57 protein-coding genes, 1 tRNA gene and 4 pseudogenes are annotated in these 80,854 nt (G+C 45.4%); 30 read left to right on the plus strand and 32 right to left on the minus strand.

The window, feature by feature from the left end; all coding sequences use genetic code 11:
- Positions 1-105: 105 nt before the first annotated feature.
- The 4 genes from JGK07_RS17425 to JGK07_RS17440 all read left to right on the plus strand — a co-directional run bounded on the left by JGK07_RS17425 (position 106) and on the right by JGK07_RS17440 (position 5,125).
- The gene (locus tag JGK07_RS17425) at positions 106-777 is read left to right on the plus strand and encodes a glutathione S-transferase (RefSeq protein ID WP_293190925.1); all 672 of its coding nucleotides are present in this window, start codon (positions 106-108) and stop codon (positions 775-777) included.
- Between the two features lie 195 nt (positions 778-972).
- Complete coding sequence (gene dpdE, locus JGK07_RS17430) at positions 973-4,308, plus strand: protein DpdE (RefSeq protein WP_293225573.1); 3,336 nt, start codon at positions 973-975, stop codon at positions 4,306-4,308.
- 281 nt (positions 4,309-4,589) lie between these two features.
- Positions 4,590-4,934 (plus strand): hypothetical protein, encoded by a 345-nt coding sequence (locus JGK07_RS17435; RefSeq protein WP_293179874.1) that lies wholly within the window; start codon positions 4,590-4,592, stop codon positions 4,932-4,934.
- Positions 4,931-5,125: a hypothetical protein gene (locus tag JGK07_RS17440; RefSeq protein WP_293179877.1), complete on the plus strand. Its 195-nt coding sequence runs from the start codon at positions 4,931-4,933 to the stop codon at positions 5,123-5,125. Before JGK07_RS17435 ends, JGK07_RS17440 begins: the two co-directional genes overlap by 4 nt.
- A 129-nt stretch (positions 5,126-5,254) precedes the next feature.
- Here the strand turns inward: JGK07_RS17440 and JGK07_RS17445 are convergent, their stop codons facing one another.
- The 7 genes from JGK07_RS17445 to gatB all read right to left on the minus strand — a co-directional run bounded on the left by JGK07_RS17445 (position 5,255) and on the right by gatB (position 12,574).
- On the minus strand, positions 5,255-6,445 hold the full coding sequence (locus JGK07_RS17445; RefSeq protein WP_293179880.1) for a pentapeptide repeat-containing protein: 1,191 nt from the start codon (positions 6,443-6,445) through the stop codon (positions 5,255-5,257).
- A 148-nt stretch (positions 6,446-6,593) separates the two neighbouring features.
- A complete protein-coding gene (locus JGK07_RS17450; RefSeq protein ID WP_293179883.1) occupies positions 6,594-7,232 on the minus strand; it encodes a Uma2 family endonuclease in 639 nt (212 codons plus the stop codon).
- A gap of 220 nt (positions 7,233-7,452) precedes the next feature.
- Entirely contained in the window at positions 7,453-7,998 is a 546-nt protein-coding gene (locus tag JGK07_RS17455; protein ID WP_293290974.1) for a Uma2 family endonuclease, read from the minus strand.
- A 134-nt stretch (positions 7,999-8,132) separates the two neighbouring features.
- Positions 8,133-8,282 carry a hypothetical protein gene (locus tag JGK07_RS33220; RefSeq protein WP_366516964.1) on the minus strand — a complete coding sequence of 50 codons (150 nt, stop codon included), beginning with the start codon at positions 8,280-8,282 and terminating at the stop codon, positions 8,133-8,135.
- 17 nt (positions 8,283-8,299) lie between these two features.
- The gene (locus JGK07_RS17460; protein WP_366934305.1) at positions 8,300-8,653 is read right to left on the minus strand and encodes a Uma2 family endonuclease; all 354 of its coding nucleotides are present in this window, start codon (positions 8,651-8,653) and stop codon (positions 8,300-8,302) included.
- A 38-nt stretch (positions 8,654-8,691) separates the two neighbouring features.
- A complete protein-coding gene (locus tag JGK07_RS17465; protein WP_293211846.1) occupies positions 8,692-9,858 on the minus strand; it encodes a pentapeptide repeat-containing protein in 1,167 nt (388 codons plus the stop codon).
- Between the two features lie 1,225 nt (positions 9,859-11,083).
- Positions 11,084-12,574: an Asp-tRNA(Asn)/Glu-tRNA(Gln) amidotransferase subunit GatB gene (gene gatB, locus JGK07_RS17470; protein WP_293190915.1), complete on the minus strand. Its 1,491-nt coding sequence runs from the start codon at positions 12,572-12,574 to the stop codon at positions 11,084-11,086.
- Between the two features lie 319 nt (positions 12,575-12,893).
- Between gatB and JGK07_RS17475 the strand changes: the two genes are divergently transcribed.
- The 9 genes from JGK07_RS17475 (at position 12,894) to JGK07_RS17515 (ending at position 40,530) form a co-directional block, all read left to right on the plus strand.
- A complete protein-coding gene (locus JGK07_RS17475) occupies positions 12,894-13,130 on the plus strand; it encodes a hypothetical protein (protein ID WP_293179892.1) in 237 nt (78 codons plus the stop codon).
- Positions 13,131-13,221: 91 nt separating this feature from the next.
- Positions 13,222-16,509 carry a PAS domain S-box protein gene (locus tag JGK07_RS17480; RefSeq protein WP_293190913.1) on the plus strand — a complete coding sequence of 1,096 codons (3,288 nt, stop codon included), beginning with the start codon at positions 13,222-13,224 and terminating at the stop codon, positions 16,507-16,509.
- Positions 16,510-16,904: 395 nt separating this feature from the next.
- Positions 16,905-20,075: an EAL domain-containing protein gene (locus tag JGK07_RS17485; protein ID WP_293179898.1), complete on the plus strand. Its 3,171-nt coding sequence runs from the start codon at positions 16,905-16,907 to the stop codon at positions 20,073-20,075.
- A 126-nt stretch (positions 20,076-20,201) separates the two neighbouring features.
- The gene (locus JGK07_RS17490) at positions 20,202-21,791 is read left to right on the plus strand and encodes a glycoside hydrolase family 57 protein (RefSeq protein WP_293179901.1); all 1,590 of its coding nucleotides are present in this window, start codon (positions 20,202-20,204) and stop codon (positions 21,789-21,791) included.
- Between the two features lie 962 nt (positions 21,792-22,753).
- On the plus strand, positions 22,754-28,426 hold the full coding sequence (locus tag JGK07_RS17495) for an ATP-binding sensor histidine kinase (RefSeq protein WP_293224519.1): 5,673 nt from the start codon (positions 22,754-22,756) through the stop codon (positions 28,424-28,426).
- Between the two features lie 453 nt (positions 28,427-28,879).
- Positions 28,880-34,360 carry a non-ribosomal peptide synthetase gene (locus JGK07_RS17500; protein WP_293224521.1) on the plus strand — a complete coding sequence of 1,827 codons (5,481 nt, stop codon included), beginning with the start codon at positions 28,880-28,882 and terminating at the stop codon, positions 34,358-34,360.
- A 259-nt stretch (positions 34,361-34,619) separates the two neighbouring features.
- Positions 34,620-38,468, plus strand: a complete 3,849-nt coding sequence (locus JGK07_RS17505) for a beta-ketoacyl synthase N-terminal-like domain-containing protein (protein WP_293224523.1) — start codon at positions 34,620-34,622, stop codon at positions 38,466-38,468.
- A gap of 247 nt (positions 38,469-38,715) precedes the next feature.
- Positions 38,716-39,288 carry a transposase gene (locus tag JGK07_RS17510; protein ID WP_293224525.1) on the plus strand — a complete coding sequence of 191 codons (573 nt, stop codon included), beginning with the start codon at positions 38,716-38,718 and terminating at the stop codon, positions 39,286-39,288.
- Between the two features lie 198 nt (positions 39,289-39,486).
- A complete protein-coding gene (locus tag JGK07_RS17515) occupies positions 39,487-40,530 on the plus strand; it encodes a methyltransferase (RefSeq protein ID WP_293224527.1) in 1,044 nt (347 codons plus the stop codon).
- Between the two features lie 133 nt (positions 40,531-40,663).
- On the opposite strand, the gene JGK07_RS17520 is transcribed toward JGK07_RS17515, so the two are convergent.
- From JGK07_RS17520 to JGK07_RS17530, 3 genes are all read right to left on the minus strand, one after another.
- On the minus strand, positions 40,664-41,440 hold the full coding sequence (locus tag JGK07_RS17520; RefSeq protein WP_293179919.1) for an ABC transporter permease: 777 nt from the start codon (positions 41,438-41,440) through the stop codon (positions 40,664-40,666).
- A gap of 185 nt (positions 41,441-41,625) precedes the next feature.
- The gene (locus JGK07_RS17525) at positions 41,626-42,345 is read right to left on the minus strand and encodes an HAD-IA family hydrolase (protein ID WP_293179922.1); all 720 of its coding nucleotides are present in this window, start codon (positions 42,343-42,345) and stop codon (positions 41,626-41,628) included.
- A 437-nt stretch (positions 42,346-42,782) separates the two neighbouring features.
- Positions 42,783-43,976, minus strand: coding sequence for an NAD(P)/FAD-dependent oxidoreductase (locus JGK07_RS17530; RefSeq protein WP_293179925.1), 1,194 nt, complete (start codon positions 43,974-43,976; stop codon positions 42,783-42,785).
- A 352-nt stretch (positions 43,977-44,328) separates the two neighbouring features.
- Between JGK07_RS17530 and JGK07_RS17535 the strand changes: the two genes are divergently transcribed.
- A complete protein-coding gene (locus JGK07_RS17535; protein ID WP_293290976.1) occupies positions 44,329-47,343 on the plus strand; it encodes a PAS domain S-box protein in 3,015 nt (1,004 codons plus the stop codon).
- Between the two features lie 194 nt (positions 47,344-47,537).
- The gene (locus JGK07_RS17540) at positions 47,538-47,975 is read left to right on the plus strand and encodes a thiol-disulfide oxidoreductase DCC family protein (protein ID WP_293179931.1); all 438 of its coding nucleotides are present in this window, start codon (positions 47,538-47,540) and stop codon (positions 47,973-47,975) included.
- Between the two features lie 240 nt (positions 47,976-48,215).
- Here the strand turns inward: JGK07_RS17540 and JGK07_RS17545 are convergent, their stop codons facing one another.
- From JGK07_RS17545 to JGK07_RS17555, 3 genes are all read right to left on the minus strand, one after another.
- A complete protein-coding gene (locus JGK07_RS17545; protein ID WP_293190896.1) occupies positions 48,216-48,635 on the minus strand; it encodes a hypothetical protein in 420 nt (139 codons plus the stop codon).
- A 515-nt stretch (positions 48,636-49,150) separates the two neighbouring features.
- Complete coding sequence (locus JGK07_RS17550; protein WP_293179937.1) at positions 49,151-49,783, minus strand: 7-carboxy-7-deazaguanine synthase QueE; 633 nt, start codon at positions 49,781-49,783, stop codon at positions 49,151-49,153.
- Positions 49,784-49,978: 195 nt separating this feature from the next.
- Positions 49,979-50,677 (minus strand): class I SAM-dependent methyltransferase, encoded by a 699-nt coding sequence (locus JGK07_RS17555; protein WP_293204347.1) that lies wholly within the window; start codon positions 50,675-50,677, stop codon positions 49,979-49,981.
- Between the two features lie 42 nt (positions 50,678-50,719).
- Here JGK07_RS17555 and JGK07_RS17560 point away from each other — a divergent pair, with 42 nt between their 5' ends.
- The 3 genes from JGK07_RS17560 (at position 50,720) to JGK07_RS17570 (ending at position 53,112) form a co-directional block, all read left to right on the plus strand.
- On the plus strand, positions 50,720-50,875 hold the full coding sequence (locus JGK07_RS17560) for a hypothetical protein (RefSeq protein ID WP_293179943.1): 156 nt from the start codon (positions 50,720-50,722) through the stop codon (positions 50,873-50,875).
- Positions 50,876-51,571: 696 nt separating this feature from the next.
- Positions 51,572-52,342, plus strand: a complete 771-nt coding sequence (locus JGK07_RS17565) for a hypothetical protein (protein ID WP_293179946.1) — start codon at positions 51,572-51,574, stop codon at positions 52,340-52,342.
- 353 nt (positions 52,343-52,695) lie between these two features.
- Positions 52,696-53,112: a hypothetical protein gene (locus JGK07_RS17570; protein ID WP_293152017.1), complete on the plus strand. Its 417-nt coding sequence runs from the start codon at positions 52,696-52,698 to the stop codon at positions 53,110-53,112.
- A 488-nt stretch (positions 53,113-53,600) separates the two neighbouring features.
- Here the strand turns inward: JGK07_RS17570 and JGK07_RS17575 are convergent, their stop codons facing one another.
- The 11 genes and pseudogenes from JGK07_RS17575 to JGK07_RS17625 all read right to left on the minus strand — a co-directional run bounded on the left by JGK07_RS17575 (position 53,601) and on the right by JGK07_RS17625 (position 65,236).
- The gene (locus JGK07_RS17575; protein ID WP_293179952.1) at positions 53,601-54,155 is read right to left on the minus strand and encodes a cyclic nucleotide-binding domain-containing protein; all 555 of its coding nucleotides are present in this window, start codon (positions 54,153-54,155) and stop codon (positions 53,601-53,603) included.
- Positions 54,156-54,491: 336 nt separating this feature from the next.
- Entirely contained in the window at positions 54,492-55,478 is a 987-nt protein-coding gene (locus JGK07_RS17580; RefSeq protein WP_293179955.1) for a DUF1517 domain-containing protein, read from the minus strand.
- Positions 55,479-55,668: 190 nt separating this feature from the next.
- Entirely contained in the window at positions 55,669-56,889 is a 1,221-nt protein-coding gene (gene lptC, locus JGK07_RS17585) for an LPS export ABC transporter periplasmic protein LptC (protein WP_293179958.1), read from the minus strand.
- A gap of 259 nt (positions 56,890-57,148) precedes the next feature.
- On the minus strand, positions 57,149-57,754 hold the full coding sequence (locus tag JGK07_RS17590) for an NYN domain-containing protein (protein ID WP_096831201.1): 606 nt from the start codon (positions 57,752-57,754) through the stop codon (positions 57,149-57,151).
- Positions 57,755-57,845: 91 nt separating this feature from the next.
- Positions 57,846-59,453: a methionine--tRNA ligase gene (gene metG, locus JGK07_RS17595; RefSeq protein WP_293196950.1), complete on the minus strand. Its 1,608-nt coding sequence runs from the start codon at positions 59,451-59,453 to the stop codon at positions 57,846-57,848.
- 752 nt (positions 59,454-60,205) lie between these two features.
- Positions 60,206-61,303, minus strand: a complete 1,098-nt coding sequence (gene hrcA, locus JGK07_RS17600; protein WP_293179964.1) for a heat-inducible transcriptional repressor HrcA — start codon at positions 61,301-61,303, stop codon at positions 60,206-60,208.
- A gap of 272 nt (positions 61,304-61,575) precedes the next feature.
- The gene (locus tag JGK07_RS17605) at positions 61,576-62,442 is read right to left on the minus strand and encodes an alpha/beta hydrolase (RefSeq protein ID WP_293179967.1); all 867 of its coding nucleotides are present in this window, start codon (positions 62,440-62,442) and stop codon (positions 61,576-61,578) included.
- Positions 62,443-62,707: 265 nt separating this feature from the next.
- Entirely contained in the window at positions 62,708-63,433 is a 726-nt protein-coding gene (locus JGK07_RS17610) for a hypothetical protein (protein WP_006631881.1), read from the minus strand.
- A 47-nt stretch (positions 63,434-63,480) separates the two neighbouring features.
- Positions 63,481-64,668, minus strand: a complete 1,188-nt coding sequence (locus JGK07_RS17615; protein WP_293179985.1) for a transposase — start codon at positions 64,666-64,668, stop codon at positions 63,481-63,483.
- A pseudogene (locus JGK07_RS17620) lies at positions 64,556-64,936 on the minus strand (hypothetical protein). Before JGK07_RS17620 ends, JGK07_RS17615 begins: the two are co-directional and overlap by 113 nt.
- 120 nt (positions 64,937-65,056) lie before the next feature.
- Positions 65,057-65,236, minus strand: coding sequence for a hypothetical protein (locus tag JGK07_RS17625; protein ID WP_293211822.1), 180 nt, complete (start codon positions 65,234-65,236; stop codon positions 65,057-65,059).
- Positions 65,237-65,480: 244 nt separating this feature from the next.
- On the opposite strand from JGK07_RS17625, the gene JGK07_RS17630 reads away from it, so the two are divergent.
- The 3 genes from JGK07_RS17630 to JGK07_RS17640 all read left to right on the plus strand — a co-directional run bounded on the left by JGK07_RS17630 (position 65,481) and on the right by JGK07_RS17640 (position 67,325).
- Positions 65,481-66,032 (plus strand): GNAT family N-acetyltransferase, encoded by a 552-nt coding sequence (locus tag JGK07_RS17630; RefSeq protein WP_293152075.1) that lies wholly within the window; start codon positions 65,481-65,483, stop codon positions 66,030-66,032.
- 232 nt (positions 66,033-66,264) lie between these two features.
- Positions 66,265-66,338: transfer RNA gene (locus JGK07_RS17635), tRNA-Pro, on the plus strand.
- A 153-nt stretch (positions 66,339-66,491) separates the two neighbouring features.
- Positions 66,492-67,325, plus strand: a complete 834-nt coding sequence (locus JGK07_RS17640; RefSeq protein WP_293190886.1) for a Tic22 family protein — start codon at positions 66,492-66,494, stop codon at positions 67,323-67,325.
- Positions 67,326-67,607: 282 nt separating this feature from the next.
- Here JGK07_RS17640 and JGK07_RS17645 read toward each other — a convergent pair whose 3' ends face one another.
- Complete coding sequence (locus tag JGK07_RS17645; protein ID WP_293190884.1) at positions 67,608-67,748, minus strand: hypothetical protein; 141 nt, start codon at positions 67,746-67,748, stop codon at positions 67,608-67,610.
- A 28-nt stretch (positions 67,749-67,776) separates the two neighbouring features.
- Here JGK07_RS17645 and prmC point away from each other — a divergent pair, with 28 nt between their 5' ends.
- The 3 genes from prmC to JGK07_RS17660 all read left to right on the plus strand — a co-directional run bounded on the left by prmC (position 67,777) and on the right by JGK07_RS17660 (position 70,405).
- Positions 67,777-68,664 (plus strand): peptide chain release factor N(5)-glutamine methyltransferase, encoded by an 888-nt coding sequence (prmC, locus tag JGK07_RS17650; RefSeq protein WP_293196948.1) that lies wholly within the window; start codon positions 67,777-67,779, stop codon positions 68,662-68,664.
- A gap of 177 nt (positions 68,665-68,841) precedes the next feature.
- Complete coding sequence (locus tag JGK07_RS17655; protein ID WP_293181748.1) at positions 68,842-69,444, plus strand: L-threonylcarbamoyladenylate synthase; 603 nt, start codon at positions 68,842-68,844, stop codon at positions 69,442-69,444.
- Positions 69,445-69,469: 25 nt separating this feature from the next.
- A complete protein-coding gene (locus JGK07_RS17660; RefSeq protein ID WP_293181746.1) occupies positions 69,470-70,405 on the plus strand; it encodes a HAMP domain-containing sensor histidine kinase in 936 nt (311 codons plus the stop codon).
- A 295-nt stretch (positions 70,406-70,700) separates the two neighbouring features.
- On the opposite strand, the gene JGK07_RS17665 is transcribed toward JGK07_RS17660, so the two are convergent.
- The 5 genes and pseudogenes from JGK07_RS17665 to ffh form a co-directional block, all read right to left on the minus strand.
- Positions 70,701-71,189, minus strand: coding sequence for a GNAT family N-acetyltransferase (locus tag JGK07_RS17665; protein ID WP_293181745.1), 489 nt, complete (start codon positions 71,187-71,189; stop codon positions 70,701-70,703).
- Between the two features lie 444 nt (positions 71,190-71,633).
- Positions 71,634-72,617, minus strand: coding sequence for a porphobilinogen synthase (gene hemB / locus JGK07_RS17670; RefSeq protein WP_293181743.1), 984 nt, complete (start codon positions 72,615-72,617; stop codon positions 71,634-71,636).
- A gap of 282 nt (positions 72,618-72,899) precedes the next feature.
- A pseudogene (locus JGK07_RS17675) lies at positions 72,900-73,459 on the minus strand (Uma2 family endonuclease).
- An 18-nt stretch (positions 73,460-73,477) separates the two neighbouring features.
- Positions 73,478-74,037 (minus strand): annotated as a pseudogene (locus JGK07_RS17680) (Uma2 family endonuclease).
- Positions 74,038-74,227: 190 nt separating this feature from the next.
- Complete coding sequence (gene ffh, locus JGK07_RS17685) at positions 74,228-75,649, minus strand: signal recognition particle protein (protein ID WP_293241838.1); 1,422 nt, start codon at positions 75,647-75,649, stop codon at positions 74,228-74,230.
- A gap of 224 nt (positions 75,650-75,873) precedes the next feature.
- Between ffh and JGK07_RS17690 the strand changes: the two genes are divergently transcribed.
- Both JGK07_RS17690 and JGK07_RS17695 read left to right on the plus strand, forming a co-directional pair.
- Positions 75,874-76,098, plus strand: a complete 225-nt coding sequence (locus tag JGK07_RS17690; protein ID WP_293181737.1) for a type II toxin-antitoxin system HicA family toxin — start codon at positions 75,874-75,876, stop codon at positions 76,096-76,098.
- Positions 76,095-76,322 carry a type II toxin-antitoxin system HicB family antitoxin gene (locus JGK07_RS17695; RefSeq protein ID WP_293181735.1) on the plus strand — a complete coding sequence of 76 codons (228 nt, stop codon included), beginning with the start codon at positions 76,095-76,097 and terminating at the stop codon, positions 76,320-76,322. The genes JGK07_RS17690 and JGK07_RS17695 overlap by 4 nt, the downstream gene beginning before the upstream one ends.
- Positions 76,323-76,564: 242 nt before the next feature.
- On the opposite strand, the gene JGK07_RS17700 is transcribed toward JGK07_RS17695, so the two are convergent.
- On the minus strand, positions 76,565-77,980 hold the full coding sequence (locus JGK07_RS17700; protein ID WP_293224534.1) for an NB-ARC domain-containing protein: 1,416 nt from the start codon (positions 77,978-77,980) through the stop codon (positions 76,565-76,567).
- Positions 77,981-78,135: 155 nt separating this feature from the next.
- On the opposite strand from JGK07_RS17700, the gene JGK07_RS17705 reads away from it, so the two are divergent.
- From JGK07_RS17705 to JGK07_RS17720, 4 genes are all read left to right on the plus strand, one after another.
- Complete coding sequence (locus JGK07_RS17705) at positions 78,136-78,639, plus strand: hypothetical protein (protein ID WP_293190872.1); 504 nt, start codon at positions 78,136-78,138, stop codon at positions 78,637-78,639.
- Positions 78,640-78,642: 3 nt separating this feature from the next.
- Complete coding sequence (locus tag JGK07_RS17710; RefSeq protein WP_293190870.1) at positions 78,643-79,422, plus strand: Tat pathway signal protein; 780 nt, start codon at positions 78,643-78,645, stop codon at positions 79,420-79,422.
- Between the two features lie 83 nt (positions 79,423-79,505).
- On the plus strand, positions 79,506-79,814 hold the full coding sequence (locus JGK07_RS17715) for a hypothetical protein (protein ID WP_293181727.1): 309 nt from the start codon (positions 79,506-79,508) through the stop codon (positions 79,812-79,814).
- Positions 79,815-79,829: 15 nt separating this feature from the next.
- The gene (locus JGK07_RS17720) at positions 79,830-80,258 is read left to right on the plus strand and encodes a hypothetical protein (protein WP_293181725.1); all 429 of its coding nucleotides are present in this window, start codon (positions 79,830-79,832) and stop codon (positions 80,256-80,258) included.
- Positions 80,259-80,297: 39 nt separating this feature from the next.
- Here the strand turns inward: JGK07_RS17720 and JGK07_RS17725 are convergent.
- Positions 80,298-80,744 (minus strand): annotated as a pseudogene (locus JGK07_RS17725) (tetratricopeptide repeat protein); the annotation flags it as partial.
- Between the last annotated feature and the right edge of the window lie 110 nt (positions 80,745-80,854).

Genomic DNA, 80,854 nt, shown 5'->3' on the forward strand with positions numbered 1-80,854 from the left:
TGAGCCCCAAGAGCGCTGAAGCGCAACTACGTACCAAGAAAGGTATGTTGTTGGGCTTGAGCCCCAAGAGCGCTTGCATCGCAACTACGTACCAAGAAATGCCCAATGCCCAATGACTATATGTCACCAATATATCCAATTTTATATTCATTCCGCCGTTGTCCCTATGCTATGCGCGCACGTTTAGCGCTGATGATTAGCAATCGCGCGTGTGAGTTGCGGGAAGTTGTTTTGCGAGACAAACCACAAGAAATGTTAGACGTATCTCCGAAAGGTACAGTACCGATATTGATTGATGTTGACGGGCGCGTACTCGATCAAAGTATCGATATCATGTTGTGGGCGTTGGAACAACACGATCCTGAAAAATGGTTGAGGCCAAAGGAAGGTTCTGTTGCAGAAATGCTGGAACTTATCTCTCAATTTGATTATGGGTTTAAATATCATCTTGACCGTTATAAATACCCTGAGCGTTATGCTGGTGTTGATGCTCAAGCACATCGCGATGAATGTGCTTTATATCTGGGGAAACTCAATGCTAAGTTAATCAAGAATAAATATTTGTTTGGTAATAATGTAGCATTGGCTGATATGGCGATCGCACCTTTTGTCCGTCAATTCGCCCATACCGATAAAATTTGGTTCGAGGAACAGCCTTGGATTCCCCTACAAGCTTGGTTGACAGCCTTCACCGACTCGGAAATTTACGCCAGTGTGATGCAGAAATACCCCAAATGGGAATCGGGGAATCCCACCGTTATTTTTGGGCGATCGTAATTATATTCAATCAACAGATAAGATTGCTTTCATTTGTTATCAATTCTTAAAATTATCTGCGTTTATCTGTGTTAATCTGCCGGATATCTGCGGTTTACCTATCCATCAAAAATTTATGCAATAAATCTCATATGTAATGTTATTCTATTCCCTCAGGCGTTAGTGTATTCTAACAGATATTGTCAGGCTAAAATTATGATTGATGTTGGTTCATTAGTTCGATCGCCCAAAAACGATATGGGAATCGGAAAAGTTGTCGAGGTATCCCACCCCGATGCCATAGTTGAATATTTTTGCTCAGTAAAAAACCGCATCCGCAAAACTGTACCCCTCAGTTTGCTACAAGAAGCCCGACTTCAGCGTCAAACCCGCTGCTACCTCTGGAGTACAAGTCAGGAAAGGTGGATAATTGGCCGAGTTTATGACTGGGATGAAGATAAACTAGAGTACGAAATTGACCTCCCCGACAGCCAAAGTTTGCAAGCTGTCGAAGCCGAGCTTTACGTTCGCTGCAATATCCCGATCGCCGATCCGATCGACATTTTAGCAGTTAAAGGCCAAGAAACTCCCTATTTTCACGATCGCCGTTTGGCTTTTGTCCAATCTGCGATCGAACAGCGCGCCGTCAGTCGCGGCATGACGGGCTTAATTTCTGCTAACATAGACCTGTACCCGCACCAAGTTGAAGTCGTGCGGCGCGTCCTAGAAGACCCAATCGTGCGCTATTTGTTGGCAGATGAAGCTGGACTGGGGAAAACAGTAGAAGCGGGAACAATTCTCCGCCAATTCTTGCTAGACGATGCTAACGGGCGCGCTGTGGTAATCGTTCCCAAATACCTGCTCGAACAGTGGCGGCAAGAGTTAGAAAATAAATTCTATTTGTCTCATTTTGCCGATCGAGTGCAGCTTGTTTCTTTGAGCGAAATCAATCAAATTAGCCGCAATGCTAACCTAGATTTTTTGATTGTTGATGAAGCGCAAGAACTCGCAGCCATGGCTAATTCGAGCGATCGCAATCAACAACAATCCTTTGAACTCTGCCAGAAACTAGCTCATAAAAGCAAAAATTTATTGTTATTATCTGCAACGCCAGTCATCGGCCGCGAGCAAGATTTTCTCACGATGCTGCACTTGCTAGACCCCACAACCTACCGTGTTGACGATTTACAAAGTTTCAAAGCACAGGTGCAGAACCGTCAAGAAATTGGTCGAACTTTACTCGATTTCCGAGAGACAACACAGCCTGCTGTTTTGCAAACAAAACTTGCTCAACTTCGCACTCTTTTTGCTAAAGATGATTATTTAATCGCATTGGCAAAGGAATTAGAAAAAAGCCTAAAAACCAAAGAAACCGAAGAAAAATCTCGCCTGATCCGAACTATTCGCACCCACGTTAGAGATACCTACCGCCTGCACCGCCGCATTCTCCGCAACCGCCGGGATGCGGTGGAAGATGTGATTTTCGATCGCGATACAGTACCTAAAGCCGAGTACGATCTGAATGACGAACAGTGGTCTGAAATTCAAACTGTACTCGATAAATGGCGCGCTGCTGCTCCCAAATCTAGCGAATATCAGAGAATTTTTCTGCTGTTTTTCCGCGCTTCCGGTACTTGGTTGAATGTTTTGGAACGGGTTATCAAAGCTCGCTTGCAGAAAAAATCTAGTCCAGAGCTCGATCGCGAATTTGGACAAAGCGACACCGCAATTTTGACCAGAACTGCGCTGTTTTCCGAAGAAAGGGAACTGCTGGAAACCTTGCTCAACACTGTGTCAAAGGTCGAGGAAGGGTTCGATCGACTGGGTTTGTTACGAATCGCTATTTTGCGATTTCTCGCAGTTGCATTGAAGGTTCCGCGCGAATATCACAGCAATCCTCGCGATTTGCTCTCCAGAATTCAACAGCAAATTAAACGGCCGATTCCGGGCGAACGTTTCCCGAAAATTGCGATCTTCACCAGTTTTACGACGACTTGTCAAGAGATTGCGGAAAATTTAGCTAAAATCTTTGGTAAAAAGGCGATCGCCAGCCATGACATGACCAAATCAGCGGATGATGTGGAGGCGAATCTCCATCGGTTTAAGACTGAACCGCATTGTTTTGTCTTGGTGTGCGATCGATCGGCAGAAACAGGCGTCAACCTACAATTTATAGATTGGTTAGTCCACTTCGATTTACCGTGGTTTCCCAACCAGCTAGAACAAAGACTCAGCAGAGTCGATCGCATTGGTAGCAAAATGGGAGTGCAATTTTGTTTGTTTGCAGGCCCGGATATGCCCGATAGCCCCCACGAAGCTTGGTTTCAAGTCTTAAAAAACGGGTTTGATATCTTCAACAAATCGATCGCCAGCCTTCAGTTTTATGCCGAAACCAAACTGATTACACTTGAAGAAAAGTTGTTTACTGAAGGAGCAAAAGGCCTATCAAGCGAACTTGAATCGATTAAAACTGAAATCGAACAAGAGAAAATCAAAATCGATGAACAATACGCCCTCGATGAAATTGATATTCTTGATGACAGCGCATCTCAGTATTTTGAATCCCTCGACAACTGCGACGCACGCCATAAAGAAATGCAGCGGGCGGCGGAAGGTTGGTTGTGTCAAGCCCTCCATTTCAAACAAGTCGAACATCCCAGTATCTCTGGTTTGGTGCGCTATCAACCTACTCAAAAAACCTTAATTCCCTCCAAGGATTTGACAACTCAATTAGTTCCCTATTGTCAGCAATACGGTAGTTACAATCGGCGTATTGCTCATCAAAATACCGATGTCGTTCTTTATCGAACTGGCGAGGGATTAATTGATGCACTGGGCGCCTATGTTCGCTGGGACGATCGGGGTCAAGCTTTTGCGATGTGGCGTCACGATGAAAGTTGGGATGCTGCGGAGGGGAAGGAATGGTTCGGCTTTCAGTTTAATTATTCAATTCAAACTGATGTGCAGCCTGCTGCTCAAGTTTTGCAAGCACAAAACATCGAAAATTACAATTTAAAAGCTTTGCAACGGCGCGCTGATGCTCTGTTTTTGCCAATTTTTGAAACTGTGTATGTAGATGCTCGCAGCGAACAAATGTCTCTGGTAGAAGATGCGGAAGTTTTGGCAATTTTGCAGCGGGGTTATAAAGGGAAAGGCGGCCCGAATCGGGATTACAATTTGTCTAAAAATCGCACGTCGCTGATTGACAATTTTGTAGATTCCCTGGATTGGGATGATTTTTGTCAGAAGGGGCGGGTGGTATCGGAGGAATTGCTGCGCGGGCGCGAGGCTTTTGTCGAAATGTGCAATAATTCTGCTACCAGTGCTGCAATTCAACTCAAAAATCGGGTAAATCAATTGCAATTACGTTTGAATCGACTTTCTAAATCGGAACAGCTTTTAGAATCAGTTTTGGCTGATGAAATTAGTACCGAAAGTTTGTTGAGTCAAGCGGTTTTAGCGGGAATTCGCCACCCGCACCTAACTCTTGAGTCGGTAGGATTTATTGTGATTTCTGGGCGTGCTCCTGTGAAATCGGAGGATGAGGGATAATTTGTTTTGGTGAAGTGCGTAGGCCGGGGCCCGGGCGTAGCCATCGCTCTTTTTGAGGGCGATTCCCTACCCTTCACCGAACCCTTGCGGGAAGATAGCTTCGCTTCACGCTCTTTTTTGAACCGATTCGGGAACACGGGCTTTTGGGTTCGTGCCACGATGGACGCTGATGGATGAAAAGGATTTCGGTATGTATGATTGTGAACTGCTTCGGATGTTGATCGATTACACTATGGTATGTTAAATTTTTATGGCAATAACTTAATTTTAGGGGTGTAAATATGGCTGATTTACCATCAAGAACTACTGAAATTATAAATCAATTAAAACAGCAGGCTTTAGATATTGTTAATGAAGCTTCTGCCTTGGAATTAACCATTTTTGAACTATTTGGAGAGACCGAGGCAACGATTGCGGCACTAGATGAAATGAAAAGTGCAGCCGATGATGCTGAATCTTCCTACTCTCAACTATCTACTATCCAGCTTCAAATTGCCCAAGCTCAACCTGTTGCCTCTGGTGATATGCTACAATTACTAGAACGAGCTATAGCACGAACCCAAGCAAGGATTCCGGCACTGGAGCGTAGTATTGAAGAAGTTAAGATGGAATACAACTTGCCATGAATAAACAACCGCGCATCCCCGATCCAGAAACATCTAAACGTTTGCTAGCTAACCTCCGCCGAACTCGTATGGAGGTTCAAGAAGTCAATTTAGAATTAGGAGAAATTAATACGCTACTGGCAGAACAGCTTCGCCTGCAAAGATTGAATCGAGTCAGGCGATCGCTCAATAGCTCTACAGCAGAATTGTAAATTTATTAGCCAAAGCCACAAAAAGTTTAAGAAACGCGAGCGATATTTTTTGAACCGATCTATCGCACAGGCTTTTGGGCCCGTGCCACGATGGATGCGGATGGATGAACGGGATCTGGCATTTACGGGCTAAACATCCTCAAAAATTGCTCCCCGCTGCTGTAAATTTAGCTTGACATCTTCCGCAAGTCCCGAGTTATTCCCAAACCTCGCTGACTTGACATTCGCACCGCTGAAATTAGCATTTGTTAGGTTAACTTCGAGCAGATTTGCGCGACTAAAATCGGCACCGCTGAGGTTTGCTAAAGCCAGACTGGCGCGGTACAAATCTGCACCGCTCAAATCTGCATTTCCGAGGAAAGCGCCACTCAAATCTGCACCGCCGAATTTAGCGTTTTGCAGGTTGGCGTCGCTGAAATCGGCATCGTTTAAGTTTGCACCCCGGAAATTTGCCGCCGGGAGATTTGCACTACTAAAATCCACTGCACTTAAACTCGTCCCGCGCAAGCTACCGCCCGCGAAATCCAGTGCGGGATTGAGATTGGCGATTGTTGCCAGTTCTACAAAATCATCGGTTTCAGCAGCTATAATGCGATCGACCATTTCCTGCAACTCGGCTTCGGCTGGCGCGATAATTTCCACCTCAGGCTGTTCCACCGCAGGCAAATTGTAAGACAATAGCGCCCAACTGAGAGCCGGTTGGAGCTTATTTGCTAAATATACAGTCAGGATTCTTTCTAAAACCGAATGTTGATTTGGCGTAATATCGTGCGGCCACAAACCCTCCGCATCTGTGAGATAAATATCTTCTTTCGCAACTTCAAAAGCCGCTGCAATCCGCAATGGTTTGGCGGGAAATTCTCCCAGTTTAACACTTTTTAGCAAACCTTTTAATATTTGTTTTCCCCGTTTTAATGAAAAAATCCAAGCGGGTTTTGTATCGTCGCCGATTGTGGAAACATGACAAAACGTGCAGTCAGTTTCCTGGATTTTTTCCGCCTTCTCGTTGTCTCGAACTTCCCGCTGACTTTCGGTTGACAAAATCTCTGTACTGCTGTCGATGGGCGACAGCTCAAAATCACCCACTAATTGACGCGATGCTACCGGAATTTCGCAGTTTTCCAGATTTAGTTTGAGCGTTCCGCCTTGCAGACCAAATTTAACGCGGCCGCCCAGCAGCGGTTCCCAATGCTCGTTAAAATTGAGGCTCAAGTGAATGTCAAGCTGCTGGGTTTGGGCTGCAACTGATGGCACTGGAATTGCTTCTAGTTGCATCCACAAGCAATCTGGGTATTTGTTGTGAGACTCTAGCGATCGCATATCGGTAGAAGTGCTGGCTCTGCCAGACTGTGATGGAGATTTTGACGAGTGCTTTATTTTATTTTATCACTATTGAGCCAAACTATTGATCGAATTTTTATCTGTGATAATTTATCGTTGGTTTGCGACACCTATAATGCACCTTAGCTTAATTGGTTGGTAGTATTTGGTTTTTTACCCAATTCCGAAATGCTTGAACTAATTCTAAATAATCCATTGTTTCCGCCTGTTGCAAAAAACCGACAATTTCTAAAATAGGTACAGTGGGAAATGCTAAACTGCGATCGCACGAAACGTATGCTCTATTTTCTAATCTATTGATAATCAGGCGTTCGCCGTTATAAATCCAAACTTCCGGCACGCCGACATCAGCATAAACTTGCAAGCTATTTTCCGAGTAACTCGTGAGATCGAGTTCCACTACTAAATCAGGTGGCGGACTTTCCTTCGTGTCAATTCTTTTTATTCCTTTAATTGCAGATAAATTCTGGATGTAAAAACATTCATTTGGTTCTGCACTGCTGAGTTCTGGACGCTTAAAAGTTGTGGAACCGACGGCTGCAATGTTCAGTCCGAATTCTTCAGCCAGGGTTTCCACAAATCTGCCGATTATTGTTTTGTAAAATTGGTGTTCTGGTGAAGGTTCCAGAATCTCTAGATTGCCACCATTGTATTTCAGCCGCAGCGGCCGGTCAATGTATTCGGCGAGCAAGGTTTCGTAGGTTTGCCAACTGATACCCGATAACTGGATATTTTGGCCTGGCGAGGTGAGATTTTCAGCGGGCATAGTGGTATTTTGCTGAGTAGTTCGTAGGCACAAGCCGGGGCTTAGCCATCGCACTTTTGGATTATACCATCAATTCGGGCGATCGCAGTAGCATCTTTACTAGACCTGAATTACAAAAATAATTCGGACGGGCTAGAAGCCCATCCCACAAGAAAAAAAATTGTGGGATGGGCTTCTAGCCCGTCCTGAAATTTGATTAACAGGACTTTTACAATCTTTTCTACTCACCCATCTGCGCCGGAAATACCGCAGACAAATCGAGAGACAACTCTGGGAAACCTGGAATTACCACAACCTCATTTGGCAAAACCACTTGTTTTACTCGATAATCGAAACCACCTCTTTGTTTCTGATAAGGTTCGCTGTGCATTTCCAATTGAATATCTACTAAATTAAATATCCAATAATCAGCAAATTTCAAAGTAGAATCAGAAACTTCAATCACCAACAAAATATCAGCACTTTCGGGGTGAGAAGATACATAATTGTCAGAGCGACTGCGTGCAATCACTACATCAGGTTCTGGTTCGGTATCATCTGACAAAATAATCGGTTCCTGTACGCGCACGCGAGCGCGTCTTGCCAGTAAAATGATTAACTCCTCAACTAAAAGAGTATTACAAACCGAATGAAACCTACCTTTTGCCGCCATTTTGATAATTTCTCCGCGAATCAATTCAAATCGGTTATCGGATTCAAAAAATCCCAGTTCTGCCAAACGGTCATATTCGGCGATCGAGAATCGTTTTGCTGTAGCGAAAGTCATAGCTTTTGTTATTCTATAATATGATTTTCGATTCAAGAATTGGCAATGAATAGAGTGCGGTAGCTCATAACAGTAATTGTCCGAAGAGTTTGTCGATGGCTGCGCCCCGGCTTGCGCCTACGCACTCCTCAGCTTCACTCACCCATCTGCGCCGGAAATACCGCAGATAAATCGAGAGACAACTCTGGGAAACCTGGAATTACCACAACCTCATTTGGCAAAACCACTCGTTTTACTCGATAATCGAAACCACCTCTTTGTTTCTGATAAGGTTCGCTGTGCATTTCCAATTGAATATCTACTAAATTAAATATCCAATAATCAGCAAAATCACCAACAAAATATCAGCACTTTCGGGGTGAGAAGATACATAATTGTCAGAGCGACTGCGAGCAATCACAACATCAGGCTCAGGTTCGCTATCAGTAGGCAAAATAATCGGTTCCTGACCGCGCACGCAAGCACGTCTTGCCATCAACACGTACAATTCTCCAAATAACATTGAGTTACAAACCGAGTGAAGCCTACCTTTAGCAGCCATTTTGATAATTTCTCCGCGAATCAATTCAAATCGGTTATCGAATTCAAAAAATCCCAGTTCTGCCAAACGGTGATATTCGGCGATCGAGAATCGTTTTGCAGTTACGGCAGTCATAGCTTTTATTCCCCTCTACAATTACCAACATTCCCATTTTACTCGAAAATCCCGCCCCGCGCCCTCAACTCAACTTTGACCCCTTCCGAAATCCCCAAACAACCAACAAACCTCGCATTCTCCACTACCACATTTTTTAAATCAGCGCGGCTTAAATCTGCACCGTTTAAATTTGCACCGCTCAAATCAACACCGCTCAAGTCAGCATTTTTGAAATCAGTGTTTGTCAAATTCGCATTAACTAAAATTGCATTCGGTAAATAAGCACTGCTCAAATTAGCCCCGGTTAAATTTGCACCGGTTAAATTTGCCCTCGGCAGCTTGGTTCGCAAATCTGCACCGCTTAAATTGGCACTGCTGAGTTCAGCATCCCGCAAATTAGCATTGCACAAAGTAGCATCAATTAAAATAGCAGAACTCAGCAAAGCACCGCTGAGATCTGCCAAGGTCAAATCTGCACCTTGGAGGTTGGTTTCGCGTAAATCTGCACCGTTCAAATCAGCGTAGTTCAAGTCAAAATTCCTTAAATCAGCTCCGGCAAAATCTTCGACGGGATTCAAACCAACTGTTTCTGCAAGTTGGACAAAATCATGATGTTTGTCGGTTAAAAACAGTTCCCGCACGATCGCCAATTGCTGCTGTCGGTACTCGTCGGCTTTCTCGTAATCGGCTAAATATTTGTAAGCCAGCTTCAAACTCTTGAGAGCACTGCGCTCAACGCGATCGTCCTGGTGGGCGCGCGCCATCGACAATTGCTGCTGATAACACTCGATCGCATCGGGCAAATTTCCATTAGCATCGCAAGCCAGGGCCAAATTGCCCAAAGCTTCCAACTCTCCGCGAAAGTCGCCAGTCTCTCGCGCGATCGCCAAACGCTGCTGCTGGTAATCAATAGCACCAGAAAAATCTTCAAGGGCACAGCAAGCATTGCCCAGATTTCCCAAAGCATTTGCCTCGCCCCGGCGATCGCCAATTTCCCGCGCTAACACCAAATGCTGCTGATAACAGTCGATCGCGCGATCGTAATTCAAGAGCGCCTCGTAAGCCACGCCCATATTACCCAACGCTGCACCCGATCGGCGCTTATCGTCCATTGAGCGATACAGCGTCAGGGCTTCCTGCCAAGAATCCAGCGCCGCCTCAAATTGGTGCGCCTGATATTGCAAAATCCCTTGCTTGATTAGCTCGCTAGCTTGTTCGCTCATGCTGTCAAAATCACTTAATAACTCAAGTTGATATTAATCGACTTCCAGCGGTAATTGCTAATGGGTAATTGCTAATGGGTAATTGCTAATGGGTAATTGCTAATGGGTAATCGGCAATCAGTATGGCCAACTCTCGCCATTGTCCCCTCTCCCATTCTCCCCATTCAGACAAAAAAAGGAGAGTCACCTCAGTAACTCTCCCGACCATCAGGGTGCATCTCTGTAACATGATATAACATATTGAGAATGAGGGGCGAAGCCCAGTTTGTCAGGCTTTGATGAAAAAGTATAGCTGGCGCAACGATTTAAACCTTGCGGGCTGAAGATTGGCAGTTGCTTCAGGTATCTTCCTTCGTGACAAGCGTCCTCGCGGTTCCACAATTCGGGATTCTTCCAAGCAGAAACCGCTCATCAGTATTTTCACGTCCGTGCCCCACAAAAAAAGACAAAAAAAAAGAGAGAGCTACGGAAGTAACTCTCCCTGCCATCAGGGTGCATCTACATAACAGACTATAACACATTAGGGATGAGGGGTGACACCATCTTATATAAAATTTTCATGAAGAAGTATAGCTAGCCCAAACGCCTCAAACCTTTACATATCAAGATTGCCAGCTTCTTATTGTCTATTTCTGACTGTCTTTAGCATTTTCCTGCTGCGATTATTCGGCATTTGTCCAGCCAGAATCTTGCGATCCGTATTTTTACGACCGTAGTCACAAAAAAAAGACAAAAAAAGAGAGAGCTACGAAAGTAACTCTCTTTGCCATCAGGGTGCATCTACATAACACAATATAACACGACAGGACTGAGGGGTGATACCCCCAAATGTGAAGATATTGTCAAGAAATGTATACTTAATTGTAAAGTTACCATGAAGCGGGAAGGACGGGCTCAGGAAAAACCGATTGCCCGCTACTCTATCCGCTACACGATACCACGATTGAAACCTTCCAGAAACCGCTCATCCGTATTTTCACGTCCGTGTCCCACAAAAAAAAGACAAAAAAAAGAGAGAGCTACGGAAGTAACTCTCCTTGCCATCAGGGTGCATCTACATAACAGAATATAACACAACAGGCATGAGGGGTGATACCCCTAAATGTGAAGATATTGTCAAGAAATGTATACTTAATTGTAAAGTTACCATGAAGCGGGAAGGACGGGCTCAGGAAAAACCGATCGCCCGCCACTCTATCCGCTACACGACTCCTTTAACGACTGCTTAGGCTGGGCTGTTAAGCTTGGCTGCCAGCAACTCATTGGTCAATTTGGGATCTGCCCGGCCGCCTGTTTCTTTCATCACCTTGCCGACGAAAAAGCCCAGCAGCTTAGTTTTGCCAGCCCGGTACTGTTCGAGCTCCTTGGGATTGGCGGCCAACACTGCATCGATCGCGCGATCGATCGCCCCTGTATCAGAAATTTGAATCAAACCCTTGCTTTCAACCAACTTCTGAGGCGAACCGCCGTTTGCTAGTAACTCCGGCAAAATATCCTTAGCGATTTTGCCGCTGATCGTGCCAGCATCAATTAGCCCCAGCAGTTCGGCCAAATCCTGCGGTTGGAAAGGAATTTGTGCGATCGCCAGTTTCTCATTTTTCAGATAAGCAGTGATATCGCCCATCACCCAATTCGCAGCGCCTTTAGCCACAGCACCGGCGGCGATCGACTTTTCAAAATACTCAGCCACCGCTTTGTCGTCAGTCAAAACCCGCGCGTCGTAGGGAGAAAGACCTAGTTGAGTTTCGTAGCGGTATCGTTTTTCTGCTGGCAATTCCGGCAGTTGAGCTTTCCAATCGTGCAGTTGATCTGCCGAAACTTCGATCGGAGGCAAATCCGGTTCCGGGAAATAGCGGTAATCGCTCGCACCTTCCTTAATCCGCATACTGAAAGTACACTGCTTGTTTTCATCCCAAAGCCGCGTTTCTTGGATGATGGTTTCGCCATTTTCGATCGCTTGAATTTGCCGCTCGATCTCGTAATCGATCGCCCGTTCGATCGCATTAAAAGAGTTCATATTTTTAATTTCCACCTTCGTGCCGAACTCTTTTCTGCCAACGGGGCGCACCGAAATATTCACGTCGCAGCGCAGGGAACCTTCCTGCATATTCCCGTCGCCGACACCGATATAACGCACGATCCGGCGCAATTCTTGACCGTACTCGGCAGCTTCCGCGCCCGTTCGCAAATCCGGTTCCGAAACAATTTCGATTAAAGGCACGCCGGCGCGGTTGTAATCTACCATTGAATAAGTAGAACCGCTGAGGCGATCGCTACCGCCGTGAACCAATTTCCCTGCATCTTCCTCCATGTGCAAGCGAGTGATTCCGATTTTTTTTCTAGTAGAATTGCCTGTCTCGTCCACCAGTTCAATTTCTATTGAACCGTTAGTAGCGATCGGCAAATCGAACTGAGAAATTTGATAATTTTTTGGCAAATCGGGATAGAAATATTGCTTGCGGTCAAACTTACTATAAGGTGCAATTTGACAGTTGAGAGCTAGCCCTGCCTTCACTGCATACTCCAGCACTTTTTGATTTAATACTGGCAACACTCCAGGCATCCCCATACAAATTGGGTCAATGTTAGTATTTGGAGCATTACCAAATTCTGTAGAAGAGCTGGAGAAAATTTTAGTATTCGTACTCAATTGACAGTGAGTTTCGAGACCGATAACAGCTTCGTACTGAGTTTTAACTGATGTAGCAGCAGTCATAAGAGACCTATAAAGACTGAATAACTTTAAGATTAGACCTCTTACAAAAATAGTTAGGACGGGCTAGAAGCCCATCCCACAAAAATCTTTTTTCTTGTGGGATGGGCTTCTAGCCCGTCCCAAAATTTGGTTAAAAGGATTTTGTTTATTGACGAAACCGACTTGGGAGTATTTGTCGGCTAGGGACGGTTTTCACTTCACACCGGCAGAGTTCGCAAACAAGATCGATCGACCATTTGGGCCACTGGTGGCTAATAATTGACTTCCCTGGGTTAGTTTTCCCCCGCCGCGCTCTTCTTGCTGGCGATCGGCACACCCAATGCTCTACTACGGATGCGCGATCGGCTCGCGCACAGATCTGCCTCAGTATTATTTCGACGCCACGGGAACACAATCCTGTGCAAAAATATACAGAGCAGAGTGCGCCCGTACTTGGGTGAGGAGAGTTTTGGGGCGATCGATCGCAAGTGCCGATCTGCACGCTAAACCTATACCTGCCGTCTTTAATAGCACCGCCGCCACTCAAAATCGGCGCCACGCACAAATTAAAAAGTAAAAATGTATAATTTAACAATAAACTACACATTTTTAATTGTTAAAGTTTAATTTAAAAGTCTCAACCTAACACTTGCTTAACTGTCAAAAATATGCCTGAAATTCCAGTGGAAAGTGCCGCACTGTTTCAGAACAGCATCACTGAGCTAGAGGAGGTGGAATCAGCCCTCGAACTCGCTTGGAACGAACTCGAAAAACAAACAGCAGAAACCATTGCTCAGATAGCCAAAGCCGGCGCCGCAAACGCACAGGAAATCAGCGAGCGCTTTGTCGCAGCCAAGGAACTCCGCCAGCAACTTCAAACCAAAATAAAACAAGCCAACTCGCAGCGGGAATTTCACCTAGAAAACTCGCCAATGGCAGTTCTAGAGTGGGATAGCGAACTGCGGGTAGTGCGGTGGTCGCCAATGGCCGAACAAATATTTGGCTGGAGTGCAGCAGAAATAATCGGCCAATACTGGCACGAATGCTCAATAATTTATCCAGAAGACTTCGAGCAAGTCAGCGCTGCGGCAAATCAAATGTTTTACAGCAGAGAACCCCGCAACGTTTGCCGCAACCGCAACTCTACCAAAGATGGCTCAGTAATTTACTGCGAGTGGTACAATTCTGCACTAATCGATGCAGAAGGAAAATTAGTTTCAATTCTGTCTTTTGCCACAGACATCACCGAACAGCACCGCACTCAAGAACAACTTCGCCAGCGCCAACAGGCCTTCAGCGCCCTAGCGGAAAATGCTACCGATATCATAGCGCGGTTCGATCGAGAACTGCGCCACCTTTACGTCAACAAAGAAGTCGAACGAGCCACCGGAAAACCCCCCTCAGAATTTATCGGCAAAAGCAACAAAGAATTAGGAATGTCCCCCCACATTTGCAACCTGTGGGACGAAGCGTGTGTCAAAGTTTGTCGCACCGGCAAACAAGAAACCATCGAATTTGACTTTCCCACTCCCGATGGGACAAAATACTATCAAAGTCGAGTAATTCCCGAATTTGCTGAGGACAATTCAGTAGAAACAGTTTTAAGCATCACCCGGGACATCACAGAAATCAAACAAGTCGAAGCTCAGTTGCGTCAAAGCGAAGCTAGGTTTAGGCGCGTAGTTAACTCTAATATTATCGGCATCTTTTTTTGGGAAATTAACGGTCAGATTACCGACGCAAATCAAGCTTTTTTAAACCTAGTAAAATACACAAGACACGATTTGCTTGAAAAAAAAATTAGCTGGCTAAAAATGACACCGCCAAAGTACCGCAGCCTAGACGAACAAAAACTTGCAGAAATGACAGTTACCACCACAGCTATTCCCTATGAAAAAGAATACATCTGCTCGGACGGCAGCCGCGTTCCGGTGCTGCTAGGCGCTGCATTTTTAGAAGGAAGCCAGGAAGTTGGGGTGAGTTTTGTGCTGGATTTGACACAGCGCAAACAAGCTGAATTAGAGCTGCAAAAACAGCAAAAACTTTTAGAAAGCATTGTTACAACCCTCCCGAACTTTCTGTACATTTACGACACAGAAGCACAGCAAAATATCTATGCCAATGCAGCCGTCACAGCCATCCTGGGCTACACTCCCCAAGAAATGCAAGAGTTGGGTACAGAAGCTATTTCTAGCTTAGTTCACCCCGAGGATCTGCACAAGTTAAGTGCAAGTATGCAGTGGCTGGCACACAGCACCAACCCTCACGCTACAAATGACACTGACTACAGAATCAAACACAAAAACGGCGAATGGCGGTGGGTGCACGATCGATCGACAATTTTCAAAAGAACCCCAGGGGGACAAATTCAGCAAATTATCGGTTCGATACTCGACATCAGCGATGCCGTGGCGGCAGCTACGCAACGCAAACAAGCCGAAGAATCCTTAAAAGAGCAAAACGAAGTGCTGCAAACAATCTTCGACAACGTGCCAGTCATGCTATCATTCTTGGGACATAGCGGTGAAATAGAGTGGGTAAACCGCTACTGGGAAAAAGTGCTGGGCTGGAGTTTTGCAGAACTCAAAAACTACGATATCTTTGCCGAATGCTACCCGCAGGCAGAATACCGCCAATACGTTTTGGATGAAATCCAAGCAGCAACTGAGAACTGGAAAGACTTCAAAACAACAGTTAGAGACGGGCGAATAATTGACACTACTTGGGCAAATATTCGTCTCTCCGACGGCCGACACATCGGCATCGGTCAAGATATCAGCGATCGCAAACGAGCCGAAGCAGAACTCAAACAGCTCTACGAAACTTTAGAAGTTCAAGTTGCCCAGCGTACCGCCGAACTTGAAACTTTTTTTGATGCTTTACCCGATCACATTTTTGTTGTAGAACGCGAAGATATGCGTCAGGTTTTTGTCAATCAACCTTTGGCAAAAATGGCAGGGTTCAACAGCCGAAAAGAAATGCAAGGAAAAACCGTGTCTGAGTGTTTTTCCCCTGAAGTTGTCACAAAATTTGTGCGTGAAAACTTGCTGGTATTTGAATCAGGTGAAACTCTACACTTGCAAGAAAAATTTGTATTGTCCGGCGATACTGTTTACTTCGACACTTTTAAAATTCCTCTCAGGAATCTCGATGGCGAGGTTTATGCTTTAATTGGCACTTCTCGCGATATCACTGAGTTGGTTGAGACAAAACAAGCTTTGTCGAAACGCACTGAGCAATTAGAGGCTGCTAATCAAGAATTAGAATCTTTTTGCTATTCTGTTTCCCACGATCTCCGCGCTCCTTTACGCCATATTTCAGGTTTTGTTAATGCTTTGAAACAACGCTTAGAATCAACTGAAATCTTGAACGATCCTAAAATCGTTCACTACATGGAAGTGATTGATGATAGCAGCCAAAAAATGAGTTTGTTGATTGACGGTTTACTCGCTCTTTCGCGGGTGGGCCGCACCGAGTTAGTGCAAATTCCGATCGATCTCACCCGCCTGGTGCAAACTGCGATTAAATTGACTAAACCCCGAACAGCCGGAGATCTGGGCCCAACTCCCGACAGCGTTGAATTTGCCGTCGGAGATTTGCCGACGGTGATGGGAGATCCCACCTTGCTGCAACAGGTGTTCAGCAACTTGATTAGCAACGCCGTCAAGTTCAGCCGCGGACGCACTCCGGCTACAATAGTTATTGATTCCTTACCTGATGGAACGATTTTTGTCAAGGATAACGGCGTGGGTTTTCCGATGGAATATGCCGATCGACTTTTTGGAGCCTTTGTGAGGCTGCATTCCCAGAGAGAATTTGAAGGTACGGGGATCGGTTTGGCGATCGTCGGGCGGATTATTCACCGCCACGGCGGCACGATTTGGGCAGAAAGCATACCTAGTCAAGGAGCCACGTTCTACTTTAAACTAGGCAAACAATCTCAAACAGCAATGTAGATTCGCAAGTGACCAGTATATAGCAGTTCTCAGAAAGATCGGGTACGCTTGGGTAATCGGGAAAAAGGTAATCGGCAATCACCGAAAAGCTTGCTGTTCAAAAGCTTTCTGGCACATTATTCATTACCTATTACCAGACATACGTCACTCTTCGCCTTCGATGCTATAGTAGTTCTTAATTTATAATTGAAAACTATTATACAGTTCAATAAGTAACAGTCGGTTCTGCCAGCCCTCCGTTGCACGTGCTAAATCAATGTCATCAAAACATCATTAATATTGCTAAAGCATTAAAAATCTAACTAAAAACAGTGATACAAACTTAACTATACTCAATTTAATAAATGAAATCTAGCCCAAAAACGAACAACAAATTTAATACTCCACAATACCGTATGTTAGATAGAACTCAGACAAACTATTTACTAAAAACAGTATCAGAATCAACGTTAAAATTGTTGATTGTCGAAGACATGGCGGAAGATCTGGAATTAATAGTGCTCGCGTTAGAAGCGGGGGGAGTAAATTTTAACTACGATACTGCCGAAACAGCAACAGAATGCAGACAACTGATCCACAATTGCAAGTACGACGCAGTGCTGTCAGATTACCGCCTCCCTGGGTTTAACGGTTTAGAAGTGTTGAAATTAATGCAGGAATTAGGGCAAGAAATACCATTTATTTTAGTAACGGGAAGTTTGGGAGAAGAAGCGGCAGTTGAGTGCATCAAAGCCGGCATGAACGATTTTGTATTAAAAGGGCGGCTGTTTAGGCTGCCAACAGTATTAGAACGATCGCTCCAAGAATACAAAATGCGCCGCCAGCAACAATTCGCGATCGCCCAAATTCAGCGGCAAGCGACTCGTGAGGCGATCGTCAACCGCATCATCCAAGCCATGCGCGAAACCCTGGTACTCGACGAAGTGCTGCAAACTACCGCAGATCAACTGCACGAATCTCTCGAAATCAGCGGCTGCGCGATCTTGCAGCCAGATGCTGAAGGCAGGATTGTAGTCCGCCATATCAGCAAAGCCGCAGAGAAACAAGGACTCATCGGGCTAAATTGCACATTTGCCCAACACTACCAAACCGAACTCGCGGCAGGAGAAGCCGTCGTCATCGAAGAGTTATCGGGCCTGTGCCCGTCCCTGCAAGCATCAGCAGAGTTTGTAGGGTTTCGCACCGTCACGATCGCACCGCTGCTTTACCGTCAGTCATTTTTGGGAGGAATTAGTATCTATCAGTGCGATCGCGATCGCTATTGGAGCGCCGAAGAACTGTCGCTACTCAAAGCGATCGCAGATCAATGTGCGATCGCAATCCACCAAGCCGAACTCTACCAACAAGCCCAAACCGAACTCGCAGAACGCAAACGCGCTGAAGCCGAAGTCCGCGGCATCCAGCAACAGCTAGCCACAATGGCAGCCAACATTCCCGGTTCAGTCTACCGCGCCGTGCTGCATCCAGACGGCACAACCTCCATGCCCTACATTAGTCCGGGGGTGCGCGAACTTACTGGGATCGGGCCAGAAGAAGCAATGGCGTACCCCGAACAGTTGACCAAAATCATCCATCCCGATGACAAAAGTTCCTATGACAGCAGCGTCGCAGCATCGAGTGCCAGTCTGTTGCCCTGCGATCGCCAGTACCGGATCCTGTTGAATTCAGGCCAAGTCAAGTGGGTGCAAGACAGCGCCAGATTTTCCAAAAACAAAAACGGGGACATCATTATAGACGGAGTAGCCCTTGATATCAGCGGACGCAAACAGGCAGAATCAGCCCTCAGACAAAGCGAACAGCGATTTCGATCGCTGATTGAAAACGCCACAGACATCACGATCATTCTCGACGCCGAGGGCATATTCCGCTACATCAGCCCTTCCGTCAAGCGAATTTTAGGCTACGCGCCCCACCAGGCGATCGGGCGCAGCGCCCTAGGGACTGTTCATCCCGACGACTGCGCCGCGATCGCCCAAACCCTCCACAAAGCCATTGAAAACCCCAAAACAAGCCAGTGCCCCCTGGAGTATAGAGTGCTCCACCGCAACGGTTCCTGGTGTTATGTAGAAGCTGTAGCCACCAATTTACTGCACGATCCGGCAGTCAAGGGCATCGTGATCAACTGCCACGACATCACTCAGCGCAAACTCGCCGAAGCACAATTGCTGCACGACGCTTTTCACGATGCCCTTACCGGATTGCCCAACCGATCGCTATTTAGCGATCGGCTGGAACACGCTCTGAGGCTAGCAAAACGGCGCAAAGACTACTTATTTGCCGTGCTGTTTCTCGATTTAGATCGATTTAAAGTAGTCAACGATTCCCTCGGCCATGCGATCGGCGATCAACTGCTAGTTGCGATCGCGCAGCGTCTAACAGCTTGTCTCAGAGTCGGAGATACAGTGGCCCGCCTCGGAGGAGACGAATTTGTGCTGTTACTCGAAGACATCGACGGCGTAAATGAAGCTACCAACATAGTCAACCGCTTGCAAAAGACAATCACCTCCCCCATCCTGCTAGACGGACACGAAGTCTTTATCACCGCCAGCATCGGCATTGCATTGAGCTCCGGCGAATACGAGGAACCGACAAGCCTGCTACGCGACGCCGATACAGCCATGTACCGCGCCAAAGAACTCGGCAGAGCCCGACACGAAGTTTTCAATAGTTCCATGCACGCCCACGCTTTGAAGCTGTTGCAGTTAGAAAATGACCTGCGACGGGCGATCGAATCAATTAGAGACCCCGCTAGAGAAGAAGACTCTCCGCAATCAGCCCGATCGGGCTTACCTCCCTTATCCCCAACACCCCAGTTTATCATTCACTACCAGCCGATTATGTCGATCGCCCATAACACAATTATCGGTTTTGAGGCCCTGGTGCGGTGGCAGCATCCTGAACGAGGCTTAGTTTCGCCCAACGAATTTATTCCCATAGCCGAAGAAACCGGATTGATCGTACCGCTGGGCCGCTGGGTACTCCGCACAGCTTGCCAGCAAATCCGCCAGTGGCAGCAGCTATTTCAAAATAACCCGCCCTTAAGCGTCAGCGTCAACCTGTCAGTCAAACAGTTTTCTCAGCCAGATTTAATCGAATATATCGATCGAGTTCTCGAAGAAAGTCACCTCGACGGCAACAGTTTAAAGCTAGAAATTACCGAAAGCGTACTCATAGAAAATTCCGAATCAGTCACAGCCATGCTGGTGCAGCTTAGAGCCCGAAACATACACCTGTGCATCGACGACTTCGGCACCGGCTATTCATCACTCTCCTACCTGCACCGCTTCCCCACCAATACCTTAAAAATAGACCGATCCTTTGTCAGCAGGATGGGAGGCGACTTCGACCTCGGCAAAGGAGGCATCGACCCCACAGAAATTGTGCGATCGATCGTGACTTTATCCCACAATTTAGGAATGGATGTAGTAGCAGAAGGAGTCGAAGAAGCCTCGCAACTATCGATACTCAAAGGATTAAAATGCGAGTTCGCCCAGGGATTCTTTTTCTCAAAGCCAGTAGACTCTCAAACAGCAGCAGTCTTAATCCAGCAGCAAGCACAAAATTAGAATTTGCGAAGATTTAGTCTGTCACACAAAGGTCATTAAAAAAACACTGAACTTTGTGGATCCCATTTCGGCATAAAATCTTAAAATATTTTAAAGCTGTCCCTAACTGGCGTCATCCAAATCATTATGGCTATTGGCTACCTCGCCCTCGTTCTCCACGCCCACCTGCCCTTTGTCCGCCACCCCGAAAGCGACTACGTTTTAGAAGAAGAATGGCTGTTTGAGGCGATCGCCGAAACCTACATTCCCCTGCTGCAAGTCTTTGAAGGGCTAAAGCGCGACGGCATCGACTTTAAAATTACCATGAGCATGACACCGCCCTTGGTAGCCATGCTGCGCGACCCCTTGCTGCAAGACCGTTTCGACGACCACTTAGCAAAACTCGAAGAACTAGCCGAACTCGAAATTGAACACAACAGCGACAACGGTCACGTTAGGTACTTAGCCGAACATTACACCGCCCACTTCTCCCAAGTTCGGAATTATTGGGAAAAGTTCGATCGAGATTTAGTCAAAGCCTTCAAACAATTTCAAGACAGCAACAACCTTGAAATCATGACCTGCGGGGCCACCCACGGCTACCTACCGCTGATGAAAATGTACCCCGAAGCAGTTTGGGCGCAAATACAAGTAGCCTGCGAAAGCTACGAACAAAACTTCGGCCGCCGCCCAAAAGGCATTTGGCTGCCCGAATGCGCCTACTACGAAGGCTTAGAGAGGATGTTAGCCGACGCCGGCCTCCGCTACTTCCTCACAGACGGTCACGGCATCCTCTACGCCCGCCCGCGTCCCCGCTACGGTAGCTACGCCCCAATTTTCACCGAATGCGGAGTAGCAGCATTCGGTCGGGATCACGAATCATCCCAGCAAGTTTGGTCATCCGAAGTCGGCTATCCGGGCGCCGCCGAATACCGCGAATTTTACAAAGATTTAGGTTGGGAAGCCGAATACGACTACATCAAACCCTACATCATGCCCAACGGCCAGCGCAAAAACACCGGGATTAAATATCACAAAATCACCGGTCGCGGATTGGGTTTAGGCGACAAACAGTTATACGATCCGTATTGGGCGCGGGAAAAAGCAGCCGAACACGCCAGCAACTTTGCCTTTAATCGCGAACGCCAAGTCGAGCACCTCAACGGCATCATGCAGCGTCCTCCGATTATCGTTTCACCTTACGACGCCGAACTTTTCGGTCACTGGTGGTACGAAGGGCCTTGGTTCTTAGACTACCTGTTCCGCAAGAGTTGGTACGACCAAAATACCTACGAAATGACGCACTTAGCCGATTATTTGCGCGGAAATCCGACTCAGCAAGTATGCCGTCCGTCCCAGTCTAGCTGGGGTTTCCGGGGTTTCCACGAATATTGGCTAAACGATACCAATGCTTGGATTTACCCGCACTTGCACAAAGCCGCGGAACGGATGATTGAATTGGGAAACATGGAAGCAGAGGATGAGTTGCAGTTGCGGGCTTTGAATCAGGCTGCGCGGGAAGTGTTGTTAGCTCAATCGTCTGACTGGGCGTTTATCATGCGTACAGGGACGATGGTGCCCTATGCAGTGCGGCGGACGCGATCGCACTTAATGCGTTTCCACAAGCTGTACGATGAAGTCAAAGAAGGCAAAGTCGATTCCGGCTGGTTGGAGAAGGTTCAGGAGATAGACAACATCTTCCCCGAGATCAATTATCGCGTTTATCGATCGCTTTAAGCAAACTTCGAGCTAATTTCCCGCATAAAAAAACCCGCCAGTGCGGGTTTTTTTATTAAGTCTTAATTTACCCGCTCGTAGTAAGTCTTAGGGTGCGCCGCCATCAACAATATGTCGAGCAAATCGAACCATATAGTAGCAACGCACCATGCCAGGGGTGGCTTAACTAATATCATTTCTCTCAATTAGGACTTACGCACTGGTGGTCTGAAACCGGATTTTTTTACAAAAATTATTCTCTAGAGGCACAACTTTTGGCGAAAAACCTGTTTACTCGATCTAAAATGCGTAATTAGTGTCAATTTTTGATACTAAAAAATTAGTTTTAAGTGTGTTTACTCAACTATTTTTCAGGTGCATCGCTGCTCAAAAAGTCGATTTTTATTGAAGATTTTTTATGTATCGGCACCCTAGGGCTTCAGACTACGTTTATCAACGTTAATCAGCCGTTTCCCTATCCATCAAAAAATTATGGGCGTTGCTGAATTTAGGTATGATTCAGTCGCTTAGGCAATCTCGGAAATGAGCGAGTAGGGGCAATTCATGAATTGCCCCTACTCGCTCATTTCCGAGGCAAATCATACTCCAAATCAGGAACGCCTAATTTTGTTCTCTAATTATACCGCGAATTTAGGAATACCAATTTGCTTACTTGTTCAGACGAAAAGAACATCAGGTTTGAGCGAACCAACTATACAATAAACAATCCTAATTTTTTATTGGTATTTAGAGGGTGGCAAAACTTGCGATCGCTTTTGGTAGTAGCAATAAAATGAAAATCATGTGGAAATTACGGATTCTAATCAGACCCCAAGTACGTTAAGATAATTTGTATCACAAACATAGTCAACCAAAAAACTCCCAAAAAGCTCTCAGATATTGTGTAAAAAAGCACACTTTTAGATTGACTGTGGTATATTATAACATAATTCACTCACTAGATTTAATTTAACTAAATGCTTATGAGTATTAAGATTAACTACCAATTAATAGAAAAAATCAACCAAGGTTTGAATACAGTAGTTTATCGGGCTCAGAGGAAGCAAGATCGACAAGCTGTAATCATCAAAATTTTGAGAGCAGAATATCCTAATCTCGAAGAGATTATGCAATTGAGACATGAATACGAACTCTCTAGAAATCTCAATTTAGAAGGTATTGTCAAGCCCTACGGATTAGAAAATCATCGCAATGGTCTGGCATTGATATTAGAAGATTCAAAAGGAGAAGCACTCAAAAACTTTTTGAGCATTCACAAGCTTAAACTAAAAGATTTTTTATCAATCGCTATTCAGTTAGCAGATACTCTGGGTAAACTGCATGACAACCAAATTATTCATAAAGATATTAAACCAACAAATATCATCATCCATCCTGCCACCCTCCAAGTAAAAATTACTGACTTTAGTATTGCTACGCGATTGTCTAGATCGACCCAAACACTCAGCCATCCCAATTTACTAGAAGGCACAATTGCCTATATGTCACCAGAGCAAACTGGGCGGATGAATCGCTCAATTGACTACCGCACAGACTTCTACTCTTTAGGTATCACATTCTATGAAATGATGTGCGGTGAAGTGCCATTTAAAGCTACAGATCCAATGGAATTAGTTCACTGCCATATCGCTAAACAGCCTGTATCGCCCTGGAAGATTATATGTGCAAAAGAGCAAAATAGGCAAGTAGAAATTAGCAGCAATCACTCCAAATCTCAAATTCAAAATGGCGAGATTCTCAAAGCAATTTCTGACATTGTGATGAAATTAATAGCCAAGACTGCTGAAGATAGATATCAAAGTGGTTATGGCCTCAAGGCCGATCTAGAACAATGTCTAAATCAATTGCAGCAAAGTGGAAAAAATTGTAACTTTATTCCGGGCAAGTGTGATAAATCAGGTCATTTTCTGATCCCCCAAAAACTGTACGGACGAGAAACGCAAGTAGCCAATCTAATGGATGCTTTTGATAGAGTTAGTGCTGGAACAGCCGAGATGATGCTAGTTTCCGGTTACTCAGGAATAGGTAAATCATGCTTAGTTTATGAAATCCACAAACCCATTGTCAGAGCAAGGGGTTATTTTATCGCTGGTAAGTTCGATCAATTTAAACGCAATATTCCCTATGGAGCCTTGATTCAAGCTTTTGAAGAACTAATTCGACAATTGTTAACAGAAAGTTCTGAAAAAATAAATTTTTGGAAACAGGAGATTTTAAATAATTTAGGTCAAAATACTAGAGTCATAATTGACGTTATTCCCGAATTACAATTAATTGTTGGCGAGCAACCCGAAGTTACTCAACTAGGGGCAAGCGAATCACAAAACCGTTTCAATCATGTTTTTCAACAATTCATTCATATTTTTACCCAAAAAGCACATCCCCTAGTATTATTTTTAGATGATTTGCAGTGGGCAGATTCTGCTTCTTTGAAATTGATTCATGTGCTGCTAACTGACCGAGATAGCAAATATTTATTCGTGATTGGAGCATATCGAAATAACGAAGTCAGCCCAGCTCATCCGTTAATGCAGACCTTAGATAGTATTTATTCATCTGGATCGATCGTCAATAATATCATCCTTCAACCGTTGACATTTAATACCGTCAGTCAATTAGTTGCTGATACTTTGGGTGAAAGCTTCTTATCAGCAGCATCTCCTCTGACTTGCTTGTTCGATCAACAAGAACAACTTGAGGAAGAAAGTTTACTTGTAGGAAACGATGGATATGAAACACAAAGATGGCAATTACTAGCTGAGCTAGTTTTCAATAAAACTCAAGGAAATCCCTTTTTCTTAACTCAGCTACTCACTACCCTTTACGCAGAAAAACTGTTGACATTCGACTTCAGCATTGGCAGATGGCAGTGGGACATGGGACAGATTCAAACTGTAGGAATCGCCGATTATAATGTCGTCGAACTCATCGCCAGAAACATTGAAAAACTACCTTCAGATACCCAGAAAGTTTTAAAGTTAGCAGCTTGTATTGGGAATCGATTTGATTTGGATGTTTTGGCAATAGTCAATGAAAAATCTATATCAGAAACGGCATCTGCTTTATGGGAGGGGCTTCAGACTGGTCTAATTTTGCCTTTGGGAGAAAGTGCTTGCAAAATACCGTTACTGTGCCAGAGTAATGAGTCCTTGGTAGTAGCCAATACTCAAGGAACCCAATTAGAAATTAATAATTACAAAGTTTCCTACAGATTTTTGCATGACCGAGTGCAGCAAGCAGCATATTCTCTGATTCCTACTGAGCAGCAAAAAGCTACGCACCTGAAAATTGGTCAACTCTTGTTACAGAATATGAATCCAGACATCCTAGAAGACAATATCTTTGATATTGTTAACCAGCTAAATGTCGGAGTGGAATTCCTTACCGAGCAAGAAGAAAAATATAACCTGGCTCACTTAAATTTAATAGCTGGTCGGAAAGCCAAAGCAGCGTCAGCTTATGAAGCTGCTGTCACACAACTAAGAGTAGGGTTAAAACTCTTAGCAGAAAACAGTTGGCAGACCAACTACAATCTGACACTATCACTCTATGTAGAAGCCGTAGAAGCGGAATATCTTAATACCAATTACGAAAGGTCAGCAACCCTGGCTGAAGTTGTTTTGCAAAAAGCAAACACTCTGCTCGAAAGAGTGAAGGTATACGAGCTCCAAATCCAGTTTTATATGGCTCAAAATCAGATGTTAAAAGCCATTGATACGGGTCTGCAAGTATTGGATATGCTGGGTGTTTCCTTGTCAAATGAAGTGGGCGACGGGGGTTTTGTTTTTGAGTTACCAAAGCTCAGCGACTTAGAAAATATCCCAGAAATGACAGACCCCTACAAAATAGCAGCTTTAAGGATAATGACATCCCTTGTTTCTCCTGCTGTCGCTGCTAATCCCGAAATTTTGCCCCTGCTTATAGTGAGCTTGGTTAAAATCTGCCTGGAACACGGCAACTCCCCTCTTAGTGCTGTTGCGTATGTCTCTTATAGTGTAATACTGTGTTCGGCAATCGGGGATATAGATGCCGGATATCATGCAGGCAACTTGGCTTTAAAGTTGTTGGATAAATTTAATGCGAACTCGCTTATATGTAAAGTACATCAAATATTTTATGGTTTGGTTATACATTGGAAAGCGCATGGTAAAGAAGCGTTGTTACCCTTACTCTCTGGGCTACAAAGTGGACTGGAAACTGGAGATATAGAATATGCTGGTTATTGTATTACTGTTTATTGCGCGAGCATATTTTTGACGGGGGAGCGATTAGACATTGTAGATCATAAGCAAAGACAATATCTTGATTTGGCAATCAAGCTAAAACAAGACTATTCAATCTACTACATCAAAATATTCCACCAAATGACGCTAAATCTTGAAGATAGAAGTGGAGAAAAATGTCAGTTGATTGGCGAAAGTTTTAATGAAACACAAATGCTGCCTGTTTTTATTGAAAGTAACAATCGAACTTTGCTATATGTTTCCTATCTTGCCAAAACAATTCTTTCTTATCTATTTAAAGAACCTAAGAATGCTATTGCCAGCGCCAGTTTAGGCGCAGAACACGCAGGTAACGTCATGGGTATGGTAGTTTCTGCTCCTCATAACTTCTATTATTCCCTTGCTCTACTCGCTGTTTATCCTCAAGTTTCTCAGGCCGAACAACAACAATATATGAGCTTGGTAGAAGCTAATCAACAACAAATGCAGAAATGGGCATTCCATGCCCCCTTTAACTTCCAGCATAAGTACGAACTTGTGGAGGCCGAAAAAGCAAGGATTCAAGGGCAAATTTTAGAATCAATGGACTATTATGACCGAGCTATAACGGGAGCTAAAGAACAAGGATACATTCAGGAAGAAGCACTAGCTTCAGAACTAGCGGCAGAGTTTTATTTATCCCTGGGCAGAGACAAGTTTGCTCAAATTTATCTGACACAGGCTTACTATGGATATATTCGTTGGGGAGCCAATGCCAAAGTTAAAGATTTAGAGTCTAGATATCCTTTGGTATTTTCCGAGATTCTAAAGCGAGAATCCATAGGCCTAGAGATTAATAGGACAACAACATCGGTCGCAGGAGGAAATTCGGCGGTATTGGATTTGTCTACTGTCAACAAAGCATCTCTAGCCTTGGCTGAGGAAATAGTGCTGGATAAGTTGCTGAATAAGTTACTTAAAATTGTGATGGAAAATGCCGGAGCTACAAGTAGCTGCCTGATTCTAGAAAAAGATGGAAAGCTTTTGATAGAAGCTACAGGTGTTGTGGATAGTGATGCGGTTGTATTGTATTCAGACTCACCATTTGAAACAAGTGACAATCTTCCTATTTCTATGATTAATTATGTTCGCATTGCCAAAGAAAATATCGCATTAAATGATGCAGCAGTTTCAGGAATATTTATCAACGATCCTTACATCATCAAAACCAAGCCGAAGTCAATCTTGTCTATGCCTCTTATTAATCAAGGCAAACTAATTGGAATTATTTATTTAGAAAATAATCTGACAGTAGGTGCCTTTACAACGGAGAGGCTGGAATTGTTGAAGATACTTTCTTCACAGATAGCTATCTCCCTTAAAAATGCGATGCTCTATGGTAAATTGGAAGCCGCAACTCAAAAATTGAAAACAGCCAACGAGCAATTAGACGATTACAACCAAAGGCTGGAACAGAAAGTCGAAGCAAGGACGCTGGAGTTACAAGAAAAAAATAGACTTTTGAGAGAACAAGCAGTTGAGCTTGAACTTGCTTTACAGGAATTGCAAGCGACACAGACTCAACTAATTCAGACTGAAAAAATGTCAAGTCTGGGGCAATTGGTTGGTGGTATAGCTCACGAAATTAATAACCCGATTAACTTTATCTATGGCAATCTTACCCACTCTAGTGACTATGTCGATCACTTGCTGGGGTTGCTGAATCTTTACCAGCAGCAATTGCCTAATGCAACTCCTGAGATTCAAAACTATGCAGAAGATATTGATATCGAATTCATAATTTCAGATTTTCCTAGATTGATTGATTCGATGCAGGTAGGGGCAGAGCGCATTCGCCAGATTATCTTGTCGCTACGGAATTTCTCGCGCTTGGATGAGGCTCAAATGAAACCAGTAGATATCCATGAAGGGATCGATAGCACTCTGCTGCTGTTACAAAATCAGCTACAAGCCAGCACCTCAAAATTAGGTATTGAAATTGTTAAAGAGTATGGAAAATTGCCTAGGGTAGAGTGTTACCCCGGCTTTTTGAACCAAGTATTTATGAATATACTCAACAATGCGATTGATGCGATTGAAGAGTCATTTGCGGTTTGTCCCACAGTAGCTGCACAGAAAAAAGAATTTGTGACGCATAATAAAGGAAAAATTTGCATTCGCACCAGAGTCGTAAACCGTAATAAAGTGGAGATATCTATTGCGGACAATGGAGCGGGGATGACTGAGGAAGTATGTCGAAAAATTTTCGATCCTTTCTTTACTACGAAACCTGTGGGATCGGGTACTGGTTTGGGGTTAGCTATTAGCTATCAAATTGTGGTGGAAAAACATCAGGGGAGCTTAACTTGTATTTCAGCACGAGGTAAGGGAGCGGATTTCGTGATTGAGATTCCTATTCAGCAGAAAATTTAATAAGGAGAAGGTAGCAGGTATAATTTTTCTGAAAATTTGATAGTTAAAAATTATTCTATATTTTCGTCTTTCGATTATTGGCAATACCCTTTTTCAAGGGTTTTGCTACATCAGTCATGGACGCAAGTTTCACATTAAAGAAAGGTACGTTGTTGCGCTTGAGCGCTCTCATGTATCAACTAGAGCGCTCAAGCGCAACAACGTAGCTAATTTTCGGACATTAGCGCTAAGTGAACCTTATAGAAATATAATAGGTGAGTTTAGGAATAGCAACTAAAATATAACGATGCCAGTGACTAGGTTTATGGGCTTGTATAAAGGGGTTTAACCCCTTATGTATGACGGCATTTTTGTTAATAATTTAAGCCTTTTGGCTGGATCAGCTTAACTCAGCAATAGTTACGAAAACAAAGAAAAAAAAACTCTGTATACCTCGATATAAGGAAAAATAAAATGTTAGATAATTTCCCGGATAGGTGCATTCACGAACTATTTGAGTTCCAAGTAGAGCGATCGCCTGATGCCATTGCCGTAATTTTTGAAGGGAAGCAGCTAACTTATCAGGACTTAAACTCTCAAGCTAACCAGTTGGCACATTATCTGAAGACTGTGGGTGTTGGGCCAGAGGTATTGGTGGCAGCCTGTGTGGAGCGATCGCTGGAGATGGTTGTAGGTCTATTAGGTATTCTGAAAGCAGGGGGAGCTTATGTACCGCTAGATCCGCATTATCCGGCAAATAGACTGGCATTTATGTTGGAACATTCTCAAACGCCAGTGTTGCTTACACAACAGCATTTAGTCGAGTCTCTTCCCTCGCATCAAGCGCGTGTCATCTGTTTGGATGGGAATTTAGAAACTGTCGATCGCTCCAGAGAGGAAAATCCAGACAGTGGGGTGACATCGGATAATTTAGCTTATGTGATTTACACATCCGGCTCAACTGGTCAACCGAAGGGAGTAGCGATCGAGCATGGGGGTGCTGTCAACACTCTACTCGATATCAACCAACGCTTTGAAGTGGGAGCGGGCGATCGGGTCTTAGCTCTATCTTCCCTGAGCTTTGACCTATCGGTATATGATATTTTCGGCTTGCTGGCAGCAGGAGGAACTGTTGTAATCCCTCAAGTATCAGCAACGCCAGATCCCGCTCACTGGGTCGATTTGATAGTGCAAGCACAAGTCACTATCTGGAACTCTGCACCGGCATTGATGCAGATGCTGGTAGATTATGCCGCTGTTCATAGCAAAGATTTATCTTCGTCTCTGCGATTAGTCCTTCTCAGCGGCGATTGGATACCTTTGACTTTGCCAGATCAAATCAAAAATTTAGTTTCTAGGTGGGTGTCGGAAAGTTTAGATTTAGATATTGAACCTCAGTTGAGTAGGGCGGGCGTCCAGCCCGGCCAGTGCCTTGATTCAAGCTCTCAGCTAGACGAATCTTTAATCCCTGCTGTCATCGGCTTAGGAGGTGCAACGGAGGCTTCTATCTGGTCGATTTTATATCCCATCGAAACAATAGACCCCACCTGGAAAAGTATCCCTTACGGTGGGTCAATGACCAACCAGCATTTTTATGTGCTCGACGAAGCGATGGAACCATGTCAAGAGGGAGTAGTCGGAGAGCTTTATATTGGGGGAATTGGTCTAGCCCGATGCTATTGGCGAGATGAGGAAAAGACTAGCAAACGCTTCATCACTCATCCCCATACAGGCGATCGGCTTTACTGTACTGGCGATTTGGGTAGCTATCTGCCGGATGGCAATATCGAGTTTATAGGCCGCATCGACCACCAAGTGAAAATTCGCGGTTTCCGCATTGAACTAGGCGAGATTGAAGCGGTGCTGGGACAACACCCCGACGTGCAGGTAGCAGTGGTAGCAGCACAAGAAGATGTCCCCGGACAGAAGCGCTCGATCGCCGCTTATGTTGTTTCCAAGGTCACCGCAGAACGAATACCCTTTAAAAGCGAGTGTTTAGCAGAATTTGATGGCGATCGCTCAGTTAAGTTAGAAACAGAAGACATATCGATCAGTGGGATTGGCGCGATCGGAGTGCCAGATAATTGGTCAAAAGGTAAACGCCTGCACTTGCGCCTCGTGCTACCGGGAGATACCGAAGAGCGATGTTTTGAGGGAACTGTCGCTTGGTGTCAAGGAAATCAGGCAGGAATTGAGTTATCTCTCACAGCGAGTGAAAAAGCTGTGATTCAGCAGAGTATCGACTACCTCCTAGAAACTCAAGGATTCTTAAAATTTTTGCAACGCACGACAGCGGGCAAGTTGCGTAACTTCCTGAAAGATAAGTTGCCAGACTATATGGTGCCTTCCAGCTTTGTGTTCCTGAAAACCATGCCGCTCACGCCCAACGGCAAAATAGACCGTCAGAAGCTACTAGCGCCTGCCATTAAAATTCCCGAACTAGGACAAGATTATGTGGCACCTCAAACTCCTGTGGAAGATGTGGTGGCAGGAATCTGGGCCGAAGTTCTGGGACTAGAGCGAGTGGGTATTCGCGACAATTTCTTAGAATTGGGAGGTCACTCTCTGGTAGTCACGCAGATTGCAACTCGAATCCGAGACACTTTCCAGGTAGAGTTACCTTTGCGTACCTTGTTTGAGTCTGCCACAGTCGCCGATCTGGCTCGCAATCTGGAAATCGCCAGTCAAAAATCTCCAACACCCCAGCCTTCCTCGATTCAACCGATTTCGCGGCATCGGGACTTACCTCTATCCTTCAGCCAGCAACAACTGTGGTTTTTATGTCAACTGGCTCCCGATCTACCTTTTTATAACGAACCGATTACCATTCGCCTACCTGGTTCCGTCAACATTGCTGCTCTGGAGCGCAGCATCAACGAAATCATCAAGCGTCACGAAATTTTGCGAACGACCTTTGCTGTCGTGGATGGGCAGCCAGTGATGGTGATTCAAGATGCCTTTAATTTCATCCTGCCAGTGGTGAATATTGGGGAATTGCCAGAGGCAGAACGGGAGTCTGAAGCATTGCGGCTGGGAACTTTGGAAGCGCAGCAGCCTTTTGACCTTACCCAAGGGCCACTGCTGCGGGGTACTCTCATGCGGTTGGGCGAGGCTGATTACAGGTTGTTCCTGACCATACACCACATCGCGATCGATGGTGTTTCTTTGTACAGCTTGTTTATGAAGGAACTGGCGACACTCTACAGCGCCTTTTCTTTGGGCGGGCGATCGCCCCTGCCAGAACTGCCGGTTCAGTTTGCGGACTTTGCCTATTGGCAACGGCAATGGCTACAGCCAGAGGTGCTGGAAAACCAACTGAGATACTGGAAACAGCAACTAGCGAATCTGTCAACGCTGCAACTGCCCACAGATCGATCGCGATCGCCAATCCAAACTTTTCGGGGTGCAAGGCAATGTCTAGCGCTACCTCAAACTTTGAGCGAGGCGATCGCGAAATTGAGTCAGAAAGAAGGCGTTACCCTCTACATGACACTGCTGGCAGCGTTCAAAACCTTGCTCTATCGCTACACGGGGCAGACCGATATTGTTGTAGGCACTGTCACCGCAGGACGCAACCAGCCCGAGATTCAGCAGCTAATTGGGTGCTTCGTCAACACTTTGGTACTGCGTACCGATTTCAAGGACAACCCTACTTTCCGGCAGTTGCTCGAAAGGATGCGGGAAGTGACTTTGGAAGCATTTGCTTGCCAAGATGTGCCTTTTGAGAAGTTGGTAGAAGCACTGCAACCGGAGCGAAATTTGGGTCAAAACCCGCTGTTCCAAGTTGCTTTTGTTCTCCAACCCCCAATGTCAGGCGTTAATTCGATTCTGAATTGGAGCCAGTTAGATATTGATACTGAAACGGCAAAGTTTGATTTAACCCTGGAATTACAGGAGACATCCGAGGGCATAGTCGGTCGTTTTGAGTACAGCATAGATTTGTTTAATGCTGACACGATCGATCGGATGGTTGGACATTTCCAAACCCTGCTGGAAGGAATCGTCTCTAATCCAGAGCAAAAAATCTCAGAATTACCCCTTTTAACTGAGTGGGAACGGCAGCAGTTAGTAGCGTGGAATAATACCGCAACCGATTACCCTCAAAATGCGTGCATACACCAGTTGTTTGAAGAGCAGGTAGAGCGATCGCCAGATGCTATTGCCCTAGTATTTGAAGACCAACAACTTACCTATAAAGAGCTGAACCAACGAGCAAACCAGTTAGCGCATTATCTGGGCAAATTAGGTGTCACCGCTGAAGTAATGGTGGGAATTTGTGTAGAGCGTTCCTTGGAGATGGTAGTGGGACTGCTGGGTATTCTCAAAGCTGGCGGGGCTTATGTACCACTAGATCCAGCTTATCCGCCAGAGCGTTTGGCCTTGATGTTAGAAGATGCCCAAGTACCAGTGCTGCTGACTCAGAGGCGGTTAGTTGAATCTCTTCCCAAACACCAAGCGCGAGTTGTCTGTCTGGACACAGATTGGGAAATTATTGAGCGACAGAGTGAGGAAAATCCTGAATGCAGCTTAACCTCTGAGAACCTGGCTTATGTGATTTACACTTCCGGGTCTACAGGGAAGCCAAAAGGCGTACTTGTCGGGCATCGAGGACTATGCAACCTGGCTATAGCACAGATTCAGATATTCGACGTACAACCGAACAGCAGAGTTCTCCAATTTGCTTCCTTGAGCTTTGATGTTGCAACTTCCGATTGGGTTATTGCCTTGTGTTCGGGAGCAACTCTCTGTATCGCAATCAATAATGCTCTTTTGGCAGGTTCTGATTTGATTGAGGTATTGCGCGATCGAGCTATTACCCACATTGAATTACCAGTAGCAGTCTTGGGAGTTGTTCCTTTTGAAGAGCTTTCTACATTGCAAACAATTATTGTTGGGGGAGAAACTGTTTCCGTCGATGTTGTGGCTAAGTGGGCACCGGGTCGTCGATTCTTTAACGCTTATGGGCCGACCGAATCCACCGTTTGTGCAACGATCGCCGAATGTACCGATAGTCAAGAGCCGCCGTCCATCGGTCGCCCGATCGCCAATACGCAAGTTTATCTGTTGGATGCCCATTTGCAGCTTGTGCCGATCGGCATTCCCGGAGAAATCTATATTGGCGGTGCTGGTTTAGCGCGGGGCTACCTCAACCGACCTGAACTAACTGCGGAACGCTTTATTCCCAACCCCTTTAGCAACGAACCGGGTTCTCGCCTCTATAAAACAGGCGACTTAGCTCGCTACTTACCCGATGGCAATATCGAATTTCTAGGCCGCATCGATCACCAAGTAAAAATTCGGGGCTTCCGCATCGAATTAGGAGAAATTGAGGCGGTATTAAGCCAACACCCAGATGTGCAGGAGTCTCTAGTTATCAGCCGCTCCGATGTCTCCGGCAACCAGCGCTTAGTCGCTTATATTATTTCCAACCTCGGACTAGAACACACAGATTTCGGCAGTTGGCGAAACTTTTTGAAGCAAAAACTGCCCGACTATATGGTGCCTTCCAGCTTTGTATTTTTGCCTAATTTCCCACTTACACCCAATGGCAAAGTAGACCGTAAGGCACTGCCTGAACCAGAGGCTATTAACCCAGAGTTGTCAGCAACTTATGTGGCTCCTCAAACTGAGATAGAACAAAATATCGCTACTGTTTGGCAACAGCTATTACACTTGGAAAAAGTAGGTGTAGATGATAATTTCTTCGATTTAGGGGGTCATTCATTATTGATGGCTCAGGCTCACAGCCAACTGCGCGAAGTGGTGGACAGAGATGTGTCAATCGTTGAAATGTTTAAATATCCAACCATCAGATCTTTGGCTAAATATTTAAGTGAGGAGCCTGAAGAACAATCCTCTGTTGGGTCAAGTCAAGAGCGGATTAAAAAACAAAAAGACGCCATGAACCGCCAAAAGCAAAAACAAGCCCTAAAGGGAAAAAATAAAAATCGATAGCTCTAAATTTTCCAAATGAGGTACGTAGTTGCGCTCTTAGGTACGTTGTTGCGCTTCAGCGCTCCGGAAGGAGGCTCAAGCCCAACAACATACCATCCCGAAAGAGGGCTAAAGCCCAACAACATACCATCCTCAAAGAGGGCTAAAGCCCAACAACATACCTAAGAGGGCTAAAGCCCAACAACGTACCTAAGAGGGCTAAAGCCCAACAACGTACCGATTCAATTGTCCAAAGTATTGTTACCAGGAAAGAATCAAAATGGATAACTCTGAAAAAACCACCCAATCTTCTCTAGAAGGTATCGCGATCGTCGGCATGGCGGGTCGCTTTCCCGGCGCGAAAAATGTTGATGAATTTTGGGAAAACCTGCGTGATGGTGTTGAATCTATTTCTTTCTTCTCCGAACAAGAACTAGCATCTTTCGGGATTGACGAGTCAGTCGTGCGCGATCCACGCTATGTAAAAGCCAGAGCGGTACTAGCAGATATTGAGTTGTTTGATGCTTCATTCTTTGGGTTGAATCCTAGAGAAGCTGAAATCACAGATCCACAACACCGCTTTTTCTTGGAATCGGCTTGGCAGGCTCTAGAAAATGCGGGCTACAACTCAGAAACTTACGAAGGTGCGATTGGGGTTTACGCAGGCGCAGGGAGTTTCAATACTTATTTTTTGAATAACCTTTATCCGAATCGTCAGCTTAGAGAATCTGTGGGAGATTTCCAACTTACGATCGCCAATGAGAAAGATTTTTTGTCAACTCGCGTTTCTTATAAATTAAACTTGAAGGGGCCGAGTGTTACTGTCCAAACAGCCTGTTCAACTTCATTAGTTGCGATCGGCATGGCTTGCCAAAGTTTGCTAAATTACCAATGCGATATGGCTTTGGCTGGTGGCGTTTCTATAGGCGTCAATCAAAAGACAGGCTATTTTTATAAAGAGGGCATGATTCTTTCTCCAGACGGGCACTGTAGGGCTTTTGATGCTAATGCACAGGGAACTGTTAGCGGTAGCGGTGTGGGAATTGTGGTTTTGAAAAGATTAGAGGAGGCGATCGCAGATGGAGATTATATTCATGCGGTAATCAAAGGTTGCGCTATTAATAACGATGGTGCTGTGAAAGTTGGCTACACAGCTCCTAGTATAGACGGTCAGGCACAGGCGATCGCAGATGCCTTAGCAATAGCCGAGATTCCCCCTGAAACCGTCAGCTATATAGAAGCTCACGGAACTGGAACACCCCTCGGCGATCCGATCGAAATCGCTGCGCTGACGCAAGCTTTCTCTGTGGATACTAAGAAAAAAGGCTTTTGTGCGATCGGTTCGGCCAAAACCAATATCGGACATTTAGATACTGCGGCTGGTGTTGCTGGCTTAATCAAAACTGTCCAGGCTCTCAAACACCAGCTAATACCCCCTAGCTTGCATTTTGAACAGCCAAATCCTCAGATTGATTTTGCCAACAGTCCTTTTTATGTCAATACCCAACTTTCCGAATGGAAAGCAGGTAAATCACCCCGTCGTGCTGGAGTTAGTTCTTTTGGCATTGGTGGAACTAATGCTCATGTAGTTCTTGAAGAAGCGCCTATTGCAGAAGCATCAGGAGAATCTCGCCCATCGCAACTATTAGTTATCTCGGCAAAAACTAGCTCTGCACTTGATAGTGCTACTGCCAACTTAAGCAAGTATTTGAAACAAAATACCGATGTAAATTTTGCTGATGTGGCTTACACGCTGCAAGTCGGCAGAAAGGCTTTTAACCATCGACGCATAGTGGTTTGCAATGACAGTCAAGATGGTTTTACAGCCCTTGAGAATCTCGATTTAAAACGAGTTTTTACCAACTTCCAAGAGTCGAAAAATTCACCTGTCGTATTTATGTTTTCAGGACAGGGTTCGCAGTACATCAATATGAGCTTGGAGGTTTACCAAGTTGAACCAACATTTCGCGAACAGATCGATCTATGTTCGGAAATTCTGAAACCTTACTTGGGCATTGACTTGCGCCACGTACTTTATCCAAGCGCAGCAGAAGCAGAAGCAGCTACCAACCAACTAACACAGACTGCGATCGCACAACCTGCACTATTTGCGATCGAATATGCTTTAGCTAAATTGTGGATGTCTTGGGGAGTGCATCCTCAAGCAATGATTGGTCATAGCATTGGCGAATATGTAGCAGCTTGTTTGGCTGGTGTGTTCTCCTTGGAAGAGGGCTTATCCTTGGTAGCTGCACGAGGTAAATTGATGCAACAACTGCCTGCTGGTTCCATGCTTGCAGTGCCACTGACAGAACAGCAAGTCAAACCCTTACTCGGCAATAAGCTGGATCTAGCTGCGATCAATGGAGCATCTATAAGCGTGGTTTCAGGTGCCACCGAGGCCGTAGATGAATTGGAACAAAAACTAAAAGAAAAAGGTGTAGAGTGTCGCAGGTTGCACACATCCCATGCCTTTCATTCACAAATGATGGAGCCAATTTTAGAGCCATTTACCGAACAGGTGAAAAAAGTCAAGCTCAAATCACCAAAAATTCCCTACATATCCAATGTTACTGGGAATTGGATTACAGCGGAAGAGGCGACAAGCCCCAGTTATTATGCTCAACATCTGCGTCAAACAGTAAGGTTTGCAGAGGGTTTACAACAGCTATTAAACCAGCCCAATCAAATATTGCTAGAAGTGGGTCCCGGACGGACATTGAACACGCTAGCAAAACAACATCACAATAAGCCTTCTGAACAGATTATACTTTCTTCATTGCGCCATCCGCAAGACCAAAAATCAGATGTAGCTTTCTTACTTACTACATTGGGTCAGCTTTGGCTAGGAGGAGTACAAATAGATTGGTCTCAATTTTATGCTGATGAGCAGCGTTATCGTCTCCCATTGCCAACCTATCCGTTTGAGCGCCAACGTTACTGGATTGAACCACCAGGAATCGAGCAACCGATTAAAATTGGATCTTTACCCGATGACAATTCCCCAAATGTAGATTCAGCACAACTCCATTCTCGACCGAATCTACAAAATACTTATAGTGTTCCTAGAGATGAAATGGAGCAAACTATTGCTACGATATGGCAAGAATTTCTAGGGATTGAACAAGTGGGAATTGATGATGATTTTTTTGATTTAGGGGGGGATTCATTATTAGCAGTTCAACTAATAACTAAGTTAAACGAAAAACTGCAAAAAAACTTGTCTCCCCACAGCCTGTTACAATCATCAACTATTGCAGCTTTGGCTGAATTAATTAAAGATGATTCCGGGTTGTCTGCGAGTGATAATCAGCAATCCCAGTCAGCTTCGGAGTCCTTATTAGTGGAGATTCGGCGGGGGAGTTTGAAACAACCTTTGTTTTTAGTGCATCCGGTAGGCGGACACGTTTACATTTATCGGGATTTGGCACGTTATCTCGGTTCAGAGCGGCCTATTGTGGGAATACAAGCACCTGCTTCGGTTGATGAAACAGATGCCTGTACTACAGTTGAGGAAATGGGAACTCGCTATATCGAAGCTTTGCAGATTCGCCAACCTGAAGGGCCCTATTTCCTAGGAGGTTCTTCCTTTGGTGGCACAGTTGCTTTTGAGATGGCGCAACAACTGAATGCGATCGGTCAAAAAGTAGAATTGCTAACTCTGATAGATACTCCTGGGCCCGGTCAAATGCCTGTTTTAGCGACAGAAGATGATACAGCAATTCTGGTTTATATACTAGGTGTTGGTTTCGATCTGTCTCTTTCTTTGGATGTCCTCCAACAGCTTGAGCAAGATGAGCAACTTCTCTACTTTTTAGAGCAAGTAAAGATTGCTAATAGGGTAGTTCCTCCCGATTTTGGATTGCCTGAGATTCGTCACTTTCTTCATCTGTTTAAAGTACACGGTCAAGCTATGCGAAATTACATCCCTCAAGCTTATCCGGGTCGAATTATCTTTTTTCGTGCTAGCGAACAAAATGAAGTTAATCCTAAAAATCCTGAATTGCCATGGATTGAGGTGGCTGGGGGAGGGATAGAGGTTCGAGAGGTGCCGGGAAATCATATTACTATGAATTACCCTCCTCATGTTCAGGTTATGGCCCAACAACTTAGAGAATATATTGATTAGGTACTGATTAGGTACGTTTTAGGTACGTTGTTGGGCTTTAGCCCTCTTTCAGAGCTCTGAAGCACAACTACGAGCCTTTCGGAGCGCTGAAGCGCAACTACGTACCTTTCGGAGCGCTGAAGCGCAACTACGTACCTTTTGGAGCGCTGAAGCGCAACTACGTACCTTTCGGAGCGCTGAAGCGCAACTACGTACCTTTTAGAGCGCTGAAGCGCAACTACTTACCTTTATGTATGAATATCGAAAATTGACGCTAGAAGAACGGGTGCAACTTGTTAATGAAAGGTTGGCTAAGGGATATCCTGCTCATTCTCCACCTCATCCAGTGCGAGATTTTGAATTTTATCATCTTACAGTTAGTTGTTTTGAGCATAAATCTCGGATTAATACTCAGGAACGCCGTCACCAACTTTTAGATTCAATTTTTGAGAAGTTTATTTCCGATGGTATCGAAATTAATGCTTGGGTAGTTTTACCGAATCATTATCATCTCTTAGTCCATCATGTTAATATGCCACAATTAAGTGTGCTATTTCGTTCGATTCACGGCCCCTTGGCTCGACAATGGAATCTTGAGGATCGTGTTACAGGTAAAGTGTGGTGTTCATTTAGCGATCGCGCTATTCGTTCCGAAAGGCATTATTATACAACTATTAATTACATCAATTACAATCCTGTCAAACATGGCTGGGCAAAATCTCCTTATGATTGGTCAGCAAGTAGCGTACATTGGTATTTAGAGTATCAAGGAAGAGAGTGGCTAAGAAGTGCATGGACAGAATATCCGGTAAGAGATTATGGAAAAGGATGGGATGATTAAGGTAGGTAGTTAAAGGTACGTAGTTGCGCTTCAGCGCTCTTAGGGCTCGCATCCCAACAACATACCAACCAGGTACGTAGTTGCGCTTCAGCGCTCTTAGGGCTCGCATCCCAACAACATACCAAAGTGCTCTTGGGGCTGAAGCCCAACAACATACCAACAACTTATAATTGAAGATTGTAATTCACAGGATAACTCATGGTTTTATATACAGATAATGCCCAACCTGAAGGCGAAAAATCATCGTCAGTGCTACTAGAAATGATGTATGGATTTAAAATATCCCAGGCTATTTTTGTAGCGGCTAAACTGGAAATTGCAGATATTCTGAGTGATGGTTCTAAGACTGCTGATGAACTTGCGGAAGCTGCTGGGGTAAATTCTCAGGGTATTTATCACCTGATGCGTATGCTAGTAAGTGTTGGTGTGTTTTCTATGGAAGATAATGATAAGTTTTGCTTGAATGCTCTGGGCAAGCATCTCTTGACTGGTACTTCTGATTCTTTGCGAGGTACGGTTCTGGCAATGGGTGATGAACTATATCAGGGATGGGGGAATTTATTGTACAGTATAAAGACGGGAGAAACGGCTTTTGAACATAGTTTTAAGATGAGTTTTTATAGCTATTTGACGCAGAATTCTGAGGCGGCTATAAATTTCAATGAGTGGATGAAGGAGACAACAAGGGAGTGGCTGCTTCCGGTGCTTGAAGCTTATGATTTTTCAGGATTTAAGACGCTTGTGGATGTTGGAGGGGGCATTGGAACTCTAACGGCTGTTATTCTGAATGCAAATCCCCAAATGCAAGCTATTTTGTTCGATCGCGAAGATGTTATTGTGGATGCACCTCAGGTTTTGCACGCGGCTGGAGTTGCAGATAGGTGTGAAGTAGTTGGAGGCAGCTTTTTTGAAGCGGTTCCGCGTGGTGGGGATCTTTACTTGCTCTCTCGTGTCCTCCTCAATTGGGATGATGAGCGTGCTATTACAATTCTTAAAAATTGCTATCAAGCTATGACAGCTAACGATCGCCTGCTGATTGTTGATTTTATGTTGCCTTCAGGCAAAATGTCGCCTTTTATTGGTATGGGTAGCCTAACTTTGTTTGTGATAGGCGGTACTTTTATGCGGAGGGAAGATGAATTTTATCATTTGCTTTCCTCTGCTGGCTTTAAAGTGACTGATACGATCGCCACAAAAGGGCCTGCAAGTGCGATCGAGGCGGTAATAACCAATCCTAGTTAGCCACTCCTTTTATGATTGGGCGGTTGAGACCGCTTGTGGACAAATGAAATGGGTGCATCTCACTTTGTACAAAGCAAAACTGAGATACTCTCAGCGAAGTCAGCCGACGCGGACTAATGAGTGCGGACTTCCTTCAGTCTTGTTGGGTAGAAAACTGGCGGGCGCCGATCGCAGAAAAGGCGATCGCAGCCACCAACAAAACAGGTATGCTGTACCAAGGAAACTTGGCGATATCGTAAGCAGCAGCCCTCAATCCAATACTGGCATAAGTCAGCGGTAACAGATAAACTATCCCTTTCAGGGCTACTGGTAGCGACGCGGGGTCGAAAAATGTCGCGCCCAAAAATGACATCGGAGTTATCAGAAAATTGTTGTACAATCCGACTGATTCGAGAGATTTTACGTTTAAACCCACTATCACTCCCAGGCCCGCAAATACAGCGGAGTTGAGAATTATCACTAACAAAAATAGCGGATGCAAAAATACTAGCTTTTGAGTAAACACAACTGCTACTAAAATCACGGAAACCGAAGTTAGCAGTCCCCGCAGTATTCCGGCTAGCATTTTGCCTGCGTGCAAAGCTAGGGGGTGTATCGGCAGCAGTAGCAATTCCTCAAATGTTTTACTAAAAAGGCGTTCGCCACAAATAGAAAATACTGCGCCTGTAAAACTTACTGTCATCGATGAAAGTGCAACCATTCCCGGCAGCATGAATTCTAGATAATTGCCACCAATTGCCGGTTTAGGCATGGAACTGCCCAACCCGAAACCAAAAGCTAGAATGTAAATTAATGGGGATGTTAAACCAGCAGCGGCAATTGGCAGGATTCGGACTCGCAAATCTAGCCATTCTCCCCAAAACACGGTCATTGTGTCTGTTAGTATAGTTTGAATTGAGTTTTGTTTCATGGTGGGCGAGGTGATTTGCATAATAGATATCAAGTTCTGTTAATTAACGGGACTAATGACCGTAGTAAAATTGGTTTGTAGTGAGGACTTTAGTCCGCATCAAAAAGGACTAAAGTCCTCACTACAAACCTTTTGGATGGCGGGTAATTGACCGGACATGATTTTACATCTTGCTCATTATCCGGTTAAAAGGTTAAATAATCAAGGCTGCTGCACTGTTCTAATTTAGTTTCAGTTAAAGGCAATGTGCCGGATTCTACTTTTTCCTGTTCTCGGTTCAACCAAATTGCTTTTAAGCCTGCGGATTTGGCGCCGCAATAATCGGCTTTGAAGCTGTCGCCGATATGCCAGACATTCTCGGCTGTGCAGTTGTGCTTTTGCAAAGCTGCGGTGAAAATTTCCGGCTGGGGTTTTGCTGCACCTACTTCGGTGGAAATTGTCACTGATGTGAAATATTCTGCTAAATTGAGTGCTTTTAATACTGGATAAAGTCGCGAGTCGAAATTCGAGACTACTGCTAATTCGATTCCTTGTTGCTGCCATTTATTTAATGCTGGGAATACGTCGGGATAGACGAACCAAGGTTCGGGGGTGGCAAAATGAGCGTAGAGTTCGGCAAAAAATTTGGGAAAGTCTGAAAATTGATTGAAAACGCCTGCTATTTGAAAAGCTTTTGCCGAAACTGCTAGCCACCACTCAAATTCTAGTTGGGGAATTTTTGCTGCTTCGATTCCTGGAAATGTCATCGGATTTGCTGAGGCGAAGCTTTGGTAAAATGCTGTATTTAAGTCTTTACTATTAACTGTTACTCCGAAGTTTTTGGCTAGTTTTGCGTAGACTTCGCCGACGCTACCGCGAACGTAAAATAGTGTGCCTGCTGCATCTAAAAAGATAGTTTTTGTCATTGGTTAGAATGAATTTGAAAACGAGTAATATAATACCGGGCGAAGGTCATTCGCGTCTACACAAACACTCACGTGCCTCCGCAGGTTGAAGAACCAGAATCAGAATAATACCGTGCGAAGGTCATTCGCGTCTACACAAACACTCACCTGCCTCCGCAGGTTGAAGAATCAGAATAATACCGGGCGAAGGTCATTCGCGTCTACACAAACACTCACGTGCCTCCGCAGGTTGAAGAACCAGAATCAGAATAATACCGGGCGAAGGTCATTAAGTTATTTTTTTCAGTCCGCGGAGGCGGACATCGTTTGTGTAGACGCGAATTCTATTCGTACGTCTTATCTCAAAAAGATGAGGTATAACTGACAGCTTACATAACCGTTTAAACCAAGAGGGCTGAAGCCCAACAACGTACCTCATCTTTCTGATAACCGCTATATTACTTTTTCAGCAACTCCTGAATCGGCTTGCTAATCCAGTTGAAACCAACTTTTAGTTGGTGGTCAAATGTTGGCATTCGATAGAGATAGGCTAGGCGGCGTGCAATGTGTGCTAGTTGTCCGTCGAGTTTGATTCCTAAACCTGTCAGGGTGGCTTCGTCTATTCCTAATGTCATCATTTCTCCTAGCGGCTGGTACCGGAAAGGTAGTAATGGTCGATCGCTCAGGGATGCCCATATGTTCCATGCCGTGTAGTCAGCTTGCTGGAATGCTGTTTGGGCTGTTCCGGGGACTTTTTGACCTGTTGCGTCGTGACATTCGGCTAAGTCTCCCAAGGCAAATATGTCTGGATGGTCGATGATTTGCATCTGGGAGTTAACTATTAATTGACCGCGGTGGTTTTGTTTCAGGGGGAGCGATCGCACTGCTTGACTAACTTGGGTTCCTACTGTCCACAATACTATGTCTACGGGAAGAACATCTAATTGTCCTTTGTAGAGTAAGGATATGGTGTCGGATTCGATCGCCTCTACTGCTGTTTCTAAGTCGATCCAGACTTTGCGTTTTTCTAATGCTTTGTTGGCGGCTTCGCGGTTGAACTCGGGTGATGTCCGCAAAATCGTGTCGCCTTGCTCGATTAATCGGACGCGACCTTTGTCTCCGAGTCGATCGGCTAATTTACAAGCTAATTCTACTCCCGAATAACCGGCGCCGACGATCGCAATCCTAATTTTGTCGGGGTTGCTAGCTTCGAGAAACCGCAGTCTTTCTTCCAAGCGGTAGGCGTCGTCGAGACTGCGGAAGGAATAAGCGTATTCAACGGCTCCTTTGACCATATCTAGCGGAGTTTCGCCACCTAAAGCTAAAACGAGGCGATCGCACGGAATTTCTGGCCCGTCGTGCAACTGCACTTGCTTGGACTCCACGTCGATGCCGGAGACAGTGCCTTGACAAAAGCGCACGCCTGTGTTTTGCAAGAGTTCCGCAAAGGGCGGCGCGATTTCCCAGGTTTGGAGTTCGCCGGTGAGGAGCTCGTACAGTAGGGGAACGAACAGGAAGCGATCGCGACGGTCAACTAGGACTATTTCGGGTTTTTCGGTTTTGGAGAAGGGTAACTGACTCAAGCGCAGGGCTGTGTGGAGTCCGCCGAAGCCTCCGCCGAGAATGCAAATCCGGGGTTGTTGTTGAGCCATGGTTTTTGTTTGAGGGCGATCGGTAGCAAGGCAACTTATCTTATTGTAACGAGAGTGGAGGATTGGGGGAGCGGGAGATGGGGAGAGGGGGAGAGGGGGAGAGGGGGAGAGGGGGAGATGGGGAGATGGGGAGATGGGGAGAGTCGCAAAATCTTCCTTCTTCCGACTTCCTTCTTCCCTCTTCCTTCTTCCCTCTTCCTTCTTGCTATTATCCACCCTCAAATTTTTTGAATGTTCGGACAAGTAATTTTGTACTATATTAGTTGATAGCGTATTATTTCGCCAATTAAATTCACTTTTTATACAGCCATCTACTCTAACACTTGCCCCCGCAGTCACAAGTGAAAAAATCATGCAAATTTCCTCGAATTCTTCTAAAGTTAAGAATGGCGATCGCCATAACGAAGACAGCTCATCTTTGTTAAGCAGCGAAGAACGATATAAAAATTTAGTAGCTAATATTCCCGGTGCTGTATACCGCTGCAACTGCGAATGGACGGGATCCGATGGCGAATTAATACGGACAATGGCGTTTTTGAGCGAGGCTGTTCAAGAAATATCTGGCTATCCATCATCTGATTTTATCAACGATCGCGTCCGTTCTTTTGCGAGCATCATCCATCCTCAAGACCGCAAAAATATGGAGGAGGCTCTCATAAAAAGTGTAGCAACTAGAACTCCGTATATCCTGGAATACCGCATTCTCCGGGCTGACGGCGAAATTAGCTGGGTTTACGAAAAAGGTCAAGCTGTTTGTGGGGAGGGGGATGAGGCTAGAGAAAGAAAAGAGGGACAAGGGGAAATAGAGGAATTTTTGTCGGGTGTAGTTTCGTCGGTTTCGCCGATCGCAAATTCTCTGTGTCAGGTTGTCTATCTCGACGGAGTGATTTTGGATATTACTGAGCGCAAGCGCGCTGAGGAAAAGCTGCGAAACACTCAAGATTTTCTGAATGCGGTACTGCAAAATCTGCCGGTTAGCGTCTTTATTAAAGATGCCGTGGAACAAAGATTTATTTATTGGAATGCTGCTAGCGAAGAATTGTTTGGCTATTCGAGGGACGAAGTGCTGGGAAATAATGCTGCTGACTTGTTGGAAGCAGATCAGGCAAATTACTTGCAAGCACAAGATTTAGAAGTATTTGCCACGGGAAAAGAGGTTGATATACCAGAAGAAATTATCCAACTTCCGCACCGGGGAAAACGGATTTTGCACACAAAAAAAGTTCCTTTGTTTGACGCTGATGGCGCGCCTAAGTACATTCTGGGTATTTCTCAAGATATTACCGAAAGCAAAAAAACTGAAACAGAATTGTCGCGCTTGGCCATCGTGGCTCAAAAAACGCAAAATGGTGTGATTATTACTGATGCTCAAGGCTGCATTGAATGGGTGAATGAAGCATTTACTCGGATTAGCGGTTACGTGTTAGAAGAAATGCTGGGAAAAAAACCGGGTGATGTGCTGCAAGGCCCTCAAACAGATCCATTAACTATTGCCCAATTGCGATCGGCTTTGGATAAAGGCGAGCCGTTTAATCAGGAAATTTACAATTACAGGAAGGATGGAAAGGGTTATTGGGTGGCGCTTTCGATCGCCCCGATTTATCGAGAAACCGGGGAACTTGAAGGTTTTATTGCGGTGGAAACTGATATTACCGATCGCAAACAAGCTACTGAATCTGTCAGGGAAAGCGAGAGTTATTACCGCTGCATCGTCGAAACTGCTTCGGAGGGCGTTTGGATGTTTGACGCCGACAGCAGCACGACTTTTGCGAACTGTCGGATGGCCGAAATGCTGGGGTATACTGTGGAGGAAATGCTGGGGCGATCGCTATTTGAGTTTATCGATGACGAGGCTCGGGAAATAGCCGAAAGTTATGTGCAGCGCAGGCGGCAAGGCATTCGCGAACGCCACGATTTTCAGTTTACCCGCAAAGATGGCTCTCACTTGTGGGCGATCGTCTCAGCGACACCAATGTTCGACGCTGACGGCGAATTTGCGGGGGTTTTGCGGATGATTACCGATATTAGCGATCGCAAACAAGCCGAAGCAGAATTGCGCCAAACTCTCCAAGAATTAGAATTTGAAAAATTTGCCTTAGATCAATCGGCAATTGTCTCAAATACCAACGAATTCGGCGTTATTACCTACGTCAACGAGCAATTCTGCGAACTGTTTAAATATTCTCGGGAAGAATTGAACGGCAAAACCCACAAACTTGTAAATTCCGGCTATCACCCAACTGATTTTTTCAAGCAGCTTTGGTCAACAATCCGCCAGGGAAATGTTTGGCGGGGAGAAATGAAAAATCAAGCTAAAGACGGCAGATTATTCTGGTTGGATACTACGATTGTACCTTTCTTAAATTCTCGGGGAGAACCCCATCAATATGTAGCAATTCGCAAAGGGCTTTCCGAAAGTCAATTGAGGACTAAAAATGAAGAATTAGCGAAAGCCCTGCGGGACGTGCATAAAACTCAAAGCATGATGGTTCAAAATGAAAAAATGGTAAGTTTGGGGCAATTAGTAGCTGGCGTCGCTCACGAAATAAACAATCCAGTTAGCTTCATTTACGGCAACGTCATGCACGCTGACGATTACTTTCAAGACTTGCTAAAAATGCTGCAACTTTACCAGCGCGAATACCCGGAACCAACAGAGGCAATTCGAGAAGAAATAGATGATATAGATTTGAAATTTCTGCTCAAAGATTTGCCAAAGCTATTAACTTCAATGAAAATGGGAGCCGAGCGAATTCGCCAGATTGTGCTGTCACTGAAGAATTTCTCGCGATTGGATGAAGCAGAACAAAAACAGGTGGACATTCACGAAGGGATTGACAGCACTTTGTTGATTTTGCAGCACAGGCTGAAAGAAACGGCAGGACATCCGAAAATTACGCTGGTTAAAGAGTTCGGCAATTTGCCCCGCTTACAGTGTTATGCAGGACAGTTGAATCAGGTATTTATGAATATTATTGGCAATGCAATTGATGCTTTGGAAGAGGCAATGGAAACCGGACAGTGGGGCGACGGGGAACAGGCGCCTATTCCTTCTTGTCCTTCGCCGACGCTGCGGATTTGTACTGAGGTAAAATATGAACAGGCTGCTGTTTGTGCTGATTCTATTCGCCGTCCTTCTCATATTGTGATTCGGATTGCTGACAACGGGCCGGGGATTCCGATAGATGTTCATGAAAGGCTGTTCGATCCGTTTTTTACTACGAAAGAACCGGGGAAAGGTACTGGCTTGGGGCTGTCTATCAGTTATCAAATTGTGGTGGAAAAGCACGGCGGGCGGCTGAAGTGCAATTCTGCACCGGGTCAAGGTACGGAATTTGCGATCGAGATTCCTGTCGCTAGAAGTTAGCGGTAAAATTGGAAATTATGAGTTATAATTCCATAGATGCAGACGGCGGTTGAAACCGCGTCTATACAAACAATGTCCGCCTCCGCGGACTGAAGAAGATAATGTATTTTAACCGCATTGCCTTCAACCCGCGGAGGCGGGTTTTGCTTGTATAGAAGCGGTTTCAACCGCCCAGTTTTCTAGGTTATTGACTTATGAATTACAACGTAATTTACGACGGCAATTGCAATCTCTGCGTCACATTGGTGCAGTTACTAGAAAATCTAGATCGAGGCGAGAACTTTGAGTATATTTCCATGCAAGATTTAGAGGGATTAAAGCGGTTTGATATAACTGCTGAGGATTGCGAAATGGGGATGATTTTGATAGATAAGAATAATCCCGAAAAACGCTGGCAAGGTAGCGATGCAGCCGAGGAAATCGGGCGGATATTGCCTGCTGGCGAGGTGTTTGTGGCAGCTTACCGGGCAATGCCGGGGATGAAGTGGATGGGCGATCGCGTGTACGAACAAGTGCGCGATAACCGCTATACTTTGTTTGGCAAGCGATCGACAACTTACAAATCGGCTTATCCAGTGGGCTGTAGGTCGATCGACAATTGCGATAATCAAGACTTAAAATCAGGTTCGTAGTGAGGACTTCAGTCCTCTCCATCTGTGGTTCGTAGTGAGGACTTCAGTCCTCTCCATCTGTGGTTCGTAGTAAGGACTTCAGTCCTCTCCATCTGTGGAGAATTTAATTCAAGAAGGACTAAAGTCCTCACTACAAACCTGGACTTCAGTCCTCTGCATCTGTGGAGAATTTAGCTCAAGAAGGACTAAAGTCCTCACTACAAACCTGATTTATGATGAGTCATTAACCGGGAATTATTCTCAGCAATTAAACAAACCTAATATCTCGCGGCAAAAGTGTTTGAGCTTTTCGGCTGATTCCGCAGCGGGCTCAGTTTCACCCACAAAACCCCAATTTTCCACGGTAGAAAAGCGCCACTGTTGACCAGTATGATCGTAACCTGCCGCCTCAACCCCGATCGCCCGCCGAGATCCTTCGACCGGATCTTGGTAAAATCGGATTTGGATTAAGATACTGCGGCTTTGCAACAACCGACTTCTACCGGGAAAATGGAAGCCAATATCGATCGACTCAGGATCGACAAGTTCTCTGGTATCCTGGTCATTCATCCAAGGTTTCAAATCGACTTTCACATCCGGAAAATCTGACTTAAATAAATTAACAACCGCAGCAATTTTGCTAGCTAATTCTATATTTCTGGCTTGTTCGGCAGCGTTCACTCGAAATACTCCTATCAAATACAGTTATTACACATTTAGTTAACAATGTAACTGCATATTGCCTGCTTTAAACGGTAAACTGTGGACTATTTGATAGATTACAGTTCGCGATTGCACGGGTGGCCAGAAACCGGGTTTTTTTACGAAAAAACGTGTTACAGCCGACAATGCAAGTAAAAACCCGGTTTCTTTGGTATTGATGCGTCCAATCTGCTACATTTTCCCAGGTTGAATGAATTTTAGTCGATCGGCACTTCGATCGCAAATTCCGTACCTGGGCCCAACACAGATATGCCCTATGTAGTGGCGATGCGTCACAATCCTTTGTTGAAAGCGACTCGCTGTGCGATTATTGGCTCGTGGCTGGCGTGAAAATGCAGGTGATTGGTGCGAGTCATGCGGAAATGGGTACATTTGCCTTTTGGGATTTTAAAATCCCAAAAACCTTTCGATCCAACTTATTTGCTCGCTACCCCTTGACTTTTCAAGACAGGAACTACAGCATTTTGGGATGTTTATTGAACACCAATAAACTTGTGAGTTTGCAAAGACAACCTGTAACTCGGATGCTGTTTCAATAACTCCAAAATCATCGGAATTGCCCGATCGCGCTTTTCCCACTCCGGCTGCAAATATACAGGAATATTCACATTATCAGCCAAATATTTTGTGTAAAAATCAACTTCTTCGCCACTGCTAACCACCAACTTAATTTCATTAGCTCTCGTCCAGAAACGGTCTTGCACCGGATATTGAGGATTGACGTGTTCTTTAGGAGAAAGAGTAATCCAAGCCAGCGGCGAAATATCCTGCCAGTAAGCGCCAGAAGTTTCAATATTCACCTGTTTGTCAGTTGCTAACAAAGCTCGCACTAACTCCGGCAAATTCTGGTGAATAAAAGGTTCGCCACCACTAATGACAACCCTCGAAGACTGCAATTGATCTAGCAATTGTGCGATCGACTGTGGCACCGATGGCAAACCTTTGCCACCATTTCCGTAGCCTGTATCGCACCAAGCACACCGCACAGGACAACCAGCTAATCTGATAAAATCAACTAAAGTCCCCGTCCAATAACCTTCACCTTGAACCGTACACTGAAAAGTTTCATGAATCGGTAATTTTATTTGTAAATTCGATCCCTGCATTTTTACCTCAAAGTAATTAATAATACTTGTTATTACTTTTAGTAATTGTAATTTGTCATCGGTAATTGATATAGTCCTGGATGCACCGGTAGGCAGAAACCGGGTTTTTTATGCAAATACTGTATCGCAGCCTTTAATACAGATAACCACCCGGTTTCGAGGAGTCTTAATGAAGTTCCCAGCCACTTGAACTATTTAATTCTGTTCTTCAGGTTCCATCATCGTAGCCCAGCGGCGTTTCAGGGCCAAACTCAACCCGTCACCAATGGGGACAACACTGAGTGTTATTCTCGGATCGTTACGCAACTTGTCGTTGAAACTACGAAGGGCGAGGGTACTTGTGTCTTGTACTTCAGGATCCGCAACTCGTCCAGACCACAGAACGTTGTCAATTACAATTAAACCGCCATTCCGCACCAGTTGGAGCGATCGCTCAAAATAAGCCTCATAATTTTCTTTATCGGCGTCGATGAAGGCAAAATCAAAGGTTCCGGCTTGTCCCTCGGCTATGAGTTTGTCGAGAGTATTTAGTGCTGGGCCCAAATGCAAAGAAATTTTGTTAGCCACACCCGCAGCTTCCCAATACCGTCGCGCGATCGAAGTATATTCCTCGCTGACATCGCAAGCAATAATTTTACCGTTAGAAGGCAGTGCTAAAGCTACACATAGCGAGCTATAACCAGTAAAAACTCCAATTTCTAAGGTTTTTGTCGCTCCCATAAGCTGCACGAGCATCTCCATAAACTGCCCTTGTTCGGGAGCTATTTGCATCATACCCATAGGATGCTTAGCAGTTTCTTTCCGCAGTGAAGCGAGAATATCTGGTTCCCGCAAAGAAATAGATAACAGATAATCGTAAAGTTGATTTTCTAGGCCAAGAGTTGAGTTCGCCATCGGTTTGTCCTTGCTGCTGACTTTTGATTTTACGTGGTAGACGTGCAGTTATTGGAAATTGCAGACGGTAGAGTGAATTTTGGCACCTATTTTGCTGTCGTTTCTCTCAGGGTAAGAGTATCGCCGTCTCGCTTGCAAGAATCTGGTAACTTGCTCTCACGGGCGATCGACCTCCCAATCAGTTTATCTCAGCTATAGGTGATTTAGTCGCCCTGGAAAAGAAAAGAGAACAAAAGGATGGTTTTGAGATTGCTGCATTCCTCGCGCTGCGTAACACTGTGAGTAATGCCAGCTTAACAAAATAATCTAACAGTCGGCAAGTTGCCAACCGATACACAATCAGTCATTCCTCATCTCAACTCTCCAACTTGTAGGAGCGCGCCTTGCTCTGAGCGTAGCCTTTCATGAAGTCGAATGATCTCAAATGTCAAATGGTACGATCTGGGGAGAATATAACTTAATTTTGACAACTAATCGCCAATAAATAATTATTTATAATTTGCCCACAACTCACAAAAATAAAGTTTAATTTGAGTCTTGTTGATGGCTTATAGCCTGTGTATTCTTCAGGAATCAAACAGGCGCATGGCAATCCTTCTATCCGGGAGGATTACTAATAACTAACAAGTCGGCTAGACCGGGACAATTTTTTAAGTGTCACAGTATATTTATCCACACCTAAACCACCTACCACAATAAAAACAACATTCTCCTGTTGAAGCAGAACAAGTATTTTGGTGACAAAACCCGGTTTTGGGCAGCCTTTGCCCTGGACTGTTACTAACCACTAACGAACCGGGAACACTCTGACAATTTCTTAACTGTCACAGTTGATTGCTCGACACATAAACAACTTACCCACAATCAAAATAACATTTCGCAAAGGCAATCGCTATGTATTATACTTTTGCAGGTTTCGGTGCTGGTACTGGCCTATTGTTACTGTTAATTTTTGCTATTTTACAATGGCTGCACGTCCCCGCCGGCAGTTTTATAGATTGGGTAATTGCCATTGCTATTTTTGAATGGCTGTTGCTGATAGTTACAGTTCCTTGGAATATCCATTTTGAAGCTAAGGAAGTGTTAGCCCAAGGCGCAGAATCTACTAAAAAAAATATTGCTGTCGATTCCGAACAACTCAAATACGTTACTGTATTAGCTAGCCGATCGCTCTGGGTGGCGATCGCCCTTCACCTGGTTAGCGCGATCGCACTTTATGCCCTATCCGCCACCGGCATTAGCGCTGTTGGCTATCTCAGTTCCGGTGCAGCACTGCTTTTAACTATACTGCGTCCAGCTATCCGAGGTTATCAGTATTTAGCCCAGCGGCTGACAACCATCCGCAGCGAATTTTTCCACCCCCGCGAAGATATTCTCGAACTCCGCAACCGCTTTGCAGAATTAGAATCTACAGTCAAAAATTTGGCCGATCAATTAAATTCAGACGATCCTAATTCGTGGGCGACTCTCCAACAGCGGGAACAACGGGCCACTAGAAGAGAATTAACTAATTTAGCCGCATCTCTAGAAAATTTGCGATCGACAAATCAGGCAGAACACACTAAACTGGCAAGAGATGCCGAAAGTGCGATCGCCCAACTCACCGATGACGGACAATTTCTCAACCACGTCCGCGAAATCATCCGCTTCTTCAAAGAATCGTAAAAGTAGTCAGTAGTCATTAGTCATTAGTCATTAGTCATTAGTCATTAGTTAGTTGCCATGCCCAATTCCCAATTCCCAATTCCCAATTCCCAATTCCCAATTCCCAATTCCCAATTCCCAATTCCCAATTCCCAATTCCCAACCTTTAGATAGATGTCAGAGCCTCGCAGACTGTGAAACTTTTAATTAAAATAGAACTTTATCAGTCTTGAGGAAGACTCAATAAATGTGTTTTAGATAACAGCAAGTTTCAGGAAACTATAACCAAAGATAGTGAGTCAATGAGTTAGCTTAGGCTTAATATTTAAACATAAGCCAAAGACCTTTTTGAAAAGATAACTCAGGAAGAAATCATGACAACTAGCAAATCAACACCGACCGACGAACAAATCGAAGCTAATATGGAAGCCCCCCACTACGATAGGGGCATTACTCCTGCTGAGACAGCAGCGCGGCAAGAACGCGAAGGCTCTAACTTCATGCACACAACCACTGAAGCGAAGCAGCAAAGCGCCAAAACCGACGACCAAACCGATGACGAAAGCATTCACACTACAGATGGTTATACAGTAGACAAGGAAGGTCTGGTTAACAATTACGCGATCGAACCCGAAATGTACATCAACGAACCGGGCGATTTGAGAGCAAAAGAGGAAGCCGAAGCCGCAGAACGCGCTCAAATTCTCGCAGAAATCAAAGATAAAAAAGGTGAGGAAGGAAAACTGACAATGGATGAAGACACCCGCGGCAAAGGCCCAGGAATGATCTAGGTTGTCTGCTTGGTAGTTGCGCTTTGGCGCGCGAGGCTGTAACTGCAAAGCCAAGGGGCAGGTTTTTCTAGATACGGGAATTGTCGATCTTTTCGGTAAAACCAGCCTCTATTTTGCTTTCGACTGATGTTTTGATAATATACCTCTTGCAAAAATACCTACGACGGGCGGGACGCCTATCCCACAACTTTTTTTCTTGTGGGATGGGCGTCCCGCCCGTCGTAAAATTTCATTAAAAGGACTTTTGCAATTCAGGTCTAATTTAGGACTTAATATTATCCTCCGTCAATTACCTCCAATAAAAACAGCTCGAGCGCGATCGCTTCAGTCAAGCGTCATGGATGAGGGCTGAAGCCCTCACTACAAACCAATATTGTATTCGGAGATGATATTACGCACGGGTGGTTAAAAAACCCGGTTTCTTGAGCAGGAGTGCTTCTGTTTTGAGAGTTGAAAATTTACCTCAATGCCGATCGCATTAAAATTAATCAAGCCCTCACATTCTCCCTCAGCCAATTAAACTTTGCTTGAGCTAGCGCCAAATTTTCCAGGACGTTCGGATTAATATCCTCCCGATCTAATTCTTGCTGCTCCAATTCTATATTGCGACCGTATTCTATATGTCGGATCGTACCGCGCATCCGGTCTGCCAGACACAGCGAAATTCCATAATAAAATCTGGAAGCAAAACCCATATCATGTTGAAGTTTGACGACTAGCTGCCTTCGGGGAATTACCAACAAGTGAGTTTCTTCGATCGCCATCACCGTGGCCAAAGGAGGGCGTGCGTCAATGAAAGAAACTTCTCCCACAAGTTCTCCGCTACCTATTTTAGCGAGTTCTTTACTCTGCTCAGCCTCGATCCAAACGCTCATACTCCCCTTCAAAACAATGTAGAGGGCATCGTGCTGTCTCCCTTCATGGATCAAAATCTCGCCCGGTTCGAGAATTTCTTTTTTCCCTTTTTGAACGATCCAGTCGATATCGTCATTATTTAACTGGCTCAAAATAAAAAGCGCTTTTTTTCTACTGCTGTCGGCCATAACTTTAGCTCCCGATCGCTTATTTATATTAAATTTAGAGGGCGCGCGGTCGCAACTTCTTCCTAAGCAGTCACTCCTCGCTGAATACAGTTTTTTTATCCTGCCTAACTGCTTGGCAAAATCCTATTAGGGCAGACATTCCCAATATTCACAGATGAACCAGGCTGAATCATAATCTCTCAATACTAGCATTCGTTGAACAATCTTTTTTAAATCGATCGGCATTCCAAAAAATCCTGCTTCATCTCCGTCTTAAAACCAACCCGGTTCTCCCCCACAGCATGGGTGTGGCAGGGGGCGCGGGAGACAGTGCTCCGCGCCCCATCTGCTGTATCGCTAAATCGATCGCAAATCAGGATAGCCAGCCAACATATCATCAGCAGTCAGAGTGTCGCCGTTAGCTTGAGGAGTCCACAGCACCTCAACCGCCAGCAACTGCTCGCTCGATACTCCCCCAATTTGGCGCAAAGCTTGGCGCAAATCTTCAGAGTTTTTCACTGCTGGCAATTGCAACTTGCCCTGAGTACCGACAATCACCGTTACCACAATAAATTCACCGGGCTCTGAATTCAAATCAGAACCAACTAGGGCGCCGTTTTCCTGCACAACTGGCAGGTTATTGCTGCTCCCTGCTTGCCGGAGCTGGTTGTTATAATTCGAGAGCGTTTCTTCAGTAAACTTACTGCGTTCTGCCAAAGAAAACTGGTTAAATTTAGCTTCGGCTGCTTCCAAGCGAGTTTGCACAGAGTCAGCGCCCGCGTAAACCCAATATTCAGGATGCCGCAGCATCGCCAGAGTAGATTCTTGCAGCACTTGAGCGCGGCCGATCGCTGTATCGGTATTCGCTTTGCGCGCTAGCGCGTCGAGTTCGGCTTGCAAACCGCGGGCTTCTGCTAGCAAACCAACTTGCAAGCGTGCCACAGATACCGTGGTAGTAGGCGCGCTGTTGCCGAGTTCGTCAGTTGAATCCCCAGCGCGGCGGAAGCTTTGCACGAGGAAATTGGCGATCGAAATAAAAATCAAAATCGAAAACAGGCCGCCAAATCCGCCCCCAAAGCCAAAAAACGGCAGCAAGAATGGGAAACCGAAACCGCCACCAAAACCGCCGCGATAGCCACCACCGTACCCACCAGACGGCGCGTAAGTGCTAGTCGGAGACGAGTAACTGCGCGCCGGAGCTCTAAAAGATCCGCCCCCCATCCGTCCTCCGCTGCGAGCAGCCAGAGCTCCGTCAGCGTTACCGAGGGCTAGCGTCAGTACCAGACCGATCGCAAATAGTGATTTCAAAAGCGGTTTGATCTTTGAAATTAGTTGCTTGTACATAAGACCGTTACTATTCGATACACTTTTAATTTACAGTCTATCCTCGCTTATGGGCAGCCCGGTTGCAGGTGTGCAGCGTGCGAGATATCCGTACCAACCGATCCCAGCACCCCGAGAGAAGCAGAAAGGCTAGAGTCCAAAGCTACCGCCTGCCACCTCAGATGACCCATAATTAATTGTCAAAACAATCCTATCTACTGTCCAAAATTCCCTTATTCTCATCCGGCACAAATTCCGTCACCACTTGGCCGCCGGCACCGTCACCTTTGACAATCACAGTTTGATTTTTTAACTCTCCCGCCGCCCTCGGCCCAGTCAAATTAAACACCGGATTTAATTGCTTGTAAACCACATTTCCTTCGGCGTCGAAGGTCTGGTTACTTAAATACCACGTTACGCGATCGGTATTTAATTGAGATTCACGTTTTTCCCCGATTCCTACCACATTTCCCGTCAAATAAAAAATCTTTTTATCTAAATCTCCCCGCCCAGTATCCCCGGTCATCGTCACCTTTTCCACGCGGTGAAAAATCTTCACATGCCCGGGCGATATCACATATTGAGCCGGAAAATTCCAACTCATCAAACTGCTTTCTATTTGCAGCGGCGGGTCTGATGGCATCAATTGAGCGTTTTGGGTTAGCGTGGCAATTTTGGTTTTTAAGTCTACATCTACCTTGTCGGCAAAACCGCTGTCTGTTACTTTTTTATCTTTATATCTGTCAAGTTGAGTCGGTTGGTCGCTGTGTACCTTTTGTTGCTCCACAAACCAAACTAAATGTTCGGTTCGCAATTGCAAAATTGGATCTTTAACATTCGCCACCACAGATCCGAATAACTCCATCCTCTTAGCCCTGCTGAAAATCCGCGCTTCCTTCGCTGAAACAGTCACCTGTTTGTTCTGTCCAGTCAAATTATTGCGAACAACTAAAACATCTTCCTTCGGGCGCCACTCTAACTCATTTCCTCGCAATACCACGCCATTTTTGAGATCGGTAGCGACTATGTTACCTTTGAGAAAAACCTGATTTCCTTCCTGAAATACCTGCCCGGTTTCTCCCTGAATATCATAAATTTCTTTGCCGTCCTGAAACAATTTGCCCACAGGTTTCTGAACGTTAACTATTTTTTGGTCTTTGCTGTAAACCGCATTTTTCGATTTTACTTTCCAGAACGTCTCACCCTTTTCGTTTGCTTGTTCTAGGGTTACTTTGTTCAAAGTTAAAGTGCTATTTGACTGCTGAGCTGTTTTGATATCCTCAGCTAATTTGTTCTTTTGAGTCTCTTGGGGAGCCGCACAAGCATTAATCCCCAAAATCATTGCTGCTAACAATAGCGACATTGATTTTGGGGATTGGAAATTGGTAATTTGGGATTTGAGATTAATCATTGGTAATCGATAATTGGGCATTGGGCAAACAGGGCATTGGCCAAACAGGGCATTGATAATTGGTAATTGGCCAAACAGGGCATTGATAATTGGTAATTGGCTAATTAAAAACACTAATCAAAAATCTGTCATACTTGAGCTAAATTTTTAACTTCTAATTTTCAATTATTCAACCCATCAGCTATTACCCCATTCCCCATTCCCCATTCCCCATTCCCCATTCCCCATTCCCCATTCCCCATTCCCCATTCCCCATTCCCCATTCCCCATTCCCCATTCCCTATCTGTCGTCGTGTTCGTCCATCAAGCTCAAACCCGACAACGGGCGGTAGGCATAATTAGGACGCGAAGTTTTTTGGATGTCGTCCTTAATCATTTCCAAATCGATATAGCGATCGGCTACATTAATCAAACTGTCACTGGTCATCGATCGCAAACTCACCACCTCAACCCGCACGCCGCGATAGCTCACAGCATCCACAGCATAGGCCAAATCGCCGTCGCCGCTCACCAAAACAGCCGTGTCGTAGGAACCGACCAACGCCATCATGTCCACAGCGATTTCTACATCCAAATTCGCCTTCTTAGAACCGTCGGGTAACTGCACCAAATCCTTAGAAATCACGCGATAGCCGTTGCGGCGCATCCACAGCAAAAACCCCTGCTGTTTTTCGTTAGTGCGATCGACACCCGTGTAGAAAAAAGAGCGCAACAGCCGCGATCCCGCAGTTAAACGACACAATAGCTTAGTGTAATCAATCTCAATTCCCAATTGCAAAGCCGCGTAAAAAAGATTAGATCCGTCAATAAAAATTGCCACTCGACCGCGATTTTCCAGAACCTGTTCCGGCGTAAAAAGGTCGTTGCTTTCTATTCTATTCAACATGATTGTTATGCCTCAAATTTTATGAAAGATTGGTAAGGAAATTAAGTGCTAATTCATAATCTGTCATAGCACCCCGATCGCAGGCTGCCGACTATGACGCTACTGTTTCCAGCAGTTCCAGCCGCTTAAACACTGGTTGGGGTTCCCCCAGAGTTTGGTTTGCAGGCAAAGCGCCCCAGGCAGCATGAACTGCAAAAGTCGCTAAACTGTTAACTGCAACCCGATCGTTAAAGTCAATTGAAAAACCTAGCTGCTGATAGATAGCACTGCTGATATTGGGAATAATCGGCGATAAAAGGTAAGATGCTAGTCTAACAGATTCCAGAACAGAATATAGCACTTGTTGAACACTTTCGAGCTGTCCTTGCTTGTACAAACTCCAAGGTGCTTGTACGTCAATAAACTTGTTACCGGCTCGAACTAATGCAAGCACAGCTTCGCAAGCCTTGCTAAAAGCTAACTCTTCGTAGAAACCCGCTACTCGATCGCCCAAATCCAGGCTCATACCCTTGAGAAGGTTGTCGCCGGAAATACTTTCCCCAGACACATTTGGCACGCAGCCACCGCAATATTTGCGAGCCATGTTTAAGGTGCGGTTAAGCAAATTTCCCAAATCATTTGCTAGCTCAGCATTCAATATATTGATAAACCGAGTTTCGTTAAAATCGCCGTCCTCTCCAAATTCAATTTCTTTGAGGAAATAGTAACGAACTGCATCAGCGCCGTATTTATTCACCAATTCGACTGGGTTTAAAGTATTTCCCTCCGTTTTTCCCATTTTTTTGCCGTCTTTGGTCAAAAAACCGTGAGCGAAGACGCGGCCAGGTACGGACATACCCGCGGACATCAGCATTGCCGGCCAATAAACTGCGTGGAAGCGGAGAATATCTTTGCCGATCAAGTGCAGGTCAATCGGCCACCATTTAGATAAAGCATTCTCTAACAATGGGTCGCTGTCCGGATCGAGCAGAGCCGTGATGTATCCCAGCAAAGCGTCAAACCAGACGTAAATGGTGTGGCCCGGATCAACTGGTATTGGCAGGCCCCATTCCAGATTCACCCGAGAAATCGAAAAGTCTTGGAGTCCGGAGTTGACGAAGCTGAGCACTTCGTTACGCCGACTTTCCGGCGCGATAAAGTTGGGACGTTCTGCGTACAATGCCAGCAGTTGGTCTTGATAGCGCGACAGGCGGAAAAAGTAATTTTCTTCGTCGCGCCACTCCACTTCCTTGCTGGTGTGGACGGAACAGCGATTTCCGGGGAGCAAATCGCGTTCATCTTTGAATTCTTCGCAGGAGACGCAGTACCAGCCTTGTTGCTGGTTCAAGTAGATATCGCCGGAGTTCCAGACGCGCTGGAAAAATTCTTTGACAATGTACTCGTGGCGTCGCGAAGTTGTGCGGATAAAGCGATCGTAATGGATAGAGAGTTGCTCCCACAGCGCCTCAAACCCGGGAACTACTAAATCGCAGTGAGCTTGGGGCGATCGTCCCAAACTGCTTGCCGTGCGCTGAATTTTCTGCCCGTGTTCGTCGGTTCCGGTAACCAACAACACTGATTTGCCCCGCAGCCGCTCAAATCTGGCTAGGGCATCGGCTGCCATAGTCGTGTAAGCGCTGCCAACGTGAGGCAAATCATTGACATAATACAGAGGCGTTGTTATGGCAAAGGTATTCTTAGTTATATCGGTCGATTTCATTGAATGGTAAAAGAAAATTCCCTAAATTTAATTTCGATCTTAACTCAGCGCTTCAATCTTTTCTGGAGTGGCATTCAAGCCAAAATTGCTGCAACTTGTGGGCAATTGTTTAACCCGGGCTATTCCCAAAAGAAATATAGCTTTCCTCTCAAGACTAATCTTTTTTAGATCTTTTTGACGAACTCTCTAAAATGTCTTAAGATTTTGATATTTTGCTGCCTTGGGGGCCCATAGAAGTGCAGATCCCGGGTCTTCAATTCATTTCTCGCAGGCACTATCCTGGAGTGCGCGGGATCGCCAACTGGATAGTGCCGACAAAACTCCTTGCTTAGCTTGCTGAAAGCAACCGAGCGACTGGCGCTCCGCCAGCGCTTCCTGTAAATGGGCGATCGGGGTTCACTGGCTGTGTCAAACCCGATCGCCCGCAACTCCTGCCAGTTTCCGAGTTACTCGTAGAAGCAGCAACCGGGTTGTTTGCGAAAATCTCTATTGAACGATGCTTTGGTTTCTTGCCCCAGCAAGAGCGGGAAAGCAAATGGGTGCATCTGGTTTTTGAAGAGGGCGAAGCATGACCGCATATAAGTTATTAGTTATAATCTTATATTCACTGCGGTCATGCTTCGCCCCTACAAACATTGTTTATTGACAAAAAAATGGTTTTTTTAATGTTGCCACTACATCCGGCAAACACAATTAAACCCCAAGCCTAACTGGCTTGGGGCTATCTAAATTATGGTAAATATAACAATATGTTATCCTTCGGGAAAATTCACTCGATTTCCGCCAATAGCTTCGGACAAATAATCCGCCGCAGCTTCCACCACCGCGATCGCATTTTCGTAAACCATCCGCGTCGGTCCCAAAACCCCAACACTACCCACTGGCATTGATCCCCGGCGGTAAGTCGAAGAAATCAGAGTACAGCCGCGAATTGGTTCTAACGAATTTTCTGAACCAATACGCACCGTTACCCGTTTCCCAGGCGAGTCCAAATCAGGCGATTCAAAAATCAAAGGCCAAAGCAGTTCCTGTTCTTGTTCGAGCAGTTGCACCAGGGTTTGAACTTGCTGCAACTGCGAAAACTCTGGCAAGCGCAGCGCTTCTGCCAAACCGCCGATCAGAATCCGCGTGTAGGTTGGATTGCTTTGACGGCTGCTCAATGCAGCCAGCATGGTTTCCATCCACTCCGCGTACAGTTCAAAGTCCCGGTCTAACTCGCTCCAGTCTACAGCGGAGAGTTCCGAGAGCGATCGCCCGCGTAACTTGCTGTTCAAAAAATTTGACAAAATCTGCAATTCGCGATCGACAATTTCAACATCAGGCCAATTACCTTCTGCGCCCTTCGGCAACTGTACTAACACCGAATGAGTTTCGTAGGCATCCGTCACCACGATCAGCATCACCTTACCCGCCTCTAGCTGCACCAGTTGCAAGTGTCGCAAGCAAGCCATATTGGTTTGCGGTATGGTAATCATGGCAATATAACCGCTGATCGTTGCCAGAATTTTAGCAGCGCCGCGGAGTGCCCCATCCATGCGCCCATCCGACCAATTGAGTTGATCCAGTACCTGTTCCACCTTACGGGCCAGCGTATCAGATGGCTGAATCAACTGGTCTACGTAAATTCTGTAGCCGGAGTCAGAGGGGACTCGTCCGGCAGAAGTGTGGGGCTGATATAGCAGTCCAGCTTTTTCAAGAGTCCCCATCGCATTGCGAATGGTAGCTGGGCTGACGCTGAGGTTGTATTCGTCAACCAAAGCTTTTGAGCCAACGGGTTCCGCTGTTGCTATGTAGTGGCGAACCGTTGCCCAAAGGATGTGTTGTTGCCGATCGGTGAGGTTAACGCGCACAAATAATATTTAAGCAGAGTAAGATTTTAGAGTTGAAAGCCATTGAAAAGCTCTGTCCGAAAAGGGCGATCGGACAGACTTATCTACTTAAACATAACAGATTTTAGGTTAAGGAAGAAGTCAGTTGTTACTGGTTATTGGTTATTGGTTATTGGTTATTGGTTATTGGTTATTGGTTATTGGTTATTGGTTATTGGTTATTGGTAAGTTCTAATGCCCCATGCCCCATGCCCTGGGAAGGCCCATGCCCCATGCCCCATGCCCCATGCCCTTTAAGTGTGTTCTTTCAGAATATTTTGTAGGTAACTAGCCACTGCATCTGGCTGTTCCACCATTGCCAAATGGCCGCAATCGGGAAGCTGAAGCACATTTTCGCCACAACCTTGGAACATCCAGTGAAAGCTAGCCAAATGCAGCACGTATTTTGGTTCCATAATTTTGTCTTTAGTGCCGGCAATAAAATACACAGGCTGCTTGAGTCGGGACACTATTTGCGGCAACAGGTGAATCTCGGCTTCTGTGGTGGAGTCCAACAAAGCCCCCAAAGCTGCATCTGGATGGGCTGCCACGAAATCTCTCAAGCGCTGCCGTCCCCACGATCGCCCGATCGAGCGATCGACAGAATCGCGGGCAAACACCAAATCTGCTAGTGGCAAATGAGGCAGCCAGCGGGGACGCATTTTTACTAGCTGTGTGCCGACGGCTCGAAATCGCTCGAATTCTTCCTTTAGATAGATGCCGCCGCCTGCATTAATACAGAGAACACCTTTAATACGATCGCACAATTGGCTGGCTCCCCAAAGAGCGATCGTACCGCCGAGAGAGTGTCCCACCAGCCAAGCACTAGAAATATCCAGTTTTTTGAGTAAAATTTCCAAATCGCGAGCGTAGGCTGCGGGAGTGTAGGAACTTAGCGATTCTCCTCGCTCGCGACTATCATCGCCGTCGGATTGAGAATCGCCAAACCCTCGCAAATCGTAAGTCAGGCACTGATAGCTGGGTGCCAAGCGATCGGTCAGAGGTTGCCAGTAGCGGCGGCTTAACAGCCAGCCGTGGACAAATACCAGAACCGGGGAAGTTGGAGTGGGAGCCGTCAAATCGCAAGCGTGCCGAACCCCTAGGATGTCGATGGTTGCCATAATTTTATCCTATCGCGAAATCAAGACAGAGGGATCGGCAGTTACACTCCGGGCGATCGGCTCAGTTTAACTTTCTCTCGATGAATATCAGGTTTTGAGCAAAAACCCAGTTTCTGAACGCAAGAGAAATGGAAGTCGGAAGTAGAAATCACAAAGAAGTAATAAAATCAAGGGTTTCAGGAATTAAGAACGTCCTTAAGCTCGATCTGATAGCTCCGAAACGTTGTTGTGATAAACCGGCTTTCACCAGCGTCAGGCGCTATTCCTAAAACCGCTCGCCCAACAATCTTTGTCGCACCCCCTCAGCGATTTTCTGCCCCAGATACTCAGGAATCAAACTTTCATTGGGGCCCAACAAGTAGAGAATCAAGCGAGTTCGCCCCCGCCAAACCAATAAATTTGCATTTACCACCAACAAATCCTCTTGCCAGATGGCATACATAACTTTGTAAAAAAGTCCAGGCTGGTTGTCTGCTTCAATCAGCAAAGCCGGCAAGTGGAAAACCGGATCGACGTAAAATTCAGTAGCCACATCCTCCAAACCCGCGTCTAAATTAAATTCCACAGCCAACATCTCTTCCACCTCAAAATGCCCCGCCAAGGCCTCTCGAACCGCCCTACAGACGTTTTCGGCTGTTTTATCTGCCAGTACCTTGCCACCGCGAGATACCACCAATTTGATAAATACCAGCATCGGCGGGTAAATTTGACCGTAGAGACTGAGACTGTGAATCGTCAGCCCGTAGGCAGCCAGCACACCGAAAATGTCGCTCAGTAGGAAAGACTGGTTCCGGTAAGCAAAATGCAGGGCACTTTTGTTACCTTCGGCTCTTATTTCGATGACGGCTTGCCGAGTTTTGTAAAGTTGGTAAGCTAATTTGAGGTTTTGCAGTTGGATTTCGCTGCTGACAAATTGCTCGTAAAACTGTGGAAACGCTCGGTTAAAGCGCTTGAGAAGTTCTAGTGTAGATGGTTTTAAACCCGAAGCCATAATTGAGGGGAAGGTGCGGGAGATATACTAGGTATTGACTGATACATTTACGCGACACTTGCCCGGCTATTACCGGACAAAGTAACGAGAGCACTATCACCCTCATAGGAGATAGAGGCGGTATCCCGCAAAGCTTTCAGTAATATACCAAAAGCGCCATTGTAATCTCGTGGGATTGAACAGCCACATTCAGGACAAGTAAACACTTTAGAACCACCTAGCTTTTGATGTACGTGACCGCAATGGGTACAAGTTTTAGACGTGTATTCTTCAGTGACATCAATCACATTGACATTTCTAACATTTGCCTGATGTTTGATGGTTTGTTTGAATCTGTAATGCGCCCATGTCAACATGGCTCTAGCAGTTTTTGAACGAATCTTTCTTCGTGCTTTGGCGACCATTTGGGAAGACTCAAAAGTCGGAAGAAATATGACTCTATAGTTGCTAGTTAAATAGCAAGCGGTTTGTTTCTGGCATTCGTCTACTAAATTACGAATGCGTATTCTCATACGGTGAGCCGCTTGTCTCATTCGTTTTCGGCGCTGTTTCGTAGCTTGAGACATTCGGCTCATTAGGTTATCTAGGTGTTGACAGAGACGAGCTATTCGCCCCATGTCACCACCTCCAAACTCAAGGAATTTATTGCCATCAAACCCGGTCATAAATGTTCTTACGCCGGGATCTAATGCAATAATTCCTGTTGCGTCCGTAGGCTCTGCGGTAACTGACAGAGGAAACACTGCAAACCAACGACCCTTGCAGTATACCAACTGAGTACCTCGATCGCACTCAGGAATTATCTCAGAAGTATGATAGGTTAATCCTTTGGTTAAGGAAGGATACCAAGTGCCTTTTTTGAAGTTTGAATCGTTAAACTTTATGGTTTGAGAGTAATCTCTGATGCTACGGAACTTGGCGTCTGAACTTGCCTTAAATGCTCGGTGAGCATCAAAAATAGCATTCTGTCTGATATGACAAGGCGTTTCTTTTACCCATTCTGGTAAATCGCCTCGCATAACTTCGTTACGCAACTGCAACTTACTTAAGGGCTTTTTGCGCTGCATTGCTATTGCTTGGTTGAAACAATAACGACAGGCTGCTAGCCATTTACGCCAGACTTTATTTAATTCCTGACTGGGATAAATCCTGAGCTTGTGAGATTTGAGTTTTATACTGTCGCCGTCCGTACAATCTACTACTCGATCGGTGGAGGACTGCAAGCACGTCTTCAAGCATTTTTTGTTCTGGACTAAGGTTTGTTTTACCCGGTACCAGGAGTTTACACCAGTTTTGCTCGCTGTTCCATTGGCATTGGTCAAAGCCTCTTCTTGCCAATCGGTTTTTGTGGGCAACGACAACCATTCGGACATCTCATGAGAAAATTCGTTCCAATAGGGGAAGAAGCTTTTGGATTTTTCACTGGCTTTGTTCCCAACATCGGAGATTTCTTTCGTTGACTCCAAGGATGAATGATGGTGAGAGTGGGACGTACTTGACAATAGTTTTTTCCTCAACTCTTGTTTGATTGTATCAGATTGTCCCGTAATGTCCGGCAAATTTGTTATTTAGTTAGTCCTCCCATGCCTTATGGCAATGGGATTTTCGATTTGACGATTCGACTTAAATTTCGCCCGTCTCCTCACTAAAAACAAAAATCAAATCTGTCTGGGAATATCTAACTAGAATGTCACGGTTGTGCCATTCCATTAGCATTTTCCACCAAGTATATGAGTTCCGACGCGATCGGCGGTACTCAAAAGAAGCAATTCCTAAAATGCCTCTGTCCTGGTTGGGCAACAAATTTTACCTTAACACTGGGTTGTCCTGGCACAGGCTAGGAGAACAGTTCTACCAAACTTGACGAGAAGCAAAAAAGCACAGAGTCAATGTTGGACGACAAATCCCTGTTTTCGGCGTAAGATGAGTGTACCGTAAACTGTTCCTCAAGAGGCTACCCGCAGTTCATCCCACGCCGATCGGAGTGGGTTTATCTATCGGGCTCTCTTTCACGTCGTCCAACTTCTACTACCTTAACCGCGCCTGCATGGGTTTTTGGAAAAACTTATTTAGTAGTTCTGAGTCTGCCTCTGTACCCCAAACAGCGGAATTTGAGGAAGATGTGGCTCTTGGGTTAGGCGATCCGCTTTCCCCAATGTTTCGCAAACCCGCCAGCGGCAACGCTCGCATCTTTTTTAGTTGCGATCGGGACATTGACCTCTACGAACTCGAAGAACTTTGTAATGCAGTGGGTTGGTCCCGCCGTCCCCTGCGTAAAGTCAAAAAAGCTATTGTGCACAGCTTCCTAGTCGTCTCTATGTGGGAGATACGGGGCAGCCAGCGACGGCTGGTCGGTTTCGCCAGAGCGACTTCAGACCATGCTTTTAATGCCACGCTTTGGGATGTGGTAGTTCATCCTGATTACCAGGGTAAAGGCATGGGCAAGGCACTGATGAAATACATCATTAAAAAACTCCGCAGTGAAGACATCAGCAACATTACCTTATTTGCTGACCCTCAGGTGGTGGATTTTTACCGAAATTTGGGCTTTATGTCCGATCCAGAGGGCATTAAAGGTATGTTTTGGTATCCAGATTAGCTCGTCCGGTGGAGGTCAGCATTGATTTGTTGAATAAATCCAATATTCAAGCTGTCAAACACCTCACAAGCCTGTGGGCTGCGGTCAGTTACGCTTTTATGTATCCCCGCAGCTTGTCAAGCCCCACAACCTTAAAAAAACTTCGACGTAGCTGCATCGAAAGCTAAAATTAAAAAAAAGCTTGACAAGCAGGTGGTTTTCTGCGTTAATGGTTAAGAGATAGCCAATACACCGGGATGTAGCGCAGCTTGGTAGCGCGCCTGCTTTGGGAGCAGGATGTCGCAGGTTCAAATCCTGTCATCCCGATCGCACAATTTTAAATAATAGATTCAAGCACAAACTGCGGCTGAGGTTTACATTTGTTGAAAATGCCAACCGATTGAGGTAGTTTTTGCCGATCGTGTCAAGGAGCCAGTCTTTGCGTTAATGTGTTTCAGGATCGCTCGGGAGTGGAAAAACATGAAATCATTAGTTCGTTTAGGCGCAATATTGGGGATTGTGGGCTGCACTCTGCTCGGCCCCTCGCCCATTGCCAAGATGTCTGCACTCGCATTGCCAGTGCCACAAATTGTAGAAAAGTTACGCCCGGTGCCGGTATTTACGATTACAGACGGTCAGGGTGCGTTCTTCATTGCTTCTGTTCCCAAGCAAGGTCAGGGTCAAACTGGTAATGCTTCGGTAGCCAGAATTTTCATCAGCCAGAAAGATGCTCAAGCTTTTGTCGATCAACTGAAAACGGGAAATCCTCAGTTGGCGGCGTCGGCGCGTGTGACACCCGTGTCACTGGGGGAAATTTATCGGTTGGCTCAAGAAAATAAAGGCAAGCCGGATCAGGTGCTGTTTGCTTTTATTCCGGCAGCGCAGCAGGTACAGTCGGCGAAAACTGTACTTCAGCAGACTGGCCAACAAGTTAGCGAGTTAAACGGTGTACCTCTGTTTGTGGCGAGAGGTGGCCCGGAAAATGGTTATTTGACGATTCAACGGGGCGATAAAGAAGAGCTTCCTCTGTTTTTTAATAAGGAGGACTTGCAGGAAATGGTCGAGCGTTTTAAGCAACAGCAGCCGAACGTGACTGCCACAATTAAGATTGAGGTAGTGAACTTGGAGAGGATTTTGGAAGCTTTGGGTACTGAAAATGACCCGTCTTTGAGCCAAATGATTTTGATTCCGTCGCGGGAATCATTAGAATATCTGCGATCGCGCCAACCGGCTGGTGCTGGCCAAAATCCACAGGCTGCTCCATCTCCAGCTCGATCGGCTCCATCTCCAGCTCCAGCTCGACCGGCTCGCTAATAGTCATTAGTCATTAGTCATTGGTCATTGGTCATTAGTCATTGGTCATTGGTCATTAGTCATTGGTCATTGGTCATTGGTCATTAGTCATTGGTCATTAGTCATTAGTTACAGACAAGATATACTCAAAAATTGGTTTCATGTGCTACATAATTAGGTTTTGCGTTCGGGACTAAGTTGGTAGGTTGGATTGTTGCATTTCTCGACTCAACCTACTATTTATCAATTACCAATTACCAATTACCAATTACCAATTACCAATTACCAATTACCAATTACCAATTACCAATTACCAATTACCAATTCCCAATTACCAATTCCCAATTCCCAATTCCCAATTCCCAATTCCCAATTCCCAATTCCCAATTCCCAATTCCCAATTCCCAATTCCCAATTACCAATTCCCCATTCCCCATTCCCCATTCCCCATTCCCCATTCCCAAAAAGTCTTATGTTTGTTTCCGGTTTAGAGCTTTGGCAGTGGGTGAATCAAGCTAAGATTGATGCGATCGCCTCTGAGATTCCCCAAGTAGAACTCGACTGGCTGCTGCAAGAGCTGGCAGGTTTGGATAAGTTGGCTCTGCGTTTGGAGTCGTTTAAAGATTTGCCAAAAGTTCAATTAAAGTTGTCTGTATCAGAACTCGATCGACTTTGGCAGCGACGGTTGCAGGAACGGGTGCCGGTGCAGTATTTAACGGGAGTTGCACATTGGCGGGATTTTTCGCTGAAAGTAACGCCGGCGGTGCTAATTCCTCGTCCTGAAACGGAATTGCTGATCGATTTGGCTGTGGATGCTATGAAAAGCCATTCAGTGAATCCAACATCGGATTGGGTGGATTTGGGAACGGGTAGCGGGGCGATCGCGATCGGCTTGGCTTGTGCGTTGAAAAATACTACGATTCATGCAGTAGATTGCAGTTCGGAAGCTTTGGCAGTTGCTCGACTGAATGCTGAAAATTTAGGCTTTGGATCGCGAATTAATTTTTATCAAGGTTTGTGGTGGCAACCGCTAGAATTTCTCAAGGGTAAAGTTAGTGGCATGGTGTCTAACCCGCCTTACATTCCCAGCAGCACGGTGCTGACTCTGCAACCGGAAGTTTTGAAGCACGAACCTCACCTGGCTTTAGATGGCGGTTTAGACGGGTTAGATTGCATCCGGCATTTGGTAGAAACGGCTCCCGATTATTTAGAATCTGGGGGAGTTTGGTTGGTTGAGATGATGGCGGGACAAGAAACGGCGGTGGCTGATATGCTACAAAGTCACGGGAGTTACGGTGAAGTTCAGATATTTTCGGATTTGGCAGGAATCGATCGCTTTGCTTTAGCCTATCGTCTTTAGATTCCAAAAATATGCTGCAATTCTAAAATAGACTTGCATGGGATTTATTCGCTCTCCGATCTTGAAATTATCTGCGTCGATCTGTGTTGATCTGCTTGACATCTGTGGTTAACTTATCAATCAAAGATTTATGCAAAATCTAAAATCTAAAACCTAAAATCTACAATCTAAAATCGGATGACTCAAGTTTCGATCGCCTCCTTGATTCAAGGGGCAATTTCAGGAGATTATATTGTCAGCTTTCCTACCGATACTGTACCCGCTTTGGCGACGCGGCCCGATCGCGCGGAGTTGATTTTTGCAGCTAAAGGGCGCCGTCAAGACAAACCGCTGATTTTGATGGCTGCATCGGCTGAGGCTTTGTGGCCTTACGTGCAGGGGAGTCCAGCAGAGTTCAATTTGTGGCAGCAAATGGCCGCATCCTATTGGCCTGGGGCGTTAACTTTGGTGCTGCCGGCTTCGCCACTGGTGCCGGCTGCCATGAATGCGATCGATCGCACTACGATCGGAGTACGAGTGCCTAACTTTCCCCTTGCACTCCAGATTTTAGGGCAGACAGGCCCTTTGGCAACTACCAGTGCTAATTTATCAGGCCAAGCGCCTCTAGAGTCGGTGGCAGAAATTGAGGCACAGTTTCCCGAAGTTTTGACATTAGTTGCTACTGAATTAGCAACAGCGCCAACCGCACCGACGGCTTCGAGTTTGCCTTCGACTGTGGCTAAATGGACTGGTGGCGGTTGGGAAATATTGCGACAAGGCGCGATCGAGCTAGAATGCTAAAAGCTAAACTCCTAGGCAAAGTAATATGGCGCCGATCGGCTGGAGCGACTTGATATATTTAGGTATGGGACTCGGACTGGGTTTCGGAAGCAGTTTGATTTGGCGCAGGCAGCAAAAAAGCTCGCAACAGCCAGAACCTGCTCCCTATGTGCCTCCAACTCCTCAAGAAAATGATTTAGAGAAGTTTGATGCCCTTTCCGATCAACTGAAGCAAACTCAATTGGCTTATCAGATGGCATCGGAGATGAGTCTATTTAAGGCGGGCTTTTTGGCTCGAACTTCTCACGAGTTGCGATCGCCCCTGAGCACTATGATTGGTACGCTCCAATTAATTCTGTCGGATTTGTGCGACGATCCTGCTGAGGAGCGAGAGTTTGTCGAACAAGCTCACGTTGCAGCACTCAAGCTGGTGAAATTGATAGATGAAATTATCTCTGTTGCTAAAACTGAACACGGCACTGACACGATGGATATTGAGCCGATTCAGTTAGCTAAGGTTTTTGATGAAATTGATGATTTAACTTACTTACAAGCTGCTAATCGCAGCATTCGTCTGGAGATATTGCCACCCGATCCGGGCATTTATGTATTGGCAGATTTGCCGAGGTTTAGGCAAGTTTTAGTCAATTTGATAGATACTGCTATTGCTCAGATGGAGGAGGGAAGTATTTCTGTTTCTGCACATTCTTCGCCGGAATCTGGATGCGTTCATATTTGGGTGGACGATCAGCGCTCGGTTAGTGCTTGGAGCGAATCTTGGGATTTGCTGAAGCATGATTTGGAGTCGGATGCTACTAAGAGCAGCGATAATTCTCACGTCTCTTCTGGCATGAGGTTGTTGATGAATCAGACACTTTTAACTTTGATGAAGGGAAAGTTGGAAGTTTTGGCTGTGCCTTCTGAGTCGGAAGAGTCCAATTTTAACCGCACTCAATGTTCTATTCCTTTGGCAACTTTGTGATCGAGGAAGTTCGGCAACTGACTTTGTAACTGATTAATATCCATTCCGGCTTTGCCGAAATAATATAGAGGACACGGCAGTGCCGTGTCCCTACCGCGATCGATGGTAGGGAAACGACACTGCCGTGTCCTCCGTTTATATCATTCCGATCCTAACGGATTTGAGATAACTATCGCTCAATTAATTGTAGGAAAACGACTGTCTTGTGGCTGATTGTGGATAATAATTAATAAGTAGTAAGGTGCGCTGCGGCGCACCTACATTTTATAGATTTGGGTGGGACTTTTGTGCTGGTTTAGCAAATAGCAGTTAGCAATTCGCCTTTGCTAATTTCTAATTCGATATTCTCTTCTAAAAGCTGATTTTCAAGTACCATTGTAGTGCTGGCGTTATGCTGAAAACCGATGCGCTCGTAGAAGCTTTGTTTGTAAGTTGTCATCAGGTAAACTCGCTCTACTCGGCACATCCGAGGGTGACTCAAGACAGTTTGCACTAATTTGCGGCCGAGTCCTGCACCTTGGTAATCTGGATGAATGGCGACATCCCAGATGGTGGCTCGATAGATGCCGTCTGAGGTGGCTCTGGCAAAGCCGATCGCCTGCGGGCCATCCCAAACTGTCACAACTGGTTCGCTGTTGGCGATCGCAATTTCCCAATCTTCTATCTTGCGCGCCCTCGCCCAAAAGGCGGCGGCTTTAAATAGTTCTTGGATTTGTACTATGTCAACGCGATCGCGACTTGTGCAAAATTGAATCTGACTGGAATCCCTAGTCGTTGATGTCATGCTCAATGTGCCTGTAAGTTTTATCTAAACTGTGTTACTTTTACTGTCTTGCAGGAGTGAAAGTTAATTTTGCTTGGGAACGATCGATGATTGAATTCCCGATTTACAAAACTATTTTTATTTATACACAAAACGCAACTAATTTCCGTAATTATTAATACTTTTTTGTATAAAGATTAGACGGCGGTTGAAACCGCTTCTAGACAAGTGAAGTCCGCCTCCGCGGACTAAAGAAGATCGCGTAATTTGTACCTCCTTGTCTTCAACCCGCGGAGGCGGGTTTTGTGTGTATAGACGCGGTTTCAACCGCCCAGTATTCCTAAAGAAGATCGCGTAATTTTTACCTCCTTGTCTTCAACCCGCGGAGGCGGGTTTTGTTTGTATAGACGCGGTTTCAACCGCCCGGTATTCCGAGTTCAAAGGTATTCGGGCATCACGAATGTCTCAGTTTTGCAGCCAGCGGGCGGCATCTTTAGCGTGATAAGTCAAAATCAAATCGGTACCAGCACGCTTGAATCCTGTCAAGGTTTCCATCACCACTCTTTCTTCATCAATCCAACCGTTGAGGGCGGCGGCTTTCACCATCGCGTATTCTCCAGAAACGTTGTAAGCAGCAACTGGCAAATTAGTGGCTTCCTTGACGCGCCAGATAATGTCCATGTACGCTAAAGCTGGTTTAACCATTAGCATATCCGCACCTTCAGCAATGTCCAGAGCAATTTCTTTGAGAGCTTCGCGGCCATTTCCTGGATCCATTTGATAGGTGCGCCGATCGCCAAATTGCGGAGCCGAATCCGCCGCATCCCGAAACGGGCCATAATAAGCTGAGGCGTATTTTGCCGCGTAGGACATGATGGGAAGATCTTCAAATCCAGCCGAGTCCAATCCTTCGCGAATTGCTCCCACAAAACCGTCCATCATTCCCGAAGGTGCAATAATATCTGCACCAGCTTGAGCTTGAGCAACGGCTGTTTTTTTCAGCAATTCTAGCGTCGGATCGTTCAAAACTCGGCCGCTTAAATCTCCGACTTCCAAATAGCCACAGTGACCGTGACTCGTATATTCGCACAGACAAGTATCGACCATGACAATTAAATCTGGTACGGCTGCTTTAACTGCTGCCGTCGCTTTTTGGACGATGCCACAATCGTGCCAAGCACCTGTCGCGTCTGTATCTTTGTCTGCGGGAATGCCGAATAAAATAATCGCGGGAATACCGAGATCGTAAACTTCTTTTGCTTCTTCTACGATTTTGTCTACCGATAGCTGGTAAACTCCGGGCATCGATCTGACTTCTTTGGCAAAAGCTTCCCCTGGTACGGCAAATAGGGGGTAAATTAAGTCGCTGGTTGTCAAGATATTTTCGCGTACCATCCGGCGGAGTTGGGGATGGTTGCGGAGGCGGCGGGGGCGGTGAGTTGGAAACATAATGTTTTTTTACGGTAGATTAAAGTCCGGATTTCTGGAATTAGCGACATTTGTTTAAAAGTCTAAAGCTTATTGTTGGTCGATCGCTCTCAAGCTACGTAAAGTTCTGTAAAACTCGTGATGTCCGTGGTTCGCAGTTAGGACTTGAGGCCAATGGCATTAAAAATCATCGCATCAAAAGCTGTAAGGTAACAGCTAAATCTATCGTGGCCTGACAAAGCCAAATATCTCTCTGGGCCAGAACTCGGGCGCCATCTTCTGGTATGGGGGCGTACAGGAAATTTAACGCCAAACTCGTCTTAAATTCAACACAAATCCCGGCAATACGTCTTCACCCGATAACTCGGTTGGATTGGCCAATATTTCTACTTCTGCTTGCTGTCGGTAAATCTCTACGCGCCGATTTTGCGGGTCAATTAACCAGCCCAATCTCGCACCATTGTCAATATATTCTCGCATCTTTGTTTGGAGGGTGGAGGAACGAAGCCTTTTCGTTCTTTTGCAGTTAGTGCTTCCCAGCGAGCTCGACTCACCCAAGAAGCATCGGGAGAACGGGTTGCACCGTTAGGAAGGATGAATCCTCCCGAAGAGTCAAAGCCTTCTCCTAAATCTTCGTGTGTTTCGCACCAGTTGCCGAGTTGCCCGCTGATGCTGAGGTTGCGGCTACTGGATTCGCCTCCTGTGGGTGGATTCACTATTAATTCTCCTTGTGCGGTTCTTTCTAATCTCAAGTCGGGATTTGCGAATACTAAGGCCTCGAATTGGTCGCCGGTGACGGTTAGGGCGATCGAATTCGGCACTTCTAGAGATATGGTTTCTAGTTGAGTAAATGTTTGTACCATAGCAACTTCTCCGTAAATTTAACCCCAAACTCGCCTTAAATTCAACACAAATCCTGGCAATACATCCTCTCCCGACAACTCGGTTGGATTAATTAATATTTCTACTTCTGCTTGTTGTCGGTAAATCTCTACGCGCCGATTTTGCGGGTCAATTAACCAGCCCAATCTCGCACCATTGTCAATATATTCTCGCATCTTTGTTTGGAGGGTGGAGGAACGAAGCCTTTTCGCTGTTTGGGTGTCAAGGCTTCGAGGCGTTCTCGACTCACCCAGGAAGCGTCGGGAGAACGGTTAGCACCGTTAGGAAGGATGAATCCTCCCGAAGAGTCAAAACCCGATCCTAAATCCTCGTTGTCATCGCACCAGCGAGCAAGTTGCCCGGTAATGTTGAAATTCCTTTCGCTGGATTCTCCGCCGGTGGGTGGATTCACTATTAATTCTCCTTCTGTGGTTCTTTCTAATCTTAAGTCGGGATTTGCCAATGCTAGGGCCTCGAATTGCTCGCAACTTACAAGCAGGGCGATCGAATTCGGCACTTCTAGAGATATGGTTTCTGGTTGAGTAAATGTTTGTACCATATTCAATTGCAGCCTTTTTTGGGTAAAAATTGGTAACAAAAAAACTATTGTGTAGGGTGCGTCGCTATGAGCTTTTCAAGCTGATGTGCAAATTATCAATAGCGACGCACCCTACGGTTTCCATAGGTTTGTAGTGAGGACTTCAGTCCGCATCAAAGAGAGGACTGAAGTCCTAACTACGAACCATTTTTTACAACTGACCAAAACCTTTTTTAGGCTTGTTTTTTTTCTTTTTCTTCTGGCCGCCCATTCCCTGCATTCCTTGCATTCCCGGCATTCCCGGCATTCCCGGCAATCCTCCCATTCCTGTAAAGTTACCTTGACTCATTTGCTGCATCATGGTACGCATTTTTTGGAAGTCACTAACGAGTTTTGTTACGTCGTTTTCTGCGTAGCCTGCGCCTTTTCCGATGCGGCGGCGGCGGGATGGAGAACTTGCTAAAAGTTCGGGATTGCGGCGTTCTTCAGTTGTCATGGAATTAATCATGGCTTCGGTGCGTTTTAATTGCACTTCTCCCTGCCGCATTTGTTCATCGGTGAGTTTGTTCATCCCCGGAATCATTTTCATGATGCCGCCTAGGGAACCCATATTTTTTAGTAGTCTGGTTTGCTTGAGAAAGTCGGTAAAGTCAAACTTTGCCGTGAGCATTTTCTCTTGCATTTTTTCGGCATCGGCGATGTCGAATTCTTCTTGAGCTCTTTCGACTAGCGTCAAGACATCGCCCATACCAAGAATTCTCGATGCCATGCGATCGGGATAAAATGGTTGCAATGCTTCCACTTTTTCACCAACGCCGACAAATTTAATTGGCGCGCCGGATATTTGCCGCACTGATAGCGCTGCACCGCCGCGACTGTCGCCGTCTAATTTGGTTAAGATGGCGCCGGTAATGCCGATTTGGTCGTGAAAAGTGCGGGTTAAATTCGCTGCTTCTTGGCCGGTCATGGCATCAACAACTAACAGCGTTTCGTGGGGTTGTACTGTTTGTTTGATGCGAAGCAATTCGGCCATCATGTCTTGGTCGATTTGCAGGCGGCCTGCTGTATCGACGATGATTGTATCGACGCCTAGTTGTTTGCCATGTTCGATGCCTTGGCGGGCAATTTCTACGGGGTCGGTATCTGTACCTAATTCAAATACTGGTACGTCGATTTGTTTGCCGAGAGTCAGCAATTGGTCGATCGCCGCTGGTCGATAAATGTCGGTGGCGACTAGCAGTGCGGTACGATTTTGCTTGCGGAGGTGCAGCGCTAGTTTGGCGGTGGCTGTGGTTTTCCCGGTTCCTTGCAAACCGGCCATCAGGATGACTGTGGGCCCGGAGTCGGCGGTGGCGAGGGGTACGTTGGTTTCCCCCATGACGCGGACGAGTTCGTCGTGGACTATTTTGATGAATTGTTGGTCGGGACGGACGCCTGAGACGACTTCTGCGCCTTGTGCTTTGGCCGCTACTTCTGAAATGAAGTTTTTGACGACTTGGAGGTTGACATCGGCTTCCAGGAGGGCGCGGCGGACTTCTTTGAGCGCGTCTTGGATGTTGCTCTCGGAGATTTTATTTTGTCCGCGCAGTTTTTTCCAGGTGGATTCGAGTCGATCGGCAAGTGCTTCAAACATAGGGCATTGTTGGCTAGTCAGTCTTTTTCATTTTAGGGCTAAACGGGGATGTTTGATACAAGTTTTGGGAAAAGTTAGATTTTTTATTTTTTAACCGCTGATGAACGCGGATTAACGCTGAAACTACTTCAAATTCATGTAGTAGGGTACGTTTGGACAAACCCTACTTTCTGGAATATGATTAAAGTATTTTCGTCGCCTAGCCACAATTTTAATGTCTGTTTATGCCCAAAAAGATTCGAGAACTCAAAAGCTTGCTGCTAAAAGCTGGGTTTACTTATCGTTCGGCAAAAGGCAGCCATACAAGATGGGTTCATCCTTTACTACCTACTGAACCAATTACCATTGCTGGCAATGATGGCGATGATGCGAAACTGTATTTAGAGAGAGAAGTTAATCGAAAACTTGGAATATTGAAAGCAATTGAAGAAGAGGAACCTGAATCATGAAATTACCTTATATAATTGTTATTCAATGGTCGGATGAAGATAACTGCTATCTAGTTCACTTACCTGATTTTCCATCTCAGCAGTTCCACACTCATGGAGATACCTACGAAGCCGCTTTGCAGAATGCAGTAGAGGTATTAGAGCTTTTAGTTGAAGAATATCAGGTAGATGGTAAATCTCTCCCAGAACCTAAAACTTTAGTAGAAAATTTGCTGTTTGCTTGAATATAGATTTGAAGAGATCGCCATTCCCCAAAAATAGGCGATCGCTCTTTTATGTAGAAGGGCGATCGTTGTTATTGATTTTTTTATTTTTTAACCGCTGATGAACGCAGATTAACGCTGATGTGTTTGGATGTTTTACAGTTATAACCTCGCTATCAACTGTTTGCTGTCAACTGTCAACTATCAACTGCCTGCCCTGAGCGTAGCCGAATGGTCAACTGTCAACTGTCAACTGTCAACTGTCAACTGTTTAAGTATTCTGCGATCGCCCGTTGGACTGCAAACAGGGTTCGAGATCCTTTTTGGACTTTTTCGATTAACAACCTCCGTCTCAAGGATTCCACGGCTTTTAGGAATTCTGAAGGGGATAATTCCAGCAGGGCTGGCTTTTTTGAGATTTCGACTGCTTTGTTTTGATTTGCCAACCAGGACATTACTTGTTTTTCGGAGTCGGACAAACGCTGAAAATGTTGGTGCAATAAATATTCTAAGTCTCCTAAAACTAGGCTATCATAGGATAAAAATTCAGAAACTTTGCCGTTGAATAAGTCTTGAATTGCAGCGGCTATTGTATTTAACCACAAGGGATTTCCTTGGTAAAGGTCGATCAATTTTGACCAGTTTTCTGATTCTGCTAAGCCTTTTTCTGTGAAGATTTCTCGCGCTGATTCGCCTAAACCATTGAGTTGCAATGTTTGACAATTTTTCTGGTGGCTTTCTAATGCTGCAATTTCTCTGGGTTTTTCCCAACTGAGCAAAATTATGCAACTGTTGTGACATGATTCTGCTATTTGTTTGAAGAATGCGCCGTAGTTTTCATAGCCTGGTTGATAGTTTCCTGCGAGTTGTTGGCTGCTGAAGATTGTTTGTACGTCATCGAGGACGATGAGACAGCGGTGCGATCGCAAATGGTGGATTACCCCCCCCAGCCCCCCCTTGCTAAGGGGGGGAGAAAGAGACGGAGGCTTAATCTCTTCGGGCACGGAGAGGGCGGGCACGGGGGCACCGCCCCTACAGGATTGGATTATGTCGGTTTGAAGTGATGCGAGGGGTGGCGCGTTGTGGAGGCTTCGCCAGATGATGCAGTCGAATTCGTGTTGAATTTGCGGGATTAGTTGGAGTGTCAGGGCGGTTTTGCCAATACCGGATAAGCCGAGGATGGTGATGAGACGGGTGCGACTTAAAATCCAGTTTTCCAGGGTAGTGAGTTCGGATGTGCGATCGAAAAATGTGGAGATTTCGGGTGCGTCGCCTAAGTCGATGCGGGGCTGTTTTGCTTTTGGTTCGGGGTTTTGGGGTGTTTTGGGCGATCGCACTTTTTCAGGACAAACATTAACCTTATTATTAACTGTTATACTCTCGCCTCTTATATTTTCAACAATTGCTGATTGATAATTATAAACTATACCCTTTTCTAATACAGCCCTAAAATTATTTTTAGTAATATTTTTTTTCAATCCTTTAGAAAGTGTTTTCCAAAGGTCCGATCCGACATTTCTGACATGACTTGGACTTGAGTAAACTTCTTGAGCAATTTGCGTGTAAGTTGCGTCTTCTAATGTTCCCCGCAGAATAGCATCTTGCACATAATCTAAATGCTTTCCCGTCTTAGCAAAAATTAGCTGATCTGCCAGTGTCAAGACTTCTGCAATATCCATAGATTCGGGAAAAGCTGGAGTTTACGCCATTCATTATACCTGACATTTCGTACAATCGTGACATTTTTGATTTTGTCATCTATCTAAAGTCAGGATTTTTCCTACACAGCTCATCCTTTATATTAATTGATTAAGGTGTTGAGAGGATATTTTATATGAAGCGCGATCGGTGGCTCAGCGGTTTGTTTCTCGCTGGGATGTTATGTGTGATGTTAGGGACTTTTGGCGCACAAGTGGCTCAGGCTCAACGCCCCATTCCTTTGGAAGACCTTCAATGTGTTAAGCGATCGGGTAGGTGGGGTGCTGACAAACAAGATATTTCTGTAGGCAGACAAATTTACACTACTGTTTTATATATTGATCCTGATACCACTATGACTTGTCGGCTTCCTGGCGGCCCCGCTACTCTCCGATTCGAGTTTGCGATTCCTGACACATCGAATGCCCCACCAGCACGAATAGATGTTTATGTAGACGGAAATCAAGTAGCTTCTCGGACTGGCGATCGAGGTAAAGTACATACAATGCTAGTAAATGTTAGCAATGGCAAAAGTTTAGCAGTAGAAGTATTTTGTGCGAGGGCCACAAATTGCTATAAATCTTACTGGTTTATGAAAGCTCAACTTGAGCCGGGGGCAAGCTCTCCAGGGAGTAAATAAACTATGAGCATCAGTCGCCGTCAATTTAATCGGATCGTCATCTGGGGTGGCGCTTCTTTTGCTGCTTCCGCAACATCCGGCATCTTTTTCCCTAAACCCGCCGAGGCTTTTTCCCTAGAATTTCCGATTAGTGCCTTATCAGCCGATCGCGTTTTCAACGGTATTCAAAAACATTGTGGAGCACAACCCATCCCCGGCGTTCTCTCACCGATCGTACAAGGCAATAGTAATGTTAGCAATAAAATAGAACCAGCGGCCGCCAACGCCATTCGCACCGCAGACAAACAATTTGTCAACCGTAATTTTACCAGCCAAAGAACCGAATTAGCCGTAACAGGCAGCGGTTCTAATTTTGCATCAGATACCAGTCGGCTGTGGGGGCGGCAAAGACAGGATAGAGTCGGCCCGAATGTGGGCTTTGGCTTCGTCCAAAAGTGGGAAGATCAATATAGCGATGCCAAAATTTCTGGGCCGACAATGTGCGCTATTCATAATGCTCAAAGAGTCTTAGCCGATCAAAGATTAACACCTCCAGAAATCGCCGCTTCTGTCTTACCAACGCGATCGCGATTGGATGATTGGGGCTCTTGGGGAGGGGATGCCGATGCGTCTGCTGGGAGGAATCCCGGTGCTGTTTTTGCTCAATACGATACAGCCGCCGGGACGGTGACATCTCGCTATGATTTAGTTGAACCGGGGCCGAGAGGTTTTGGGCGGGTTGAGTATACTATTGAAGCGGAAAATCAGCCTCGGCGGGTGATTTTGGTGACGGTGAGGTTTTAGGGGAAAAGGTAATACTAGATCCGGGTTAAATATCCCCTATCGCTGTCTAGTATAATAAAATAATCCCGATCGCATACAACCGAATGGAATCTCTACCCAATAACTGGGCGGACATTCAGCCTGACATCGTATATCAAACGCTGGCTGATATGCTAGTATCTTTTAGCAAAAAGCAAATCCGCCTCGGCCAAAGATACGATGGAACCAATAAACATCTCAAAGCTATTCAAAATGGTAGAGTACCGCCCGATGGTAATATGGGTCTTGTTCCTTCGGAACAAGAAGGATACGATCTCAAATCTAAGGTGTTAGGATCGGGTGGAGATTATCGCTATCATGGAAAGTTTATTGAAGGAGTTTTACACTTTCCTGGTGTCAAAACAAGTCATTAACGGAGAATTAAGCTGATGAGTGCAGTAACTTTGACCGATCGCCAAATTTGGGATGAACTTGCTAAACTCTTAGCACCTATTAATATAGATCGCATCGCCACCCAACATTTAGAAGCCTGCAATTACACAATAAGAGGTTACTGGGATAGCAATAACAAATTTTACGAAGAAATTGCTTTAATTCATCCAATCTGTGCGGATCTAATCGGTCGATCGATAGGCACAAATCTCACCAACAACCACCCGAATTCTGACTGGATTAAACTGAAAATTTTACTCAAAGCAGATCTATCTGCTAGCAAAAAGGACTTAGTTAACGATGAGGAAGATGATGAAATTGGCGAACTCACTCTAATTTTAGATACCAATCTCAAAGTTATTGATGAAAACTGGTCGATCGACCTAGAATCTCCTTTTGTTATTGCCAAAATTCAACCAAATTAGCAGCATTCTGCTTAAAGTACGATGATTAGATCGTAACGTTTATTGTCTTTGCAGTTGCCCAATCAAATCTAATGCTTTTTGAGCATCCGCATTCATTCCTTGAGCCTTAAATAAACGAGCCGCTTGCTGCAAATCTGCGATCGCCCCTGGCCTATCTCCCATTCTCACCAACGTAATGCCTCGATTAGCATAAGCCTTAGCATAGCTGGGATTGAGTTGAATTGCTTGAGTGTAATCAGCTAAGGCAGAGCGATCGTTATTGATGCGAAATAGCGCCAATCCTCGGTTAAAATAAGTGTTAGCGCGACCGGGATTAATTTGCAGCGCCTGATTGAAATCGTCGATCGCCCCTTTTTGATCGCCCAAGTCCGAAAGCGCTAATCCTCGGTTGTTGTAAGCCGCGGCAAAGTTTCGATCCAAGCGGATGACTTGAGTATAATCGGCGATCGCCCCCGGTTTATCTCCCAATGCCGACAACACCAGCCCCCGATTGTAGTAGGGAGCATCCCACTTTTTGACTAAGTAGAAACACCTAGCTTGATGTCATTATTTAAATACGCACATCTCAGTCTTAAAATTTGAGGCACATTTTTTTC

The organism is Microcoleus sp. PH2017_24_DOB_U_A (assembly GCF_020738205.1).
Taxonomy (GTDB): domain Bacteria; phylum Cyanobacteriota; class Cyanobacteriia; order Cyanobacteriales; family Microcoleaceae; genus Microcoleus.

Coding starts and splice junctions, on each gene's coding strand:
- JGK07_RS17425 (WP_293190925.1), top strand. CDS start 106: ATGCCCAATGACTATATGTCACCAATATATCCAATTTTATATTCATTC.
- dpdE (WP_293225573.1), top strand. CDS start 973: ATGATTGATGTTGGTTCATTAGTTCGATCGCCCAAAAACGATATGGGA.
- JGK07_RS17435 (WP_293179874.1), top strand. CDS start 4,590: ATGGCTGATTTACCATCAAGAACTACTGAAATTATAAATCAATTAAAA.
- JGK07_RS17440 (WP_293179877.1), top strand. CDS start 4,931: ATGAATAAACAACCGCGCATCCCCGATCCAGAAACATCTAAACGTTTG.
- JGK07_RS17445 (WP_293179880.1), bottom strand. CDS start 6,445: ATGCGATCGCTAGAGTCTCACAACAAATACCCAGATTGCTTGTGGATG.
- JGK07_RS17450 (WP_293179883.1), bottom strand. CDS start 7,232: ATGCCCGCTGAAAATCTCACCTCGCCAGGCCAAAATATCCAGTTATCG.
- JGK07_RS17455 (WP_293290974.1), bottom strand. CDS start 7,998: ATGACTTTCGCTACAGCAAAACGATTCTCGATCGCCGAATATGACCGT.
- JGK07_RS33220 (WP_366516964.1), bottom strand. CDS start 8,282: ATGCACAGCGAACCTTATCAGAAACAAAGAGGTGGTTTCGATTATCGA.
- JGK07_RS17460 (WP_366934305.1), bottom strand. CDS start 8,653: ATGACTGCCGTAACTGCAAAACGATTCTCGATCGCCGAATATCACCGT.
- JGK07_RS17465 (WP_293211846.1), bottom strand. CDS start 9,858: ATGAGCGAACAAGCTAGCGAGCTAATCAAGCAAGGGATTTTGCAATAT.
- gatB (WP_293190915.1), bottom strand. CDS start 12,574: ATGACTGCTGCTACATCAGTTAAAACTCAGTACGAAGCTGTTATCGGT.
- JGK07_RS17475 (WP_293179892.1), top strand. CDS start 12,894: ATGCTCTACTACGGATGCGCGATCGGCTCGCGCACAGATCTGCCTCAG.
- JGK07_RS17480 (WP_293190913.1), top strand. CDS start 13,222: ATGCCTGAAATTCCAGTGGAAAGTGCCGCACTGTTTCAGAACAGCATC.
- JGK07_RS17485 (WP_293179898.1), top strand. CDS start 16,905: ATGTTAGATAGAACTCAGACAAACTATTTACTAAAAACAGTATCAGAA.
- JGK07_RS17490 (WP_293179901.1), top strand. CDS start 20,202: ATGGCTATTGGCTACCTCGCCCTCGTTCTCCACGCCCACCTGCCCTTT.
- JGK07_RS17495 (WP_293224519.1), top strand. CDS start 22,754: ATGAGTATTAAGATTAACTACCAATTAATAGAAAAAATCAACCAAGGT.
- JGK07_RS17500 (WP_293224521.1), top strand. CDS start 28,880: ATGTTAGATAATTTCCCGGATAGGTGCATTCACGAACTATTTGAGTTC.
- JGK07_RS17505 (WP_293224523.1), top strand. CDS start 34,620: ATGGATAACTCTGAAAAAACCACCCAATCTTCTCTAGAAGGTATCGCG.
- JGK07_RS17515 (WP_293224527.1), top strand. CDS start 39,487: ATGGTTTTATATACAGATAATGCCCAACCTGAAGGCGAAAAATCATCG.
- JGK07_RS17520 (WP_293179919.1), bottom strand. CDS start 41,440: ATGAAACAAAACTCAATTCAAACTATACTAACAGACACAATGACCGTG.
- JGK07_RS17525 (WP_293179922.1), bottom strand. CDS start 42,345: ATGACAAAAACTATCTTTTTAGATGCAGCAGGCACACTATTTTACGTT.
- JGK07_RS17530 (WP_293179925.1), bottom strand. CDS start 43,976: ATGGCTCAACAACAACCCCGGATTTGCATTCTCGGCGGAGGCTTCGGC.
- JGK07_RS17535 (WP_293290976.1), top strand. CDS start 44,329: ATGCAAATTTCCTCGAATTCTTCTAAAGTTAAGAATGGCGATCGCCAT.
- JGK07_RS17540 (WP_293179931.1), top strand. CDS start 47,538: ATGAATTACAACGTAATTTACGACGGCAATTGCAATCTCTGCGTCACA.
- JGK07_RS17550 (WP_293179937.1), bottom strand. CDS start 49,783: ATGCAGGGATCGAATTTACAAATAAAATTACCGATTCATGAAACTTTT.
- JGK07_RS17555 (WP_293204347.1), bottom strand. CDS start 50,677: ATGGCGAACTCAACTCTTGGCCTAGAAAATCAACTTTACGATTATCTG.
- JGK07_RS17565 (WP_293179946.1), top strand. CDS start 51,572: ATGTATTATACTTTTGCAGGTTTCGGTGCTGGTACTGGCCTATTGTTA.
- JGK07_RS17570 (WP_293152017.1), top strand. CDS start 52,696: ATGACAACTAGCAAATCAACACCGACCGACGAACAAATCGAAGCTAAT.
- JGK07_RS17575 (WP_293179952.1), bottom strand. CDS start 54,155: ATGGCCGACAGCAGTAGAAAAAAAGCGCTTTTTATTTTGAGCCAGTTA.
- JGK07_RS17580 (WP_293179955.1), bottom strand. CDS start 55,478: ATGTACAAGCAACTAATTTCAAAGATCAAACCGCTTTTGAAATCACTA.
- lptC (WP_293179958.1), bottom strand. CDS start 56,889: ATGCCCAATTATCGATTACCAATGATTAATCTCAAATCCCAAATTACC.
- JGK07_RS17590 (WP_096831201.1), bottom strand. CDS start 57,754: ATGTTGAATAGAATAGAAAGCAACGACCTTTTTACGCCGGAACAGGTT.
- metG (WP_293196950.1), bottom strand. CDS start 59,453: ATGAAATCGACCGATATAACTAAGAATACCTTTGCCATAACAACGCCT.
- JGK07_RS17605 (WP_293179967.1), bottom strand. CDS start 62,442: ATGGCAACCATCGACATCCTAGGGGTTCGGCACGCTTGCGATTTGACG.
- JGK07_RS17610 (WP_006631881.1), bottom strand. CDS start 63,433: ATGGCTTCGGGTTTAAAACCATCTACACTAGAACTTCTCAAGCGCTTT.
- JGK07_RS17630 (WP_293152075.1), top strand. CDS start 65,481: ATGGGTTTTTGGAAAAACTTATTTAGTAGTTCTGAGTCTGCCTCTGTA.
- JGK07_RS17640 (WP_293190886.1), top strand. CDS start 66,492: ATGAAATCATTAGTTCGTTTAGGCGCAATATTGGGGATTGTGGGCTGC.
- JGK07_RS17645 (WP_293190884.1), bottom strand. CDS start 67,748: ATGGGGAATGGGGAATGGGGAATTGGTAATTGGGAATTGGGAATTGGG.
- prmC (WP_293196948.1), top strand. CDS start 67,777: ATGTTTGTTTCCGGTTTAGAGCTTTGGCAGTGGGTGAATCAAGCTAAG.
- JGK07_RS17655 (WP_293181748.1), top strand. CDS start 68,842: ATGACTCAAGTTTCGATCGCCTCCTTGATTCAAGGGGCAATTTCAGGA.
- JGK07_RS17660 (WP_293181746.1), top strand. CDS start 69,470: ATGGCGCCGATCGGCTGGAGCGACTTGATATATTTAGGTATGGGACTC.
- JGK07_RS17665 (WP_293181745.1), bottom strand. CDS start 71,189: ATGACATCAACGACTAGGGATTCCAGTCAGATTCAATTTTGCACAAGT.
- hemB (WP_293181743.1), bottom strand. CDS start 72,617: ATGTTTCCAACTCACCGCCCCCGCCGCCTCCGCAACCATCCCCAACTC.
- ffh (WP_293241838.1), bottom strand. CDS start 75,649: ATGTTTGAAGCACTTGCCGATCGACTCGAATCCACCTGGAAAAAACTG.
- JGK07_RS17690 (WP_293181737.1), top strand. CDS start 75,874: ATGCCCAAAAAGATTCGAGAACTCAAAAGCTTGCTGCTAAAAGCTGGG.
- JGK07_RS17695 (WP_293181735.1), top strand. CDS start 76,095: ATGAAATTACCTTATATAATTGTTATTCAATGGTCGGATGAAGATAAC.
- JGK07_RS17700 (WP_293224534.1), bottom strand. CDS start 77,980: ATGGATATTGCAGAAGTCTTGACACTGGCAGATCAGCTAATTTTTGCT.
- JGK07_RS17705 (WP_293190872.1), top strand. CDS start 78,136: ATGAAGCGCGATCGGTGGCTCAGCGGTTTGTTTCTCGCTGGGATGTTA.
- JGK07_RS17710 (WP_293190870.1), top strand. CDS start 78,643: ATGAGCATCAGTCGCCGTCAATTTAATCGGATCGTCATCTGGGGTGGC.
- JGK07_RS17715 (WP_293181727.1), top strand. CDS start 79,506: ATGGAATCTCTACCCAATAACTGGGCGGACATTCAGCCTGACATCGTA.
- JGK07_RS17720 (WP_293181725.1), top strand. CDS start 79,830: ATGAGTGCAGTAACTTTGACCGATCGCCAAATTTGGGATGAACTTGCT.